This window comes from Mycolicibacterium arcueilense (assembly GCF_058536225.1).
The window spans coordinates 57250-169639 of sequence record NZ_JBZTYL010000007.1 but is presented as its reverse complement, the minus strand read 5'-3'; the positions used below and the strand labels follow the sequence as shown (position 1 = coordinate 169639).

Genomic DNA, 112390 nt, shown 5'->3' with positions numbered 1-112390 from the left:
ACAAGGCCCTTCGGCGGTGACGCTCCCGGACCCAACGGCTTCACCGCCGACGAACTGCGCGACACCGTCGCCACCTGTTGGACCGTCGACGAGGTGCGCCCGGCCAAGCTGTACGGCAACGACAACCCAGCCGGCGGACCGGCGTCAGCGCCCGGGGTGGAGCGTGACGGCGCCGGTCACATCGTGATGTCCGGCTTTCTGCTGAGCGCGCACAAAGAACCCGAGCTGCCCCGAGCGCCGTAGCCGAACGGACGCTCGGCGCTCAGAGCTGCTTTTCGAGCAGTACCTTGCCCTCGGGCGACGTAACCAGTTGCACCGCAGCGATATCCGACATCGGCATCTGAGTGTTGCCGCTGGGCAGCGCAGTGGCGCCGGACAACCCGATCCACGTCGCGACCTCGTTGCGGCTGCCGTCCCGGCCGATCACCATCATGCCGAGGTTCTGCGGGGGCGCGTCCTGCTTACCCCAGCTGCCATAACTGCAGGCCATGTCGATGCGAGTGCCCCAGGAGTAACTGGTCATCGCGATGCTGGCGTTGATGGGCGTATCGGAGACCTTGCTCATCGCCAGCATCTGGGCGCTCTGCTGCTCGGAGCCGCTGTGCAGGCCGAACACCTCGGGCCGGATGCCGACCACCACACCGAGCGCCAGCAGTGCAGCGGCCACGCCCACGGCTGCCGTGGTCACCCAGCGGGACCGACGCCGGCCCCAGCTGACCTTGGCCAGGACGGACTGCAGCACCTCGGGCCGCAGCGGCGGATCGGGCTCTTCGGATTCGAGGGCGAGCACGTCGTCGAGATCGAGCATGGCCAGTAGCGCGGGCATGCCGGTCAACTCGGCCACCGCGGAACGGCACTGCGCACAGCCGTCCAGATGAGCCTCGTACTCGCGTCGCTCGCTGCTTTCCAACGAACCCAGCACGTAGGCCGCATCCCAGGTCCGGTACTTGTCGAACTCGACCGGATCAGGGATGTGGGGCACACCGAACTGTGTCATCGTGTCACCCCCATCTCCTGCAAGTTCAGTCTCAGCGCGCGTACCGCATAGTGCAGCCGCGATTTCACGGTGCCCTCGGGTATCTGCAGATCGTCCGCGATCTGCCCGGTGGTCCAGCCCTGGTAGTACGCCCGGCGGACCACTGCCCGGTGTTCGTCGGAAAGTTGGCTCAATGCCGTGGTCAGGAGGATTCGGTCCAACGCGTTGTCCACTTTGTCAGGGGTGGCGGCAGCCTTCGAATGCTCTGCCACCTGTTCGGGGTCGGACACCCCGGTTTCGTTCCGAAAGCGGGCGCTCCGGCGTTCATCAATGATCATGTTTCGCGCCACCGTAAACAACCACGCCCGTGCCGAACGGTCGGTGTCGGCGGTGACATCTGGGTGACGCCACGCACGCAGCAACGTTTCCTGCACCACGTCCTCGGCCCGGGCCCGATCACCCGTGAGCCGCAGGGCGTAGCGCCATAGCGCAGCAGCATGCTCGTCGTAGAGCACCCGCATCATGGCGGCCTCCGGATCATCCACTTCCCTACCTCCGTCTGTGACACGACGTTGGTGGCGATCCGGTTCAATTAGAACCTTTGCGCGCCGGCTGACACCAGCGATGGCGCGCGTTTCGAGTATTGATTGCTGGCGTTAATTACCGGGTGAGGATTCGGGGCCCGTCTTCGGTGACGGCGACGGTGTGCTCCCAGTGCGCCGCGCGGGTCCCGTCTGCGGTGACGACGGTCCACTCGTCATCGAGAATCACGGTCTCGGTGGTGCCCAGGGTCAGCATGGGCTCGATGGCCAGTACCGAACCGGGCTCCAGGTAGGGACCGCGCCCGGGTGAACCCTCGTTGGGCAGGAATGGGTCCATGTGCATCTGGCGGCCGATGCCGTGACCACCGTAGCCGTCGACGATCCCGTACTTGCGGTCGTGACGGGCCTCGGCGGCGTGGGTCTCGACCTCGATCGCGTGCGAGACGTCGGTGAGCCGGTTTCCGGGCAGCATCGCGGCGATCCCGGCCTCCATGGCGGATTTCGTTGCTGCAGAAAGAGCTTCGTCGGCGGCGATGAGTGCGCCGACGCCGAAGGTGACGGCCGAGTCACCGTGCCATCCGTCGACGATCGCGCCGCAGTCGATGGACACCAGATCACCGGCAGCCAACTTCTCGCCCGCTGACGGAATGCCGTGCACCACACGGTCATTGACCGAGGCACAGATGCTGGCCGGAAATCCGTGGTAGCCGAGGAACGACGGGGTGCCGCCACCGTCACGGATGACGGACTCGGCGATCTGGTCCAGCTCGAGTGTGGATACGCCGGGGGCGGCGGCCGCCCGGACGGCCCGCAGTGCCGAGGCGACGAGCGCCCCGGCCACGGCCATCGCGTCCAACTCTCCGGCGCTGCGCTGCGCAACGACCTTGCGCTTGCGCAACCCCGGCAATCTGATCACTTACCCAGTGCGTGCAACGCGCGGGCGAAAACCTCGTCGAGGGCGCCCACCGCATCCACGGTCTTCAGGTCGTCGCGGTAGTACTCCAGCAGCGGCTCGGTCTCGTCGCGGTAGACCTTCATGCGGTTACGGATGACCTCGTCTGTGTCGTCGGCGCGGCCACGGCCCTTGAGCCGGGTCAGCAGCTCGTCCTCGGACACCTGGAACTCCACCACTGCATCGAGCTTGTGGTTGCGTGCGGCGAGCATGTCCTTGAGCGCGCCCGCCTGCTCGACCGAGCGGGGGTAGCCGTCCAGGATGAAACCGTCGGCGGCGTCGGCCTGATCGATGCGATCCTCCACGAGGCGGTTCGTCAGCTCGGCCGGCACCAGATCGCCGGCGTCCAGGTAGCGCTTGGCCTCGAGCCCGAGCGGAGTGCCGTCGCCGATGTTCTTGCGGAACAGGTCCCCGGTGGAGATTTGCGGGATGCCGAGCTTCTCGGACAGCTTCTCCGCCTGCGTGCCTTTGCCCGCACCGGGCGGTCCGAGTAGAACGACTCTCACTTCAGGAACCCTTCGTAGTTACGTTGCATGAGCTGGCTCTCGATCTGTTTCACGGTATCCAGACCCACACCGATCATGATGAGGACCGCGGTACCGCCGAACGGCAGATTCTGTACCGAGCCGGTGTTGCCGATCTGTAGGAACACGTTGGGCAGGACGGCGATCACACCGAGGTAGATCGAGCCGGGCAGCGTGATCCGGCTGAGCACGTACCGCAGGTAATCCGCGGTGGGCTTGCCGGGCCTGATGCCCGGGATGAATCCGCCGAACTTCTTCATCTCGTCGGCGCGCTCGTCCGGGTTGAACGTGATCGACACGTAGAAGTACGTGAAGAAGATGATCAGACCGAAGTAGATCGCGATGTAGACGGGATCGGCGGGATTCGTCAGATAGTCGGCGACGAACTTGTCCCACCATCCGGTGCCCGGATTGGAGCTGCCGCTCTGGATCAGCTGGGTGATCAGATGCGGGATGTAGATCAGCGATGACGCGAAGATCACCGGGATGACGCCGGCCTGGTTCACCTTGAGCGGCAGGTAGGTGGACGTGCCGCCGTACATCTTGCGGCCCACCATGCGCTTGGCGTACTGCACCGGGATACGGCGCTGGCCCTGCTCGACGAACACCACGCCGACGATGATCAGCAGCGTCGCGGCAACGACGGCGGTGAATACCAGGCCGCCGCGGCTCTCCAGGATGGTCTGGCCCTCGGACGGGATCCGGGCGGCGATACCGGCGAAGATCAGCAGCGACATGCCGTTGCCGATGCCCCGCTCGGTGACGAGCTCGCCCATCCACATCACCAGCGCTGCGCCTGCGGTCATCACCAGCACGATGACGATCAGTCCGAAGACCGAGGTGTCCTGGATGATGTCGAGGCTGCAGCCCTGCAGCAGTCCGCCGTTGGCGGCCAGCGCCACGATGCTGGTGGCCTGCAGGACGGCCAGCGCGATCGAGAGATAACGCGTGTACTGCGTCATCTTGGCCTGACCGGCCTGGCCTTCCTTCTGCAGCTGCTCGAAACGCGGGATCACCACGACCAACAGCTGCACGATGATGCTGGCGGTGATGTAGGGCATGACGCCCACCGCGAACACCGTCAGCTGCAGCAGCGCGCCGCCGGAGAACAGGTTGATCAACGAGTAGATCTGGGCGGAGTCGCCGCCGCTGACCTGCTCGATGCACTTCTGGACGTTCGGGTAGTTAACCCCCGGAGACGGGATCGACGCGCCGGCCCGGTAGAGAATCACCAGACCCAACGTGAACAGGATCTTGCGTCTGAGGTCGGCCGTCCGCAGCGATGAGATGAAAGCCGAAAGCACTCTTCCTCCTGCGCAGCCGACCTCTCAGCGCGGCGTGCCAAACGGGGCTGGTGGAGCCAGCGTCAATGGTCAAGTCGTTTACGACCGCCCGGCAGGCGCGCAGCCTGCGAACTCAGTCGTCAAATCAGTCTACGAGAGTAACAGTTGCCCCCGAGTACCCCCGTCATGCACCCGCGCCCGCCCGCCTCGATCCGGCCGGGATCTGGCCGAGCTGCGGAGCAGAGCTTCTCTTCAGAATCGGAGCGTACAGTCGGCGACAGCTCATTACACCACCTAACTAACACGTTGATTTCGACTGAACAAAGGGGAATTCATGGCCCGGACTGCCGACGACTCGTGGGATCTGGCCTCCAGCGTGGGTGCCACGGCGACGATGGTCGCGGCAGCGCGCGCAATGGCCACCAATGCCGATGATCCGGTGATCGACGACCCCTTCGCCGCTCCCCTGGTCCGCGCTGTCGGGATGGACTTCTTCACCAAGCTCGCCGACGAGAACTTCACCACCGAGGGCCTCGACGAGGAGGCCGCAACAGGGCTGATCCGATTCGCCAACGGCATGGCCGCCCGCACCCGCTTCTTCGACGACTTCTTCCTGAGCGCGTGCCGCGCCGGCATCCGGCAGGCGGTCATCCTCGCCACCGGACTGGACTCACGGGCATACCGGCTGCCGTGGCCTGCCGGCACCGTCGTCTACGAGGTCGACCAGCCCGAGGTGATCGAGTTCAAGAGCACCACCCTGGCGGACCTCGGCGCGGTACCGACCACCGACCGCCGCACCGTGGCCATCGACCTGCGCTTCGACTGGCCCTCGGCGTTGGCCGAGGCCGGATTCGACCCGTCGGTGCCGACGGCATGGATCGCCGAGGGGTTGCTGGGCTACCTGCCGGGGGACGCCCAGGACCGTTTGCTCGACCAGGTCACCGCGCTGAGTGCGCCCGGCAGCCGATTCGGTGTCGAGGGCGTGCCAGCCACCGAGTCCAACGACGAAGAGACGATCCGGGCCAAGATGCAGGAGTTCACCGACCGCTGGCGGGCGCACGGCCTGGACATGGACCTCAACGAGCTGATCTTCCTCGGCGACCGTGCCGACGTGACGACGTATCTGGAAGGACATGCCTGGAAGACCACGGGCATCTCGTCCAACGATCTGCTGGTCCGGACGGGTCTGCCTCCTGTCGAGGATGAGGCCCACGCGGCATCGGTCCTCTACATCAGCGCCGAGAAGTGAGGCGGGCGAGCGATGGCACGGTCTGACACCGACAGCTGGGATCTGGCCTCCAGCGTGGGCGCGACGGCGACGATGGTCGCCGCGGCACGCGCGATGGCGACTGCCGAGCCCGATCCGCTGATCAACGATCCCTACGCGGCGGACCTGGTCCGCGCCGTCGGGGTGGAGTTCTTCACCAAACTCGTCGACGGCGAGATCGGCCTCGACGGTGAGCTGGCCTCCGGCGCGGCGCTGATGACGGGGATCATGGCGGTGCGGACCAAGTTCTTCGACGACTTCTTCATCGCCGCCGTAGGCGGCAATTCCACCGGAGCCGCCGGCGACGCCGGCATCCGGCAGGCGGTCATCCTCGCCTCCGGTCTGGACTCGCGCGCCTACCGGTTGCCCTGGCCGGACGGCACCGTGGTCTACGAGATCGACCAGCCCGAGGTGATCGGGGCCAAGACGGCCGCCATGACGCAGATCGGGGCAGCCCCGACGGCCGAACGCCGCACCGTGGCCGTCGACCTGCGCGACGACTGGCCTGCGGCATTACAGGCGGCAGGCTTCGATCCGAGCGCGCCGAGCGCGTGGAGCGCCGAGGGACTGCTGGCCTACCTGCCGCCCGAGGCCCAGGACCGGTTGTTCGACAACATCACCGCGCTCAGCGCCCAGGGCAGCCGGCTGGCGACCGAGTACCACCTGCCGGGCATGGCGGTGGACCTGCGCGAGCGCGGACAGGTGCTGAGCGAGCAGTGGCGTCGACACGGGCTCGAACTCGACCTGGCCAACCTCTGGTACGACGGCGAGCGCAATTCGGTCGTCGACTACCTGACCGACGGCGGCTGGTCGGTGACCGCTCGGCGACGGCCCGAGCTGTTCGCCGAATACGGCCGCGAGTTCCCCGCCGGAGAAGCCGCTGCGCCACAACGCAATTCGCAGGCCGTCATCGCGATACGAGACTAGGAGCACCATGACCCGCACCGAAGGAGACACCTGGGATCTGGCCACCAGCGTCGGGGCCACCGCGACCGGTGTCGCAGCCTCCCGCGCCCTGGCCACCAAACAGCCCGACCCACTCATCAACGACCCGTTCGCCGACGCACTGGTGCGTGCGGTGGGACTGGAGCACAGCATCCGGCTCGCCGACGGCGAGGTGTGCGTCGAGGGCGATCTGATGCTGGACCGGCAGCGGATGTGTGAGCAGATCGCCGTCCGTACCCGATTTTTCGACGACTTCTTCACCGATGCTGCGGCGGCCGGTATCCGGCAGGCGGTGATCCTGGCGTCCGGTCTGGACACCCGCGCCTACCGGCTGGCCTGGCCGGCCGGCAGCGTCGTGTGCGAGGTGGATCAGCCGGCGGTGCTGGAGTTCAAGACCCGCACCCTGGCCGAGCTCGAGGCCGAGCCGGCCGCCGAACTGCACACCGTGCCCGTCGACCTTCGCGATGACTGGCCGAAAGCCCTGCGTGACAATGGCTTCGATCCGTCGGCCCCGACCGCTTGGATCGCCGAGGGCCTGCTGATCTATCTGCCGCCGGAAGCCCAGGACCGGTTGTTCGACAACATCACCGCGCTCAGCGCCCCGGGCAGCCGACTGGCCACCGAGCACATGGATGCCGCCTCGCTCAACGACAAGTGGACCGAGCGGGTCAGCCAGTGGTCCAAGAAGGTCGGCTCCGATGTGGATCTGAAGGACCTGTTCTACTCCGGCGAGCGAACAGCCGCCCGCGACTACCTCAACGCGCACGGGTGGGACGCGACAGTGCAGCCCACCCGGGCCGCCTACGCGTCGCACGGCTTCCCCTACCCCGAGGAGCTTGCCGACCTCGCCGGTGATTCTGGTTATCTGTCAGCAACGCTCAAGACATCTAAGTAGACGGCCGGGAGGCGCACGATGGCACGAACCGATGACGACAGTTGGGATCTGGCCTCCAGCGTCGGCACCACTGCCACGCTGGTGGCGACGGGGCGGGCGATCGCGAGCCAGGATTCCCACGGCCTGATCGACGACCCGTTCGCGGCGCCGTTGGTGCGCGCGGTGGGCATCGAGGTGTTCACCAAGATGGTCGACGGTGAGCTGAGTATGGATACCCTCGCCCAGCTCGCACCGGATGCGGCCGAGCGTGCCCGCTCCAATATCGACGAGATGGCTGTGCGGACCCGGTTCTTCGACGACTTCTTCATCACGTCGGGCAAGGCCGGTATCCGGCAGGCGGTGATCCTGGCCTCCGGTCTGGACTCGCGCGCATACCGCCTGCCCTGGCCGGCGGGCACCGTGGTCTACGAGATCGACCAGCCCGAGGTGATCGAGTTCAAGACGCGCACCCTCGCCGACCTTGGCGCGGAGCCGAAGGCGGAACGACGCACCGTACCGATCGACCTGCGGAACGACTGGCCGGCCGCCCTGCGGGCGGCGGGATTCGACCCGGCAAAACCGACCGCGTGGTGCGCCGAGGGTCTGCTGATCTACCTGCCGCCCGAGGCGCAGGACCGGTTGTTCGACAACATCGCCGCGCTCAGTGCGCCCGGCAGCGCGGTGGCCACCGAATTCGTGCCCGCGCTCAAGGATTTCGACCCGGAAAAGGCACGCGCCGCCACCGCGACGTTCAGCCAGCTCGGTCTGAACCTGGACATGCCGTCGCTGATCTACCACGGCGAGAGGCATTCGGCCGCCGACTATCTGAACGCCAAGGGTTGGGAGATGTCCGGCACGCCCCGCTCGGAACTGTTCGTCCGCCACGGCCTGCCGGTGCCCGACCGCGACGACAATGACCCGATGGGTGAAATCGTCTACATCAGCGGCACTCTGGACTGAGTTCTGCCGGCGCCACCCGATCACGGCACCCGGGCAAAGCGCAACGTCTCGCCCCTGGCTCCGCCCATCCACAGGTCCTGACACGCCGCGGCCATGTCGTCGAGCCCTTCGATGATCTCGCCGAACACGTTGCCGGGCACCCAGCCCTGGTCTCCGTTGATCAGCAGGTTGTTGCGGCCGTAGAACAGCGCCAGGTCGACGATCGCTCCGGTGGTTCCGGTGCCGGCGCTGTTCTCGTATCCGTACGCGGGGTTGCCCAGATCGTCTGAGTCGAACGAGAACCAGCACAGATCGCCCGGGATCGGGGTGACCGTGGTGTTCTCCTTGCCGGGGTCGGTGCCGAACGCCGGCAGCAGCGTGTAGATCTCGTTGCGGGCGTACTTGCCGTGAAATACCTGTGCCGCCAGCGGCAGGGCGTCCCACACCGCGGCGCAGGTGCGCGGCGCCGCTTCGTCGAGAAGCCGGGCCACGCAACTGACTCCGCGTTTGTCCAACGACACCGTGATCAACCGGCTCATGCAACCTCCTCGGTGAGCAACGCGGGCACCCGGCGATGCCAGTCCGTGGCGCCCTGGTACGCCTCCCCCACCCGGAGCACCAGGGCATCCGAGTGTCGGGGTCCGACGATCTGCAGTCCGACGGGCAGGCCACCCGCGCTGAACCCGCACGGCACCGAAAGTGCGGGCTGCTGAGTCAGATTGAACGGGTAGGTGTAGGGCGTCCAACTCGTCCAGTCCGGTGAGGGCGAACCGTCGGGCACGTCCTGGCCGACGGCGAAGGCGGTCAACGGCAGCGTCGGGGTGACCAGGACGTCATAGGTCTGGTGGAACCTGCCCATCAGTTCCCCGAGCTTCATCCGGACGGCGGTCGCGTCCAGATAGTCCGACGCGGTGAAGGCCGCCCCGGTCTCGGCCGTGCGCCGTAGACCGGCATCGACATGTCCGGCGTCCGGACCAGTCAACTTGCCTTCCAACACCTTTGCCTCACCGGCGAACCACAGCACATGGAAGGCGTGCACCGGGTCGGCGAAGCCCGGATCGACCTCCTCGACGTGCGCGCCTGCCGCCACAAGCACCTCGACCGCCGCCCGCACCGCGATGTCCACCTCAGGGTCATTGACCCCGAAGCCGAGGTTCGGCGAGTAGGCGACCCGCAGCCCGGCGATGCCGCCGTTCAGCGCGGCGCGGAAAGATGCACGCGGAGAAGGCATTGCCGACCAGTCCCGCACGTCGAATCCGGTGACCACATCCAGCAACGCGGCGACGTCGGCGACCGTGCGCGCCATCGGCCCGGCGTGCGACAGCGTGCCGAACGGGCTCGGTGGATACAACGGGATGAGTCCGTAGGTCGGTTTGAGCGCGACGGTGCCGGTGAACGCGCCAGGGATGCGCACCGAACCACCGCCGTCGGTGCCCACCGACCACGCGCCCATACCGAGCGCCACGGCCGCGGCACTGCCCCCGCTCGACCCGCCTGCGGTCATCCCGGGATCCCACGGGTTGCCGGTCACCCCATAGCGCGGCGAGTCGGTCACGCCCTTCCACGAGTACTCCGGGGTGGTGGTCTTGCCGAGCAGCACCGCACCGGATTCGCGCAGCCGCGCCACGCTGGGTGCGTCCTCGTTCCACGGGCCCGCCTCGTCGATGAGCCAGCTGCCACGCAGGGTCGGCCAGCCCCTGGTCCACAGCGCGTCCTTGATCGACGTCGGGATCCCGTCGCCGGGGCCCAGCGGACACCCGTCATGCCAACGCTTTTCGGACTCCCGCGCGGCGGCCATCGCGCCCTCGGGGTCGACGAGCACGAACGCGTTGACCGCGTCGTTGTGGCGGTCGATGGCCGACAGCGCCGCGCGGGTCGCCTCCACTGGCGAGAGCGCCTTGGTGCGGTAGGCCTCGATCAGCTCGACGGCCTGCGGGATGGTCACGTCCGCTCCCCCGGTACGTAACCGAGCGCCTTGTCGACGACGTTGACCAACGGCTGCCCGGCCAGCCAGCGCCGCGCATTGTCGGCGAACTGATCGGCGAGAGTCTCGCGGAACCCCACGACGTCACCGGACATGTGCGCGGTGATGACGGTGCCGGGCGCGTCCCACAGCGGGTGTTCGGCGGGCAACGGCTCGGTGCTGAACACGTCCAGGGTGGCCCCGCCGATGCGGTGTTCGGTCAGCGCGGCAAGCAGCGCATCTTCGTCGACGATCGGTCCCCGCGCGATATTCACCAGGTGCGCATCGGGTTTCATCTCCTTCAACACGGCCGCGTTCACCAGGCCCCGCGTCGCTGCGGTGAGCGGAGCCGCCAGCACGAGGTGATCGCACCAGCCGACAGCCGAGGTCAGATCGTCGGTGGCGACCACCGCACCGAAATCCGGGTCCGCGGCGACGGCCACGCGCCCGGCACCACGCACGGACAGACCCGCCGCGCGCAGCAGACGCGCGATCTCCCGGCCGATGCCACCCGTCCCGACCACGAGAGCCTTGGCGCCCGCGATGCTGCGGGTCTCGCGGTAGCGCCACTCATGCCGGCGTTGGAAATCCAGGCTTGCCTGGCTGCCCTTCGCATACGCCAGCACCGCGCCGAGCACGTATTCAGCTATGGGACGGTCGAATACGCCGCGGGCATTGGTGATCACCACGTCCGATTCCCGTAACCGGTCGAACAGCAACGTGTCGACCCCGGCCGCGGGGACGTGAATCCACTCGAGCGCATCCGCACGTGCCCAGACGTCACGCAACGCGGTGGAGAAGTAGTCCCACAGCAGCAAGGCCCGCGCCCCCTCGACCGCCTGCCCCAACCCGGCGGCGTCGCTGTAGCGGAACTCCGCGTCCACGTCGTCCAGACCGGGCACGCGGTCGGTCTCACGCTCGCACAACACCGCGATCAGGGGGCGGGTTGCGTTGGGTGGCACCATTCCGAGGCTAGGAACACGTTCGTATTATTGTCAACAATCTGTTGCCGGTTTGCCCTCTCGGCCTCACACTGTGGACATGACGCTCGAGGAAGTCGTTCCTCCCCCACCGTTGCAGCAGGTGGGGATAGGCGTCGTGACGCCCTACGACTTCGCCCTCGATCGCGAACTGTGGCGTTGGGTACCCGACGACGTCAGCCTCTACGTCACCCGACTGCGGTACGCCCCGATGCAGGTGACGGTCGACATGGCGGTGCACGTCTCCGAACCCGAGCAGGTCGAGGCCGGCGCCGCGAACGTGCTTTCCGTGTCGCCGTTGGTCACGGCATACGCGTGTACCGCGGGAAGCTTCGTCAAGGGAATGGCAGGCGAGGCCGCACTGGTCGCGGCGATGCGGGCGGCAGGAGCCCCGGCCGCGGTGACCACCAGCGGCTCCATGCTCGCCGCGCTCCGGCACCTCGGGGTGAAGACGGTCGCCACGGTGACTCCCTACACCGCCGACCTGACGAGCGGGCTGACCAGTTACCTCATGGAAGCCGGCATCGAGGTCGCCGCCACCGCAGGCCTGGGGATGACATCGCAGATCTGGGCGGTGCCGTATGCCACCACGGCCGAGTTGGTATGCGCCACAGATTGTTCCGATGCCGAGGCCGTCGTCATCAGTTGCACGAATCTGCCGACCTACGATCTGATCGCCCCGCTGGAGCGTCAACTCGGCAAGCCGGTGGTCACCGCCAACCAGGTGACCATGTGGGCGGCACTGGCAGTCGCCGGCCGCAAGGCCGTCGGAGGCGGTCAGCGACTGCTGGAGACCTGAACGCACGGTAGCGACAGGGCCACCATTGAAAGGACGATGCATGACCACGGTGGGGATCCTCTATCCCGGCCACAGCGCCGAAGACGACTTCGGCGCGCTGGAGGCACGCCTGCAGGCGACGGTCAGACTGCCCGTCGCGATCACCTCGGTGGGTGAGGACGCTCATCGTGTCGATGCCCTCCTCGACCTCGGCCGGACCGAACGCCTCGCCGACGGTGTCGTGCGCCTGGGGGCGGCGCATCCGGATTCGATGATGTGGGCGTGTACGTCGGGCAGTTTCGTCTTCGGGCGCGACGGTGCCCGACGCCAGGCCGACGACGTGGCCGCCGCGTCCGGCGTCCCGGCGTCGTCGACATCGATCGCCTTCGTAGATGCATTGCAGCACTTGGGCATCCACCGGGTTGCCGTGGCCGCCTCTTACCCGGGCGACGTGGCGGCACACTTCGTCGCGTTCCTGTCGGCCGGCGGCATCGACGTGGTGTCGATCGGCAGCCACGGCATCGTCACCGCAGCCGAGGTAGGCCGGCTGGCACAGGCGCAGGTCCTCGCGATGGTCACCGCAGCCGACCACCCCGACGCCGAAGCCGTGCTGGTACCCGACACCGCCATGCACACAATGGGTTTCATCGATCAACTGGAATACGCCGTCGGAAAACCGGTGCTCACCGCCAACCAGGTGACGGTCTGGAAGGGCCTGCACCTGCTCGGCCCCGTGCCGCCTCTGCCCGGGCTCGGCCACCTGTTCGGAGGCCGGCCGTGACCGACTTCATCACTCCCGTCGAGCAGGAGTCGACGCCGAGCATCGTCGCCGAGAAGCTCCGGCAGGCCATCGCGTACGGCGTGCTCGTCCCCGGCACGCAACTCGGCGAGGCCGAGTTGGCGCGCAGGTTCGGCGTCAGCCGCGGACCACTGCGGGAGGGAATGCAGCGCCTCACCCAGGAAGGTCTGCTGATCGCGATCCGCAACCGGGGAGTGTTCGTCAACACCATGGACTCCGGCGAGATTCGCGACATGTACCTGGCCCGCGAGGCGATCGAGCGGACCGCGAGCCGCCAGATCCTGCAGGGTGACTATGCAGGTGCCGGGGACGCGTTACTCGCCGTGGTCGACGAGATGGCAGCAGCCAGGGATCTCGATGAGGTCAGCGAAGCCGATATGCGTTTCCACGAGGTGCTCGTGGAACTCGCAGGCAGCCCGCGGCTCTCGCGCCTCCACCAGACCTTCCTCGTCGAGACCAGGATGTGTGTGCACGCGCTGGCCGACACCTATGACACCGCCACCGACCGGGTGAACGAGCATCGGGCGTTGGCGGGCGCCATCCGATCCGGCGACGTCGCACTCACCGACAAGTTGATGCTGGCCCACATGGAGGATGCAGTCGACCGGCTGATCGCGCGACTACCGGCCGGCTGACGCTGACGACGTGCCTGTGTCGGCGTCGGCGTCGGTCTCGTAATCCAGCTGGGGCGGCGCTTCCGGCGTCCCGGGTATTTCGGTGCCACTGATCGGACATCGCGCGGTCTCCGGCACCTTGATCAGCGCGATCATCCCGATCACGCAGGCGATCATCATGTAATAGGCCGGCACCAGTTGGTCGCCGGTCTTTGACACCACCCAATCGTTGACCGCCGGAGCCGTACCGCCGAACAGCGATGTCGACACGTTGTAGGCGATGGCAAAGCCGGCGTAACGCACCTGGGTGGGGAACATCGCCGGGAACGTCGCGGAGATGGTCGACAACTGGGGTACATACAGCAGGCCCAGCACCGCGAACGCGATGATCGCACCCACCATGTTGGTCGACATCAGCAGGAACATCGGGATGCCGGCGATGAATAGACCGATCAGCGAGAACCACCACATCGGTTTGCGGCCCACGCGGTCGGAGATATGGCCGGCGAACGGCAGGAACACCATCATCGACAGCATGCCGATGATGGGTACTACCAAGGAGTGGCCGCTCGACAAACCGATCGTCTGCTCCAGGTATGTCGGCATGTAGGTGAGCAGCGTGTAGTTGACCACGTTGAGTGCGACGACCAACCCGCCCAATCGCAGGATCGGGCCCCAGTACTCGACCACCAGATCCTTGAGCTCAGACGCAGGTCCGCCTTCCCGCTCCCCTGTCGCCTCGAGTTCGCGGAAGATCGGGGTGTCCTCCAGCTTCGAACGTAGGTAGACACCGACCAGGCCGAGCGGGGCGGCCACGAGGAACGGCAGCCGCCAACCCCATTGCCCCATCTGCTCATCCGAGAGCACTGCCGAGAAGCCGAGCATCAACAGCGCACCCATCGAAAAGCCCGCGAGGGTGCCGAATTCCAGGAAACTGCCGAGGAAGCCACGCCGACGCGACGGCGCGTACTCGGCCATGAACGTCGCGGCACCGCCGTACTCTCCGCCGGTGGAGAAGCCCTGGATCATCCGGAGCCCGACCATGAGCACCGGTGCCCACATCCCGATCGCGGCATAGGACGGAATCAGGCCGGCGCAGAACGTCGCGCCTGCCATCAACACGATGGTGATCGCGAGGACGTGTTTACGCCCGAGTCGGTCGCCGAGTGGCCCCCAGACGAATCCGCCGAGCGGGCGGACCAAAAACGACACCGCGAACGTCGCGAGGGCCAGCAGGGTCGCCTGCTGGGCGTCTCCGGGGAAGATGGCGGCGGAAATGTAGCCCACGCCATAGGCGTAGATACCGTAGTCGAACCATTCGGTGGCGTTACCGATAGCCGAGGCGGCGATGGCCCTCTTCAATACCCCGGGGTCCGGCGAATCCTCGGAGGGTTCGCGATAGTCGATCTCCGGTTTGTCTCCGAAGCCCCTCATCGGGCTGTTATGCGCGGGCACGAGTCCTCCATGTGTCTGACGACACCGTTCCCCGCCGCGCACTCTCTGTTACGGCTGCTCTGACTGGGTTGAACACCGCAGGGCCAGGCCGTCATTTCGTCGACAATTCAATAGTTGCCAAGATCTGACGTTACAGCCCCGCGCCCGACAAAGCGCCGCCCGCTACCGCGTCGTAACTATCGCAAGCGTCAAAACCGGGGTTCTCCCAGCCAGAGCGCATGGGATCCGGTCACCGCGCGCCCGGCGTTCTCGAGGACTCCGACCACCGATTGCCCCAGCAGGTTGCCGACAGCCTGCGGCACCGACGCCGCTGTGGGTTGCGACGAGGGCTTGGGCCGCAACATGTCCAACCAGGACGAACCGGGATAGCTCAGCACCCGCACCTTGGTGTCCGGATCCAGCCCGGCCAGGACCTTGGCGCGGGTGACCGCGGTACGCAGGCCCCCGAGTTCGTCGACGAGGCCGTGGCCCTTGGCGTCGGCGCCCGTCCAGATCCGTCCGCGCGCCACCTTGTCCACCTGCTCGACCGAGAGCTTGCGCCCCTCGGCCACGCGGGTGATGAAATCGGTGTAGAGCAGGTCGGTCTCGGCTTCGATGTGGGCGTGCTGTTCATCGGTGAATGGTGTGTTGGACGACCAGGCATCGGCATTGGGGTTGGTACGCAAGGAGTCCGATCCGACTCCCAACTTGTCCTTGAGCTCGCGGGAGACCAGCTTGCCGGTGATCACACCGATCGACCCGGTGATGGTGCCCGCATTCGCCACGATCTCGTCTGCCGCCATCGACACGTAGTAGCCGCCCGATGCGGCCACCGCACCCATGGAGGCGACGATGGGCTTACCGCGCTCGCGAATCCGGACCACCTCGCGCCAAATGGTTTCCGACCCGGACACCGAGCCGCCGGGGCTGTCGACGCGCAGCACGATCGCCGACACCTCGTCGTCGGCAGCTGCCTCACGCAGAGCCGCGGCGATGGTGTCGCCGCCGGCACTGGAATTACCTATCGGCAGCACCTGTGGCCCGCCGCGGCCGCTCACGATCGGGCCGTGCAACGTCACCAACGCGACCGTGGGCTTGGACTTACGGCCAGGTATCTGTGGTGCCGGAACCTTCGGGGTGGTCCGCGCATAGCGCGAAAGATACAGCCGCGGTAGGGCATCGGGGTGACCGTCGGCATCGGCACCCGCCTCGGCCGGTCCGCCGGACAGTTCCCCGATGCGTGAGTAGGCCTCGTCGCGGAACCCGATCCGGTCGATCAGGCCGGCGGTGACGGCGTCATCCCGCAGCACCGGCGCCTTGTCGGCCAGTACATTGACCGCCTCCGACGTCAGGCCCCGTGATTCGGCGATGGCCTGCCACACCTGCGACTGCAGGCTCTCGATCATCCGGCCGTCGGCCTCACGTTGCGCGTCGGTGTAGCCGGCCTGCGTGAAAACGTTTGCCGCGGACTTGTATTCGCCACGCGCGACGAACTGCGCCTCAACCCCCACCTTGTCGAGTGCGTCGCGCAGGAACATCGCATTGGTGGCGAAACCGACCAGCCCGACCGAGCCCGACGGCTGCATCCACACTTCACGGAAGGCGGACGCCAGGTAGTAGGACAGCGTTCCTGGGTAGGTCTCGGCCCAGGCCACCGTGGGCTTGACGGCGCTGAACGCCGCGATGGCATCCCGCAGTTCCTGTACCGGGCCGGGCGCGGCGGCGGGCAACTGCACCCGCGCAATCAACCCGGCCACCCGGTCATCCTCGGCGGCACGGTGGATCGCGGCGACGGCCTGCCGCAACACCAGCGGGCGGCCCCCGCCCGCGATCACGGCCAACGGGTCGAAACCGGCGGTCTCCGGCGGCGTCGACATCAGATCCAGCTCCAGCACACACCCGCTGGGCACTCCGTTGTGCCGGGCGGTGTCCACGCGCCGGGCCAACGCCCTGAGGTCGTCCTGGCCGGGCAGTCCTGGGAGAAAAGCGAACATGGACCGAGCCTACCGATCGGCGGATTCCGCGCGCGGCGACGAGAACTGTCCCCCTACCCGAGCACCGTCGTAGCGTGAGACGGGTGACGTTCTCCATCTCGCTCCCGCAGCTCGATCACGACGGCTTCGACGACGCGGCCTTCAAGGCGTATCTGGCCCGCGCCGAGGAACTCGGTTTCGAGGGCGGTTGGACGATCGAGCAGACCGTGGGGCCGGCGCCGACGATCGCCCCGCTGGAGTTGCTCTCGTATGCCGCGGCGGTCACCACGAGACTGCGGCTGGGGGTCGCGGTCCTGGTCACCTCGCTGCACGACCCGTTGCAGTTGGCTTCGGCGATCACCGCGGTGGACCGGCTCAGCCACGGCCGCCTCGACGTCGGCGTGGCGCCGGGCGGCAGTTTCCGGCAGTTCCCGGCATTCGGGGTGGACTCGTCGACATTCATCGCGAGCTTCACCGAGGGGCTGGAGTTGATGAAAGCCGCCTGGTCGGATGAACCCCGGATCACCTTCCACGGCCGCTTCCGCGATGTCGACGATCTGGCCATCAGCCCCAAACCCGTTCAGCGGCCACACCCGCCGATCTGGTTCGGGGCCAACGCGCCGAGGGCACTGGCGCGGGCGGTCCGCTACGGCGACGCGTTTCTGGGAGCCGGCTCGTCGACCACGGCGGCCTTCGCCGAGGCCGTGCGGACGGTGCACCGCGAAATCGACGAGCAGGGCAAGGATCAGGCCGGCTTCCGGATCGGCAAGCGGGTGTATCTGATCGTCGACGACGACCCTGCCCGCGCTCGCGAGCGGGTGAACGCGGGCCTTCGACGGATCTACGGGGAGCGGACCAGCCTCGGAGCGGTGGCGGTGGCCGGCACCGTGGACGACGTGGTGCGGGGCCTGCGCGAGGTGCTCGACGCCGGGGCACAGACCCTCGTACTCAACCCCACGGGCGCCACGATCGCCGAGGACCGCGAACAGATGGAACGGCTTGCCGCCGACGTGATCCCGAAGCTGAGCTGACGACGGCCCGCCCTGACGGCCAACGCAAAAAGCCCCAGCCGAAGCGGGGGCTTTTGTGTCTGCTCGCGCAGAATTACAGTTCGGTGGCCGAACCGCCGGCAGCGGAGATCGCCTCACGGGCGCTACCGCTGAACTTGTTGGCGGTCACGTCGACCTTGACGGCCAGCTTGCCGTCGCCGAGCACCTTCACCAGGCTGTTCTTGCGAACGAGGCCCTTGGCAACCAGCTCGTCGACACCGATGGTGCCGCCCTGCGGGAAGGCCTTGGCGATGTCGCCGACGTTGACGACCTCGTACTCGGTCCGGAAGCGGTTCTTGAAGCCCTTGAGCTTCGGCAGCCGCATGTGGATCGGCATCTGGCCACCCTCGAACGTCGCGGGGACGTTCTTGCGGGCCTTGGTGCCCTTGGTACCACGACCGGCGGTCTTACCCTTGGAGCCCTCACCACGACCGACGCGGGTCTTGGCCTTCTTCTCTCCGGGGGCAGGCCTCAGGTCGTGAAGCTTGATAACGGACATCAGGACTTCACCTCCTCCACCTCGATGAGGTGATGAACGGCCTTGATCAGACCGCGGGTCTGCGCGTTGTCCTCACGCACCACGGACTGACGAATCTTCTTCAGCCCCAGGGTCCGCAGGCTCTCGCGCTGCTTCCAGCGTGCGCCGATGGTTCCGCGCACCTGGGTGATCTTGAGTTCTGCCATGGTTATGCCGATCCCTCACGCGCTGCTGCGGCAGCCAGCGCTTCGCTCTCGCGCCGGGCCTTCAGCATGCCGGCCGGCGCCACGTCCTCGAGGGGCAGACCGCGACGGGCCGCCACCTCTTCGGGACGCTGGATCATCTTCAGCGCGGCAACGGTGGCATGCACCACGTTGATCGCGTTGTCGCTGCCCAGCGACTTGGCCAGGATGTCGTGCACGCCGGCGCATTCCAGCACCGCGCGAGCCGCACCGCCGGCGATCACACCGGTACCCGGGCTGGCCGGACGCAACATCACCACACCGGCAGCGGCTTCGCCCTGAACCGGATGGACGATGGTGCCGCCGATCAGCGGAACCCGGAAGAAGCCCTTGCGAGCCTCCTCGACGCCCTTGGCGATGGCGGCCGGAACTTCCTTGGCCTTGCCGTAGCCGACGCCGACCATGCCCTTGCCGTCACCGACGATGACCAGCGCGGTGAAGCTGAAGCGCCGACCACCCTTGACCACCTTGGAGACGCGGTTGATCGACACCACGCGCTCGATGTAGTTGCTCTTCTCGCCGCTGTCGCGGCCACCACGGCCACCGCGGTCGTCGCGGCGGCCACGGCCACCGCGGTTGTCGGAAGCGCCTGGGCCGCCGGCACCAGTTGCCTGCTCGGCCATCATGCAGTCCTCTCGTTGACAGTCATCAGAATTTCAGCCCGCCCTCGCGCGCGGCATCCGCCAGCGCGGCGATCCGGCCGCCATAGGTGTAGCCACCGCGGTCGAACACAACCGTGTCGACGCCGGCAGCCTTGGCACGCTCGGCGATCAGCTGACCGACCCGAACGCTGTGCGCCTTCTTGTCACCCTCGACGGCACGCACGTCGGCCTCGATCGACGAGGCAGCCGCCAACGTGACGCCTTCCAGGTCGTCGATGAGCTGGACGTGGATGTGCCGTGCCGAACGGTTGACCACCAGACGCGGGGTCTGGGCGGTGCCGGAGACCTTCTTGCGCAACCGGGCGTGCCGACGCAGCCGGGAGTTGCGGCGAGTCTCAGAGATGTTCTGCCCCACCGGCTTGCGGACGGCGGCAGCTTGAGTCTTTGCAGCCATGGTTACTTACCTGTCTTTCCGACCTTGCGGCGGATCTGCTCACCCTCGTAACGCACACCCTTGCCCTTGTACGGGTCGGGGCGGCGCAGGCGGCGGATGACCGCGGAGATCTGACCGACCTTTTGCTTGTCGATACCCGTGACCGAGAACTTGGTGGGCGTCTCGACGGCGAAGGTGATGCCCTCGGGCGCCTCGATCACCACGGGGTGGCTGTAGCCGAGTGCGAACTCCAGGTTGGAACCCTTGAGTGCGACGCGGTAGCCGACGCCGAAGATCTCCATCTTGCGGGTGTAGCCCTCGGTGACGCCGGTGACCAGGTTGGCCACCAGGGTGCGGGAGAGCCCGTGCAGGGAGCGGCTGCGCCGCTCGTCATCGGGACGGCTGACCACGATGGCGCCATCTTCGTTGCGCTCGACGGTGATCGGCTCGGCGACATCGAGGGTCAGGGTGCCCTTGGGGCCCTTGACCGAGACGTTGCGGCCGTCAATCGTCACATCGACCCCGGCGGGAACCAGGACCGGCTGCTTACCAATACGCGACATGTCTTCTATCCCCTCACCACACGTAGGCGAGGACTTCGCCGCCCACGCCGCTTCGTGCCGCCTGACGGTCGGTGAGCAGGCCCGAGGACGTGGAGATGATCGCCACGCCCAGGCCGCCGAGCACCCGAGGCAGATTGGTGGACTTTGCGTAAACCCGCAGACCGGGCTTGCTCACGCGACGCAGGCCGGCGATGCTGCGCTCACGGCTGGGGCCGTACTTGAGCGACACCACCAGGGACTTGCCGACGCGGGCATCCTCGGTGCGGTAATCGGAGATGTAGCCCTCTTTCTTGAGGATCTCGGCGATGTTCGCCTTGATCTTCGAGTGGGGCAGGGTCACCTCATCGTGGTACGCCGAATTGGCGTTGCGCAGACGTGTCAAGAAGTCTGCGATCGGGTCAGTCATCGTCATGACAACCGGCTCACCTTCCTCGCGGCGGTTCCCTTTTCAGGGCCTTCCGCAACCTGTTTGGATTGGTCTGTGTGGTCTACTGCGCAGATGCCGGCTGGATTACCAGCTGGACTTCTGCACACCGGGCAGCTCACCTGCGTGCGCCATCTCGCGCAGGCAGATGCGGCAGAGCCCGAACTTGCGGTAGACCGAGTGCGGGCGACCGCACTTGTTGCACCGCGTGTACGCGCGAACCGCGAACTTGGGCTTCTTGTTGGCCTTGTGGACCAGCGCCTTCTTTGCCATGTGCTCAGTTCTCCTTGAAGGGGAAGCCCAGCGCCTTCAGCAGCGCACGGCCTTCGTCGTCGTTGGTCGCCGAGGTGACCACGGTGATGTCCATACCGCGGGGACGGTCGATGGAATCGACGTCGATCTCGTGGAACATCGACTGCTCGTTGAGGCCGAAGGTGTAGTTACCGGTGCCGTCGAACTGCTTGCCGTTGAGGCCGCGGAAGTCGCGGATACGGGGCAGGGCGATGGAGATCAGCCGGTCCAGGAACTCCCACATCCGGTCGCCGCGCAGCGTGACGCGCGCGCCGATGGGCATGCCCTCGCGCAGCTTGAACTGTGCGATGGACTTGCGGGCCTTGCGGATCTCCGGCTTCTGGCCGGTGATCAGGGCCAGGTCGGCGACCGCGCCGTTGATCAGCTTGGCGTCACGGGCGGCGTCGCCGACACCCATGTTGACGACAACCTTGACCACGCCGGGGATCTGCATGACGTTGTCGAACTCGAACTGCTTGTTCAGCGCCTCGCGGATCTCTTCGCGGTAGCGCTGCTTCAGGCGGGGCTGAACCTTTTCTGGTGCGGTCATCAGATGTCCTTGCCATTGGTCTTGGCGATGCGGACCTTCTTGCCGGTCTCTTCATCGACGCGGTAACCCACACGAGTCGGCTTGCCGTCGGAATCGACCACCATCACGTTGGACACGTGGATGGCGGCTTCCTGGGTGACGATGCCACCCGACGATGCGCCACGCTCGTTCTGCGACTGGGCAGTGTGCTTCTTGATCCGGTTGACGCCCTCGACCAGAACCTTGTCGCGGGTCGGGTAGGCCTCGATGACCTTGCCCTTCGCGCCCTTGTCCTTGCCCGAGACCACCAGAACGGTGTCGCCCTTGTGGACCTTCATTACAAAACCTCCGGCGCCAGCGAGACGATCTTCATGAAGCGCTTCTCGCGCAGTTCGCGGCCGACCGGCCCGAAGATGCGGGTACCGCGCGGGTCGTTGTCGGCCTTGATGATGACGGCCGCGTTCTCGTCGAACTTGATGTAGCTGCCGTCGGCGCGGCGACGCTCCTTGACGGTGCGGACCACGACGGCCTTGACGACATCGCCGCGCTTGACGTTGCCGCCGGGGATGGCGTCCTTGACGGTCGCAACGATGACATCACCGATGCCGGCGTAGCGTCGCGATGAGCCACCGAGCACGCGGATGCACAAGATCTCCTTGGCGCCCGTGTTGTCGGCGACCTTCAACCGCGATTCCTGCTGAATCACTCGATCTCCTGACCTGGATTTGTATGCACGCCAGATACCGACCTGGACGTGCGCGGTCTTTGTTACCGAAGGGCACGCAGGGCCGACTCTTAAACAGCAGTCAACCGAGGTCTGCCCAAGGCAACCCCTACATAGTAGGTGAGCACGGCGAATGCACCAAATCGCCGCAGATCTCCACACCGAGCGTGCGGTGAGATCGCATCTGCGGGCGGAAACGCGATCTGTGTGCACACTCGGCGCGAGTGCATCGCGCGGTCAGCCGGCCACGCAGCGGAACCCGATGTGGGTGGTCGAGCTGTCCTGTGACTGCGGGGATCGCGCGGCCGGGCGGTAGCGGTGACAGTACTCCGGCGCGCAGAGGTGCGAACCGCCCTTGAGCACCTGGTTCACCATCGGATCGGGATCCGCGGGTGGCGGGCAGCACGCCGGCGCGTCGGCATCTGGCCGGTGATGTCCGGCGAATCGCGTGGTGGTCCACTCCCACACATTGCCGATCATGTCCGCCAAGCCGAACGCGTTGGCCGGGAAGCTTCCGACCGGTGAGGTGCCACGCCAGCCCAGCGCGCCGTCGTTGCGATACGGGAACCGGCCCTGCCAGGTGTTGGCCATCAGCGCTCCGCCCGGGGTGACCTCGTCGCCCCAGGCGTAGGTGCCCTCGACTCCCCCTCGGGCGGCGTACTCCCACTCGGCCTCGGTGGGCAGCCGACGGCCGGCCCAGGCGGCGTAGGCCGCCGCATCGGGGTAGGCGACCTGCACGACGGGGTGGTCCGGTGCGGCGGGGTCGCGGTCGGGGCCGAACGGCCGACGCCAGTTGGCGCCGGGTGCCCAGTCCCACCACTGCCGCCAGTCCCGCAGGTCGACCGGCCCCTCGGCAGGCCTGAACACCAGGGCGCCGGGCACCAGGTCCGCCTCGTCCACACCGGGATACAACGCGGGGTCCATCGGCCGTTCGGCGATCGTCACGTATCCGGTGGCCTCGACGAATGCGCCGAACTGAGCAGTGGTGACCAGATGTTGTTCGATGGCGAACGCACCGACGGTCACGGCGTGCACAGGAGCTTCTTCGGGGTAGAACGCCGTCGAGCCCATCCGGAAGGTCCCGCCGGGAAGCTCGATGAGTTCGGTGGCCACGGCACCGAGGCTAGTCGTGCCCGCTCATCGGTCGGCTCAGCCCGGCATGGCGATGCCGAAGTCGGCGAGCATCGCAGAACTGGCCTGGTCGAATTCCGGGGTGCCGCTTGGGGCTTCGACGCGCACCGCGGCCAGGAAGTCGCCGCTGTTGGTCCACACGTGAACGATCCGGTCGGCGTATTGGGTGCCCTTGCCCGGCCGGTCGGCCAGGATGCCCATCAGCTTCTGGCCGCTGTAGCCGCACAGATCCCCGGGCAGCACGCTGACGCTGTTGATGGGGAACTCCGCGACACGGTCGTTGCTGTACTGATCGAACGCGTCCTGCGCGTCCCCGGTGGTCGGGGTGAGCGTGACCTCGGCGGTCAACCCGGCCCGTCCGGTCAGCCGCACGGTCTCCGCATGCGGTATCACCTCGGCGAACCCGTCGGGAATCCCGACAGTGAGCGTCGGCGAGCCGGGCGCTGGGCTGCGCACGGTGACGGTCGGTCCGTCCGGGGGTGGGCAGGTGATCTCACCGGCGGCCAGTGCCCGTGTGGTCGTGGGTTCGACGCCGTAGGCGGGCAGGGCGAATTCCGGTGCCGGCCGGCCCGACGAGGTGGTCGCCGCGGGAGCTGTCGTGAGCGGTGCTGCCACGGTGGTGGCGGGGGCGACCGGACTGTTGACGGGGCCACCATTGCCGCAGCCCACCATCGCGACAACGGCCAGCGCGCCGACACCCAGCGCCGTCGGGTTCATCGATCAGTCCTTGGCGAACGCGGCTGCGAGGCCGCGCTCGAGGTCCTGATACGGCTCGCCGGACAGGTCGACGGTGACCTGCCGGATGCTGCCGCCGGTGAAGGCGAATGGTGCCCGGTACTGCTGTGACACCGCCGATCCGGTGTTGCGGCCGATGCAGATGCCGCCCCCGGCGAGCGCGAACATGCCGGGATGGGTCTGCATCCCCGCCAACTCGGCGACCGCGGTGTCATCGACGTACAGCGCGGTGTCTCCGAGCGGGGTGTGGCTGCCCTCGACCGTGCCGGCCCGCTGGTACTGCACACCGAAGATGTGCCGTCCCAGCGGGATCGGATCGGGTGAAATCAACGACTGCTCGTGCTCGCCGAGGAAGTTGTATACGTAGTGCAGTCGGCCGTCGGCGAGGAACAGCACATGGCCGCCGTGTGCGCCGCCCTGTTTGAACAGCACGCCCTGCGCGTCGGCGCTGTCCACGGTGACCTCGGCGAGCACCGTGAACGACTGCCCACGCAGTTCGGCGGCCGCGCCCAACCCGACCTCGGCGGTGTGCGGGTAGTAGGTGTAGCGGGTCCGCTCCCCCACCAGGTACGGCCGCCAGCGGGTCATGGTCTCGAGGATGTTGAGGTCGGCCAGAGGCAGCCCGTTGTACTTGTCGGCCTCGCTGAACCACAACGCCGTGAGCTCGGCGAGTTTGTCCGGGTGTTGCTCGGCCAGGTCGTGGCACTGGCTGCGGTCGGCCTCGATGTGGAACAGCTCCCAGCGGTCGCTGTCGAAGTGGGACCAACCCGACGGGGTCGCGGCGTGCACGGTGTTGGCGAACCACCCCTTGTGCCAGATGCCCCGGGTGCCGAGCATCGTGTAGAACTGGGTTTCCTTGCCCGTCGGCGCTTCCGGGTTGTCCAGTGCCACTTTGAAACTCACGCCGTCGAGGGGCTTCTGCGGAACCCCGCGCACACTCGCCGGCGGCGTGATGTCGAGCAGGTCATAGACGGTCGGAGTGATGTCGCAGACGTTGACGTAGTTGTCGCGCACGGCGCCGTGGGCGCCAATACCGTTGGGCCAGGAGATGATTGCGGTGTCGGCGATTCCACCCTCGTGCGAGGCGTAGCGCTTGAACAACTTGTAGGGCGTGTTGAACGCCATCGCCCAGCCGATCGGGTAGTGGTTGTAGGTCTCGGGCGACCCCAGCCGATCGATGAACCTGAGCCCTTCCTCAGCGGTGTCGATGTAGCCGTTGAAGAACTTCGTCTCGTTGACCGAGCCGTTCGGCCCGCCCTCTCCACTGGCCCCGTTGTCGGAGATCACCACCACGATCGTGTTGTCGAGTTGCCCCGTCTCCTCCAGGAAGTCCAGCACCCGGCCGATCTGGGCGTCCGTGTAGGACAGGAACCCGGCGAACACCTCGGCCATCCGGGCGAACAACCGCTTCTCGTCGGCCGACAACGACTCCCACGGCCGGACGGTGTCCTGCACGGGCCACGGTTCTCCGTTGGGCCCCTTCACATCCGCGTAGGGGTTGATCGGCGACAGCTCGGTGTCAGGTGGCACGATGCCGAGCCGCTTCTGGTTCTCCAGCACGATGTCGCGATAGGCCTCATACCCCATGTCGAACCGCCCGGCATAGCGGTCGGCCCAGTCCTTGAACACATGGTGCGGGGCGTGGCCGGCGCCCGGACACAGGTAGGTGAACCAGGGTTTGTCCGGGGCGATCACCTTGGCGTCCCGGATGAACTCGATGGTCTTGTCGGCGAGGTCCTGCGACAGGTGGTAGCCCTCCTCAGGAGTCGCGGGCGGATCGACCGGATGGTTGTCGTACACCAGGTCGGGATACCACTGATCGGTCTCGCCGCCCATGAACCCGTAGAACCGTTCGAACCCTCGTGAACACGGCCAATGCCGTTTGGTGGCAGCGAGGTTGGACTCCTCCAGCGGAGTCAGATGCCATTTGCCGACGCAGTAGGTGTTGTACCCGTTCTCGGCGAGCACCTCCGGCAGTAGGGCGGTCTCGTACGGAATTCGCCCGTTGCAGTTGGGGAATCCGTCGGTGAACTCCTCGATGGTGGCCATCCCGACCGTGGTGGCGTTACGCCCCGTGAGAAGCGAGGCGCGGGTCGGCGAGCACAGCGCGGTCGTGTGGAACTGCGACAACCGCACTCCGCGCTGGGCGATACGGCTCATCGCGGGCATGTCGACCAAACCACCGAAGCAGTCCCACGTCGCGATGCCGGTGTCGTCCCACACCAGATACAGCACGTTCGGGGCGTTCTCGACCGCAGCGGGCGCCGCGAAGGGTCCCCAGTCCGGTTCGGAATCCCGGATGTCCAGTTCGATCTTGCCGTTGAACGCTGAGTTGAACCCGGTGGCCATGGCGAGCCTCACTCCCGGTTGGCTATTCGGCGCGGATCAGACCGATCGCCCGGACGTTACACCCGCTCGCCGGCATTTGCCGGAGAAACTGACGTTGCCTTCGATGTGAACTCCGGGTGCGGTTGATCGGTGAGACCCGTTAGCGGGCCAGCCATCCGGGCGACGAGGGGGCTGGCCGCCGCGAGGGCGGCGAGCACCGTCGAGACCACCGCCGGACCTGTTGCACCGTGCGCGTCAGCCGTGAAGCCGGCGATGGCGGTCCCCATTGCCCCGCCCACGAGCGAGGCGCTGTTGAGCCAGCCGAAGGCCTCCGTCGCGGAGTGCTCGGCGATTTCCCGGGACACCATGAGGTACAGCGCCGACATGGCCGGCGCAAAGCCCAGTCCTGAGACGAACAACGCGACGAACTGCAGCACGCGGTTGTCGATGAGCCCGAACACGCCGGTCCCCACGGCCACGGTCGCCAACGCGGTGACCAATCCGGTCAGCCCGAATCTGCGATGCCCGAGCACCAGACCGCCGATGAGAGATCCCACGCTCGCTACCGCGATGGCCAAGCCGGCCGTCAGTCCGGCGCGGCCGAACGCGGCGACGATGCCGACTTCGAGCGCCATGAACGAGGCGACCAGGGCCAAGCTGGCTGCCATGGCCAGGATCACCGCCCGGTTCGCGATCACCCGGCCGAAGGCTGCGGCACTTCCCGTCGGCGGGTCCGCCCGAAAGCTCTTGGCGCTCAGCAGGAACCATCCGGTGCCGACCACGGTGACGGCGGCGGAAGCGACCAATGGCATCGCGGTCGACAGCGCCGAGGCGAGCAACGTCGCCGCCACGGGCCCGACCACCCAGATCAGTTCCTGCGCCGTGGTGTCGAAGGCGAACAGGGCGCGGACTCCGTCACGGGGCACCAGCTGTGGGTACAGCGCCCGGACCACCGGCATCAGCGGCGGAACGGAGGCGCCGATCACTACTCCCAACATCAGCAGCAGCGCCGGGGCGGGACCGCAGAAGGCCAGCGCGACCATGGCGACGCCGTTCGCGAGGGCCGCGACGACCAGCGTGGTGGTCATGGCGCGGGCGGCGAGCCGGGCGGTGACCGGCATGGCCACCGCTTCTCCGACACTGACACACGCCACCGCGGTGCCGGCCAAGGCGTAGGACCCGGTCTCGGACTGGACATGCAGCAGGATCGCAAGGTTGAGCATGCCCAGTGGCAGCCGGGCGAACAGCTGCGAGGCAGTCAGGTTCAGCACGCCCGGAACACGGAGCACGTCGCGATAGGCGCGCATTACCAGCTTCTCCATAGGGAATCGACGGACGTGATGACGATTTACTATACCGTCTGGACGGTATAGTTCGATATCCCTTGTCGTAAGCTCTGGGAATGGCTTCGTCGCGGGACCGCATCCTCGACGCTTACGAGGACGTACTCGCCGTCGAAGGCGAGCGCTACGCCACCCTCGACGCCGTGGCGGCCAAGGCAGGTGTGTCGAAAGGTGGTCTCCTCTACCACTTCCCGTCAAAGGATCGCCTCGCCGACGCGCTCTGCGATCGCCTACTGACGCTGGCAGCCGACGATGTGAACGAGATGCGGGCGGCCCCCGAAGGACCAGCCCGCTACTACATCCGGTCCTCGCAGTACGCGAGCACACCGCTGGATCGCGCACTGGTGGCGGTCTCCCGGTTGCAGCAGGCGGGCGACAACCACGCGCGCGCAGTCATCGAAGCGGTTTCCGCTGACTGGCTCAATGCTCTGCACGATGCACTCGGCGACCTCGACGTGGCCCGCGCGGTGAAACTGATCGGCGACGGCCTCTATTACAGCGCGCTGCACCGCGCCCTCGGCGGCCATGTGGCGCAAGCCGGCGACGACGACGGCCTGCTGTCCGTGATCGACCGCATCACCGCCACCTCAGACCCGGCTCAATGACTCCGACCGGGAACCGGTGCGCGCTGCCTGTCTGCCTATCCACAACTGCAGCAACAGCAGCGGAATCGTCCAGCCCAGCCATCCGACCACGCCCGCGACCAACCACATATACCTGTCTTCGTCGCCACCGAAGGCACTGTCGCGCAACGGCTGGAAGCTCAGGTACAGAACGGGCGCCCAGATCCGGTTCGTGATGATCGACAGCGCCAGCGTCGCGCTGCGCAGCATCTGACGGCGGTGCCGACCGAACCGATGTTGCCGGCCCGCGATGAAGCCGTCCACGGTGAACCAGAGCCACAGCGCACCGAGTGTCACGTTGCTGACCGCCAGGATGGGGCCGAACGGCGTCGCCGCGCCGATCACGATCGCGCAGACGGCGGCCGGTATGGCCGTCGCGACGTAGACCCGTCCGGTTCGGCGGTGCAGCGTCGGATGTCGGCGCCGCAGGCCCGGCCAGATCTGCGCGACTGCGCACACCATCGCCACGCTCGCGAACAGAACGTGTGCGACCAGCAGTGGGTAGTGCAACCCGAACGTGGCCGGCACTCGGGTGCCGCCGGTCAGATAAGGCGGCAGCGAATACGCGAGAAACACCACGACGACCACCGCGAGCGCCATCGCCGGTCGGACGGAACGGCCGGATGCGTATGTCATACGCATAAGGGTATGACATACGCATTCCGATGTCACTGATTACGCTGAGCGTTGATGACCGGCCCCGACACCCCGCTCCCCCGCGCGTTGCGCCTGCTCTGGCAACCCGACGCGGCGCCGCGTCGGGCGCGCGGGCTCACCCGGGAGGCCATCGTCGCCGCCGCCGTCGAACTCGCCGACAGCGACGGCCTCGCGGCGCTGTCGATGGCCCGGCTGGCCGAGCGACTCGGGTGCGGCACCATGTCGCTGTACCGGCACGTGGCCAACAAGGACGAGCTGGTCACCTTCATGCTCGCCACCGGACCCGGCACACCGCCTGCGGCACCTGACGGCGCGAATTGGCGTGAGGCACTGACGAATTGGGCGCATGAATTGTGGAGCGTCTACCACCGCCATCCATGGATCCTGCAGGCCGCGTCCGCCGGCCTGCCGGCAGATCCCGGCCAGCTCGCCTGGCTGGACGCCGGGCTGGCGGCCCTGTCCGGCACAGCACTGGCCGAACGCGAGAAGCTCACCGCGGTCATCGCCGTGCTGATTTTCACGCGCGGTTCGGCGGCATTGGCCGTCGAGGCTCACGACGTCGATGACAGCGAGTACTCCGCGCTGCTGCGGCGCCTCGTGACCCCCGTGCGGTTCCCGGCTCTGGCGGCAGCGATCGACGCCGGCGTATTCGATCAATCCGACGACCAGATGACGGAATTCCGTTCCGGGCTGGATCAACTGCTCGACGGCATTGCCGCCAAAGCGGGGTGAGCAGCTAGGGCCGTAAACGGTCCAGCCGCAACGAGATACCGTCCAGCAGCAGCTCCAGGGCCGATTCACAGCCGCTCCGCCTCATCGACTCGTCGAGGAGGTGGCTCGTGGCGGCGATGTTCGGGTGAGTTTCGGCGGGCAACCGCGCGTAGGTATCGCGCCACCGGTCTTCGTCGCGCTGCTGATGCTCAGCGGGCAGGGCTTCGAACGCGGCATCGAGCGCTGCGAACCCCAGCATCTGGTCGATGAAGGCGTGGTACACCTCGACGGCTTCGCGGTCGGGAAATCCGGCCGACCGCAGCAGACCCAAAACCGTTTCGATGACCTGGATCTCGTGGGCGCTGCCGGTGACCCGGCTGGCAGCCAGCACCCCGGCCTGCGGGTGATCGACATAGACGCGGTGCACGCGCAGGCCGAGTTCCCGCATGTCCTCCCGCCAACGGCCGGTCGGTTCCCACCCCTCGACCACCCGTCGCAGCAACTCATCGGTGATGGCCAGCACCACATCCTCGATACCGCGGAAATAGCGGTACAGCGCGGTCGGATCGGCGCCCAGCGCGACGCCGAGGCGTCTGACCGTCAAGCCGGTGGCACCGTGGTACTGGAGCACGCGCAGTGCGGCCTCGACGATGAGCTCTTCGGACAGGACCACGCCCTGCTTGGTCTGCCGCCGACGGCGCCGCGGCGACTCAGACTTCAATGTTCGGCCCATCCGCCCCACCTTCGGCACTTACGTCAACGCGCTTGCCTCATGTGCGCACCATCGTATTCGCCGCGGGACCGCCCTATCTACGTGATGTACACCTTCCTCAGGGTTTCCCGGATCGTCCAGGTCGTGCGCTGTCCGGCGTGGAGGCGAACCAGCGCACCGGCACGGAGACCGATTGCCGGGGAGCCGTCGTCGAATGTGATGGTGGCATCGCCACTGAGCACGACGAACACCTCGTCGGACTCCACATCTCGCGACACACCCGGCGTGTGCTCCCAGACGCCGATACTCTTGTCCGACAACGAGACCAGGTCGCAATGCGCCGTCGTCGGCGCTCCCGCCACCACCGACTCGGGCGGAATTGCCGTGTGGTCGAGCACCAGGGCCGTGACATCGACGACATCGACCGACGCCTCGTGACTCACGAGTCGAACCCCAGCCCCACGGAATCGAGTGCCTTCAGCAGGACGTTGCGACGGCCCTGGCGATGATCGGCCCGGTCCAGTGACCAGCGCGTGGCCTGAATCCCGGCCGAGGCCAACGGTTCCGGCGGGAACGGCAGGGGCATGGACCTGACCATTTCGAGCTCGGTGCGGGGAGTCGGCTTACCGGTGAAGCGGTCGAGCATGACCTCCGCCGCGAAACGCGTTGCCGCCACACCGAGCCCGGTGAAACCGGCGGCGTACCCGACGCGGTCGCCATAGGCGGAGCCGAAGAACGCGCAGAACCGGGTCGAGGTGTCGATCACGCCGGCCCAGCGGTGGCTGAACCTGACGTCCTCGAGTTGCGGGAACGTCGTGAAGAAGTGACCGGCGAGGCGCCGATAAGTTGCGTCACGGTCCTCGTACTGAGGCCGGATCCGTCCACCGAAGTGATAGATCGCGTCATACCCGCCCCACAGGATGCGGTTGTCCTTGGACAACCGGTAGTAGTGGAACTGGTTCGACATGTCGCTGATGCCCTGCCGGTTGCTCCAACCGATTTCGGCCAGCTGGGAATCGGTGAGGGGTTCGGTCATCAACGCGTAGTCGTACACCGGCACCGTGTGATAGCGGTAGCGCTTGAGCAGTGACGGAAAACCGTTCGTCGCCAAGATGACTCGGTCGGCACGCACCGACGCGCGCTCGGTGCGCACCGACAGTGACCCGCCGCGACGATTCTGATCGAGCCCGAGCACCTTGCTGTACTCATAGATGTCCACGCCGAGTGCACCTGCGGCACGGGCGAGTTCGCTCGCGAGCTTGGCGGGATGGACCAGCGCGGCAGCGTCCTTCGACCACACGCCGGCCAGGTATGTGGGTGAGTTGACCTCGTTGCGCATGGCCTGCTGATCGAAGTAGACCTGATCGGACCGCAGCGCGGCGCCGGCCAGTTCGGCGGCCTGGTGGGGCTCGACCGCGACCGCAATCGAGCCGGTCCGCTCGAAGTCACAGTCCAGATCCAGCGCATCGACGGTCTTCTCGATGGCGTCGAGGTTCTCCACTCCGAACCGGTCGAGGACGTCGATCTCGTCGGGCCATCGGCTGCGGCCGTTCTCGACGCCGTGAGTGAGCGAGGCCTCGACGAAGCCGCCGTTGCGCCCCGATGCCGCCCAGCCGATCGTCTGCCCCTCGACGACGGCGACCCGGATGCCGGGGTTCCGTTGCTTGGCCAGCAGCGCCGACCACAGCCCGGTGTACCCACCGCCGACCACGACGAGGTCGTAGTGCGACGACGCACTGGTCAGCACCGGGTAGTTGGGCTGATCCGGCATGTCGTCAAGCCAGAACGGCTGCAACACGGTGTTGGCCAGTGAGTGATCAACGAGGCTCACAGCAGGAGCGTTTCGTTCAAATGCGGTTTGCACGGGTTCTTCCTCGATGGTGATGTAACACCAGTAAGAAGGATTTCCCGCACTACCTCAACGGTGTTGACGTAAGCGCAGCAGGTCGCCGATCAACACCCGGGTGTCGGGCACGAACGGCCAGGCCGGATCGGCCAGGTGCGCGGCCAGTTCCTCATCGGTCCACCACCAGCCGTCCACGATCTCTTCGGGTTGATGACGGATCGGACCATCCCAGCGCGCCTCGAATGCATACAGGTGACACCGCATGGGTTTTCCGGCCCATTGCCCGTCCCAGGCCGTCGACGCCAGCGCAGTCAGCGGTGGGCCACTGATGCCGAGTTCCTCGGCCAGTTCCCGGGCTGCGGCCTGCACCGGCGTCTCCCCCGGGTCGACGACGCCGCCGGCCAGGCAGTCGTGCATGCCGGCGAACACCGCCTTGGTCATGGTGCGCCGGTGGACGTAGATCCGGGCGCCGTCCATCGAACGCACCAGCACACCGGCGCTCGCGTGCCAGAGCCCCTCGGCGTACACCCGTGAACGGGGCGCCGCACCAACGGCATTGCCGTCGGCGTCATACACGGAGACGAGTTCGTCGGTCACGGCTTCACGTTAACGGGCCGCCCGGTTGATGGCTTCCCGTCGATTGGTCGCACCGAGTTTCTTGTAGATGGCGCGCTGATGGGTCTTGAGCGTGTTCACCGAAATCGCCATCTTGCCGGCGATCTCCTGCATCGTCATCGGCGTCCTCAGGAAGGTGAGGATCTCCCGCTCGCGCGGTGTCAGGCCGGCCGCGCCAGAATCCGACCGGCGGTGCGCGCTCGCCAAAAGGGCTTGCTCGACGAAATCGGGGTAGGCGGTGTACGAGCGGTGAGCGGCGAGCAGCTCTTGGCACACCGCATCGGGGTTGTCGACGAACTGGTACCGCACGTGCTCCGGGCACGCCGCAGCCACCACCTCTTCCATCCGTTTGTGAGCCTGCTCGGCCTGCCCGTGCTGCCAGGACAACAACGCCAGCGTGTAGAGGGCATAGGCGGCGATGTACCCCGGTAGCTGCGGCTCCAGCGCCTGGTGGGCCAGCCGATCAGCCAGGTCGAGCGCGCCCAGACGACGGCACATCCCGGCCAGGACCGCCGACACCATCGGAACATGTCGAGAACCGACCACACTCGCAGCCAGCTCCAGCGCAAGGTCATGATCTCCGCGAGCCTCGGCCAGGCGGGCGCGGCTGGCCGTCTTGTAGCTGACCCACGGCACGCCGTGAGTGTCGGCATCGGGCATGCGGGCCACGACGGCCTCGGCGGTGGCGAGCACGCCGTTGTCACGCAAGGTGGCCGCACTGAACGCCAGGAACATCCGTGACGTATCGGGGTAACCGACGCCGACGGTGCCGCTCGATGGAATCAAATCCTCAACGGCCGCAGCGATCTCACCATGCCAGAAGTGAATCCAGCCTGAAGTGAATCGTTCGATGCCGTCACCGTCGTGGGACAGCCACAACTCAGGAGTGGATTCGTCAGATGACACCGCCAGGTGCAGCGCCTGCTGTGCACGGCCCAATTCGCCCGAGTGGGCCAGCGCGAACGCAAGGCTCTGCCGGGCGCGGTGAGCCACCTCCGACAACCCGAGGGCCACACACTCGTGCACCGCGGCCTCCAGATACTCCGAACCACGCGTCGGACTGCGCCGCATCCGCGAATCCGCCCAGCCCAGGACGAACAACGCACACGCATAGATACGCGGCGCGACCAGATCACGGTCTGACAACGCGGCCTCGACGCGTCCGGCAGCGCGGTCCATCACTTCGCGGTCGTCAGAGATCAGGAGCTGTGTGAGATCGGCAATGAGATCGAGCCGCCCCGGACCCTTCTCCGACTGCGGAATTCCCCCGGCCCGGTTGAACAACAGCGCCGCCGTGACGTCGTCGCCGGCCATGGCTCGGCAGCTGGACCGGATCATCAGAACCTCCGGAGTCTCACCGAAAGCTTCGGTGAGTCGCACGCACGCCAGATCGAGTGCGCCCGTACGAGATTGCAGCAGCAGCTCGAGCCAGCTTTCGGCGACGATGTCGTACCCGCAGCGGTCGTCACCCCGGATGGCGTAGTCCACCGCTTCCAGCGGATACTGCTGTGCCAGCTCGGCCGCCGCCAACCGGTTGAGCCGTGTCCACTCCTCGGGGTGGCGCCGCCTCAGGATCTCCCGGCAGTGCTTGACGAAGATCGAATGCCATTGAAAGACAGCACTTTCTCCGGAACCGATACGTTCGAGGAACAGACCGGCGGCAACACAGTCATTGAGCAGTTCACCACTGTCCGGTCGGTCCGTGAGTACACGGGCCAGTCGTTCGTCCACCCGCGGGCACACAGTGGCCTTCAGCGCGAATTCGGCCAGATCCGGCCGCATCCGGGCCAGCACGGCGGTACCGATGTAATCGGTGAGGTCGACATCGTCGGAGAACGCGGCGGCTTCGTCGCCGCTGACCAGGATGAGTCGAACTGCACCGGGCCAACCGCCGCTCTCCGTCATGATGCGGTCGACGTCCTCGGGCCGGACCGACGTGTCGCCTCGTTCGACCAGCGCCTGGACATCGTCTCGGGTGAAGGCCAGATCGGCCGAACCGATCACCGCAACCTTGTCGTGGACCCGCAGTCGCGCCCACGCAGGGCCGACCGGATCGGTTGTGATCAGGACAAACCGCAACCACTGTGGGCCGTTCTCGACCAGTTCCACCACGTCGTCATCGCCCCACACCGCCCGCGCGAACTGGAAGTCGTCGATCACGATGGTCACGTTTCGACCCGGATCGATGGCCAGGAGCGCGGCAACGGCCGCGTCGTAGGTCGCCGACTCGAATGCGCCTGACAAGGACTGGTCCAGCGAGCTGTCCCCCGCATCGCGCGCGGTGTTCAGCAGTGCGGTCAACATGCCGCGCAGCACATCGCTGCGGTCGTTGATCCGCTCGGTCAGTGTCAGCCATGCCACCGAGCCCGGTTCGGCCCGTTGACGCTCGAGGGTCCACTGTGCGACGGCGACGGTCTTGCCAAACCCCGAGGGAGCGGCGACAAGCACGGCGCGCCTCCTGGCGGTGTGCTCATCCAGCGTGCGGCCGATCGCCTGACGCGGCAACATACCCGGACTCGACGACGGTGTCGTGGCGAGAAACCACGGCACCGGATGCATCGATGATGTTCCGGAGGGCTGCACGTTGGTTCCTGTCGATCACTGTCCCGGGCACGGCGTGTCGCCCTGCGGACCACAGGGCAACACACCATTGTCCCAGCTAGGGGGTGACGATATTGAACCAGAAGGGGAAGGTGTCGAGCAGACCCATGAACTCGTCGAACGAACCGCGGTTCCCGTCGATGGTCACCTTGTTCTGTGCGATCGCGTCCTCCAGCTTGAGATTACCCAGCTGGATGTCGTCGAGGGTCACCTTGTCGAGGGTGACGCTCGCGTTGGCGTTCGGCACCGGCTCCGGGGCGTAGTTGAGGACGGCGTTTTCGACAGTCAGGCCGTATTCCTTCTTGATGTCTTTGAAATTGACGTTCATCGTCAGGTTCTTCCCGGTGGCTTTCTCTCCGTTCAGGCGCACCGCCAGGTAGTCGAACAACATGTCGGGCGGCATCGCCTTGACCGTGTCGGGGCTCGCGCTGTCGAGGCCTCCGGTGTCGGGCACGCCATTACGTAGCTCATACGCACCCTGCAGATATATCGAGCGCCAGGGGCCCGATTCGGCCTGATACCCCAATTGCTCGTACGAGTCAGCGAGCAGGTTCTTGGCATCGGTGTTGTTGGGGTTGGCGAACACCACCTGCTTGAGCACCGTGGCGGTCCAGCGGTAGTTGCCGGCGTCGAAATCCTTCTTCGCCTTGTCCAGAACCGCACCTTCGCCGCCCATGTACTCGACATACTTTTTGGCGGCGGGCTCTGGCGGCAGATCGTCGAGATCCGACGGGTTGGCGTCATACCACCCCATGTACCGCTGATACACCGCTCGTGAATTGTGCTTCAGGGTTCCGTAATAGCCGCGGTCCGGCCAGAAGTTGTTGAGTTCCGGCGGCAACGTGATCTCTTCAGCGATCTCGGAGCCCACCAGACCGTTGTTCATCATCCGAACCGATTGGTCGTGAATGTATTTGTACAGATCGCGTTGACGCTTCCAGTAGTCGATGATGTTGGCGTTGCCCCACTTGGGCCAGTGGTGACTCTGGAACTTGACCTCTGTGTTCTCGCCATAGCGACGGATCGTCTCGTCGATGAACTTGGCCCAGACCAGTCCGTCACGCACCTGCGCGCCACGCAAAGTCAGCAGGTTGTGCATGGTGTTGGTGGTGTTCTCGGCCATCCACATGGCCTTGAACTGCGGGAAAAAAGTGTTCATCTCAGTGGGCGCCTCAGTGCCGGGCGTGTACTGAAATTCCATCTCGACGCCGTCGATCGTCACCTTCTGACCCGTGTGGTCGATGATGTCGGTCGGAATGATCATGCCGGCGGTTCCGGTCGAATTGGTCTGGCCCAGACCAGCTCCCACACCCCCCTGGGCGTTGCGCGGGAGCAGCGCCCCGAACATGTACACCGCACGACGGCTCATCGCATTGCCGGCGATCACGTTCTCGCTGATCACGTCCTCTACGAAGTTGACCGGAGCGATGATCTTCACCTTGCCGGAGTCGACGTCTGCCTGGTTGACGACACCGCGCACGCCGCCGTAATGGTCGATGTGCGAATGGCTGTGTACCACCGCGACAACCGGGCGGGGACCCAGCTTCTCGTTCGTCAGATCCAAAGCGGCCTTCGCAGTTTCCGCCGAGACCACGGGGTCGATCACGATCCAGCCCGTATCACCCTTGATGAAGGTGATGTTGGACAGGTCATAGCCCCGCACTTGGTATATCCGGTCCTTGACCACCTCGAACAGTCCGTACTGCATGTTGAGCTGAGTCATGCGCCACAAGCTGGGGTTGACGGTATCGGGCGCCGCCTTGTCATCGGAGATGTACTTCTTGTACTCCTCCATGTCCCAGACAACGTTGCCGTCGGCATCCTTGATCGTCAGGGTTTCGGGCTTGGCGATCAAGCCGCGCTTGGCATCCTCGAAGTCGCCCTTGTCGTTGAACGGCAGTGTGTCGAGCAGCTTCTGGTTGGCCGCCTTGGTTGCCTCGCTCGCACCCTTGACACTGTTGTCGGTGTTCAGATCACCACCGCCGGGTGATCCGCCGGCAGCCCCACCAGACTCGTCGTTGCAGGCTGCGATCAGCGTGGTTGCGACACCCGCCACCGCCAGACCGCCCAGCACCCTCCGCCGCGGCAACCTCGCACGCAATTCGTCAGGCTTATCAGCTTGATATGACTTCGAATTGGGATCCATGCGTGCAAATTATGCCTCTGCACCATCCAATTGGCGGGTAATTCACCCCAGCGATCTCAATGGTTACACAAAGAGCGCTGCGACCCGCCCGTTGCCGGTAAATCGAATCAGACAGCAAGCAAACAGATGTCGCCTCGCTGCGACGGCCGAGTTCCGAAAATCAATGCAGCTCAATCTGAAATGTCGATTACGCCCACCCGCCACTTCCGGCCTTCGAGGAAGCACGGGTCGACGGAGCCGGCCGTCGGGCAGTTGGTCTTCAGCGTCGGGCACTCGATGTCGTCGCGGTGGCATATCGACCGCATTCGCAAATGGTCGACATAATTGAGTTCCCTCACCCAAAAAGGGTGAGGGAATAATCAATTCGCACCCACCGGTGAACACGGCGCTACTGGTTCGGGTCTACTCTTAGCGACCAGACGCAAAAGTGCCCCAAACCCGAAGGGGTTTGGGGCACTTTTCTGTCTGCTCGCGCGGAGAAGAGAAGGAGCCTTCGCTACTTCGCCTTTTCCAACACCTCGACCAGCCGCCACCGCTTGGTGGCCGACGTCGGCCGGGTCTCCATCAACGAGACGCGGTCGCCGATGCCGGCGTCGCCGTTCTCGTCGTGCGCCTTGACCTTCTTGGTGGTCCGGATGATCTTGCCGTAGAGCGGGTGGCTCTTACGATCTTCCAGCTCGACCACGATGGTCTTCTGCATCTTGTCGCTCACCACGTAGCCGATGGCGGTCTTACGACGGCCGCGCGGCTTCTCGGTGGCCGGGGTGTGCTTGGGGCCCTTGGTCTCTGCCATTACGAATCCTCACCAACGGGCCCGGAAGCCAGACCCAACTCACGTTCACGCAGCACGGTGTAAACCCGTGCAATCTCCTGGCGCACGACGCGCAGCCGACGGTTGTTGGCCAGCTGACCGGTCGCCATCTGGAAGCGCAGGTTGAACAGCTCTTCCTTGGACTCGCGCAGCTTTGCCGTCAACTCGGTGTCGGACAGTTCACGCAGCTCACCAGGCGTAGTTCCCACTGCCATCAGAACTGCTCCTCTCGACTCACGATGCGTGCCTTGATCGGCAGCTTGTGGATTGCGCGAGTCAGTGCTTCCTTGGCGATCTTCTCGTCGGGGTAGCTGATCTCGAACAAAATGCGGCCCGGCTTCACGTTGGCGATCCACCACTCCGGCGAACCCTTACCGGAACCCATGCGGGTCTCGGCGGGCTTCTTGGTCAGCGGACGGTCCGGGAAGATGTTGATCCACACCTTGCCGCCACGCTTGATGTGCCGGTTGATGGCGATACGAGCGGACTCGATCTGCCGGTTGGTGATGTAGGCGTGGCCGAGGGCCTGGATGCCGTAGTCACCGAAGCTCACCTGCGTGCCACCGCTGGCGATGCCACGCTGGCGCGGGTGGTGCTGCTTGCGGTGCTTGACCTTACGGGGAATCAGCATGATTTAGCTCTCCGTGCTCTCAGCGGCAGGCGCAGCCTCAGCAGCGACAGCCTCAGTAGCGGCGGGCGCATCTCCGGTGGCGGCGCGGCCGGCTTCGGTGCTCGTCGCCGTGGTGCCCGAAGAACCGCTACGACGCGGCCGGGTGCCCGACGGACGCTCACGACGCGGCCGGTCGCTGGCCGGTGCGGCGGCGGTCAGCTCACGCTTACCACCGACGATGTCGCCCTTGTAGATCCACACCTTCACGCCGATCCGGCCGAAGGTGGTCTTGGCCTCGTACAGGCCGTAGTCGATGTCCGCGCGCAGCGTGTGCAGCGGAACCCGACCCTCGCGGTAGAACTCCGAGCGGCTCATCTCAGCACCGCCGAGGCGGCCCGAGCACTGCACCCGGATGCCCTTGACGTTGGGCTGACGCATCGCCGACTGGATCGCCTTGCGCATCGCGCGGCGGAACGCCACACGGTTGCTCAGCTGCTCGGCGACACCCTGGGCGACGAGCTGCGCCGTCGACTCCGGGTTCTTCACCTCGAGGATGTTGAGCTGAACCTGCTTGCCGGTCAGCTTCTCCAGGTCGGCACGGATACGGTCGGCCTCGGTGCCGCGGCGACCGATGACGATGCCGGGGCGCGCGGTGTGGATGTCAACTCGGACTCTGTCGCGAGTGCGCTCGATCTCCACGTCGGCGATGCCAGCACGCTCAAGACCAGTGGCCAGCAGACGCCGGATGGCGACGTCTTCCTTCACGTAGTCCTTGTACTGCTTGTCGGCGTACCAGCGGGACTTCCACTCGGTCGTGATGCCGAGCCGGAAGCCGTGGGGATTGATCTTCTGGCCCACTACTCCGAGCCTCCCTTCGTCTCGGCAGACTTCTTCGTGGCGGTCGCGGCCTTGCTGCCCTGAGCGCGACGGCTACGTGCCGAACCGGCGGCCGCACCCTTCTGCTTGGGCGGACGGCTTTCCACGATCACGGTGATGTGGCTGGTCCGCTTGCGGATCCGGAACGCACGCCCCTGGGCACGCGGACGGATGCGCTTGGCGGTCGGACCCTCATCGGCGTGGATGGTCGCAACCACCAGCGTCGTCGGGTCCAGGCCCTCGTTGTTCTGCGCATTGGCGGCAGCGCTGGCGATCACCTTGGCGACCGGTTCGCTGGCGGCCTGCGGCGCCCACCGCAAGATGTCGAGGGCTTGCTCGACACTCTTGCCGCGGACCAGGTCGATGACACGACGGGCCTTGCTGGCCGAGACACGCACGAAGCGTGCCTGCGCCGTCGCGGACGGGTATTCAGTGACTGTGGTACTCATCGCCGCTTGCTCTTCCGGTCGTCCTTGATGTGACCCTTGAAGGTGCGCGTCGGGGCGAATTCGCCGAGCTTGTGCCCGACCATCGCCTCCGTGACGAACACCGGGACATGCTTGCGGCCGTCATGCACCGCAAAGGTGTGCCCGATGAAGTCGGGGAGGATGGTCGACCGACGCGACCAGGTCTTGATGACCTGCTTGGTGTTCTTCTCGTTCTGAACGTCGACCTTCTTGAGCAGATGGTCGTCGACGAACGGACCCTTTTTGAGACTACGAGGCATCGCTGCTACTCCTTCCGCGGCCTAGCGCTTCTTGCCGGTGCGCCGGCGACGGACGATGAGCTTGTCGCTCGGCTTGTTGGGCTTGCGGGTGCGGCCCTCGGGCTTGCCCCACGGGCTGACCGGGTGGCGGCCACCGGAGGTCTTGCCTTCACCACCACCATGCGGGTGGTCAACCGGGTTCATGACGACACCACGGACGGTCGGGCGCTTGCCCTTCCACCGCATACGGCCGGCCTTGCCCCAGTTGATGTTGGCCTGCTCGGCGTTGCCCACCTCGCCGACGGTGGCGCGGCAGCGCACGTCGACGCGACGGATTTCACCGGAGGGCATACGCAGCGAGGCGTAGGTGCCTTCCTTACCCAGCAGCTGGATGCTCACACCGGCCGAGCGGGCCAGCTTGGCACCGCCACCGGGCCGCAGCTCCACAGCGTGGATCACGGTGCCGGCGGGGATGTTGCGCAGCGGCAGGTTGTTGCCGGGCTTGATGTCGGCGTTCGGCCCCTGCTCGATGACGTCGCCCTGCTTCAGACCCTGCGGCGCGATGATGTAGCGCTTCTCGCCGTCCAGGTAGTGCAGCAGCGCGATGTTGGCGGTGCGGTTGGGGTCGTACTCGATGTGAGCGACCTTGGCGTTGACGCCGTCCTTGTCGTGGCGACGGAAGTCGATGAGGCGGTATGCACGCTTGTGGCCGCCACCCTTGTGCCGGGTGGTGATGCGGCCGTGCGCGTTACGCCCACCGGTGCCGTGCAGCGGACGGATGAGCGACTTCTCCGGAGTCGAGCGAGTGATCTCGGCGAAATCGGAGACGCTCGAACCGCGACGACCCGGGGTCGTCGGCTTGTACTTGCGAATTCCCATATCAGTTAAATCCTCTTAGTTCCCGGCGTTACGCCGGGGCTCCGAAAAGCTCGATCGGCTTGCTGCCGGCGGCCAGGGTCACGATGGCGCGCTTGGTGTCCTTGCGCTTACCGAAGCCCGAGCGGGTGCGCTTGCGCTTGCCCTGCCGGTTGGCGGTGTTCACCGAGCTCACCTTGACGTCGAAGATCTTCTCGATAGCGATCTTGATCTGCGTCTTGTTGGAGTCCGGGTGCACGACGAACGTGTACACGTTGTCCTCGATCAGCCCGTACGACTTCTCCGAGATGACCGGGGCCAGGATGATGTCGCGGGGGTCGGTCACGGTAGCCATCAGGCCGACACCTCCTCTTTCTTCGTGTTGGCCTCGATGTAGGCGTTCAGAGCCTCGACCGAGAACACCACGTCGTCAGCGTTGAGCACGTCGTAGGTGTTCAGCTGATCCGGCGAGATCACGTGCACACCAGGCAGGTTGCGGACGCTGCGGGCGCCGACCTCATCGGTGCGGCCGATGACGACGAGAACCTTCTTGTTCTCGGTCAGGCTGCCCAGGAACGCCTTGGCGCTCTTGGTCGACGGGGTCTGGCCCTCGATCAGTTCGGTGATCGCGTGGATGCGCTCGTTGCGGGCCCGGTCCGAGAGCGCACCGCGCAGAGCGGCCGCGATCATCTTCTTCGGGGTCCGCTGGCTGTAGTCGCGCGGCTGCGGGCCGTGGACGACGCCACCACCGGTGAACTGCGGTGCACGGGTCGAACCCTGACGGGCGCGGCCGGTGCCCTTCTGGCGGTACGGCTTCTTGCCACCGCCGGACACCATGGCCCGCGTCTTGGTGGCATGCGTGCCCTGGCGCTTGGCGGCCAACTGGGCGTTGACGACCTGGTGCATCAGAGCGATGTTCGGCTCGACGTCGAACAGCGCGGCGGGCAGCTCCACGGAGCCGTCCTTCTTGCCTGCCGGCGTCTTCACATCAATTTTGAGAGTCATTACTTCTCGCCTCGCTTGATTGCGCTGCGGACAACCACCAGACCACCGTTGCGTCCGGGGATGGCGCCCTTGATCAACAGCACGCCGTTCTCGGCATCGACCTTGTGAACCTTGAGGTTCTGCGTGGTCACCCGGTCGTGGCCCATGCGGCCCGACATCCGGGTGCCCTTGAACACACGGCCCGGGGTGGCGCAGCCACCGATGGAGCCGGGGCGGCGGTGCACTGCCTGGGCGCCGTGCGAGGCGCCCTGGCCGGCGAAGCCGTGACGCTTCATGGTTCCGGCGAAGCCCTTGCCCTTGCTGGTGCCGGTCACGTCGACGTAAGCACCGTCGGCGAAGATCTCGGCGGTCAGCTCCTGGCCCACTTCGTACTCGGCGGCGGCAGCCTCGTCGACCCGGAGCTCAGCCAGGTGGCGGCGCGGGTTGACACCCGCGGCGGCGTACTGACCGGTGACGGGCTTGTTGACCTTGCGCGGGCTGATCTCGCCATAGGCGAGCTGCACGGCGCTGTAGCCGTCGCGCTCGGGGGTACGGATAAGGGTCACCACGTTGGGGCCGGCCTTGACGACCGTCACCGGGACGACTTTGTTGTTCTCGTCGAACACCTGCGTCATGCCCAGCTTGGTGCCCAAAATGCCTTTTCTAGCCATTTTTCTCGGGTCTCCTACTGGATGTTGACGTCGACACTGGCCGGCAGATCGATGCGCATGAGCGCGTCAACCGTCTTCGGCGTCGGGTCGAGGATGTCGATCAGTCGCTTGTGGGTACGCATTTCGAAATGCTCCCGCGAGTCCTTGTACTTGTGCGGCGACCGAATCACGCAGTACACGTTCTTCTCGGTCGGCAGCGGCACGGGGCCCACCACACTGGCACCGGTACGGGTGACCGTCTCGACGATCTTGCGCGCCGAGGCATCAATGGCCTCATGGTCGTAGGCCTTGAGCCTGATGCGGATCTTCTGTCCCGCCACGCTTCTCCTACCTCTACTTCGTACATCGGCCGGCCGTATCGAAGCCTCGATGGGAAAACCCACCGAAACCCGTCGGGCCTGGTCCCCGGCGCGGGTGCGCCGAGTATTTGCCGCCGCTGTTTACCTGTCTGTGGTCCACCGGCCCCCGCGGTCGGGCGTGTCGCCTTCGCGCACATTTTCTCGCCCTGAAAATCAGTCGCGATCTAATGTTGGGACCGGATGCGCCCGTGGGGGCGCGGGTCGGATGCCCGGCCAGGAATACCCGGCTCAAGGCAACCCGAACAGTATGCCCTAGATCTGGGCGTGCTCCAAATCCGCGATCGAGCAGGTCGGGGCCCGTCGGCGCGGCCGGCAGCAACGAGCCTCCAACTAGCGGATCTCCCAGTGTTTTCCGACCTCAGACACCCGTCGGCCAGACGCGGTCCGCGTATGTAGCGCCATGGCGGAAGAACGCGCTTCGGTCCGCCACTGCGCTTCACCCGCGACGGCGCTGGTGACACTCTGCCGAACTTACTTTTGAGTAAGGTATGGCGCATGACGCAGTCTCCGGTGGGCACACCCAGCGCTACCTATAAAGCATGGAAGAAGTTGTCATCGCTGCCCGGCGGCAGCTGGGCGTTCTCCGCCGCAGCCATGGCCCGGGTGCCCTACTTCGCGTCGGTCCTCCCCCACGTCGTCCGGATGGAACCGGGACTGGCCGAGGTGACGGTGCCGAAGTGGTTCTACGTCTACAACCACCTGCACACCGTGCACGCCATCGCGTCGTGCAATGCCGCGGAGATGGCGATGGGCATGCTCATGGAAGCCACCGTGCCGACAACGCACCGCTGGATCCCCAAGGCCATGAATGTGCAGTACCTCGCCAAGGCCACCACCTCGCTGCGGGCCCGCGCCGAGCTCACTCCGCCAGATTTCGGCACCATCACCGAAGGCACCGACATCGTGGTGCCGGTCAGCATCACCGACCGCCACGGCGTCGAGGTGGTGCACGCCGATATCACCACCTGGGTGACGCCGGCCTAGGTCGCCGAGCGTGCCCTCAGATCGCGATGTGCGCCGAGTCCGCGATTTGAGCGCACAGTCGGCGCTAGTCCAGATAGGTGCCGTGCCCTTCGCGCACCAGTGCGCCGTCGAACAGCAGCACCTCGTTGACCAGCCCGCCGTTCTGGTTGCGGTAGTGGATCACCAGGGCCGATTCGCCGCGATAGGTCGCCAGCACCTCGAAATGCAGGTCCGGCATGCCGACCAGCGCCGTCGTCCAGTAATGCCGCAGCGAGTCCTTGCCCCGCACCACACCCCCGGTCTCGGGGAAGAGGCGGGCGGCTACCGGTGAACTGAACACCACGTCGTCGTGGAAATGCGCGAGTACCGCGTCCACGTCGTGCGCGTTCCACGCACGCACCCATTCCTCGGCAAAGGCCTGCGGATCCGGTGTCGCCATCGAGTTCACTTCTCCCTCAACCCAGCCCAGAACGGGCATTGATGCTCATCTGGGTAGCCATTGTCGACGCGACTGCCGTCGGCCCGCAACGACATTCGGCCGTCACCGTAGTGGGGCCAGTCCGGTTGACCGTCGACCGCCGGGTCGCCGGTGCGCACGAAGGCGCTCCAGTAGTCGATCATCTGGTCCGAAAGTCGCTGCTGCGCCGGGTCCAGCGGCGGCGCCCCGCCGACGTCGAACAGATAGCGGAGCTCCAGCGAGTGACTGGCTCCGACCGGGAAGGGCAGCGTTCGCATGACCTCGGGTGCGGGGGCAGAGCGATCGTTGAACTCGTAGGCGTAGACCGGTCCGGTGCGAGAGAGCTCACCGGCCATCCGCTCCGACACACAGCTGAATTCACCGTCGGTGACCGCCGCCGAATATGCCTGCGCCACACCGCCGTACCGATCGACGGGATAGTGTGCGCCGACGGCCGCGGCATCGACACCGAACGTCTCGGACAGCAGCCGCGGGTAATCCCCCGCGACGTAGCGCTGTCCCAGGCGCAGGTAGCGCAACGCCACGAAGAGCGTGAACTCATCGCGGGTGGTGCCGATGAGCACCGGCACCGGTTCGGCCCGGTCCGATGCGAACGCGGCCAGCGGGGCCTGCGGAATCACAGTCGACCCGGTGACCGGACCGGTCAGCTCGTCGCTGCCGATATTGAAGTACCACACCGGTTTCCGCAGACTGTCCACCGGCAGGGCCCGCAGGCAGGTGGCCGCCACCGCGGGGTCGGGGCAGCCGGCAGCGGCCGCGTAGTCGAGCGAGCGGCGGGTCGCGGCGGCGAGATCGGCCTGGGCCTGGCACGGCGCGCTCATCAGGATCGCGGCCCGGAACAACCCCGCCGAGCCGGGTGACACCAGGTGGTCGCACACCGACATGCCGCCCGCGGATTCACCGGCGACAGTGACCTTTTCCGGATCGCCGCCGAAGTCGGCGATGTTGTCGCGCACCCACTGCAGCGCCGCCCGCTGGTCAGCCAGACCGTAGTTGCCGACGTCGCCACCGGCGCCCAGGGCCGGGTGAGCCAGGAACCCGAGCGCCCCGAGGCGGTAGTTGATCGTCACCACGACGATGTCGCCGTGCGCGGCCAGCCGTCCCGCGTCGTAGATGCCACTGCTGCCGCCGGCGAACGCGCCGCCGTGGATCCAGACCATGACGGGACGCTTCTCCTCCGAGACCGGCGGCGTCCAGACGTTCAGGTTCAGGCAGTCCTCGGCGGTGTTCGCTCCGCGTTCGGGATCGGAATCGGGGTCCTGGATGCACCGCGGACCCGGGCGGGTGGCGTCACGCTCCCCCGGCCAGCCCGGCGCGGGGACCGGTGCCGCGAATCGCATGGGGCCCACCGGCGCGGCGGCATACGGCACACCGGCGAACAACCGATGGTCGGATACCACTGTGCCGCGCAAGGTTCCGGCAGCGGTCCGGACCACTGCCGGGTCCTGCCCTTGCACCAGGCCGGGCGGAGCGGCAGCTGAACTGCCGGGCGTCGCCGCCCGGCCGCCACCCCGTGCACAGCCTCCCACCAGCATGGCCAACACTGCCAGCAACGCGACGACGCGACGCCCGGACCGCATGGCTGCGAGCGTACGGGGCCGATCGGCATATTCGACTCCCTTACGTGGCGCCGATCACATATGGTGGCAATTGACACCCGTCAAGTTCTGCCAGTGAGGAGTCTGTATGAGCGCGCCGACAATGGATGACGCCGCGAAGGTGCTCGCCGATCCGACGGCTTACGCCGACGATGCACGCCTGCACACCGCGCTGACCCATCTGCGCGCGAACAACCCGGTGGCCTGGGTCGACAATCGGCCCTACCGGCCGTTCTGGGCCATCACCAAGCACGCCGACATCATGGCGATCGAGCGGGACAACGAGCTGTTCATCAGCGAGCCCAGGCCCCTGCTGGCCACCGCGGCGGCCGACGATCTGGCCAAACAACAGCTCGAGGCCGGCATGGGCCTGCGCACACTGATCCACATGGACGACCCGCACCACCGCAAGGTTCGGGCGATCGGCGCAGATTGGTTCCGCCCCAAGGCAATGCGTGACCTCAAGGTCCGGGTGGACGAGCTCGCCAAGCGCTATGTCGACAAGATGCGCGACATCGGGCCCGAGTGCGACTTCGTCACCGCCATCGCCGTCGACTTCCCGCTCTACGTGATCATGTCGCTGCTCGGGCTGCCCGAAGAGGACTTCGGCCGCATGCACATGCTGACCCAGGAGATGTTCGGCGGCGACGACGACGAGTACAAGCGCGAGGGGGGCTCACTGGAAGATCAGCTCGCCGTACTGATGGACTTCTTCGCCTACTTCTCGACGCTGACCGCGTCGCGCCGCGCCAACCCGACCGCGGACCTGGCCTCGGCGATCGCCAACGGCACCATCGACGGGGAACCGCTGTCCGACGTAGACACCGCGTCGTACTACGTGATCGTCGCCAGCGCGGGACACGACACCACCAAGGACGCGATCTCGGGCGGACTCCATGCACTCATCGAGAACCCGGACCAACTCGCCAGACTGAAGGCGCAACCCGATCTGATGGGCACCGCGGTCGAAGAGATGATCCGGTGGTCCACCCCGGTCAAGGAGTTCATGCGCACCGCCACCGCCGACACCACCGTGCGCGGCGTACCGATCGCCAAGGGCGAATCCGTCTACCTGGCCTATGTTTCCGGCAACCGTGACGAAGAGATCTTCGACAACCCACATCGCTTCGACGTCGGCCGGGATCCGAACAAGCACCTGGCATTCGGATACGGCGTGCACTTCTGCCTGGGTGCAGCACTGGCCAGGATGGAGATGAACAGCTTGTTCACCGAGCTGCTCGGTCGGCTGGATTCCATCGAATTGGCCGGAACACCAGAGCTTTCCGCGACCACGTTCGTCGGTGGGCTCAAGCACCTGCCGATTCGTTACTCGCTGCGCTGAGCCTGCCCGGTCCGCCGGTGGGTGGCCAGGAAGCCATCCACCGCGGCCTGCACACACCTGGTGTAATCGAACTCGGCCAGCGTGCTGAGCTTGCCCAACACGATCGGCCCCAGCAGTAGCGCGGCGGCCTGCGTCCGATCCACCTCGCCGAGTTCGGCGAGCGCCTCGGGACTGTCGAAGATCGCCTCGAACGGCAACGCGTACTGTTCGGCCACCCGCTCACGCAATGTCCGCACCTCGGCGCTGTCATCGCTCCGCCACGGCAACTGCTCCATGTCACCACCGAGGGCCAGCCACGACATGGCGGTGACGCTGATCGGAGCCTCGGCAATCGAATCGGCCTGCGCCTGAACCAGGGCGATCAGCCGGTCCCGCAGCGAGCCGTCCGCCGGCGGCATCGGCGCCGCCGGGATGAGCGCCCGAAAAGCCGCGGCCAGCAAGTCATTTCCGCTCGGGAAGTGCCGATACAACGTCGCCCTGGCCACGTTCGCCGCCCGGGTGACCGCGTCGACTGTCACCGCACTGGGCCCGCCCGAGCGCAACAGCGTCGTGGCTGCCTCGAGCAACCGGGCCCGGGATCGGGCCGGCCGGGGGTCACGGCTTTCGGCGGTCATGCGCCCACACCTCCATAAAACAGACTTACCGTCTCGCTCCAAGACTGTTAGTCTCGAAACTTCACCGACGAAGGAGGACGGCATGTCCGACACCCTCGTCGAGTCTGGCCAGGATATCGACCCAGGCCTGGCGTATCTGTCGATCCGGAAGCGATATTGGCTGCTCGCGGTGGCCTGCATGGACGTCTCCATCGTGATCGCCTCGATGGTGGCGCTCAACGCCGCCCTACCCGACATCGCCCGTCAGACCGCAGCCACCCAGGCCCAACTCACCTGGGTGATCGACGGATACACCCTGGTGCTCGCCTGCCTGCTGCTACCGGCCGGCGCGATCGGCGACCGCTACGGCAGACGCGGTGCCCTGCTGACCGGGCTCGCGGTCTTCATCCTGGCCTCGGCGGCACCTCTGCTCTTCGACGACCCCGTTCACCTGATCATTTCCCGTGCGGTGGCCGGGGCCGGCGCAGCCTTCATCATGCCGGCCACCCTGTCCCTGCTCACCGCGGCATTTCCGAAATCCGAGCGCAACAAGGCAGTTGGGATCTGGGCCGGTGTCGTCGGATCGGGCGCTGTCTTCGGCTTTCTCGTCACCGGTGGGTTGCTGCACTTCTGGGCGTGGCAGTCGATCTTCGCAGCGTTCGCCATCGCCGGGGTCGGGCTGTTCATCCTGACCTGCACGGTGCCGTCCTCCCGGGATGAGGACGCCACACCGCTGGACTGGTTCGGGGCGCTCCTCATCGGCGCGGCGGTGGCGGTCTTCGTACTCGGGGTGGTGGAGGCGCCGATGCGCGGTTGGACGCACCCGGTGGTATGGGGTTGCATCGCCGGCGGAATCGCCCTCGGGGCGGCCTTCACCGTCGCCCAGCTCAAGAGCCGGCACCCGCTGCTCGATGTCCGGTTGTTCAGAAAGCCTGACTTTGCCACCGGCGCGGTGGGCGTCACGTTCCTGTTCTTCGCGAACTTCGGGTACTTCTTCGTCAGCATGCAGTACATCCAGCTCGTCATGGGATACAGCCCGATTCAGACCGCAATCGCCCTGTGCCCATTGATCCTTCCCGTGCTGGTGCTCGGCGCCACCACCCATTGGTATCTGCCCCGGCTGGGTTTGCGGCTGTGCGTATCGCTCGGCCTCCTCGTGATCGCCGCCGGACTGATGTGCATGCGGCTGCTCGAATTGGATTCCAGCTACGTCGACTACGCCTGGCCACTGTTCATCATGAGCACTGGCATGGGATTGTGCACCGCACCAACGACTTCGGCGATCATGGGCGCCGTACCCGACGAGAAACAGGGTGTGGCCTCCGCGGTCAACGACACCACCCGGGAAGTCGGCGCCGCGGTGGGCATCGCGGTGGCCGGTTCCATCCTGGCCGCCCAGTACCAGGATCACCTGGGGCCCAAGCTGGCCGGACTTCCCGCCGAGGTACGCGAGCCCATCCTGAGCTCACTGGCCGAAGCCCTTGCCGTAGCCGGACAACTCGGCCCACAGGGTGCGGCCGTCGGCGAGCTGGCCAAGCAGGCGTTCCTCGACGCCACCAACTCGGCTCTGCTGGTGATGGCGGCGGTGCTCGCGGTGGCCGGGACGTTCGTCGCGATCTGGGCACCGGGCCGCGACGGTGAGCAGCTCCGAGTGATCCGGCGGCTCAGGTCGCCAGGAACTCCGCAGCCCGATGACCGATCATGGCAATGGTCGCGTGCGGGCCGCGGCTGGTGATGGCCGGCATGATCGACCCGTCCACCACCCACAGTTTCTCGACGCCCAGCACCCGGCAGGTCGGATCCAGCACTGCCTGCTCCCCGGTTCCCATGGGCGCCGTACCGGCCAGATGCTGCGATGTCGACCACGACGCCTCACCGACTTCTGCTGTGTGACTGACCAATTCACGAGCGAGTTCCGCGCCCCGGCGCAAAGCGTCGACGTCCTCGGCCACCGTGTCGTAACGATGCTCGATCACCGGCGCCACCGTCGGGTCGGCCGATGCCAACCCGACCCGGCCCCGTGAGTGCGGGCGCATCAGCGCCACCCCGAGGTGCGGAAGCTCGGCGGGGTCGTGCCCCGGCCCGTGCACCATGGCCGAAAAACCTGCGGTGTACGGACGCACTTCGATGCCGCCGTCGGTGGTCAGCACGGCCTCCAGCGGCGGCAGGTCGTGAGTCGGCGTCCAGGAGACCGGCAGCACCCATTCCGGATGGTCCACGGTGTGCATGCCGACCGGAAGATCCGAGACCACCTCGATGCCGAGCGCTTCGAGCTCAGCCGCCGGCCCGATGCCCGACAGCAGCAGCAGCTGGGCTGATCCAATTGCCCCAGAACACAGCACAATTCGATCGGCACTGAGAACAGATCCGTCTTCGCACTGCACTCCGACAGCCCGGTTCGCACGGAACAGCACGCGGTGGACCCGGGTGTCGGTCACCAACCGGAGATTGGGCCGCCCTAGCGCCGGTTGCAGGTAGGCACCACCCGGGCCAACCCTGTTGCCGCCGTTGATGTTCAGCGGAACGGCGCCGACCCCGGCCGGCAGTGCCGTCGCAGCGGTGGACCCGTTGAGGTCATCGATCCAGCCGAACCCGGTACCCATCGCCGCGTCGACGAAAGATGCTGTGCACCCGTCGAATTCGCGTACCCGGCGGACCGTGATCGGCCCGGCGTCGCCATGCAGGGAGGTATCGAAATCCAGATCCGTCTCGATGGCACGGAAATGCGGCAGTACATCGTCCCAGCCCCACCCCGGCACGGCCCACCGGTCGAAGTCTCCTGGCAGTCCCCGGCAGAAATAACCGCCGTTGACCGCACCGGAGCCACCCACCACCGATCCCCGGATGATCTCGGTGTGCCGGGGCGGGTGCTCGGTCAGTACCGAGACATAGTGGCGAACCACCGAACTGGCAGCCCCGATCGGCAGGCGCAGCGCATCGGTGATCTGCGCCGCCACCCGAGGGTCACTGGGCGCCGGACCGGCTTCCACGACCGTGACATGGCAGCTCGGATCGACGGAAAGCCGTTCGGCCAGAATTGATCCGGCGCTACCGGCACCGACGATCAGGACGTCTCGCTCCAACTCGGGCTAGCTCCGCAGCTGCGGCTTGAGCGCGCCCAGCTGACGTTCCCGCACCACACCGGTCCACAGGCCGATCCCGTAGGCGAGATCGTCCAGACGCTTGAGCAGGATGTGGGTCAGCAGACCGACGGGCTTGGTGTCGTCGTCGGCATTGCCGCGTCGGGTCGCCCAGTCGACCACGCCGTCCAGCACCGCGGCCACCAGGACCGCGTGTCTGGCCCGTCGGAACATCAGGGCGGCGACGAGGGCGACCGGCCAGTAGTGCCGACAGATCGCCGAACACAGCTGCAGAGCCGCCGACCACAGCCCGCGCGCGGTCACCGCGGCGACCTCGGTGGGTTCGGTGTCGACCGCGCTGAGGGACCGCGCGATGCGCCGGCCGGTGAAGATCGCGATCACCACCGAGCCCAGGTAGCCGAAACACGACCCCATCGCCAGCAGCAGCCAGACCATCAACGTCCACCCGGAGATCACCACGGGGGCTGTCTTGCCCGGGTGCCGGACTGTCAACGGCGCTGCCGACGTGCCGTAGAAAGCCTTGCGGTTGAACCACTCTCGCAGATCTGTCCGGTGATCATGGGCAACCAGCGCGATGGGCTCATACCGCAGGCGGGCCCCGGTTTCGACCAGACGCCAGCACAGGTCCACATCCTCACCCGACTGCATGGTCTCGTCGAAGCCGCCCACCGCGGCCAGCGCCGCGCGCCGGCAGATGATCGCCGCGCTGGGTACGTAGGACACCGAGCCGTAGGGCACCACCGGCGCCTCCCGCACCCCGAGGTCCAGGGACGAACGCACCGCCTCGTACCGGGCCACCACGTTGTCAGCGGTGTGCAGCCCGACGATGCGGGGTGCGACCAGCGCCACGGCCGGGTCGCAGAAGTGGCCGAGCAACGCCTCGAGCCACCCGCGCCGCGGCACCACATCCGAGTCGAGGAACGCCACGAAATCGGTCTCCGTCGCGGCGAGGCCGGTGTTGCGGGCGGCCGCCGGGCCGTTGCTGCGGAAGTGCCGGAGCACCTGCACGTCGCAGTGCATCCCGGCGAATTCTGATTGCGAGACCGGAACCGCCGAGCCGTCGTCGACCACGATCACCCGAAGGCCCCGCAACGCCGAGATGAGCCGGTGCAGACCGGATACGTTGTCGCGCACCGGAATAATGACCGTCACATCACGGTGGGACGGACCACTGGGCGGACGGGGATGGGCGACCGTGGCGTCGAGCAAAGTCCGGGCCAGTTGCGCGCTCTGCGCGTCGTGGACCTCGAGACGGCCGCCGTTGAGCATGGTCTGCGCCGTCGGAGCCAGCCGCAGCAACCGGGTCGGCGACCCGCCGAGTAGGGCGGCGCCGGCCCCGAGCACCTTGACACGGCGATCCACCTGTACGGCAAAACCGTCGGGCAGCCTCGGTCCGGTCATGTCAGCAATCCGTTCCGGTCCGGTTGCCACCGCCGTATCCGACCGGCGCAGCCGTTGACCATCTCAGCAAAGATACGCTCCCCCTCGGCAGCCGTGGCGGTTGTCGGGTCACCCAGTACCCCGACTTCGCTGACGGCCGCAATCCCGCCACTGCGCATGGCCGGCATGAGCTCGGCCAGCGGGGCGGTGTTCCCGGGAGCCAGGCTGTCAGCCCAGACATCGCCGGGCGAAATATGTAGCAATACAGATGTTTCGGTATGCCCCGCGTGTGCGTCGGCGCCCGCGGCGATACACGGGACCCAGCCGACGTCGCGGCTCTCCTGGCGCAACAGGGCCACCGCAGCGGCCAGCGCCTCCACATTCCCCCCGTGACCATTGACAAACACCAGACGCGACGCCCAGCTCAATGCGGAACGCCCGTACTCCAGCAGCAACGACCGCAGAGCTGCGGTGCCGATCGACACCGTTCCGGGGAACCCCTCGTGCTCGCCACTGGCGCCGTAGTGGACGGGCGGCGCGACCACCCAGTCACCGGACGACGCGTCATCGAGGTGCTCGAGCAGCGCATGCGAGACCGCGGCGGCGATGCGCGTGTCGGTGTCCAGCGGCAGGTGCGGACCATGTTGCTCGGTAGAGCCCACTGGGACGATCAACATTGGCGACATGCTGCGTAGCTGTCTCGACGTTGAGTTCCCGAGCCCGCTGGGGAAAGCCACGTGCCGATGGTAGGCCCAATTCACCTACTGTGCGCCAATTGTTGGAGCACAGGCAGCAATTGATTTGCCGTAGCTTTCCCGGCACCGGTCGTGAACATCACGTACGTCTCTCCCGCCACCCCTGTCACGCTGCACCTCAAGGTGAACGTCAGCGTGTCAGGCGCGCGGCACACCGAGGGTCCGGGTGAAGCCCTCCGGAACCAGGATGTCCTCCGGCGTCAGGTCGTGGATCGACGACTTGCCCAACCCGCGCAGCGCGGAGTCGATGCCGCCGCTCAGGATGTCCAGCACATTCTCGACACCCGCCTGGCCGTTGGCGGCCAGACCCCACAGATAGGCCCGGCCGATCATGACGGCCCGGGCGCCCAGCGCCACGGCCTTGACGACATCGCTGCCCCGACGGATCCCGCCGTCCAGCAAAACCTCGACCTGATCCCCCACCGCGTCGGCGATGGCGGGCAGGCAGCGGATCGCCGCGGGCGTGCCGTCCAGGTTGTTGCCGCCATGGTTGGACACCGTGATCGCCGAAACACCCGCATCCACGGCACGTTTGGCGTCATCGACCCGCACCATGCCCTTGAGTAGGAAAGGACCGCCCCACTGCTCCCGCAACCAGGCGATGTCCTCCCAGGTCGGGGGCGGGGTACCCATCCACTGGCCGTAGGCCTCGAAGAACGTCGGCCCCGGCTCGCCGGCGCGACCCTGGTTCGGCACCCGCAGGTCCGGCGGACGCAGGTGCTTACCGAAGCTCCACAGCCAGCGCGGCTTGGTGAGCACCTCCGGAGACATCCGCAGCATCGTGCGCAGGTCCATTCGCTCCGGGATCTTCGGGCTACCCCAGTCGCGGCCGTGGCTGAAGCTCCAGTCGGTCGTGGCGATGAGCCCGACGGCGCCGGCGTCCTTGGCCCGCTGGACGCGCTCGGCGATCTCGTCGCGCGACCCGAGCCAGTAGATCTGGAAGAAGATCTTGTCGTTGACGGCGGTGACTTCCTCCATGGGCTTGCTGGCGAAGGACGACAGCCCCATGGCCGTGCCGCGGGCTGCGGCGGCTCGGGCGACAGCCACCTCACCGTCGGGGTCGACGGCCTGAACGCCGGTCGGCGAGATGATGACGGGCATCGAAATGTCCTGCCCCATCACCGTTGTCGCCATCTCACGCTTCTCCGTGGCACCCACCACGTGCGGCGCGAAACCGAGCTCGGCGAACGACTCCACGTTGTCGGAGACCGTCACGCCCTTCTCGCTGGCAGAGATCAGCGACGAGTAGGCGGACTTGGGCAGCCGCTTCTTCGCCCGCTGCTGGGCGATGGCGACGGTCTCGAACCAGGTATCACGAGCCATGGAGTTACACCGGACTTTCGTTACAGATGCGGGCCGGCGGCTTGGTCAGCAACTTCAGTGCCACCGGGCCCTGCTTGGTGCCGCGGGAGTGATCGCCGCTGGGCTTGGGTTTGATGCGCTCGGCCGCCAGGGCCGGTTCGCCCCAGCCTTCGACGCACTCGGGATCCGGCCCGTCCATCGGCAGACCGGTGAAGAACTTGGCTGCCATGCAGCCGCCGCGGCAGGCGTCGTAGTGCCCGCAGCCGCTGCAGGCGCCGGCCGACTGGGGCTCGCGGAGCTCGCGGAAGAGCGGGGAGTACTGCCAGACGTTCTGGAAGCCGGCACCGAAACCGGTGTCTTCCAGAATGTTTCCGGCGAGGAACTTGTCGTGGATGGCGAACGGGCAGGCGTAGACGTCGCCCACCGGATCGATCAGGCAGACCACCCGGCCGGCACCGCACAGGTTCAGCCCGGCCAGTGCACCAGGCTCACCCAGCCCGGACAGGTGGAAGAACGAGTCACCGGTCAGCACCCGCTCACCGTGGGCGACCAACCAGTTGTACAGCTGGCGCTGCTGGTCCGGGGTCGGGTGCAGCTCATCCCAGACATCGGCGCCGCGGCCCGACGGGCGCAGCCGCGTGATCCGCAGCGTGGCACCGTAGCGGTCTGCCAACGCCTTGAACTCGTCGAGCTGATCGACGTTGTGGCGGGTGACCACCACCGAGATCTTGGCATCCGAAAAGCCGGCGGCGGCAAGGTTTTCCAGAGCGCGCACGGCCATGTCGAACGAGCCCTTGCCGCGCACGGCATCGTTGACCTCGGCATTGGCGCCGTCCAGGGAGATCTGCACGTCGACGTAGTCGCTGGCGGCGAGTTTCGCAGCCACCTCGGGCGTGATGCGCACCCCGTTGGTGGAGAACTTGACGCCGACGTGATGGGCGGTCGCGTAATCGACGAGTTCCCAGAAGTCCGGGCGCACAGTCGGTTCCCCGCCGCCGATGTTCACGTAGAACACCTGCATGCGTTCCAGCTCGTCGATGATGTCCTTGCACTGCTGTGTGGACAGTTCACGTGGATCGCGCTTCCCCGACGAGGACAGGCAGTGCACACACGCCAGGTTGCAGGCGTAGGTGAGCTCCCAGGTCAGGCAGATAGGGGCGTCGAGTCCGTGTTCGAACTGCTCGACGAGCCTTGGAACAGGCGTGCGCGCGGGCGCAACAGAAGTCATTGTGGATTCCCGGGGATGAGCATCTTCGAGGACACCAGCACGCTCAGCGCGTGCAGGTAAGGGCCTTGGTCGGAGTCGGCGATACCGACCGCGCGACACGCGGACCGGGCGTCGGGGTGGTCAGCCAGTGAGTTGACCACCTCGACGACCGTCCGGTTCTTCAGAAACGACAGCTTGCGGGTTCCGAAGTGATACAGCAGGGCACCGAACGGCTCCGGCCGCACCGCCACCTGGTGGTGCAACCGCCAGCTGACATTCGGGTCGAAGACGACGCCGACGTGCCCGGCCGTATCGGCAACCTGTGTAGACACGGTCAGTAAACCCCGCACATACCGTCGATCGAGACCTCTTCGACGAGCGTCTCGGTGACGAGCTGGGTTTCGGTTTCGGCCTGCGGGTTCTGATCCATGAATCGCACCTTTCCTGTAACTGTGGGTCTCGACAATTGTGACCTGAGTCGCAAGAATATGGCATCGAGTGCACAAATGGAAGGGCGGGTTCTATGCGGCAGGGATCCGGGCCCCGCGTCGGCAGGCGCCCGTCCACCACGCAGGACCACATCACCGACGTCGCGCTGGCATTGTTCGCCGCCCACGGCTTTGACGAGGTGAGCGTCGACGACGTGGCCAAAGCCGCCGGCATCGCGCGACGCACGCTGTTCCGCTACTACGCCTCCAAGAACGCCATCCCCTGGGGAGACTTCGACGCCCACCTGCAGCACCTGCGCGATCTCCTCGCCGCGCTGAGCTCCGAAATCCCGCTGGCCGAGGCCCTGCGCGAAGCACTGCTGTCGTTCAACACCTACGACACCCAGGAGATGGCCCAACACCGCCTGCGTATGCGCGTCATCCTGGAAACCGCAGGGCTGCAGGCATATTCGATGACGATGTACGCGGGATGGCGTGAAGTCATCGCCACCTACGTGGCACAACGCATCGGCGCGACCCCCGGGGACCTGATGCCCCAGACCGTCGGATGGTTGATGCTCGGAGTCGCGCTCTCGGCCTACGAACACTGGCTTGCCGACGAGTCCGTCGCACTGCCGGACGCCATCGGCCGGGCCTTCGAAGTGGCGCGCCCGGGTCTGGAAGCGCTAGCCCCGCAGTAACCCGTCCCACGCCGCAGCCAGTGCCGCGGGCCCCTGCGGACCGAGCCTCTCGGTGAGCATGATCGGCGCCTGCGACATGAAACGCGGTGCGCTACCGCGATGTACATCGGCGGCGTGCACGGTGAACGGATGCAGCACGTACATAGCGCCGGGCCGGCCCGTCGCATGGGCCACCGGACAGGCTCGGGCGGCAGCGTCCACCAAGGCACCGGCCTCGATGAACTCGACGGGATCGGGCCCGAGCACCCGGGCGACCTCGCGATGCGAACCCACCCGGATCCGCGTCGGCGCGTCGTCGGGTCCCACCTCGGACAGCAGGGTCAGCACCAGGACGGTGTGCGGACGCCCGCTGACCGCCCACTCCCCGCCCGGCAGCGGGGTGTTGGCGTCGACGTGCCAGCCCCGGTCCTCTGCGGGCGGATCCACCGGGAACCGCACCGGGATGTTGCCCAGGGCCCCACGCGGCAGCCAACCTCCTCGTCCGCAGATCGCGTCGAGGGCATCGGTGAGCGCTGCGTTGTCCACCAGTTGCCGGAACGGACCGGCGCCGGTCAGATCGGCCGTCCACACCACCGCGCTCGTCCACGACGCGGGCTCATCCGGAGACAGTCCGATCTGCGTCCAAAGCAGATCCCGGGCGGCATCGGCGTTTTCGGCCGGCGCGGCCTGTTCGACCTTGACGAACCCGTCCCGCTTGAATGCCTCGACGTCCACCACGCCGACCACCATGACGCACCTCCCCTGACCGGCGCCAATGGTTTTCCGGCGAAAAAACTTCGCCCAAGGCCGTCGGAGTTCGGTGCCCGGCGGCGACGATAGGGGTGTGAGCGCCGAAACAGACGCTCCGCGGGCGCTGCTGAGGTGCTACGACGAGGCCCTGCCGGCGGTGTACGGCTACTTCGTACGCCGCTGCGGTGACCGCGGAACCGCCGAGGACCTGACGTCGGAGACGTTCCTGGCCGCCATGGACGCGGCCCGCAGACCGTCGCCGCCGCCGATCTCGGTGCCCTGGTTGATCGGGGTGGCCAGGCACAAACTCGCCGACCACTACCGCCGCCGCCACGACCGGTTCACGGTGCCGGTGGCCGAACTGCCCGAACCGGTCGATCCGGCCGACGACTGGGACGCCGAACTGGATCGCATTGTCGCCGAAGCGGTTCTGGCCCGGCTGCCCGAACAGCACCGGACCGTGCTCGCCCTGCGTTACCTCGACGACTGCTCGGTGGGTGAATGCGCCGAGCTGATCGGGCGCACGGTGCATGCCACCGAGGCCCTGCTGGTCCGGGCCCGCCGAGCCTTCAGAGCCCAGTACCCGACACCGGAGGGAGGGACGTCGTGATCAACAGCCACGATCCGTTGACCGTGCTCCGCGGCGACGACCCACCGGTCTCCCCCGACCCGGCGTTCGCCGCCCGGCTGCGCGCGCGGCTGGAAGCGGCGCTCACCCTTCCCGAACGCACCGAAGGAGTTGACATGAGTGGAACCGAAACTGCCATCGCCGAACTCAACAAGCCCGCGGCGGTTGCCGCTCCCACCCGGTCCGCCGTGGTGGCCTACCTGGCGGTGCCCGACGCCCGCGCCGCGATCGCCTGGTACATCGACGCGCTGGGAGCCGTTCAGGTCGGTGAGCCGATCGTGATGGACGACGGCCGTATCGGCCACGCCGAACTCGCACTGGCCGGCGGGGTGTTCTACCTGGCCGACGAATATCCAGAGATCGGCCTGAAAGCGCCTGCACCCCATGCCAACTCGGTGAGCCTGATGCTGGAGGTCCCGGACACCGACGCGGCACTGGAACGGGCCCGCACGCTGGGCGCGCAGGTACAGCGGGAACCGTACGAGAACTACGGCACCCGCAACGCGGCGATCATCGACCCGTCCGGACACCGCTGGATGCTGTCCGGGCCTGCGACCGGAGCCGCGGTCCCCATCCAGCACGGCGACGTCGGATACGTCTCCGTGTGGGCCCCCGACGCCGCACGGGCCGCGGCCTTCTACGGCCACGTGCTGGGCTGGACCTACGACCCCGCCACCGGCCAGGTCACCAACACGCGACAGCCCGTCGGCATCTTCAGCGTCGCGGGCGCCGCCAACCTGTTCTGCTGCTACGCGGTGACCGATCTGGACGGAGCACGCCAGGCGATCCTCACCGGCGGCGGTCAACCCGGCCAGACCCAGGAATTCGACTTCGGCACCGTGCTCGACGCCACCGATCCGGCCGGCACCCCGTTCGCGGTATTCCTGCCCGCACCGGGCACGCCGAGGCCGGAACTGAACGGCGCAGGGCCAGGCGAGCTTTCGTACCTCACCTACGAGGTGCCCGACTCGACGGCATTCAAGGAGTTCTACAGCCGACTGTTCTTCTGGACCTTCGAGCCCGGCCGGATCACCGACGGTTGGGGCGTCCAGGGCAGTCAGCCGATGGCGGGGGTGGCCGGCAGTGCCGAGAGTGCCACCGCGGTGCCGATGTGGACGGTCGCCGATATCGACGCCGCGGTCGCCCGGGTCCGCGAGGCCGGCGGCACCGTGCTGCAGCAGCCGTCACGACAGGACTACGGCTTCATGGCCGAGTGCACCGACGACCAGGGTGTCCGGTTCTACCTCGGCCAGGTCTAGAGCGATTTGGGTGCGGCCAGTAACGCTGACCGTTACCGGACGTACCCAAATCGCGGAGAAGATCAGCCCAAGACGTCGGAGATGGGCGCGCCCGCGGCGATCTTGCCGCGGGCCTTCATCACCTTGCCGGGCATGCCGCCGCCGACCACACCGACCACGACACCGTCGCGCTCGTAGAAGGCCAGGAACTTGCGGCCGTCGTCCTCGACCACGTGCACGACATCGTCGGCCTCGGGCTCACCGAGGCACTGGATCTTGACGTCGTACTGATCGCTCCAGAAGTACGGCACCGACACGACGGGCGAGGCCTCCTGGCCCAGGATCGCCGGCACCATGGCCCGCGCCTGATCGGCGACATTGCTCCAATGCTCAACGCGCGCTTGGTCACCCACGTGGTCGCGCCACGATGCGACATCGCCGATGGCCCACACGCCCGCGGCGCTGGAGCGGCCGACCTCGTCGCACACCACACCGTTGTCGAGCGCGATCCCGCTGCCGTCGAGCCACTCGACCGCCGGGTGCGAGCCGATGCCGACGACCACCAGGTCGGCGTCGAGTTCGGTGCCGTCGCCCAGCACGACCTGCTCGACCTTGTCGGCGCCACGCACTTCGCTGACCCCCACACCGCAGCGCACGTCGACGCCCTCGGCCTGGTGCAACCGGGTCACCAGGGCCCCGATCTGCTCACCCAGCACCGAGGCCAGCGGGGTGGGCTGCGGCTCCACCAGCGTCACCTCGACATCGAGCTTGCGCAGGCTCGCGGCCACCTCGCAGCCGATGAAGCCGGCACCGACCACGACGGCCCGCCGGGCCTTACCGGCGTGCTCCCGCAGCGCCATGCTCTCGTCGTAGTTGCGCAGCACGTGGATTCCGGCCAGGTCGCCGAAGGAGCGGATGCGCTTGGGCACCAGTCCGGTCGCGATGATCAGCTCGTCGTAGGCGACATCGCTGCCGTCGGCCAGCTTCAGCGTCTTGGCGGCGGTGTCCACCGACTGCGCGGCGGAGCCGAGCCGCAGCGTGATGTTGTTCTCGGCGTAAAACTCGGCCGGCTTGAGGGTGACGTCGTCCGTCTCGGCGCGCAGCACTTCCTTGGACAGCGGCGGCCGATCGTAGGGCAGATGGTCCTCGTCGCTGACGATCGTGATGGGCCCGGCGTACTCCGACCGGCGCAGCTGTTCGGCCGTCCGGGCCGCAGCCAGGCCGCCGCCGACGATGACGATGCCCGCTGCAGATCCCGTTGAAGTAGTCACGTGGGGTTTTTACACGATCGGGGTTAAACGTTGTAGGGCACCCTACGTTTGCGCAGGCCGATGACCTCCGTCACGACCGGCCCCGGTCGATGACGTTGGTGAGCACCACGATGCTCTCGCTGCGCTCGATCCGGGCCGTCGAGCGGATGCGTTCCAGGGCCTCTTCGAGGTGGCGCATGTCCCGTGCCAGTACATGCAGGATCGCGTCGGCGGTACCGGTGACCGTTGCCGCACTGACCACTTCGGGGATGTCGATCCAGGCCGCGCGCAACTGATCCGGGGCGATCGTGCCCTGGCAGAACACCTGCACGTAAGCCTCGGTGCGCCACCCCAGCACGTTGCGGTCGATCACGGTGGTGAAGCCGCGGATCACCCCGTCGGCCACCATCCTGTCCACCCGGCGCTTCACCGCAGGAGCCGACAGATTCACGCGCTGTCCGATCTCGGCGAATGTCGCCCTGGCGTTCTCGGTGAGTTCGGCCAGGATCCGTTCGTCGGTGTCGTCCAGGCGCTCCATGTCGACCTCCACGCAACAAACCGCCGCAATATGGCGGTTCATGCAATATATCCCTGCCCTAGACGCAACAGGGAACGATTGATTGCGTCACAGCCGCTTCATATCGTCGAATCATGACGATTTTCGATGAAGTCATGCCTGAGACTGCGCCCGCAGCCGGGGTCGCAGCACCGACCCGGACCGCAGTGCCACCCGCGCGGACCGCGACCAACCGCCACTACGCCATGACCGCCCCGCAGTACTTCACCGTCGAATACGCCATCAACCCGTGGATGGACACCGCCACCCCCGTGGACACCGCGCTCGCACTGTCACAGTGGGAAACGCTGCGCCGGGTGTACGCCGATCTGGGCCACACCGTTGACCTGGTGACCCCGCGCGCCGGTCTGCCCGACATGGTCTACGCCGCCAACGGCGGCTTCCTGATCGGCGACACCGCCGTAGTCGCCCGCTTCGCCTACCCCCAGCGCGCCGGTGAGGCCGACGCCTACGCCGAGTGGATGACCGCCGCCGGCTACCGGACCGTGTTCACCGATCACATCAACGAGGGCCAGGGCGACCTGCTGCTCGTGGGGTCAACCCTGTTGGCCGGATACGGTTTTCGCACCGATCGACACGCCCACGACGAGATCGCGGCCGTTACCGGCCTTGACGTGGTCAGCCTCGAACTCGTCGACCCGCGGTTCTATCACCTCGACACCGCGCTGGCGGTACTCGATGATTCGACCATCGCCTACCATCCCCCGGCCTTCAGCGCCGAGGCCCGAAAGCGTCTGACCGGACTGTTCGGCGACGCGATCGAAGTGGGCTCCGCCGACGCCTTCGTCCTCGGCCTCAATGTCGTGTCCGACGGCCGGCACGTCGTGATGCCTGCCGCCGCCACGGGATTCGCCGACCAGCTGCGCCGGACCGGCTTCGAGCCGATCGGCGTCGACCTGTCCGAACTCCTCAAAGGCGGCGGATCCGTCAAATGCTGCACCCTGGAGCGATATCGATGACCATGCTGGACAGGGTGGACAACCAGGCCACCCCGGACCCTGCGACCGCCGCCGCGATCACGCTCGACGATCGCCACGTCGCCCACAACTACGCACCACTGCCCGTAGTTGCCGAAAGCGCCGAAGGCGCCTGGATCACCGATGTGACGGGCCGCCGCTATCTCGATTGCCTGGCCGCCTATTCGGCGGTCAACTTCGGTCACCGCAATCCGGAGATCATCGCCGCCGCCCACGCTCAGCTGGACCGGCTGACGCTGGTGAGCCGCGCCTTTCACTCCGACCGGCTCGGGCCGTTCGCCGAGGCCCTGGCCGGGCTGTGCACGAAAGACATGGTGTTGCCGATGAACAGCGGCGCCGAGGCTGTGGAGAGCGGTATCAAGTTGGCCCGCAAGTGGGGCACCGACGTCAAGGGTGTGAAAGCCGACAGCTCGAATATTGTCGTAGCGCACAACAACTTCCACGGTCGCACCACCACCATCATCAGCTTCTCCGACGACGACACCGCCCGCCGCGGGTTCGGGCCCTACACGCCCGGCTTCCGCTCGGTGCCGTTCGGCGACCATCTGGCGCTGGCCGACGCGATCGACGAGAACACGGCCGCCGTCCTGATCGAGCCGATCCAGGGAGAGGCGGGCATCATCGTCCCGCCCGCCGACTACCTGCCACGTGTCCGCGACATCTGTACCCGCAACAACGTGCTGATGATCGCCGACGAGATCCAGTCCGGCCTGGCCCGCACTGGGCGCACCTTCGCCTGCGATCACTGGGGTGTGGTTCCCGACGTGTACCTGCTCGGCAAGGCCCTGGGCGGCGGCGTGGTGCCGTTGTCCGCAGTCGTTGCCGACCGCGACGTCCTCGGTGTGCTGCACCCCGGCGAACACGGCTCGACCTTCGGCGGCAATCCCCTGGCGACCGCCATCGGCACGACCGTGGTGGGGATGCTGCGCCGCGGCGAATTCCAGCTCCGTTCAACCAAACTCGGGGAGCAGCTGCACAATCGGCTCACCGGGTTGATCGGGGACGGGGTGACGGCCGTGCGTGGCCTGGGCCTGTGGGCAGGGGTGGACATCGACCCGGATCTGGGCACCGGAAAGCAGTTCGGCCTGGCGATGGCCGAGCGCGGCGTGCTGGTGAAGGACACCCACGGATCGACGCTGCGGTTCGCCCCACCCCTGGTGGTGACCGCCGACGAGCTCGACTGGGCCGTTGACCAATTCGCTGACACCCTGGCCGAGGCGCGCCGATAATCGGTTGACCGGCCGCAAGGAGGCACCATGTCCGCCCCAGCCAACAACCTGACCAGCCAGATGTTGCGGCGCAGGCCGGTCATCGGAGCACCTGTCGCCCACGGCGCGTCCGACCACCTCAAACGAAGTATCGGCACATTCCAGCTGACCCTGTTCGGCGTCGGCGCCACCGTCGGCACCGGCATCTTCATCGTGCTGCAGCAGGCCGTCCCCAAAGCCGGTCCCGCAGTGCTGGTCTCATTCGTGGTGGCCGGCATCGCGGCGGGGCTGTCGGCCATCTGCTACGCGGAAATGGCGGCGGCCGTGCCGGTTTCGGGCTCCACCTACTCCTATGCCTACACCACCATGGGCGAGTTCATCGCGATGGGCGTCGCCGCCTGCCTACTGCTCGAATACGGCGTCTCGATGTCGGCCACCGCGGTCGGCTGGAGCGGCTATCTCAATCAACTGCTGGACAACCTCTTCGGCTGGCGGCTGCCACACGCCCTTTCTGCGGCCCCCTGGGGCGACAACCCCGGACTGATCAACCTGCCGGCAACGGTCCTGATCCTCATGTGTGCGCTCCTGCTGATTCGCGGTGCCAGCGAGTCCGCCGCGGTCAACACCGTCATGGTGCTCCTCAAACTGTGTGTGCTCGGCATGTTCGTGGCCATCGCGTTCACCGCGTTCACCACCGATCACTTCGCCGGGTTCTGGGAGAAAGGATTCACCGGCATCACCGCCGCCGCCAGCACCATCTTCTTCACGTTCATCGGCCTGGACGCGGTATCCACCGCAGGCGACGAGGTGAAGAACCCGCAAAAGACCATGCCGCGGGCGATCCTCGGGGCGCTGATCGTCGTCACCAGCATCTACATCCTGGTGGCGTTCGCCGGCCTGGGCACGCAGTCCGCCGACGAATTCGGTTCCGACGAGCAGTCCGAGGCCGGATTGTCGGTGATGCTCACCAACATCCTGCACGGACAGACCTGGGCCAGCACGGTGCTGGCCATGGGCGCGGTGATCTCGATCTTCTCGGTGACCCTGGTGGTGATGTACGGCCAGACCCGCATCCTGTTCGCGATGGGACGCGACGGCCTGCTGCCGCCGATGTTCGCAAAGGTGAACCCGCGCACCATGACTCCGGTGAACAACACCATCGTGGTCGCCGCGGTGACCGGCACCCTGGCCGGATTGGTGCCGCTGGACTACCTGTGGGACCTGGTGTCGATCGGCACCCTGGTGGCATTCATCGTGGTGTCGGTCGGGGTGATCATCCTGCGGGTGCGTGAACCGGATCTACCGCGGGCCTTCAAGGTTCCCGGTTACCCGGTGACACCGGTCCTTTCGGTGTTGGCCTGCCTGTTCGTGCTCTACGGCCTGCCACACATCACCTGGCTCTGGTTCAGCATCTGGGTCGCCTTCGTCCTGGCGTTCTACCTGCTGTGGAGCCGCCATCACAGCGCATTGAACGACGGCGGCGACGGCTATATCCCGGGCGCGGCGGCCGGTGAGGACGACGTCATGACCACGCCCGGAACCGAGGACAGCCGATGACCGTCGTCGTCGGGTATCTGGCAGGCAAGGGCGGAGCGTCAGCACTGCACCTCGCAGTCGGCGCGGCCCGCACCCTGAACACCTCACTGGCCGTGGCCACCGTCGTACCGCGGCCGTGGCTGAACCCGTCACCGGCGCGCGTCGACGCCGAATATGCCGAGTACGCAGCGCAGTTGGCAGCGTCATCGGCCGAGCAGGCGCGGCAAACCGTGTCCGCACTCGACGATCGTCTCGACGTCAGCTTCCACAAGTTCGCGCACCGGTCGGTTTCCGGCGGGCTGCTGGACGCCGTCGCCGAACTGGACGCCGAGCTGCTCATACTCGGCTCGGCGGCCGAAGGCCGATTGGGCCAAGTGGTGGTGGGCTCGACCGCCGACCGGCTGCTGCACTGCTGCCCGGTTCCGTTGGCGATCAGCCCGCGCGGGTACCGTCGGCCGAAATCTGGTGCGCTGGCACGCATCACGTGTGCCTATCCCGGCTCGCTCGAAGCGGTGGCGGTGGTTCGGCAGGTCGCCGACCTGAGCCGGCGACTGGCTACGCCCATGCGCCTGGCGACATTCGCAGTGCGGGGACGCAACATGTACCCACCGACCGTCGGGCTGCATGCCGAGGACGCGATCCTGCAGGAGTGGGTGAAACAGGCCCAGCAGGCGATGATCCGGCTCAGAGACGAAAAGGTGATCGGCGACGACGTCGATCTGAAGGTTGTCACCGGCAACGACTGGAGCGAGGCGATCGACGCCATCGACTGGATCGAGGGCGAGATCCTGGCGATCGGAACCTCGCCCGGCGGCGCGGTTGCCCGGGTTTTCCTGGGCTCGCACGGGTCAAAGATCCTGCGGCACAGCCCGGTTCCGGTCCTGGTGCTGCCGGGCTGAGCCAGCGCGGTCAGTACTTGAGCACGCCGCGGTCCACGGCGATCTGGCTGCCCGACAGAGTGGCCGAACCGTCGCCGGCCAGCCAGGCCACCACGTCGGCGACCTCTTCGGGTGCCATGAACGCGGCGAGTCCCTCGTTCTTGCCGTCGGTCACCTTGTGATACGGCATCGGGGCGAAGCTGTGCAGGAAGCTCGGGAACTTGGAGAAGATCTCGGCCATGGCTTCCGGCTCGATCATCGGAGTGTCGATCGAGTAGGGATGGATCGAGTTGACCCGGATGCCGAACTCGCCCACCTCGAGAGCCAGTGTGTTGGTCAGCGCCACCAGTCCGTGCTTGGAGGCGGCGTAGTGACCGTTGCCCGGGGTGGCTTTCACCCCGGCCGAGGAGCTGACGATGATGATCGATCCGCCGTTGCCGGCCTCGATCATGGCGGGCACGGCGGCCCGGATGGTCCGCCAGGTGCCATTGAGGTTGACGTCGATGACGGTGTCGAACTGCTCGGGGCTCAGCTCCCACAACCGGCCCCAGCTGAGTACACCGGCGTTGGCCACCACGACGTCGAGCCGGCCGAACTGCTCGACGCCGTCGGCCACCACCTGCTGCTGGGCCGCCAGGTCGCGGATGTCGACCTCGCGAGCGAGCACCTTGCGGCCCGCGGCCTCCACGGCGGCGACGGTCTCGGCCAGATCCTCCGATGTCGCGGCCGGATAGGTGATCGTGCCGTCGACGGGCCGGCAGACATCGATCGCGATGATGTCGGCACCCTCGTTGGCCAACCGCACCGCGTGCGCGCGCCCCTGTCCGCGGGCAGCGCCGGTGACGAATGCCACGCGACCTTCCAGTGTTCCGTTACCTGCCGCCATCCCAGGGTCCTTTCAGTGAGCCTCGCCACAGGCTAACAGCAGAAGTAGAACGTGTTCCTGGCCGATACCGATCAGTGGGAAGACCGCCGATCGGGGCTGGTCACCGGGGCCTGCGCGGGTTCATCCACCGCCTGATCAGAGATCGGCGATGATCTGCTGTCGTTTCGAGGTGTACTCATCCTCGCTGATGGCGCCCGTCGCACGTAGCGTCTCCAATTCCTGGAGCCGTTGGGCTGTCGACGGTGCCGGTGGAGCCATGAACGGAGCTGCCGCAGGTGCGGCAGCCGAAGGCGCAGGTGCCGGCGCCTGTTGCGCGGCCGCGCGCCGCACGACGGCCTGAACCTGCTCGCGGGCCGCCGGGTTGGCCCGCAGATCGACCATGTTGTTGATGGCGATGCCGTGAGACTTGAGGATCTGCAGGATCTCCATCAGCGGGCCGGACTGACCGGTCAGGTCGTAGGTCTTGTTCTCCTCTGCGATCGTGAACGTCGCGGGCATCAGACCGCTGACCAGACTGCTTCTCTCCCAATCGATCCGGTACTCGTTGGTGGTCGGGTCGACCAGGGCGACCAGTTTGCGGTTGGTGATCATCGGTAGCCGCGACACCGAGGCGAGCACCCGGTCCTGGGTGGCGAATGGCGCGATGCCGGGTCCCGAGATCTGCAGGTCGAGCTTCACCAGCGGCTGCTCGTTGATGCGGGTGCCGGTCTCGTGGATGCCGGTGACCTGGGCCAGGGCCAGCACACCGACCTGTTCGAGTTTCTCGTTCTGCGCCGCCGATTTCGAGCCGGCCGCCGTGATCCCCAGCGCTATCAGGATGTCGATCGCGGTGATCAACAGGCCCATCCAGAACATCCATTTCATCATCGGATCGCCGCCTGCGACGAAGTAGATGACCAGGAAGATGGGGCCGACGATGCCACACATCAGCACGAAGGCCTGAATGCGTAAGTACCGCAGGAATGTGGACATCGCAGGCTCCTGCCGTCGGTTGGGCGCCATCAGACTAGCGCCAACAGCCGCCGAGATCAGGAGTGAACGACTCCATCCGTCGGGCCGCCCAGCGGCACGGTCTGCTGTTGCATCGGTGAGGGGCCCAGCATCCGGTACAGCGGCCAGGTCCAGCGGTAGCCACCGCCGCTCGAACGGGCGTAGCTGGTGTGCACGGCTATCGCGGTGGCGGTCACCTCGTCGGCGTCCGAATCGTAATCACAGACCGCGTCACCGCGATCGCACACGCTGATGGTGCGACTGCCGACCGAGGGCGACATCGGGCCCGGAGCATGAGCCAGGATCGGCCAGTCCTGCGCTACACCCTTCCTGGTGCTCACTGCGGTGGCCGTGCCAAGGTTCACGGTGGGATCGGCCGGCAGGCGGTCACCGTCGGCGACCAACAGAGCGGCAGCCAGATTCGGGCTGCCCGCCAACCCGGCCAGATTGCGGTGCACGACCATCGCGCCCTGCGAATACCCGGCCAGCACGACCTCGCTGGAGGGGCACTGCTGGGTGAATGCCGCGTATTGGTTGCCCAGCGCCGCCACCCCGGCGTCGACACTGCTCATGAAACCGCCCCAGCCCAGCACATCGCCGTCCGCCGGCACCGGCGCCGCCGGGTAGGCCACCGCCTCGGCCGTGATCGTCCGACCGTCCTGCTGCACCCACTGGGACAGATCACGAAGGGAGTTGTAGACCACCCGGCCCATGCCGGCATCAACCGTCGGATCGTCACGCTCACCCGAACCGGCGACGCCGATCCAGTGCACGTCCGGGCATCCCGGCGCGGCCTGCGCCGCGCCCGCCGCAAACCCGACCGCCGTCCCGGCCAGCACGATAGCCGAAGCCACCGAGGCCATTGCCCATATCCGTCGCGCCATGTGTGTCCCCAACCCGTGTAGCTCACCTATGCAATAAAGATCGTCTCACTTATCACAGGCGTTACACCGGACCCAGCAAGAACACACCGGAAATACAAAAGCGGCGCTCACCCGAAGGTGAGCGCCGCTTTCGCAGTGCTAGGTCAGATCGTTACTTAACGATCTTGGTAACGCGGCCGGCGCCGACGGTACGGCCACCCTCGCGGATCGCGAAGCGCAGGCCCTCGTCCATGGCGACGGGCTGGATCAGCTTGACGGAGATGTCGGTGTTGTCACCGGGCATCACCATCTCGGTGCCCTCAGGAAGGGTCACCACGCCGGTCACGTCCGTGGTACGGAAGTAGAACTGCGGGCGGTAGTTGTTGAAAAACGGCGTGTGGCGGCCGCCCTCGTCCTTGGACAGGATGTAGACGCTGCCCTCGAACTCGGTGTGCGGGGTGGTGGTGCCGGGCTTGACCACAACCTGGCCACGCTCGACGTCCTCGCGCTTGATGCCACGAACCAGCAGACCGACGTTGTCGCCCGCCTGGCCCTGGTCGAGCAGCTTGCGGAACATCTCCACACCGGTGACGGTGGTCTTGGTCGTGGTCGGGCGGATGCCGACGATCTCGACCTCTTCGTTGACGTTGATCACGCCACGCTCGACGCGACCGGTCACCACGGTGCCACGACCGGTGATGGTGAAGACGTCCTCGACGGGCATCAGGAACGGCTTGTCGGTCTCACGAACCGGGTCCGGGATCGACTCGTCGACGGCCTCCATGAGGTCCTCGACCGACTTGACCCACTTCGGGTCGCCCTCGAGCGCCTTCAGCGCGGAGACGCGGATAACCGGGGCATCCTCGTCGAACTCCTGGGCGGCCAGCAGTTCGCGGACCTCCATCTCGACGAGCTCGAGGAGCTCCTCGTCGTCGACCATGTCCGACTTGTTCAGCGCCACGAGGATGTAGGGCACACCCACCTGACGGCCCAGCAGCACGTGCTCGCGGGTCTGCGGCATCGGGCCGTCGGTCGCGGCGACCACCAGGATCGCGCCGTCCATCTGGGCGGCACCGGTGATCATGTTCTTGATGTAGTCGGCGTGACCGGGGGCGTCCACGTGGGCGTAGTGCCGCTTCTCGGTCTGGTACTCCACGTGGGAGATGTTGATCGTGATGCCGCGCTGACGCTCTTCAGGCGCATTGTCGATCTGGTCGAATGCGCGCGACTCGTTCAAATCGGGGTACTTGTCGTGCAGAACCTTGGTGATTGCTGCAGTCAGCGTCGTCTTGCCGTGGTCAACGTGACCGATGGTCCCGATGTTGACGTGCGGCTTCGTCCGCTCGAACTTCGCCTTCGCCACTGTGGTGTCCTCCTGGACTTGTTGGTGCTTTGGTTAAAGCAATGATGATGTGTTCAGTTGTGAGCCGCGACAGTTGCCGCGACGAGCTTACTGACCCGTCGCCTTCGCGATGATCTCCTTCGACACGTTCGCCGGAACCTCGGCGTACGAGTCGAACACCATGGAGTAGTTAGCCCGGCCCTGGGTCTTCGACCGAAGGTCGCCGACGTAGCCGAACATCTCCGACAGCGGCACCTGCGCCTTGACGACACGCGCACCGCTGCGCTCCTCCATGGCCTGGATCTGACCACGGCGGGAGTTCAGGTCGCCGATCACGTCACCCATGTAGTCCTCGGGTGTAGTGACCTCGACAGCCATGATGGGTTCCAGGATGACCGGCTGGGCCGCCTGAGCAGCCTTCTTCAGCACCTGCGAACCCGCCACCTTGAACGCCATTTCCGAGGAGTCGACCTCGTGGTAGGCGCCGTCAAGCAGCGTCACCTTGATGTTCACCAGCGGGTAGCCGGCCAACACGCCGTACTGCATGGCGTCCTGCGCACCGGCATCCACCGAAGGGATGTACTCGCGCGGGATGCGGCCACCGGTGACCTTGTTCTCGAACTCGTAGGTGGCACCGTCCTCGCCGATGAACGGCTCCAGGTCGATGAGCACCTTCGCGAACTGGCCGGAGCCACCCGTCTGCTTCTTGTGGGTGAATTCGACCTTCTCCACCTTGCGGCGGATGGTCTCGCGGTAGGCCACCTGCGGCTTACCGACGTTGGCCTCAACCTTGAACTCGCGACGCATGCGGTCCACCAGGATGTCCAGGTGCAGCTCGCCCATACCGCCGATGACGGTCTGGCCGGTCTCCTGATCCAGGTGCACCTTGAAGGTCGGATCCTCTTCGGCGAGCTTCTGGATCGCAGTGCCCAGCTTCTCCTGGTCACTCTTGGTCTTGGGCTCGATGGCCACCTCGATCACCGGATCGGGGAAGGTCATCGACTCCAGCACGACCTGCTGGTTCGGATCGCACAGGGTGTCACCAGTGGTGGTGTCCTTCAGGCCGATCACGGCGTAGATGTGACCAGCGGAGGCCGACTCGACCGGGTTCTCCTTGTTGGCGTGCATCTGGAACAGCTTGCCCAGGCGCTCCTTCTTGCCCTTGGTCGCGTTGATGACCTGCGCACCGGACTCGACCTTGCCCGAGTACACGCGGACGTAGGTGAGCTTGCCGAAGAAGGGGTGCACGGCGATCTTGAACGCCAGCGCGGCGAACGGCTCGTCGGTGGACGGCTTGCGCAGAACCTCTTCGTCCTCCTTGCCGGGGACGTGGCCCTTGACGGACTCGACATCCAGCGGCGACGGGAGGTAGTCGATGACGGCGTCCAGCATCGGCTGCACACCCTTGTTCTTGAACGCGCTGCCACACAGCACCGGGTACAGCTCGCTGGCCACGGTCAGCTTGCGGATGGCGCCCTTGATCTCGTCGATCGTGAGCTCTTCGCCGCCCAGGTACTTCTCCAGAAGCGCCTCGTCGGTCTCGGCGACCGTGTCCATCAGCTCGCTGCGGTACTCGGCGGCCTTGTCGGCCAGATCCGCGGGGATCTCGACGGTCTCGTAGCTCTCACCGAGCTTGGTCTCGCCGCGCCACACCTTGGCGTTCATCTCGACCAGGTCGATGATGCCCTCGAAGTCGTTCTCGGCACCGATCGGCAGCTGGATCACCAGCGGCTTGGCGCCGAGGCGGTCCTTGATGGTCTGCACGGTGAAGTAGAAGTCCGCGCCGAGCTTGTCCATCTTGTTGACGAAGCAGATCCGGGGCACGTCGTACTTGTCGGCCTGACGCCACACCTGCTCGGACTGGGGCTCAACACCCTCCTTGCCGTCGAAGACGGCAACGGCACCGTCGAGCACACGCAGGCTGCGCTCCACCTCAACGGTGAAGTCGACGTGCCCGGGGGTGTCGATGATGTTGATCTGGTTGTTGTTCCAGAAGCAGGTGACGGCTGCGGAGGTGATGGTGATACCACGCTCCTGCTCCTGCTCCATCCAGTCGGTGGTGGAGGCACCGTCGTGCGTCTCACCGATCTTGTAGTTGACGCCGGTGTAATAGAGGATGCGCTCTGTCGTCGTCGTCTTGCCGGCGTCGATGTGCGCCATGATGCCGATGTTGCGGACCTTGTTCAGGTCAGTCAGCACGTCCTGTGCCACGGAAGTCTTCCCAACTCTTTCGCTTGCTTGATTAGGTGTTCGATTGCGCGCGTACCGGCACCCGACGCTGGATGCCGGGCGCGGGTATCACCAGCGGTAGTGCGCGAAAGCCCGGTTCGCTTCGGCCATCTTGTGAGTGTCCTCACGGCGCTTCACAGCTGCACCCAGACCGTTGCTCGCATCCAGGATCTCGTTGGCGAGGCGCTCGATCATGGTCTTCTCACGACGGGCCTTGGAGAAGCTGACCAGCCAACGCAGAGCCAGGGTGGTGGAGCGATCGGGGCGAACCTCGACCGGAACCTGGTAGGTGGCACCACCGACGCGGCGGCTACGCACCTCGAGGGCGGGCTTGACGTTGTCGAGCGCACGCTTGAGGGTGACGACCGGATCGGTGCCGGTCTTGTCGCGAGCCTGCTCCAGCGCACCGTAGACAATGCGCTCCGCCAGTGACTTCTTGCCGTCCAGCAGAACCTTGTTGACCAGCTGGGTGACCAGCTGCGACCCGTAGACCGGATCGTTGACCAACGGACGCTTCGGCGCGGGACCCTTGCGCGGCATCAGCTCTTCTCCTTCTTGGCGCCGTAGCGGCTACGGGCCTGCTTGCGGTTCTTGACGCCCTGGGTGTCCAGCGACCCGCGGATGATCTTGTAACGGACACCCGGAAGGTCCTTCACACGACCGCCGCGCACCAGCACCATCGAGTGCTCCTGCAGGTTGTGGCCTTCACCGGGGATGTAGGCGGTGACCTCAACCCCACTGGTCAGCTTGACGCGCGCGACCTTGCGAAGCGCCGAGTTCGGCTTCTTCGGGGTGGTGGTGTACACGCGGGTGCACACGCCACGGCGCTGCGGGCTGCCCTTGAGGGCCGCGGTCTTGACCTTCGCGACCTTGTCGCGGCGACCCTTGCGGACCAGCTGGTTGATGGTTGGCATGTACCGGCTTTCTCTGTGTTGCTCTCTACTGTTCTAAGTCTCTGTACTGCAGTTATCCCCCGGCCGCGTACCCCGCGTCCGGGCGTGTCGCACGTGCTTACACCGGTGGAATTCCGATGCGTGTTAGACATGCAGATTGGCCCGGCGTGCGGGCACGCTTGCGAAACACTCAGCCGCAGGCGTCTTCCGGCCAGGCACGATCTACCACGATACCAGGGCTGGCCTCGCCGAACCAAACCCGCTCACGACGACCTATTCCCAGGTCAGACGCTACGACTCTCGCTGCCCCATACCGGCGGCCAGTCGTCGCAGCATATCGGTGAATACGGCATCGGTGTCGATATCGTCCATGACACCCGTCATTTCCAGCAGTACGAAGCCGTGCAGAGCCGACCAGAACTGCAGTGCGGCGTAGAAGGCATCCTCGCCTTCCAGCCCGTAAGACGTCAGCACCTGGATGACCGGTCCGGCCGCGTTCCTGGTGGCAGCCGAGTACTCCGGATCGTCACCGCCGAACGGCATCCGGGTGAAGGCCGAGTAGCGACCCGGATGGTGGTGGGCGTAGCTGCGATAGGCACTGGCCATCACCGACACGGCATCGTCACGGGTGCGGCCGGAACCGACGGTGTTGAGCATCTCGATGATGTCGTCGATCACGCGCATCCGGACCGTGCGTCGCAGGTCGTCCAGGCTGTCCACGTGGTTGTAGAGCGACGGGCCCTTCGTGCCGAGCTGGTTGGCCAGGGCATTGATGGTCAGCGCGTCCCAACCCTCGCGGTCCAGGAACGTCAACGCCGCATTGACAATCGCGTCACGGCTGAGCTTCGTCGTCCGTGCCGGCCGTGACGGAGAACGTCGAGTGCCAGCCGCCTGTGGCTCCGGCCGAGCTGACATGTAGGTACTGCCTTCGAGTCGATGTGATCGACCCCACCGTTGGGGTCGCCGTGAAACTGTAGCCCCTCAGACAGCGCAGATCAGTTGACCCGGCCCTGACTGAGCCGGGCGAGTTTCTCGATGACCTGACACAGATCGGGCAGCGTGGCCGGATTCATCGTCTGGATCGACCACGTGATGACGTCTTCGCCTTTGGCCACGTAGATGCTGCACACATTTGCGTCGGCCGCCCGGAAGCCCTTGTTCCCGTCGATCGACAACTCGGTGAGCGTGCGTCCGGCCCGGGTCTCCAGCGTCCGTTCGGTATCCATGTCGCTGCCTCGGTACCACCACGTGGAGATCCCCATGCCGGCGCCGAACGTGCCCAGTACCGAGTTCTCCTGCCAGAAGCACCCGTTGTCACTGACCACGGCCTTGGTGAACATCGACGATCCGACGGCATCGGCGATGTCGGCGTCGGTGACCCCGTTGCAGTCCGCGCCATGGAAACCGCCGCCGGGAGCCGCAGGCCCGGGAGCCGGCGACGTGTCCGTCGGCCCGCACGCGGTCAGCAACGCCACTGCGGCTGCGAAGCCGGCCAGACACCTCACGGCGAGGCAGCGATGCGCCACGGGTCAGAGTTCCGATTGCAGGGTGGCCGAGAGCAGCTTCTTGGCGTCCTGGCAGGGGTCGCCCTTGGCAACCGGTCCGGCACTGCCCGCCCGACGGAACTGCACCCACCAACTGATGACGCCCGACCCGGCCGAGGCGGTCGCCGAGCAGGCCGCCCCGGTGACATCGCGGCGGGCGAGGAATGCCTGATGCCGCTCCACCACGGTGTCGGTGATCTCGGCATCGCGGCTGCGGGCCACCGCCCGCTCCCGATCCAGGGACCCTTGCTCGAACCAGGAGAAGATCACGTCGAGCATTGCCGGCCCGCCGGCGTTCGGCGTCCCGCCGGTTTTACGCGACAACACGTACTGGCACACCGCGCCGCTGTACGGGCGCACCACATTGTCGGCGGCAAGGATCTCCTGAACCGTGCTGTCGACCAACAGGCCGCACCGGTCGTCGACGTAGCCGAAACTGCGATCAGGATCGGCGGTATCGGCCGACGCGCGCTGGGCAGCCCCGTCGATGGTGTGCGAACACCCCGCGACGGTCACCACGGCTGTGACTGCCACGGCAGCAGCATGAACAACACACCGACGCATTGCTGAACACGGTACCCAGCACCGACACCGCACGCGACCTGTCGGCAACCGCCCGTCAAACTGACGAACACCTGCCGTCACCGCGACAGCGCAACGTACTCTTCTCGCAGCGCATCGGAAGGGGAACTCATCGTGAATTGGACAGCTGTGGGCCGGACAGTGATGGCTGGACTGGTCGCATTGCCGCTGGCGCTCACCGTCGGCGCGCCCGGCGCCGCAGCCAAGAACGGTGACACCACCGTCACCGGCCAGAGCCTCGAACAGACGATTGACTGCAACAACGCCACGCTGCTCGTCAACGGATCCAACAACCGGGTCAACGCCTTGGGCACCTGCTGGGCGATCACCGTTCAGGGCACGTCCAACGTGATCGTCGCCGACAACGTCATCAACGACATCACCGTGTACGGCTGGGACCAGACGGTGTTCTTCAAGAACGGCGACCCGATTATCGTCGACCGCGGCCGAGAACTGGCAATGGTCAACCAGATCAGCCGCGTCCCCGCCTGACGAAGCCCGAGGAAGAAAGCAGAGGCAGACCCGTGCTCACCCGTTTCCCCCACACCCGGCTGGTCCTCGCGGTCGGCGCCGCCGCGGCCGCGCTCACCCTGGCGGCCTGTGGATCCGAAAGCTCGGACACCGCCACCCCCAGCGCCACTGCGGGAGAGTCCGGGGTCAACGTCGAGGTCGGCAACACCATCAACTACATGTCGGTCGGCACCACGACCGACATCGACTGCGCCGACGGCAAATCCCTCACGGTGGGTGGCACCAACAACACGCTGACCGTCAAGGGCACCTGCGCGAACGTGAACATCGGCGGTTCCGACAACAAGATCACCTTCGAGCGGATCGACAAGGGGCTCACCATCATCGGGCTCAACAACACGGTCAGCTACGCAGCGGGCGACCCGAAGGTCACCAACACCGGCAGCAACAACAAGGTCAACAAGGGCTAGCTCGCGCTGGCGCCGTGCCGGCCGGCTCCCCCGGCGAACCGGCCGGCACCCTCGGCTGCCTCACTCGCGACCCGCTCGATGCTGGCGAATTCGAATTCCATTGCCGTCTGCTCGGATTCGCCCCACTGATGCAGTGCCGAGAGACGGTCGGCCCGCAGACATTGCTGTGGGAGCCGGGACAGCTCGGCAGCGAGCTCCTCGGCCGCCGCTCGGGCCTGCCCGGTCGGCACCACCCGGTTGGCCAGGCCGATCGCGTGGGCCTCGGCGGCATCGACAGCGCGTCCGGTCAGGATCAGGTCCATGGCGCGGCTCTGACCGATCAACCGGGGCAGCCGCACCGTCCCGCCGTCGATCAGCGGCACGCCCCAGCGACGGCAGAACACGCCCATCACCGCATCCTCGTCGACCACGCGCAGGTCACACCACAGGGCCAGCTCCAATCCGCCGGCCACGGCGTGGCCGCTGATCGCCGCGATCACCGGCTTGGACAACACCATCCGGCTCGGCCCCATCGGCCCAGGGCCGGTGCGGTGCAGCTGATTCATCTGCGGGGTACCGAAGGCCTTGAGATCTGCGCCGGCACAGAACGTTCCACCGGCACCCGTCAACACCGCGACCGCCGCGTCGCCGTCGGCATCGAACTGCTCGAATGCCTCGAACAGTGCCGCGGCGGTGGGGCCGTCGACCGCGTTTCGTGCGTGCGGCCGGTCGATGATGACCGTGGTCACCGCCCCGTTGCGTTCGACCCGGACAGCTTCGGTCACGTCGCCTCCATGAGTTCGTTCTGATCGCGCCGATCAACGAGTTCGGCAGCGAAGTCGTTGTAGGCCTTACGTAATTCAGTACCCGGCCAACTGCCCGGCAGCAGTTCGTCGGGCAGCACGGGGTCCGAGAGCAGGTGACGCACGATGCCCGCCGCCGCGACGAACCGTCCTGGAACGTCGGCCGCGGCGGCCATCTCGCCCAACAACTGCTCGCCGGTGTGCCGCCAGCCGGGAAGATCCCACAGCGCAGCGGCCAGACCGGCCGGATCGTCGTCCCGAGTGTGCAGGACCCGCACCCGGTCGGTGATCTCCGGTGGCAACGCCTGGTCGAGATTGTCCGGGCGCATCCACACGCCCTCGCGCAGTTCGCCGAACCGATACTGCTGCAAGGTGTTCCTCAGCGCGGCGCGGGTGCGGGCATCGGTACCGACGCTGGTGATGACCAGCGTCAGCCATTGACCGCCATACTCACGCAACCGCGGATCGATCGCGTCGTCCTGGCGGCGCTGACGGGTCAGCAGCCGGTCCGACAGCCGGTAGCCGTCCTCGGAGCGAACCAGGTCACCGGCACTGACCATGCGCGTCAGCGCCACCCGCAGCGTCGGCTCTTTGATGTCGAAATCGGCTGTCAGCCTGATCAGCTCGGCGGCACTCGCCCAGGCCGGATGCGCGCCGAGCAGCACGCTCAGCACCACCGAGCGAGCCGTCATCCGTTTGAGCGCGGGCATCTCAGACCCCGGAAGACCTGCGCCCGTAGTCACCCATCGGCTCGTCGCGGTGGCGCACGGCTTCACGGAAGCCGTGTTCAACGGCGTCGGCCACGAAGGCGTGTCCTTCGGGAGTGTGCCGGGCGATGCCGTCGAACACCGTACTCACCATTCGACTGGTGGTAACGCCCTGCTGCAGCAAGGCGGAGTTGCAGGCCAGCTTGGCCATGATGAGCTGGTTGACGGGCATCGCGGCGATGCGTGCGACGAGACGTTCGGTGCGCTCATCGAGGTCCTCCGGCTCGGGGGCCTCGACGGCCAGACCCCAGTCGGCGGCCTGCGCGCCGGTGATGCAATCCCCGGTGAACAGAAGGCGTTTGGCGCGTTGATCCCCCAGCCGGTGCGCCCACAGGCCGGCGGCCGGAACACCCCACACCCGCATGGGCGGGTAGCCGATCTTGGCGTCGGCGGCGGTGATCACCTGGTCGGCGTGCAGCGCGATGTCGGTGCCGCCGGCCACGCAGTAGCCGTGGATCTTGACCACGGTCGGCTTGTCGGCATGCATCAGGCTGGAGAAGCCGCGCACGAACCGGCTCATCATCTGGTAGTCCACCATCGGGTCCCAGGGTTGGTCCGGGAGGTGATTGATGGCCTGCGTTCTCCCGGACAGCACGGTCCCGTCGTAACGGCCGCCTCCGGCCTCGCCGGTTCCATCGGCGTAGGCCGACAGGTCGAACCCGGCGCAGAAACCCTCGCCGCGGCCCGAGACCAGGATGACGTGGACGCTCGGGTCGAGGTCAGCCCGCTCGACCAGCGTCTGCAGTTCCAGCGGGGTGTCGGCGACGATCGAGTTGCCCTTTTCGGGGCGGTTGAACGTGATTCGGGCGATTCGGTCGGTGACCTCGTAGGTCATCGTCTTGAGCGTCTCGACGCTCATCCCTTGACCAGCGCCCGCTCAAGGATCGGTGCAAGGTCGAGTCCGGTCGGCAGCGTGCCGAAGGCCTGACCCCACTGCCCGCCGAGGCGGCTGGCCAGGAAAGCCTCGGCCACCGCGGGGTGTCCGTGCCGCACCAGCAGCGCGCCCTGCAATGCCAGTGAGATGTCCTCGGCGACCTTGCGGCCCCGGTACTGGATGGTCTCGAGGTCGGCCAAATCGTTCTGCAGTGCGGTGACGTGGCGGTCCAGGCGCGGGTCCTGCCCGGCGGTCTTGGACAGTTCGTCGAAGAGCACGGCGACACTCTCCGGCCGGGTTGCCATGGCGCGCAACGTGTCCAGCGCGCTGACGTTGCCCGAGCCTTCCCAGATGCCCATCAGCGGGGCCTCGCGGTAAAGCCGCGGCATACCGGATTCCTCGACATAACCGTTTCCGCCGAGGCACTCCATCGCCTCGCCGGCGTGCGGGGTGGCCCGCTTGCACACCCAGTACTTGCCTGCCGCCAGGCCGATGCGGCGCAGCAGCGCTTCACGCTCATCACCTCGGACCGCCTTGTCGGTGGCGCCGGCCATCCGCATCGCCAGCATGGTCGCCGCCTCGGCCTCGACCGCCAGGTCCGCAAGGACGTTGCGCATCAACGGCTGATCGATCAGGTAGGCGCCGAACGCCTTTCGGTGCTGGGCGTGGTGGACGGCCCGGCTCAGGCCGGTGCGCATGCTCGTGGCACTGCCGAGGGTGCAGTCCAAACGGGTGAGGTTGACCATCTCGATGATGGTCGGCACGCCGCGGCCTTCCTCGCCCACCAGCCAGGCGGTGGCGCCGTCGTACTCGACCTCACTCGAGGCGTTGGCGTGATTGCCGAGCTTGTCCTTGAGCCGCTGCAGGAACATCCGGTTGCGGCTGCCGTCGGGCAGGATTCGCGGCAGGAAGAAGCAGCTCAGGCCGCCCGGCGCCTGCGCGAGCACGAGGAAGATGTCCCCCATCGGGGCCGAGGTGAACCATTTGTGCCCGCGCAGCGAGTAGGTACCGTCACCGTTCGGGGTGGCCTCGGTGGTGCCCGCGCGAACGTCGGAACCGCCCTGCTTCTCGGTCATCGACATGCCCGCGGTGATACCGGCTTTCGTCGTCGCGAGCTTCAGCTCGGGGTCGTACACCCGGCTGGTCAGCAGCGGCTCGTAGATGGCGGCCAGCTCGGGGTTGAACCGCAGGGCGGGCACGACGGCGTAGGTCATCGAGATCGGGCACATGTGCCCCGGTTCGACCGTCCACACCGAAGTCTTGGCGGCGCGCACCACGTGCGAGCCCTCACGCTCATCGGCCCACGGGGCGCCGTGCAGACCGTGAGTGACGGCCACGTTCATCAGCTCGTGATAGGCCGGGTCGTATTCGACCTCGTCGATCCGGTTGCCGTAGCGGTCGTGGGTGTGCAGCACCGGCTGGTTGCGGTCGGCGAGCTCACCCCAGCGCTGCGCCTGGACGCTTCCGTTGATCGCACCCAGTTCGTGGACCTCGTCGATGCCCCACTCCCCGCCTTCGCGGATGAGGGCCTCGGCGAGCACCGGTGAGGTGGCGGGGTTGTAGTCCTCCAGCGTGGGGACCTGATTGGTGACGACATGCGTATCAGCCATGCACCCAGTGTTACAAATTCTCGACAACTGCACAATAGTTGTAATAGGACGGCGGCACGCCCCGTCCGCCCCGGCCGACCGCCCCGGCACGCCCCGGCCGATCGCCCGTTGTCACGCTGGAGTGGCTCCTGACTCCGGGTGTCACCCCAGCGTGACGCTCGACGATTGGGCCGACGTGCCGGGCCGGAACGCGTCACTCCAGCGTGGCGCTCGAGGTCGACGGCCACGCCTGGCGTGACAGAACTGGCGCGACAGAACTGGCGTGACAAAACGGCCACCCCGGCCGAGCGCCCCTGGTCCGCGGATCAGGCCGGGTCGAGTTCTCCGACGACGGTCGGTACGTCCTCGTTGTCGCGGGGTTGTTGATCGCACTCCGCCGACCGTGCAGCCCGCCGCGCCTCGTACCGATTGAGCGCCAACAACACCACGGCCGCCAGGGTCCAGCCGAGCAGGATGTCGACCACGTAGTGCTCGGCGGTGTAGACGAGCGTGAAGGCCATGACCAGCGGATACGCCACCAACAACGGCCGCCATCCGCGGTTGACCCGGTTCCACAGGAACACCGCTACCGCCGCGGTCAGGCCGGCGTGCAGCGACGGGATGGCAGCGACGAGGTTCACGCTGGCCTGGCCCTGGTCGATCAATGCCGTCGCGGTGTGCAGGTGGAGCTTGCCCCAACCGCGGGTGACGATCCGTTCGATCCAGTCGTGCGCGCCGTCCTGACTGCCCTGCATGGCGCCGAGCAATCCTCCGTCGACGGCTTCGCGCGCCGATCGGAACATGCACCCGGGACCCGACGGGCCGCCGTCGACGTCGTCGGCGCTGCATCTCGCCGCGGCCCACGGCGGCGCGGCAGGCAACAGCGCATAGATGACCAACGCCGCAAACGACAGTCCGACGAACAACCGCACGAACCGCTTCCACTCCTCGCGGTCACGCAGCCACAGCACACCCGCCACCACGTAGGGAAGGATGAAGAACGACATGTAGACCGTGCTGATCACGACTTCCCACCACGGCGGGTGGAGCATTTTCAGCCGCTCCTGTAGCCACACGGTGGGCACCGTGCCGAAGAACATCCACCGATCCGCGTCGACCTGCCAGTGCCACAACGTCGGCCGGCCGACCAGCGTGGCCGCCCCGCGGCTCAGGTCATAAGCGGCCAGTACCAGCGCGAATGGCAGCCAGTCGCGGATGACGTAGAGCATCCGTCGCCCCTGCCCGATACTCGCGGCCAGCAGGCCGGTCGCGATGTAGAGCAGCAACAGTTCACGGTTGAAGGCGAAGCCGTCGGTGACGGTGCGGTAGATGACGACAGCCGCCCACGCCGTGATCGCGCAGTACCGCAGAATGCGCAGCCGACTGGCACGGGTGGCAGCACCCCATTGCGCGGGAGCTTCTTCGGTCACCGAATCATCTACCGCGGTCACAGAGGTGACGTTAGTTCACCATTGCGTCACGGTGCCGTTGAAAACGGTTCAGGTCGCCGAACGTGTCAGCCGGCGTGCTCGCGGAGAAATGCGATGTCGTCCTTGCGTCCCTCTGCTGCGGTCTCACAGATCACGGGCGCATCGGCGGCCTTGACCACTGCCGCCAGCAACTGCGGATCGATCTGCCCGGCACCGAAATTGGCGTGACGGTCAGCACCCGAACCGGCTGCATCGCGCGAATCATTGCAGTGCACGAGGTCGATGCGTCCGGTGATGGCCTTGATCCGGTCTACCGCGTCGATCAACGCCTCCCCCGCCGCCCACGCATGGCAGGTGTCGAGACAGAAGCCAATTCCTTTGTCCCCGACGCGATCCCACAACCGGCTGATCGTGTCGAAATGCCGCGCCATGGCGTGATCCCCGCCGGCGGTGTTCTCCAGGTACACCGGCACATCGGTGTTCAGCGCGTCGAGGGCCTTGACCCAGCGCTCGAACCCGGCGTCCATGTCGTTGTCATCAGCGTGGCCGCCGTGCACGATCACCGCGGTCGCGCCGATCTCGGCGGCGGCGTCGCACGTGTCCTGCAGGATCTTGCGGGACGGGATCCGCACCCGGTTGTTGGCCGAGGCCACGTTGATCAGGTACGGGGCGTGCACGTACAGCGGCACCGTCGAGGCCTTGAGTACCTCGGCGTCCTCACGGGGCTTGGGCTTCTTCCAGCTCTGCGGGTTGCCGAGGAAGAACTGCACCACGTCGGCGCCGTCTGCGGCGGCCGCGGCCAATGGGTCGGTGTTGTCTACATGCGAGCCGATGAGCACGTCGCCAAGTCTAGGCGGCCACCCAGACACACACTTCCTCCGCCGAGTGGCCACCTATTGCACCAGAGATGCCCGTGCACGTGCGACAAGTGGCCACTCGCAGCGGTCGGCGCACGAAAAAGGCCCCCGCTCGAAAGCGGGGGCCCTTCTCGTACTGACAACTAGCGGTCGGCCTTACCGATAGTCGCTGTATCCGTAATCGTCCAGCGGCACCGCAGCACCGGTGGCCGCACCGAAGTCCGGGCTGTAGTACTGATCCTCGTAGGACGGGATCGTGTACGCCGCAGCGCGGGCCTCTTCGGTCGGCTGCACCTGGATGTCGCGGTAACGGGCGATACCGGTACCGGCCGGGATCAACTTACCGATGATCACGTTCTCCTTCAGACCCTGCAGCTTGTCGCTACGGCAGTTGATCGCCGCATCGGTAAGCACGCGAGTGGTCTCCTGGAACGACGCCGCCGACAGCCACGAATCCGTGGCCAGCGATGCCTTGGTGATACCCATCAGCACCGGACGTCCGGCTGCGGGCTCGCCGCCCTCGGCCACGACGCGACGGTTCGCGGTCTCGAACTCGGCACGCTCGGTCAGCGAACCGGGCAGGAACTCCGTCGCACCCGAATCGATGATCGTGACGCGACGCAGCATCTGCCGGACGATGACCTCGATGTGCTTGTCGTGGATCGACACGCCCTGGGCCCGGTAGACCTCCTGGACCTCCTTGACGAGGTGGATCTGCACCTCGCGGGGGCCCTGGACGCGCAGCACCTCGTGCGGATCCGCGGAGCCTTCCATCAGCTGGTCGCCGACCTCGACGTGGTCACCGTCGGACAGCACGCCTTCGGAGCCGTCCTCGTGGGTGAGCACACGCAGGCGCTGACGCTTGGAGAGCTTCTCGTAGACAACTTCCTCGCCGCCATCGTCGGGAACGATGGTGATCTTGAAGAACTTGTCGCTCTCCTCCAGCCGGACCCGGCCCGCGACGTCGGCGATGGGCGCCTTGTTCCGCGGAATACGGGCCTCGAACAGCTCCTGCACGCGAGGCAGACCACCGACGATGTCGGCGCCACCGGTAACACCACCTTGGTGGAAGGTACGCATGGTCAGCTGGGTACCGGGCTCACCGATGGACTGGGCGGCGACGATACCGACGGCCTCGCCGATGTCGACCAGCTTGCCGGTGGCCATCGAGCGGCCGTAGCACTTGGCACACACACCGGAGGCCGAGGCACAGGTCAGCACGGAGCGGACCTTCACCTGGGCGACACCGGCAGCCAGCAGCGCGTCGATGGCCGGGTCACCCAGGTCATGGCCGCGCTCGATGACGACGTTGCCCTTGTCATCGACTGCATCGGTGGCCAGGGTGCGGGCGAACGCCGAGGTCTCGACGTGCGCATCGCGGATCAGCGAACCATCGGGACCGCGCTCGGCCAGCGTGACGACGATGCCGCGCTCGGTCTCGCAATCGGTCTCGCGGACGATGACGTCCTGCGACACGTCCACCAGACGACGGGTCAGGTAACCCGAGTCGGCGGTACGTAGAGCGGTGTCGGCCAGACCCTTACGAGCACCGTGGGTGTTGATGAAGTACTCCAACACCGTCAGGCCCTCACGGAACGAGGACTTGATCGGGCGAGGGATGAACTCACCCTTCGGGTTGGTCACCAGACCCTTCATGCCGGCCAGGGTGCGGGTCTGGGTGAGGTTACCCGTGGCGCCGGACTTCACGATCGTGATGATCGGGTTGTCGGCCGGGTAGTACTCCTCCATCGCCTTACCGACCTCTTCGGTGGCGTCCTGCCAGATCTTGACCAACGACTCGTTGCGCTCGTTGTGGTTCAGCGCGCCGCGCTGGTACTTGCGCTCGATCGCCTCGGCCTCGGCCTCGTGCCGCTCCAGGATCTCCTGCTTCTGCGGCGGCACCAGAACGTCGGCCATCGAGACCGTGACACCCGAACGGGTGGCCCAGTGGAAGCCGGCGTCCTTGAGCTTGTCGACGGTCTGCGCCACCACGATCATCGGGAAGCGCTCGGCCAGATCGTTGATGATCCGGGCCTGGACCTTCTTGTGCATCTGCTCGTTGACGAACGGGTAGCCCTTGGGCAGCAGCTCGTTGAAGAGCACCCGGCCCAGCGTGGTCTCCGCGGTCCAGGCGTCGCCCGGCTTCCAGCCATTCTCGAACAGCTCGGCCTCGACGGCGGCCGGCGGACGCTGCTGCGTCAACCGCACCTTGATCTTGGCGCGCACCGACAGAGCACCGCGGTCCAACGCCATGATCGCCTCGGCGGGCGAGCTGTACACGCCCTGCTCCGCACGATCCTTGGCAGCGGCCACGTACTCGCCGGCGTCGCCGGCGACCTCGGTGGTCAGGAAGTACAGACCGGTCACCATGTCCAGACGCGGCATGGCCAGCGGCTTACCCGACGCCGGGGACAGGATGTTGTTCGAGGACAGCATCAGGATGCGTGCCTCGGCCTGCGCCTCTGCCGACAGCGGCAGGTGCACGGCCATCTGGTCACCGTCGAAGTCGGCGTTGAACGCCTCACACACCAGCGGGTGCAGCTGGATGGCCTTGCCTTCCACCAGCTGCGGCTCGAAGGCCTGGATACCCAGGCGGTGCAGCGTAGGTGCACGGTTCAGCAGCACCGGGTGCTCGGCGATGACCTCTTCGAGGACATCCCACACCTGGGGACGCTGACGTTCCACCATGCGCTTGGCGCTCTTGATGTTCTGCGCGTGGTTCAGGTCGACCAGACGCTTCATCACGAACGGCTTGAACAGCTCCAGGGCCATCAGCTTGGGCAGACCGCACTGGTGCAGCTTGAGCTGCGGACCGACCACGATGACCGAACGGCCCGAGTAGTCGACACGCTTACCGAGCAGGTTCTGACGGAAGCGGCCCTGCTTGCCCTTGAGCAGATCGGACAGCGACTTGAGCGGACGGTTGCCCGGGCCGGTGACCGGCCGGCCACGACGGCCGTTGTCGAACAGCGCGTCGACCGACTCCTGAAGCATGCGCTTCTCGTTGTTGACGATGATCTCGGGCGCGCCGAGGTCGATCAGTCGCTTGAGCCGGTTGTTGCGGTTGATCACGCGGCGGTACAGGTCGTTCAGGTCGGAGGTGGCGAAACGGCCACCGTCGAGCTGAACCATCGGACGCAGCTCCGGCGGGATCACCGGCACCGCGTCGAGCACCATGCCCAGCGGGGAGTTACCCGACTGCTGGAAGGCCGCGACAACCTTCAGACGCTTGAGGGCGCGCAGCTTCTTCTGGCCCTTGCCGTTCTTGATCGTGTCGCGCAGCGACTCGGCCTCGGCCTCGATGTCGAAGGTCTCGATGAGCTTCTTGATCGACTCCGCGCCCATGGCGCCGGTGAAGTACTCGCCGTAGCGGTCCTGCAGCTCGCGGTACAGAACCTCGTCCACGATGAGCTGTTTGGGGGCCAGCTTGGTGAAGGTGGTCCAGATCTCGTCGAGCCGGTCCAGCTCACGCTGGGCCCGGTCGCGGAGCTGACGCATCTCACGCTCGCCGCCGTCGCGCACCTTGCGGCGCACGTCGGACTTGGCACCCTCGGCCTCGAGCTCGGCCAGGTCGGCCTCGAGCTTCTGGGCCCGAGCCTCCAGGTCGGCGTCGCGCTGATCCTCGACGGCCTTGCGCTCGACGGCCATCTCGGCCTCGAGCGTGGACAGCTCGTTGTGGCGCATCTCGTCGTCGACGGCGGTGATCACGTAGGCCGCGAAGTAGATGATCTTTTCCAGATCCTTCGGGGCCAGGTCGAGCAGGTAGCCCAACCGGGACGGAACACCCTTGAAGTACCAGATGTGCGTGACGGGTGCGGCCAGCTCGATGTGGCCCATCCGCTCACGACGCACCTTGGCACGGGTCACCTCGACGCCGCAGCGCTCACAGATGATGCCCTTGAACCGGACGCGCTTGTACTTACCGCAGTAGCACTCCCAGTCGCGAGTCGGTCCGAAGATCTTCTCGCAGAACAGGCCGTCCTTCTCAGGCTTCAGCGTGCGGTAGTTGATGGTCTCCGGCTTCTTGACCTCGCCGAAGGACCAGTTACGGATGTCGTCCGCGGTGGCGAGGCCGATGCGGAGTTCATCGAAGAAGTTGACGTCTAGCACGTAACTCCCTTTCCCCTTTCGGGACTAGAAAACTCAGGCGAGATCTTCGACAGAGGCGGACTCATTGCGCGACAGGTTGATACCGAGGTTGGCAGCGGCACGCTCCAGGTCCTCGTCGTCACCGTCACGCATTTCGATCGCCGCGCCGTCGCTGGAGAGCACCTCGACGTTGAGGCACAGCGACTGCAGCTCCTTGAGAAGCACCTTGAACGACTCGGGGATACCGGGTTCAGGGATGTTCTCGCCCTTGACGATGGCCTCGTAGACCTTCACGCGGCCGACCGTGTCGTCGGACTTGATGGTCAGCAGTTCCTGCAGGGTGTAGGCAGCGCCGTACGCCTGCATGGCCCAACATTCCATCTCACCGAATCGCTGACCACCGAACTGCGCCTTACCACCGAGCGGCTGCTGGGTGATCATCGAGTACGGGCCGGTGGAACGGGCGTGAATCTTGTCGTCCACCAGGTGGTGCAGCTTGAGGATGTACATGTAGCCGACCGTCACCGGGTACGGGAACGGCTCGCCACTGCGGCCATCGAACAACTGCGACTTGCCGTCGGCGTTGACCATGACGTCACCGTCGCGGTTGGGCAGCGTCGAGCCGAGCAGACCCGAGAGCTCCCCTTCCTGCGCACCGTCGAACACCGGGGTGGACACGATGCTGTCCGCCGGGGCCGACAGCAGGCCCTCGGGCAGCTTGCCCGCCCAGTCCGGGGTTCCCCCGGCCACATCGATGTTCCAGCCGGCCTTGGCCACCCACCCGAGGTGGGTTTCCAGGATCTGGCCGATGTTCATACGACGCGGCACACCGTGGGTGTTCAGGATGATGTCCACCGGGGTGCCGTCGGGCATGAACGGCATGTCCTCGACGGGCAGGATCTTGCCGATGACGCCCTTGTTGCCGTGGCGTCCGGCGAGCTTGTCGCCGTCGGAGATCTTGCGCTTCTGGGCCACGTAGACGCGGACCAGCTCGTTGACGCCGGCGGGAAGCTCGTCGTCGTCCTCGCGGGAGAACACGCGGATGCCGATGACCTTGCCGGACTCACCGTGGGGCACCTTCAGCGACGTGTCGCGAACCTCGCGGGCCTTCTCACCGAAGATGGCACGCAGCAGGCGCTCTTCCGGAGTCAGCTCGGTCTCACCCTTCGGGGTGACCTTGCCGACCAGGATGTCGCCGTCGCGGACCTCGGCGCCGATGCGGACGATGCCGCGCTCGTCGAGATCGGCCAGCACCTCATCGGAGACGTTCGGGATGTCCCGAGTGATCTCCTCGGCGCCCAGCTTGGTGTCGCGGGCATCGATCTCGTGCTCTTCGATGTGAATCGAGGTGAGCACGTCCTCTTCGACCAAGCGGTTCGAGAGGATGATCGCGTCCTCGTAGTTGTGGCCCTCCCACGGCATGATCGCCACGAGCAGGTTCTTGCCCAGGGCCATCTCACCGTTCTCGGTGCACGGACCGTCGGCAACGACCTGGCCGGCCTCGACACGCTGCCCGGCGTCCACGATCGGACGCTGGTTGGCACAGGTGCCGTGGTTCGACCGGGCGAACTTGCGCATCCGGTAGGTGTGCCGGGAACCGTCGTCGGCCATCACGGTGATGTAGTCGGCCGAGACCTCCTCGACGACGCCCGCCTTCTCCGAGACGATGACATCGCCGGCGTCGATCGCGGCGCGCAGCTCCATACCGGTACCGACCAGCGGGGCCTCGCTGCGCACCAGCGGAACCGCCTGGCGCTGCATGTTGGCACCCATCAGGGCACGGTTGGCGTCGTCGTGCTCGAGGAACGGGATCATCGCGGTCGCGACAGACACCATCTGGCGCGGCGAGACGTCCATGTAGTCGACGTCGGACGGGGCCACGTTCTCGACCTCGCCACCCTTACGACGGACCATCACACGGTCCTCGGTGAAGCGGCCGTCGGTGTCGATCGGCGAGTTGGCCTGCGCCACGACGTGGCGGTCCTCCTCGTCGGCGGTCAGGTAGTCGATCTGGTCAGAGACCACACCGTCGTTGACCTTGCGGTAAGGCGTCTCGATGAAGCCGAACGGGTTGACCCGGGCGTACACCGACAGCGAGCCGATCAGACCGATGTTCGGACCCTCAGGGGTCTCGATCGGGCACATGCGGCCGTAGTGGCTGGAGTGCACGTCGCGGACCTCAAGGCCGGCACGCTCACGGGACAGACCGCCGGGGCCCAGCGCCGACAGGCGACGCTTGTGGGTCAGACCCGACAGCGGGTTGTTCTGGTCCATGAACTGCGACAGCTGCGACGTTCCGAAGAACTCCTTGATCGCCGCCACGACGGGACGGATGTTGATCAGGGTCTGCGGCGTGATCGCCTCGACGTCCTGGGTGGTCATGCGCTCACGCACGACGCGCTCCATACGCGACAGGCCGACCCGGATCTGGTTCTGGATCAGCTCACCAACGGTGCGCAGACGACGGTTACCGAAGTGGTCGATGTCGTCCACCTCGACCGGAACCTCGACACCACCGGGGACGGTCATCGAGGTCTGGCCCTCGTGCAGGCGCACCAGGTACTCGATGGTGGCGACGACGTCTTCCTCGGTCAGGGTCGACGACGTGATCGGCTGGCCGGCGTTCAGCCCCAGCTTCTTGTTGACCTTGTAGCGGCCGACGCGGGCCAGGTCGTAGCGCTTCTCCTTGAAGAACAGGTTCTCCAGCAGGGTCTGCGCGGACTCCTTGGTCGGCGGCTCGCCCGGACGCAGCTTCCGGTAGATGTCCAGCAGCGCCTCGTCGGGACCGGCGGTGCTGTCCTTCTCGAGGGTGCCCATCATGATCTCGGAGAAGCCGAAGCGCTCGGTGATCTGCTCGCTGGTCCAGCCCAGCGCCTTCAGCAGCACGGTGACCGGCTGACGACGCTTGCGGTCGATGCGGACACCCACGGTGTCGCGCTTGTCGACGTCGAACTCCAGCCACGCCCCGCGGCCCGGGATCACCTTGACGCTGTGCAGCGTCTTCTCGGTGGACTTGTCGATGCTCTCGTCGAAGTACACACCGGGAGAGCGCACGAGCTGGCTCACCACGACACGCTCGGTGCCGTTGATGATGAAGGTGCCCTTCTCGGTCATCATCGGGAAATCACCCATGAAGACCGTCTGGCTCTTGATCTCACCGGTGTTGTTGTTGATGAACTCGGCCGTGACGAACAGCGGGGCCGCGTACGTCATGTCCTTGTCTTTGCACTCGTCGACCGGCGCCTTGACCTCATCGAAGCGCGGGTCGGAGAAGCTCAGCGACATCGAGCCCGAGAAATCCTCGATCGGCGAGAGCTCTTCGAGCACCTCTTCGAGACCACCCTTGGGGTCGGTCTCGCCGCGATCGACGGCCTTCTGGCGCCAGCCGTCCGCTCCGACGAGCCAGTCGAAGGAATCCGTCTGAACGTCGAGCAGCCCCGGAACCTCAAGCGGTTCGCGGAGCTTGGCAAATGAAACTCGGTTCGGTGCTCCTGGGACGGAGTTATTGGTGTTAGCGTTCGCTGTGCTCTGGCTAGAGACTGCCAAGATGCATCCTTCCAGCACCTCATGCGACTTTTGAAAGGGCCAGCAAAAGCCGTCCTTCTGGGCCGCGATTCTGCGTCGGTTCGGCTGGCTTTGGCCTGTCCAGAACCCCATACGCACGGCACAGGACTAGATGCTGAGCAACGCTCAGGCTAGAACAGTATGTGCAGATCAGGTGAGGGTGGGCAGGGTGCAGCCAGCGCAACGTCCAACGATAGCGCAAGACGGCGCATTCCTCAACCACCACACATCCACTGCATGAATTGGGTCACCCGGCGCTGGCTGGCGTCCACTAAACCCTTCACACATGCTGCCCAACAGATTGGCCTGTCCATGGCCTTCCGTCAAGAGGTGACGCGCGGTTTGATGCGCCCAACTCTGCCTCGGATCCGCAGCTCGCGCAACGGTTGAACGGGCATTATGTTGCCGGCCCGTCACACCGCGCCGAATTGAGCGAACAGCCCTGATGCGACATCCGCCGGAACCAACCGTTCCGGGATGACCAGCCCCGTTCCCAAACCCCGCGCCGAGACGTGAAACACGTGGTCAGCGTGCCAGATGCGCTCGATACCGCCCAGCTTCAGGATCTGCAGATGGCCGCCGAGACGTACCCCGATCTGCTGCGAGCCGAACTCGGCCGCGATCGGCGCTCCGGGTGGAACCAACTGACGGAATTTCGCAGGCGTGGCGAAGTACACCACGTACGTGAGCGCACCGACAGCGGCGACCACCAGCACAGCGGCGCGGAGCACCGAAACCGCGGTCAGCTCCCCGTCCTCGACATACGACCAGCCGAGCACCACCAGCGGTACGAGGATCGCGAGTGCGAGCGCCAATCGCGTCACGACACTGTGCTTGACCGCGGCACCCAGTTGGTCGGCCAGACCGGCGTCGGCAATGTCCCTCGTGCGGGTGACCCCGTCGGGATCCGTGCGCCGCCTCGCACGGGACGTCGCCTCGGGATACGGCGGAACTACCCGGCGCCGCTCTTTGAAGGTGGACAGCAATGTGGCGGCGATGTCCGGCGGTACCAGTTCGTCGGGGATCAGCAGTTCGATGTCACCGACGCCCTGCACCACGAGGACCGAGTCAACACGCCGGACCTGAAGTACCTGGTCGAGGTAGAGCGCATTGAAGTGCTCCAACCAGCCGATACCGATGGCCTCCGGCCTGAACTCGGCCCACACGGCAGTGCCGGCAGGCAGCTTGAGGGCCCAGCTCCGGGGTGCTGCGAGCACAAGTAGGCCGAACCCGAACACGATGAAGACCCCGACGCCCATGGCGGCGGCGAACGCCAGCCCGTACAGGAGGTAAGGGAGATTCTCGCCCGAGAACGGTATGCGGGCGGAAAGAACGACGACGGGGACGACAACGGTCACCAGGGCGAAAACGACCCACAGCCAACGTTTGGGGAGGTATTCGGCGCGGGCCAGCTGGTGGGCCATGTGCCGGTGCGCGACGCCGTGCGCCCGGGTAACGCCACCGCCCAATTCCTCGAATCGGGTGGGCCGGCCCCGCTGCGCATGCATTCGGCTCCCCCTCTCTCACGACACAAATCAGGCCGGACCCGTGAGGGTCCGGCCTGATTGTCGAAACTCAGCTCTGGTGAGGAACCTCGATGGCTCCGGTCGGCGCGTCATCCTCGACCGGGCGCTGGTGGCGGGCGGTGGGCTCGTCTCCGAACTCGTGCGCCGCGTACTTGTGCGTGCCCTCAAGGTCATCGAGGATCGCGGCCTGCGCGGCCGGCGGCAGGGTGTGCAGGATGTCGCGCACCCGGGCCTGGCGCCGGGCCACACCCTTGCGCTCGGGCATGCCGGGAGTGGCCGACAGCTGCGGCGGCACACCCTCGATCTCCTCGACGCCACCGTCGTGCTGGCCGGCGTCGAGCATGGCCTGCTCGGCGGCCGCGGTGGCCTCGTCCTTCTCCTCGGACATACCGATCGGGCCGATACGGCGACCGTTGAGGAACTGCTTGACCACCGGCTCCTCGCTGGTCAGCAGCACCTCGCGGGGGCCGAACATGACCAACTGCTTGCGGAACAGCATGCCGATGTTGTCCGGCACGGTGCGGGCGATGTTGATGTTGTGCGTCACGATCAGCACCGTGGCGTCGATCTGCGCGTTGATGTCGATGAGCAGCTGGCTCAGGTAGGCGGTACGCACCGGGTCCAGACCGGAGTCCGGCTCGTCACACAGGATGATCTGCGGGTCGAGCACCAGGGCGCGGGCCAGGCCGGCACGCTTGCGCATACCGCCGGAGATCTCACCGGGGAACTTGTGGCCGTCATTCGGCATACCGACGAGCTCGAGCTTCTCCATCACGATGTTGCGGATTTCGCTCTCGCTCTTCTTCGTGTGCTCGCGCAACGGGAAGGCGGTGTTGTCATAGATGTTCATCGAGCCGAACAGCGCGCCGTCCTGGAACAGCACACCGAACAGGGTGCGGATCTCGTAGAGCTCCTTGGCCGAGCACTCCAGGATGTTGGTGCCGTCGATGACGATCGAGCCGCGCTCCGGGCGCAGCAGACCGATCAGGGACTTCAGGAACACAGACTTACCGGTACCCGACGGGCCCAGCAACACGCTGACCTCGCCCTCGGGAATCGACATCGTGACGTCTTCCCAAATCTTCGACGATCCGAAAGATTTGCTCAGTCCCGTCACATCGATTTGGACGCCCATAAAGATCCTTCCGCCTACGGCTCACCCCGCCACCTGCTGCGGCCTGTGGCTTGAGTCACCATAGCGCACGGCGCATCGCACACACATGGTTGTCTCCCAATATTCGGGAGTACCCGCGCTCTCGCCTGACCAATCGAGCTCATCCAAGCAAAAAACCCCCGAATCCGTAGGGATTCGGGGGTTCTTGCGGTCCAGGTATGGACTACTTGACGGTGACGCTGGCGCCGGCGGCCTCGAGCTTGGCCTTGGCGTCCTCGGCGGCCTCCTTGCTGACCTTCTCCAGCAGCGGCTTGGGGGCGCCGTCGACCAGATCCTTGGCTTCCTTCAGGCCCAGGCCGGAGACGATCTCGCGGACGACCTTGATGACGCCGATCTTCTTGTCGCCGGCACCGTCGAGGATGACGTCGAACTCGGACTGCTCCTCGGCGGCCTCGGCGGCGGCCGGGGCGGCACCCGCGGCGGCAACGGCGACCGGGGCGGCAGCGGTGACCTCGAAGACCTCTTCGAACTGCTTCACGAACTCAGAGAGCTCCAGCAGGGTCATTTCCTTGAACGCGTCGAGCAGTTCGTCGGTGGACAGCTTGGCCATGTTTATGGTCCTTCCTGATTTTTCTTACAGATGTTGGGATGTTTGTGCGGTTGCGGTTAAGCGGCTTCCTCAGCGGCCTTTTTCTCCTGCAGCGCCGCCGCGAGGCGGGCCACCTGAGAAGCGGGCGCGTTGAACAGGCCGGCAGCCTTGGACAGGTTGCCCTTCATGGCACCTGCCAGCTTGGCGAGCAGAACCTCGCGCGACTCGAGGTCGGCGATCTTCTCGACCTCGGCGACGGACAGCGCCTTGCCGTCCATGAAGCCGCCCTTGATGACGAGCGCCTTGTTGTCCTTGGCGAACTTCTTGATCGCCTTGGCGGCGTCAACGGGCTCACCCTGGACGAACGCGATCGCCGTGGGACCGGCGAACAGCTCGTCGAGACCTTCAATGCCGGCTTCGGAAGCGGCGCGCTTCACCAGAGTGTTCTTGGCGACGGTGTACGTGGCGGAGTCGCCGAGGGAACGACGCAGCTCAGCCAGGTTCGCCACAGTCAGCCCGCGGTACTCGGTGACGACGGTGGCCGTCGACGCCTTGAACTGCTCAGCAATGTCGGCAACCGCCGTGGCTTTGTCAGCCTTGGCCATGCATGCCTCCTTGTGGTGGGTATCGGGCGCTCCACCAACTTGGGGCCGTGAAATGACGAACGCCCCGACGCAGACAGGTCGGGGCGCAGAAATAACCAATACAAAACTGGTCTAGCCTCGTCCTCCTGCGTGGGCCGCCGGGACATTTCCCGGACCTTCAACCTATTGCTAGGTGACCGACGGTCTTCGGTGGAACCCGACCAGAGTAGCCGAACATCTACCGATCAGCCAAAACGGTCAGCCGGCCAGCACCAGCAACACGAACGCCGCCGCGAGCAGTCCGACCCTCACCCAGTGCAGTCGATCCCAGCGCCGGGCCAGTTCGTGAAACTGCTCCGGGTCCTCACCTGCGTCGTCACCACCGAATCCGGCGGCGACCCGGTTGTTGATCGGCACCAGCACGGTGACGCTCACCAACATGACCAGCACCATCATCACCACCGCCGTGACCAGCAGTGGCCCGGGCCTGTACACCGTCGCAGCGATCAGCAACGCCGTCGACGCCAGGTACCAGAACGGCATCGCGGTCCCGAGGGTCTTGGCGCCGGTGCCGCGGGCCTGCCGGTAGGCGGCGTCGGGCAGCCGCTGCAGGATCGGGTTGGTGAAGGCGGCGACACCGAACTCGACGCCGAGAAGCGGGCCGGTGACGATCACCGCGAGGATCTGCACGATTTCTTCCATGCCATCCAGGCTGGTCACTATGCTGACAGAAAACAAGGTACTGACAAATTAGTCAGCTTACGAAGGGCCGGAACCGTGGCGGTTTCCAAGAAAGAGATCGGCGAGTGCCCGATCGACGCGACGTTGTCGGTCATCGACGGGCGCTGGAAGGGCACCATCCTGTGGCGGCTGGCCGACGGGCCGATGCGCACCGCCGAACTGCGCCGCAGCATTCCGGACATCACCGAGCGGATGCTCATCCGGCATCTGCACGATCTGGTCAGCGCCGGGATCATCGAGCGCCACGACGCGGGCACGGTGCCGCCGTGCGTGCACTATTCGATCTCCGAGTACGGCCAGACGCTGGCGCCGGTGCTGGGCGCCTTGTGCGAATGGGGCCGCACCCACATGGAGATCCAGAAGCAGAAGCGTCAGCCGCGGGCCAGTGCCGCCGCGCCCACCAGGCCGGCATCACCACCGAGTTCGGCCGGGACGACCCGCAGCCCCCGCAGGAATTCCAGCCCGACATAGTCGGCCAGGGCCGCGTTCACGGGGTCGAACAACAACGCCCCGGATTTGGCCACTCCCCCGCCGATCACCACCAGGTTCAGGTCGCACACCGCACCCACCGAGGCGATCATCGCCGCCACCGCCCGCGCACCTCGATGAAAAGCCTTGACAGCCAGTTCATCTCCCTCATTCGCCGCCTCGCCCAGCGCCTTGGCGTCGGTACCGTCCCACCCGTGCCGCCGCGCCCACCGCACCATGCTGGGTCCGGACGCGATGGTCTCGACACAGCCGTGCCCGCCGCACGTACACAGGTCGCCGCCGTCGGGGGCGACGATGACATGGCCGACGTGCCCGGCGTTGCCGGTGCGGCCGTCATACGGGGCGCCGTCGAGCACCAGACCACCACCGACCCCGGTCGACACCACCATGCCGAGCAGGAACTGCGCGCCCCGGCCCGCACCGCACCACTGCTCGCCCAGCGCCATGCACAACCCGTCGCCGCCGAGCCGAACCGGTAACCCGGTGGCTGCGGTAACGCGTTCGGCGATCGGAAAATGTTGCCACTCGGTGATATTGATCGGGCTGACCGTGCCGGTGGGCAGGTCGATCGGGCCGGCAGAGGCGATACCGACGGCGGTTGCGGCACCGTCCGCCGTCTGCATGGACTCGGCGAGCAGCTTCTCGACGACGGCCCATACCGTCTCGGCGTCACCGTCCGGGGTCGGCAGTTGCGCCCGACGCACCAGCTGTCCCTCGGCGTCGACCAGGGCGACGGCGATCTTGGTGCCGCCGATATCGAGCGCGAGGGTGAGTGCGGTTGTCGGCGCCATGCGGGTCCCCCTCAGTGCTTGTGCGTGTTGTCCGGTTGACGAGGGTCGCCGGGATGCTCGTAGCCGGGCGCCAGTTCCACGAGGGTCGCGCAGCGTGTGTCGAGCCACTGCCGGAACGCCTGCCTGCGCGCGGCCGCCCGCAGGTGAGCGGCGATCCGGTAGCGCGCCTGATCCAGCGACGGCACGACCGGCCGCCCGCGCCAGCCGCGCGAACCCGCCTGCGCCGACGCGAATCGCAGCGGATTACGCGCGTGGTAGGCAGCCACCTCGGCATCCGAAACATCGACCGCTGCAGTCACATCCGCGAACACCGCTCGGGCTCGTGGGGATCCGAGAGTGGCGGCGGCGACGCTGCCGATCTCCAACCGGGCCGCGGTGTCGGGCAGCAGCTCGTCCTGGCCGGGCGCGCCGAGACCGGACAGTCCGCGCGCGCAGGCCTCGGCATCGACCACCCGCTCGGCAACCACCAGCTGGGTGAGCCAGCGGCGTAACTGCCGGCCCTCGCTTGTCCCTGGGCGTGGCAGCGCCGACGCGCGGTTTCCCGCCCGCAACGCCGCCTCCCGATCGTCGATCTCCTTGACCGACACCGGGTTTCCGGCGACCCGCGCCGCACATTCCGCCGGGTTCACCGGACCGTCACCTTCACCGCCGGCGAGTAGACCAACCGCCCGGCGCAGCCCACCCGGATCAACGCCCACCACTCCCCCGGTTCGACCCACGACGGCGGCATGACATCGAAGACCACCTCGGCCGTGCCCGCCGCGGGCACCTCGACACCGGCCGCGGCCGGTCCCATCCACTCCCAGGTCCCCCACGGGCTGATCAGGTGGGCCTCGGCGTTCAGCCCCGTGACCGCGTCGGTGCCGATCGTCATCGACAGTCGCGCGGTCTCACCGGCCTGGACGTCGACGGCTTGCGGCTCGGAGACCAGTTTGAGCACGTGCGCACCGGGTTCGCCGATCGTGACGACGCAGACGTCCTCGACCACCTGCCGCCATGACGGCGGCAGCGCATCCGATCCGCTGCCGGTCACCGCGAGTTCGGCGCGCACGGGGTACAGCCCGGGTTCGGCCCCGGACGGGATGCTCAGCACCACATCGGTTTCCAGATGCTCTCCGGGCGGCAGGACGTAGGGCAGCTCGGCGGGCTGCACGTCCCATCCCGGCGGGCCATACAGTCTGACCCGGCCGTGCAGAGCGGCGTCGGTGCAGTCGCTGGCCGCGGTCAGCCGCACGACCACCTCGGTATCGGGTTGCGCGGCAACGCTCTCCGGATGCAGGTACGCGACGGCAGGCAGGCCGCCGAGCGGCGCCGGGCCGCGATTGTGCAGCCAGTACCTGGCGTACAGCGGTTGGGCTGCCTCGGCTTCCGGCGCCAGCCGCTCGTGCTCGCCGCGCAACACCTTCGGCAGGTTGAACCGGGTGGACACCGTGGCGATCTGGTAGCCGTGCAGGCTCAGATGCGAGGGCTGTTGCGGCTCCGGTTCCTCCAGCAGGTTCAGGTTCGCGGCGGCCGAGACAGCACGCAGCCCGGACCGGATGGTGACCTCGGCAGCGCTGCCGGTGATCTCCACCAGGCGCGCGGTGACCCCGTCGGCCGGGTCGGTGTTGCGGACGCTGCCCGACGCGAGCGGATTGCCGGTGGCCTTGAGCGCACCCAGTTGCACGGTGCCCGCCGGCTCGATCTCCAGCAGCGATCCCCACGCCGGCAGTCCGCCGCCGGCGTCCGAATCCACCACCACCGGCTGCAGCGGCCGGTTGAACTCCGCGGCGCTGGGGGCGACCCCCGCGGCGCGCCAGTCTCCGGCGCCGGTGACCAGCGCGTAGTCGAATGTGTGGGTCCAGTGCTGCAATTGGAAATTGGATCCGTCCGGTGCGGTACGGCGCGGCGGGTCGATCCAGGTGCCCGACGGCCAGCCGGTGCAGGACCGCATCAGCGACGTGTGCAGCGTGCCGTCCGGTTCGATGGCGAAGCTCGGCACGCCACGGTTCAGCAGTGCGACGGTGCGGGCCTCGAACGGCTCGGCCGCCGCGGCTGCCTGCTGGGTGACGACGATCTCGGCGTCACCCAGGTCCTCGACCACCGCGTCGAGGTCACCGGCCAGGATCAGCACCGGCAGGCTTCGCACTCCGCGCAGATCGGCACCGGGCACCCACTGTTCGGGCAGGGGCGCGACAGCAGGCACCCAGACACGGGCCGATCCGGTGGCGTCTATCTGGCGCTTGAACTCGTCGGAGTAGGCGATCTCGGCTTCGGCGAGAACGGCTGCGGTGAACGGGTTTTCATCGGGCCCACCGAGTGTGAACCGGGTGTCGGGCAGATTAGAGTCCACCGTCAGATCGCCGTAGCGGGGTTTGTCCGCGGCGCTACAGGTGGCCGTCACCCCGGCCCGCACCAGCGCCACCATCAGATCCCGCGCGTCGGTGCCGTCATCGGGGGCGACCACCTCTGCCACTGAAACCGCCCGGACGTCCGAGCCGATCCGCACCCGCGCGGCAGACGACAGCCCGAACCAGCCGTAGGCCGGGTTGTCCAGCGTCCACGGATGTTGCGCCGCGTCCACCGCGTGGTGGGCCGAATGTTCGTGCAGCAACCCGAATCCGCGGCCGATCACGGCGTCGCCGACCTCGCTCACCGGTAGCGCTCCGGGCACCGGGCAGGGCCAGCGCAGCCGCACCAGGCGGTCCGTCCCGACGAACTCGTCGATGACAGTGCGGCAATCGACCCGGTCCACACCGGACCACAGCGTGATGATCTGGGTGTAGCGCAACAACTCTCCGATGCGGCCCCGCACGATCACCCGCTGACCGAGCGCGCTCCGGTAGCACTGCACGTCCTCGGCCGGCGCCGCCGAGGAGCACACCACGGGCCCGGTGGGCAGCAGGTGCCAGGGCCCTTCCCCCGCCTCGGGGTGGGCCGAATACTCCTCGTAGACCGCCAGTTCATTGCCGACCCCACCGTCGGCGATGACCTCACGCCCACCGTCGAGGAGCGAATACACCCCACCGCCGCGAGCCGCATCGACGCGTAGCCGGTAGCGGTCGTTGGCGATGGAATCCCCGGCCACCGGTTCCCAGCCGTGTGCCGTCCCGGCGGTGAACCGGTAGGACCGCCAGCCCAACGACGGCACGTCGCGGGCCAACCAGCTCACTGTTGCTCCGTCGTGCTCGACCAGAACGGGAACCTCGTTGCCGTCGCAATCGAGCACCCGGCCCGGGAACGGTTCGTCCAAGTGCACGGTGACGATGTCGGTCCGGTTGTGCGCCACGGCGTTCCACACCACCACTGTGTTAATCCCCGGGTCGCTGCGCTCCTGCCCGCCGAAGCTCATCCCCGGGTCGCTGCGCTCCTGCCCACCGAACCCGCCGACGGCGCGCGACAACAGGCGCAGAGCATTGTCGCGGGCGGTGACCCCCAGCTCCCAGGCGTCGCGCCAGCTGGTCAGCAGGTCGAGATAGACCTGGTCGGACTCCGAGCCGGTGATGGCGTCGTGATGTGCGCCGTAGGCCAGCTGCACCCAGGCCTTGGCCATGGCGGCCTGCGGGTAGTCCGCACCACCGAGCAGTCCGGCGAACACGGCGAACCGCTCGGCGTCGAGCACCGCGTCCTCGGCGGCCCGGTTGGCCTGCTTGGTGTCGATGTAGGAGACGTCCTTGCCCGTGTAGATCGGGTTCATGTCGCGGGTCTGCGGGGACGGGGTGATGCCGCGCTCGTCGACCTCGGCACGCACCGCGGTGAAGAATTCGGACGGCAGGGCGCACACGAACTTCGGCCAGGCGTACCGCGCGTTCCAGTCGCGGTGGATCTGCGTGACCCATTTGTTGGGCGGGGTGTAATCGGTGCCCACGGGCAGGAGCACGTTGCGGGTCAACGCAACTCGTTTGAGTTTGGTGAACAGCGCGTAAGTGGATTCTTCCGCCTCGGCCAGTGAGGCCGAGGAGTCCATCCACCATCCGGCCGAATAGTGCGCGGGCATGTAGTGGGTGAGCAGCCCGCGGCCCGACGGTGCGATCCACTCGAACTCGCTCGCGAACTGCATGCGCTCGGGGTCACCGTCGTTCTGCATCGGCCCCCACTGGTGGTGCGGTCCGCGGGCCCACGAGCTGGAGGTCAGGCCGACGTCGGCCGCCATCCCGGGAAACTGTGGATCGTGGCCGAACACGTCGAGCTGCCATGCCGTGGCCGGCTTCGCGCCCAGCACGTCACGTTGGAAACCCATGCCCGACACGAAGTTCCGGATCGCGGTCTCCGGGCTGGTGAGATTGGTGTTGGGCTCGTTGTACGTGCCGCCCATGATCTCGACGCGCCCCTCGGCGATGAAGCGGCGCAGATCGTCGCGGTCTTCGGGCCGGGCATCCCAGTAGGGCTTGAGATAGTCCACCTCGGCCAGGACGAACTTGTACTCCGGAACCCGGCGCGCCATTTCCAGGTGTGCGTGCACCAGATCAAATCCGTTGGTCTGCCGGCACTGGCCGGGCGGATCCTCGGTCCACACGCTGGTGTAGGCGGCCTGGGTGTTCCACCAGACGGGGTCGTAGTGGAAGTGGCTGATCATGTACATCGTCCAGCCGGGTTCGGCGACGGTGAAGTCGAAGTCGGTCGAGCCCACCCGGGCGCGCCGGACCTCGCCGGGTACGCCCCGCTCGACGTCCACCGGGACCTCGACGGTGCCGTCCCCGGCCGCCGCGATCGCCTCACCGGTCAGCCCGTCCCCGCTGACCCGCACCGGAGTCGGCGACGTGCAGGCCTCGTATCGCACCCGAACCAGCTGCCGAGCGGCATCCTCCGGCCCGGCAAACAGCTCCGTCGTCTCCACTGACAGGACGCGCATCTGAAAAACCCTACGACTTCAACGCTCCGAAATGTCGACGACCAACGCCCGATGATCTGAAATCGGTAGGTGCGGGGCCACGCAGGCGGTGGCGAACAGTGTCGGATCGTCGGTGAGGATGTGGTCGAGCTGCGTCGTCGGCGTGTCGGCGGGAAACGTCGGAGCCTCCCCGAGTCGGCGCCAGCGCGCCGGTGCGCCCGAGTTCAGGTCGCCCATCAGGAGCCTCGGTGCCGGGAAGCCGCTCAGATCCCGCATCAGATGCCGCAGTTGCACACGGTTCCAGCCCGGCACGAACGACAGATGGGTGTTGGCCACGGTGAGCGCACCGAGTGGGGTGTCGATGCGCGCGACCATCGCGGCTCGGGGTTCTTCGTGGACGATCCGGAACCGGCGAATGCCCGAGACGTACATCGGGAACCGGACCGGTATCCGCGGAAGCCGCAGCACCTGCCAGTTCTCGACCGGGTACCGGGTGAGCAGGGCGATGCCGTAGGCGGCGGTGCCGGGTTGTTCGCGGCCGGTCGCAGCCATCCAGGTGGCACCCGGGGTCCCGGAGATCGCGGCGACGAAGCGATGGTGCACGGCGTTCATCGCCCGGGCGGCCACGGCGGTCAGGTCGGCCTTGCCCGAGCGCGGCTGATCCAGGTCGACTTCCTGCAGCGCAAGGATGTCGGCGTCGAGCTCGGCCACCGCGGCGGCAAGTCTGCCGAGGTCGACGTCGCCATCGTGGACACTGCGTCCGTGCAGGATGTTGAAAGTGGCCAGCCGCATGGGTACTCAGTACCCACTCTGCATCCGCTCCACCATGGCGATGCCCGACCGACCGGGATGGCACATGCTCGACCGCAACGACGACCTGCGTGACGCGCTGAAGCGCGCCGCTGCGGCGTTCAAGGCGCACGGGCCGCACTTCGCGCTCGGCGGCAGCTATGCCCTGTGGGTGTACGGCGCGCCCGAGCCGGTTCACGACGTCGATTTCGTGGTGGCCGAGACCGACGCCGAGGCGGCCGAGGTGGCGTTGCGCAAAGCCGGGTTCCAGATCGTGCATGTGCCCGAGGACTGGTTGTTCAAGGCCTATCCCGACGACGACGTGCTGGTCGACGTGCTCTACCAGCTCAACGGGGTGTCGGTCGATGCGGCGACGCTGGCATCCGCCGAGGTGTTGGACGTGCTCGCGGTCCGGATGCCGGTGTTGCCGCCGACGCTGGTGGTGTCGGAGAAGCTGCGGTCGCTCAACGAACACCATTGCGACTTCGCCCCGTTGCTGCCGGCCGCCCGTGCGGTGCGCGAGCAGGTCGACTGGGATGCGGTGCGCGCCTCGACCGCAGACAACGACTTCGCTGCCGCGTTCCTGATGCTGCTCGACCGCCTCGGGATCACCTGACCTTGCCGCGCGCAGCCAGACGTAGGCGGTCGGCCACGGTGTGCACGGCGGCGGCCACCTCGGGCGGCTCGAGCACCTCGAAGTCGTGGCCCACGGTGGCGAAATACAGCACCATGCGCTCGGGGTCGTCGGCGCCGGTCGTGACGATGCAGGCTTCGGGTCCGTCCGCCTCGACGGTGGCCGATGCCGGTGGAAACTTCTGCGCCACAACCTCTTGCGGGGCGTGATAGCGCACCCGCGCCCGGTAGCGGTAGGGCGAGGAGCTGATCGACCGGCGCACATAGTCAGCCGCGTTCGGGGCCTCGCGCGGGGTGAAGGTGGTCCCCGTCGCGGCCACCGTGGACATCCGGTCCAACCGCAGGCTGCGCCAGTCCTCACGGTCACGGTCGTAGGCCATCACGTACCAGCGTCGGCCGGTGGTCACCAGCTGGTAGGGCTCGAGCCGCCGCTGGGTGTGGTTGCCGCGGATGTCCGTGTAGTCGGTACTGACGTGTTCGCGGTCGCGGCAGGCGCGGGCCAGGGTCATCAACACCTCGGGTTCGACCGGGGAGTCCGACGAGTTGGGGGAAAGGGTGACGGTGGCGTCGTGCACCGCCGAGACCTGTGACCGCAACCGTGCGGGCATTACCTGGTCGAGTTTGGACAGTGCGCGCAGGGCGGATTCGCCGACGCCGGCGACGCTTCCGCCGGCAGCCAGTCGCAGGCAGACGGCCATCGCGACGGCTTCGTCGGGGTCGAGCAACAGCGGGGGCAATGCCGCACCTGCACCCAGTTGGTAGCCGCCGCCCTGCCCCTTGCTGGCGTGGACTGGGTAGCCAAGGTCGCGCAGCCGCTCGATGTCACGACGGACGCTGCGGGTGGTGACACCGAGCCGTTCGGCCAACTCTTCACCCGTCCACGCCCGGCGCGCCTGCAACAGGCCGAGGAGTTGCAACACGCGGCCGGTGGTTTCGCTGCTCACCGCCATGTCAGAAGTCTGCCGCATTTTTAGGACCGAAACTGTCCTATATGGGTGAAACAGTGTTCCCATGTGGACAAACCTTCTGGCCGATCAACTGGACTTCCACTGGAGAAATCAACTGAGGCCGCGATTGGACGGTCTGACGGACGACGAGTACTTCTGGCAGCCGGTGAAAGACTGCTGGACCCTCCATCCCGACGGGGCCATCGACTTCAGCTATCCACCGCCACAACCGGAACCGTTCACCACGATCGCATGGCGACTGGCACACGTGATCGTCGGTGTGTTCGCGATGCGCAACCACTCGCACTTCGGCGGGCCGCCGGCCGACTACGAGTCGTGGCCGTACGCCACCGATGCGGCCACGGCCCTGCGCCAACTCGACGACACGTACCGAAATTGGATCGACGGGGTCAGGTCGCTGAGCGAAGATGACCTCGCTCGGCCGGTCGGCCCGGCCGAAGGACCGTGGGCCGACGAGTCGATGGCCGTGCTGATACTGCACATCAATCGGGAAGCGATCCACCACGGCGCCGAAATCGCCTGCATCCGAGATCTTTACGCCCACTCAACCGACAACAAGGAGAACTGAACCATGCCAGGAATGCCGCCTCCCGCCGCCGACGAACGCCGGAACCTCGTCGAGTTTCTCGCCTTTCAGCAGAACGCCTTCTTCGCCGTGGCGCACGGCCTGACCGACGAGCAGGCGCGGTCCACGCCGTCGGTGAGCGCGCTGTCGGTCGGCGGTCTGATCAAGCACGTCACCGCCGTACAGAAGAGTTGGGCCGACCGCGTCGAGCACGGACCGCAGTTCCCGCCGGCCGACCCCCGTCCGTTCGAGGAACAGGCTGCCGACTACGCCGATATGCACGTGATGCGCGAGGACGAAACCCTGGCCGGCCTACTCGACGCCTTCAAGGCCCAGAACGCCGAGACGCTGCGGGTGTTCACCGAACGGGACCTCGACACCGCGGTTCCGGTGCCCCACGATGTGCCGTGGTTCCCGCAGGACGTCGACAACTGGTCGGCGCGGTGGGTGGCCATGCATCTGATCGAGGAACTCAGCCGCCACGCCGGACATGCCGACATCATCCGCGAATCGATCGATCGCGCAACGATGTACGAGTTGCTCGCGGCCGAAGAAGAGTGGCCCGAGACCGAGTGGATCAAGCGCTGGCGGCCGGTCGCTCAAGCCTGACGGCGCTGGGTTACCGGCCTCGCCTACTCGGCAGCCCCGCTGCCGAGTACCAGCCGGAGCGCGTAATCCACCACGACGTCGAGGTCGTCGCCCAGGTTTCCGCTCAGCCACTGCTGGGCGAGCTCGGCCATCGCACCGGTGTACATGGCCGCGCCGATCTGGGCGGCCACCGGATCGGAACCCGGGTGCAGCCGGCCGCCCTCGGACAGCACGGCCTCGCGTAACAGGTCCTGGGTCGCCGTGCGCCGGGCGGCCAGTACCGGGTTGGCCCTGGCGTCGGTGAACAGGATCCGTCCCCGCCGCGGATCGGCCGAGCTGAAGCCCAGCACCGCGGCGATCCCGGCGCGGGTCCTGGCCCGCAACGAGTCGCCGGCCCCGGTCGTCGCCGCTTCGACGTCGACGGCCAGGGCCGCGCTGACCTCGTCGTAGACGGCACCGAGCAGATCGTCGGTGTCGGCGAAGCTCTCGTAGAAGTAGCGGGTATTGAGGCCGCATTCCCGGCAGACCGAGCGCACGGAGACCGCGGCCTCCCCACCATCTCCGAACAGCCGGAACGCCGCGTCCACCAGCAAGGCGCGGCGTTCGGCCCGGCGGTCCGTCAGCGGCACGCCGGCCCACCGGGTCGGGTTGGGCGCTCCGGTCATTCCTTCAGATTAGATCTGGTCACACCCGTACCCAAAATGTATTCTGGCTACAGACGTAACCAGAAAGGGGTCCCGCGGTGGACATGCCACACCAAATCCTCGAGCAGATGCTGCAGCGGAAGTTCGACACGGACATTCGTCAGCACTACTTCCGTGGCATGGAGTTCGCCGGGCCGGCCGGCGATCCGGGATGGTTCGGCCCGGGCAGCGCCGTCTGGCACGTCCACTCCCACACCGAGGCACTGATCTTCGGTCTGCAGTGCGCGGCGTACATGGAACGCCTCGATCCCTCGATCTACTGGATGGGTATGCACCATTCACGTCTGGTCAAGCGCGACGAGAACGGCACCGCTGTCCCGGTCATCGACCCCGAGGGCGCGGCCGTGCGCCTGGGGCATTCGATCGCGTTCTTCATCGGCACTGCCTACGGCAACACCGAGACCGCCGAACGAGTGGCCAAGACCGTGCGCGCCATGCACCACACCATCAAGGGGACCCGCCCCGACGGTGCGGTCTACGACGCCGACGATCCCGACTGGCTGCGCTGGAACTACGCGACCGTCGTGTGGGGGCTGGCCACCGCGCACGAGATCTACCATCCGAACCCGTTGCGCGGTAAGAAGCTTGACCGCTACTACGGCGAGTTCATCCGCGTCGGGCATGCCCTGGGCGGCACCGATCTACCCGAGACCAAGGCCGAGACACTGGAGTGCCTGCACTCCTATCTGCCCAGGCTGGCGCTCACCCACGGGGCGGCCATGGCCACCGGCCCCAATCTGCCGACGCCGCAGAGCGCGGTGGACTGGGCGATCCGCGACACCATGCCGAAGTGGGCCAAGCAGCTGATCGGCCACACCGATCCGAACCCGATCGAGCGGGCCGCCCGCCGCGCCATGGTGTGGTCCATCATCAACGGACTGCACACCGCGGCCGGCAACACCTTGGAGTTCCGGGCAGCGCAGAAGCGCGTCGCGCACGGCACCATCACCCCGCACACCGAGCCCACCTACGTGCCCGGAACCGACCCGATCCTGAGCCGGGACGAGGTCGAGGAAAGTTTCGCGTCAGTGTGACTCACGGCACAGATGTTTTTGGCCGCACCGTGGCCTTTGAGACACTGCAGCTATGAGCACTACGCCGCCGAAAACCAAGCACCGCGAGGTCGCCAGGTTGAGCCGGGTGCCGCTGCCCGTGGAAGCCGCCCGTATCGGCGCCACCGGTTGGCAGATCACCCGCACCGGGGTCCGCGTCGCCGCCAACATGTTCGGCAGCGGTTCCCTGCAGCAGAAGGTCATCAAGCAGGTGCCGCAGACGTTCTCCGATCTGGGTCCCACCTACGTGAAGTTCGGCCAGATCATCGCGTCGAGCCCGGGCGCCTTCGGTGAGCCGCTGAGCCGCGAATTCCGGAGCCTGCTCGACCGGGTGCCGCCGGCCGATACCGATGAGGTGCACAAACTGTTCGTCGAGGAACTCGGCGACGAGCCCACGAAACTGTTCAAGAGTTTCGACGAGACGCCGTTCGCCTCGGCCTCGATCGCCCAGGTGCACTACGCCACGCTGCACAGCGGCGAGGAGGTGGTGGTCAAGATCCAGCGCCCGGGGATCCGTCGTCGCGTCGCCGCCGATCTGCAGATCCTCAAGCGCGGTGCGCAGCTGGTGGAGCTCGCCAAGCTGGGCCGGCGGCTGTCGGCCCAGGATGTAGTCGCCGACTTCGCCGACAATCTGGCCGAGGAGCTCGACTTCCGGCTGGAAGCCCAGTCGATGGACGCCTGGGTCTCGCACATGCATGCCTCCCCGCTGGGCGAGAACATCCGGGTACCGCAGGTGTACTGGGACCTGACCAGTCAGCGGGTGTTGACCATGGAGCGGGTGACCGGGGTACGTATCGACGATGTCGCCGCGATCCGCAAGAAGGGGTTCGACGGCACCGAGCTGGTCAAGGCCCTGCTGTTCAGTGTGTTCGAGGGCGGCCTCAAGCACGGCCTGTTCCACGGGGATCTGCACGCGGGCAACCTCTATGTCGACGACGACGGCAAGATCGCGTTCTTCGACTTCGGCATCATGGGCCGCATCGACCCGCGCACCCGCTGGTTGTTGCGCGAGCTCGTGTACGCCCTCCTGGTCAAGAAGGACCATGCCGCAGCGGGCAAGATCGTCGTGCTGATGGGGGCCGTGGGCACGGTGAAGCCCGAGGCGCAGGCCGCCAAGGACCTGGAGAAGTTCGCCACCCCGCTGACCATGAAATCGCTCGGCGACATGTCCTACGCCGAGATCGGCAAGCAACTCTCGGCGCTGGCCGATGCCTACGACGTCAAGCTGCCCCGCGAACTGGTGTTGATCGGCAAGCAGTTCCTCTACGTCGAGCGGTACATGAAGCTGCTGGCGCCGAAGTGGCAGATGATGAACGATCCCCAGCTCACCGGGTACTTCGCCAACTTCATGGTGGATATCAGCCGCGAACATAAGCAGGGCGAAGACGGCGACGGGATCGAGGCCTGAATGGCCGGCATGAAGGTGCGATCCGGGTTCGCGAAGTCGTCGGCGGAATCCGGCGATGTCGACCTGTACTACGAGGACATGGGCGATCCGAACGATCCGGCCGTGTTGCTGATCATGGGCCTCGGTGCGCAGATGTTGTTGTGGCGCACCGGTTTCTGCGAAAAGCTGGTGAGTCAGGGGTTGCGGGTCATCCGCTATGACAACCGCGACGTGGGTCTGTCCACCAAGTTGTCGGGCAAGCGGGTCGATTCCCCGCTGCCGCTGCGGATGGCCCGGTCGTTTCTGGGTCTTCGGAGCCCGTCGGTCTACACGCTCGAAGATGTGGCCGATGACGCTGCCGCCCTGCTCGATCACCTCAACATCGACAACGCCCACATCGTGGGCGGTTCGATGGGCGGGATGATCGCCCAGGTGTTCGCCTCCCGCTACGCGCAGCGCACCAAGTCGCTGGCGGTGATCTTCTCCAGCAACAACCAGCCGCTGTTGCCGCCGCCGGGCATCAAGCAGTTGCTGTCGGTGATCACCGGCCCGCCTGCCGATTCATCGCGAGATGCCATCATCGACAACGCCGTTCGGATCAGCCGGATCAACGGCAGCCCCGGCTACCCGACTCCCGAGGCGGAGATTCGGGCCCAGGCCGCCGAACTGTACGACCGCGCCTACTACCCGGCCGGGATCGCCCGGCATTTCGACGCCATTCTCGGCAGCGGCAGCCTGCGCCACCACGACAAGCGGATCAGTGTGCCCACTGTGGTGATCCATGGTCGCTCCGATCGGCTGATGCGCCCGTTCGGGGGCCGCGCGGTGGCTCGCGCCATCAGTGGCGCCCGCCTGGTGCTGATCGACGGAATGGGCCACGAACTGCCCGAACCGGTGTGGGACGAGATCGTCGGCGAGCTCAAGACGAACTTCGCGAGTTCCGTCTGATACCTGCGTCTGCAACGTTAATTCGTTTGCCGATGCGGGAAAGCTCGGTAGCTGGCCGTGCCCGCTCTACTGTTTTTACAGCAGTCTGGGGGGGCGGCTAGGTCAAGACGTGGCTTAGTGCGGCTCTCGCCAGTCCGTCTTCTTTCGTTAGGCGCCGCATGGCACACCAGCCGGCACATCTCAAACCCCACTTCGACGACGTACAAGCTCACTACGACCTGTCCGACGATTTCTTCGCCCTGTTCCTGGATCCGACCCGGACGTACAGCTGCGCGTACTTCGAACGCGACGACATGACGCTCGAAGAAGCCCAGCGCGCCAAGATCGACCTGGCGCTGGGCAAGCTCGGACTACAACCGGGTATGACTCTGCTCGACGTCGGATGTGGCTGGGGCGCAACGATGATGCGCGCAATCGAACGCTACGACGTCAACGTCGTGGGCCTGACCTTGAGCCGCAACCAGGCCGCTCACGTTCAGAAGCTGTTCGACGGCTCCGACTCCCCGCGTTCCAAACGGGTACTACTGGCCGGATGGGAGGAGTTCGACGAGCCGGTGGACCGGATCGTGTCGATCGGAGCGTTCGAGCATTTCGGCCCGGACCGCTACGCGGACTTCTTTCGCTTCACCCATCACGTCCTGCCGGACGACGGGGTGATGCTGCTGCACACCATCACCGGGATGCACCCCCGAGACGCCCACGATCGTGGCATCCCGCTCACCTTCGAGCTGGCCAAGTTCATCAAGTTCATTCTCACCGAGATCTTCCCGGGCGGGCGACTGCCCACGGTCGAGATGGTCGAGGAGCATGCGCAGCGGGGATCGTTCACCCTGACGCGTCGGCAATCGTTGCAGGAGCACTACGCGCGAACCCTCGACCTGTGGGCAGCCAATCTTGAGACCCACCACGAAGAGGCCGTCCGGACCCAGTCGCAGGAGGTCTACGACCGCTACATGCGCTACCTCACGGGCTGCGCGAACCTCTTCCGCGTCGGCTACACCGACGTCAACCAGTTCACCCTGCATGTCGCCGGCTGATTTTCTTCGCCAACGAAGCACCACCGATGCATTACCGCAGGCACCACCGGAAAAATGACGGTGCAGTCCGAAAATTTTATTTGCCAAGGCAATTCACTGACGGCGGCGACAACAGGGCGTTGGGGCGCGCCTGCGGTACTCTGAGATTCGCGGGGAGAACTCTACAGCTTGGAGCATATCGAATATGTCCAAATTGACACCGAAATATGAAGAACTGCAGTCGATCTACGACATTTCCAACGAATTCTACGAACTCTTTCTAGGCCCGACCATGGGCTATACGTGCGGTTATTTCGAGCGTGAGGACATGACCGGCGACGAAGCCCAGATCGCCAAGTTCGATCTGGCACTGGGCAAACTGGGTCTGGAACCAGGGATGACGCTGCTCGACGTCGGCTGCGGCTGGGGCGGAGGCATGGCGCGCGCAATCGAGAAGTACGACGTCAACGTCATCGGCCTGACGTTGAGTGGTGAGCAACGCGAATACGCCATCGAGAAGCTCGCCAAGATTCCCACCGAGCGCAACGTCGAGGTTCGGCTTCAAGGCTGGGAAGAGTTCAACGACAAAGTCGACCGCATCGTATCGATCGGCGCCTTCGAACATTTCGGATTCGAGCGGTATCCGGCATTTTTCGAGACGGCCTATAACGCGCTGCCCGACGACGGCATCATGTTGCTGCACAACATCACCGGATTCGACCTTCGGCAGGGCCAGAAACTCGGGTTGCACATGACGTTCGAAGACGCCCGGTTCGCGCGGTTCATCATGACCGAGATCTTCCCCGGCGGCCGGTTGCCCTCGGTGTCGATGGAGGAGGAGAAGGCGAAGGAAGCCGGCTTCACCGTGGCCAGGATTCACGAGATCGGCCCGCACTACGTCCGGACTCTCAAGATCTGGGCCGACGCGCTCGAGGCCCACAAGGACGAGGCCATCGCGATCCAGGGCCAAGAGGTTTACGACCGCTACGACAAGTACCTCAACGGCTGCCAGAAATACTTCGCCTCCGGCCACATCAGCGTGCATCAGTTCACCCTGCAGAAGTAGTCGCCGAAATATCTTCGGTGGGCTGTCGGATCCAAGCAGCCTCGTTCGTCGGATAGGTAGAGAGTGGAACAGAGGGTTCTCACTCGCTGACGCCGGGAGATGACGATGCATTACTTCGCTTTACTGATCAGCCAGGACGTCGAACTCGCCCCCGAGGAGCGGGCCGAGGGCATGGCAGCCTTCCAGGCTTTCCACGCCAAGGCCGGGTCGGCGATCCGGGCGGGCGACGCGCTGGAGCGGGCGGCGACCGCCACCCGCATCACCGGTGGGCCGGACCACCCGACGGTCACCGACGGCCCGTACGCCGAGGGCGCCGAGGTGGCGTGCGGCTACTACGTGTTGGAGGCCGACAATCTCGACGAGGCCCTGGCGCTGGCCCGAGACATCCCGGTCGCGCAGTTCGGTGCGGTCGAGGTGTGGCCGATGGTCCACTGGCAGGCACCCGAGCAGCCATTGGGCAACGATTGGCTGGCACTGCTGCTGGAGCGTCCGGAGGACGTCAACACGCCGGGCACCGACGAGTGGAACCGGCAGGCCGGCCGGCATGTCGAACTCGCCACCACCATCGGCGACAAGACGCTTGCCGGTGCGCCGCTGCATCCGCCGTCCACCGCGACGACCGTGCGCGTGCGTGACGGCGAGGTGACGCTCACCGACGGTCCTTACGCGGAGGGCGCCGAGGTGGCCAACGGCTTCTATGTGCTGCGAGCGTCCGATCGTGATGAGGCGGTCAAGCTGGCGTCGATGATCCCGGCGTCGGCCATCGAGGTCCGCCAGTTGTCGGCCGTCTCGGGCCTGTAGTTCTCGGTGACCCAGCTGGACGGCGTCTTTCGGCGCGAGTGGGGCCCGGTGGTGGCCACCATCGCGCGTTGGTCGGGTGACCTCACCGTTGCCGAGGACGCCGTCCAGGAGGCCTGCGCACAGGCCTTGCAGACATGGGCCGCCGACGGTGTGCCCGCCAATCCCGGTGCATGGTTGACGACGGTGGCGCGCAATCGGGCCCTGGACCGTCTGCGACGTGAATCCGCCCGTGCCGGAAAGGAACTCGCAGCGGTGTATGAGCACGTGAGCGCGGCCGACGGCGGCGGTGCCGAGCTGCAGCCGGTGCGCGACGACGAGCTGCGGATGATGTTCACCTGCGCCCACCCGGCGCTGGACCGGAGCTCGCAGCTGTCCCTGACCCTGCGGCTGATCTCCGGTCTCACCGTCACCGAGATCGCCCGGGCCCTGTTGCAGTCCGAGGCCGCCGTGGGGCAACGAATCACCCGGGCCAAGAACAAGATTCGTCAGGCCAACATCCCGTTGCGGGTGCCGCCGCCGGAGCTTCTGGGCGAGCGGACGCCCCACGTCCTCGGCTGCATCTATTCGGTGTTCACCGAGGGCTACTGGTCGACCGGCGGCCCCTCGGCCATCCGTGACGAGCTCTGCGATGAGGGAGTCC

118 protein-coding genes (2 of these 118 running past the window's edge) are annotated in these 112390 nt (G+C 66.5%); 34 read left to right on the top strand and 84 right to left on the bottom strand.

All coding sequences use genetic code 11. The annotated features are described in order from the left end of the window. Window positions 1-243 carry the final stretch of a class I SAM-dependent methyltransferase gene (locus tag AC4LGL_RS04965; RefSeq protein ID WP_491837877.1) on the top strand. It extends 435 nt beyond the left edge of the window, so the window shows 243 of its 678 coding nt (coding positions 436-678); its start codon lies beyond the left edge, outside the window; it ends in the stop codon at window positions 241-243. Window positions 244-262: 19 nt separating this feature from the next. Here AC4LGL_RS04965 and AC4LGL_RS04960 read toward each other — a convergent pair whose 3' ends face one another. The 5 genes from AC4LGL_RS04960 to secY all read right to left on the bottom strand — a co-directional run bounded on the left by AC4LGL_RS04960 (window position 263) and on the right by secY (window position 4298). After that, window positions 263-997: an anti-sigma factor family protein gene (locus AC4LGL_RS04960; RefSeq protein WP_491837876.1), complete on the bottom strand. Its 735-nt coding sequence runs from the start codon at window positions 995-997 to the stop codon at window positions 263-265. Next, entirely contained in the window at window positions 994-1521 is a 528-nt protein-coding gene (locus tag AC4LGL_RS04955; RefSeq protein ID WP_064932768.1) for a sigma-70 family RNA polymerase sigma factor, read from the bottom strand. The genes AC4LGL_RS04960 and AC4LGL_RS04955 overlap by 4 nt, the downstream gene beginning before the upstream one ends. A gap of 115 nt (window positions 1522-1636) precedes the next feature. Continuing rightward, complete coding sequence (gene map, locus AC4LGL_RS04950) at window positions 1637-2434, bottom strand: type I methionyl aminopeptidase (protein ID WP_491837875.1); 798 nt, start codon at window positions 2432-2434, stop codon at window positions 1637-1639. After that, window positions 2431-2976, bottom strand: coding sequence for an adenylate kinase (locus AC4LGL_RS04945; protein ID WP_358020960.1), 546 nt, complete (start codon window positions 2974-2976; stop codon window positions 2431-2433). Before AC4LGL_RS04945 ends, map begins: the two co-directional genes overlap by 4 nt. Beyond that, window positions 2973-4298: a preprotein translocase subunit SecY gene (secY, locus tag AC4LGL_RS04940; protein ID WP_491837874.1), complete on the bottom strand. Its 1326-nt coding sequence runs from the start codon at window positions 4296-4298 to the stop codon at window positions 2973-2975. Before secY ends, AC4LGL_RS04945 begins: the two co-directional genes overlap by 4 nt. Window positions 4299-4611: 313 nt before the next feature. On the opposite strand from secY, the gene AC4LGL_RS04935 reads away from it, so the two are divergent. The 4 genes from AC4LGL_RS04935 to AC4LGL_RS04920 are packed head-to-tail and all read left to right on the top strand — an operon-like array spanning window position 4612 to window position 8323. Continuing rightward, window positions 4612-5526 carry a class I SAM-dependent methyltransferase gene (locus AC4LGL_RS04935; protein WP_491837873.1) on the top strand — a complete coding sequence of 305 codons (915 nt, stop codon included), beginning with the start codon at window positions 4612-4614 and terminating at the stop codon, window positions 5524-5526. Between the two features lie 12 nt (window positions 5527-5538). Then, window positions 5539-6471 carry an SAM-dependent methyltransferase gene (locus AC4LGL_RS04930; RefSeq protein WP_491837872.1) on the top strand — a complete coding sequence of 311 codons (933 nt, stop codon included), beginning with the start codon at window positions 5539-5541 and terminating at the stop codon, window positions 6469-6471. Window positions 6472-6478: 7 nt separating this feature from the next. Continuing rightward, window positions 6479-7384 (top strand): class I SAM-dependent methyltransferase, encoded by a 906-nt coding sequence (locus AC4LGL_RS04925; RefSeq protein ID WP_491837871.1) that lies wholly within the window; start codon window positions 6479-6481, stop codon window positions 7382-7384. 18 nt (window positions 7385-7402) lie between these two features. Continuing rightward, window positions 7403-8323, top strand: a complete 921-nt coding sequence (locus AC4LGL_RS04920) for a class I SAM-dependent methyltransferase (RefSeq protein ID WP_491837870.1) — start codon at window positions 7403-7405, stop codon at window positions 8321-8323. 20 nt (window positions 8324-8343) lie between these two features. Here AC4LGL_RS04920 and AC4LGL_RS04915 read toward each other — a convergent pair whose 3' ends face one another. The 3 genes from AC4LGL_RS04915 to AC4LGL_RS04905 are packed head-to-tail and all read right to left on the bottom strand — an operon-like array spanning window position 8344 to window position 11230. Beyond that, window positions 8344-8841, bottom strand: coding sequence for a DUF3830 family protein (locus AC4LGL_RS04915; RefSeq protein ID WP_491837869.1), 498 nt, complete (start codon window positions 8839-8841; stop codon window positions 8344-8346). Continuing rightward, window positions 8838-10247: an amidase gene (locus AC4LGL_RS04910; RefSeq protein WP_491837868.1), complete on the bottom strand. Its 1410-nt coding sequence runs from the start codon at window positions 10245-10247 to the stop codon at window positions 8838-8840. The genes AC4LGL_RS04915 and AC4LGL_RS04910 overlap by 4 nt, the downstream gene beginning before the upstream one ends. Then, the gene (locus tag AC4LGL_RS04905; RefSeq protein WP_491837867.1) at window positions 10244-11230 is read right to left on the bottom strand and encodes a D-2-hydroxyacid dehydrogenase; all 987 of its coding nucleotides are present in this window, start codon (window positions 11228-11230) and stop codon (window positions 10244-10246) included. Before AC4LGL_RS04905 ends, AC4LGL_RS04910 begins: the two co-directional genes overlap by 4 nt. Window positions 11231-11306: 76 nt before the next feature. Here AC4LGL_RS04905 and AC4LGL_RS04900 point away from each other — a divergent pair, with 76 nt between their 5' ends. From AC4LGL_RS04900 to AC4LGL_RS04890, 3 genes are read left to right on the top strand one after another with little or no spacing between them, the layout of a single operon-like run. After that, entirely contained in the window at window positions 11307-12044 is a 738-nt protein-coding gene (locus AC4LGL_RS04900; RefSeq protein WP_491837866.1) for a maleate cis-trans isomerase family protein, read from the top strand. A gap of 40 nt (window positions 12045-12084) precedes the next feature. Continuing rightward, window positions 12085-12804, top strand: coding sequence for a maleate cis-trans isomerase family protein (locus AC4LGL_RS04895; protein ID WP_491837865.1), 720 nt, complete (start codon window positions 12085-12087; stop codon window positions 12802-12804). Next, on the top strand, window positions 12801-13457 hold the full coding sequence (locus tag AC4LGL_RS04890) for a GntR family transcriptional regulator (protein ID WP_491837864.1): 657 nt from the start codon (window positions 12801-12803) through the stop codon (window positions 13455-13457). Before AC4LGL_RS04895 ends, AC4LGL_RS04890 begins: the two co-directional genes overlap by 4 nt. Here the strand turns inward: AC4LGL_RS04890 and AC4LGL_RS04885 are convergent. Then, window positions 13443-14870, bottom strand: coding sequence for an MFS transporter (locus tag AC4LGL_RS04885; protein ID WP_491839268.1), 1428 nt, complete (start codon window positions 14868-14870; stop codon window positions 13443-13445). The genes AC4LGL_RS04890 and AC4LGL_RS04885 overlap by 15 nt on opposite strands. 209 nt (window positions 14871-15079) lie before the next feature. After that, window positions 15080-16864: a signal peptide peptidase SppA gene (gene sppA / locus AC4LGL_RS04880; protein ID WP_491837863.1), complete on the bottom strand. Its 1785-nt coding sequence runs from the start codon at window positions 16862-16864 to the stop codon at window positions 15080-15082. Window positions 16865-16947: 83 nt separating this feature from the next. Here sppA and AC4LGL_RS04875 point away from each other — a divergent pair, with 83 nt between their 5' ends. Beyond that, the gene (locus tag AC4LGL_RS04875; RefSeq protein WP_491837862.1) at window positions 16948-17874 is read left to right on the top strand and encodes an LLM class flavin-dependent oxidoreductase; all 927 of its coding nucleotides are present in this window, start codon (window positions 16948-16950) and stop codon (window positions 17872-17874) included. 73 nt (window positions 17875-17947) lie between these two features. Here the strand turns inward: AC4LGL_RS04875 and rplO are convergent, their stop codons facing one another. The 14 genes from rplO to AC4LGL_RS04805 all read right to left on the bottom strand — a co-directional run bounded on the left by rplO (window position 17948) and on the right by AC4LGL_RS04805 (window position 27694). After that, a complete protein-coding gene (gene rplO / locus AC4LGL_RS04870) occupies window positions 17948-18391 on the bottom strand; it encodes a 50S ribosomal protein L15 (RefSeq protein ID WP_064883273.1) in 444 nt (147 codons plus the stop codon). Beyond that, window positions 18391-18576, bottom strand: a complete 186-nt coding sequence (gene rpmD, locus AC4LGL_RS04865; RefSeq protein ID WP_029106891.1) for a 50S ribosomal protein L30 — start codon at window positions 18574-18576, stop codon at window positions 18391-18393. The genes rplO and rpmD overlap by 1 nt, the downstream gene beginning before the upstream one ends. Window positions 18577-18578: 2 nt before the next feature. Next, window positions 18579-19235: a 30S ribosomal protein S5 gene (rpsE, locus tag AC4LGL_RS04860; protein WP_072279034.1), complete on the bottom strand. Its 657-nt coding sequence runs from the start codon at window positions 19233-19235 to the stop codon at window positions 18579-18581. Window positions 19236-19260: 25 nt separating this feature from the next. After that, window positions 19261-19668: a 50S ribosomal protein L18 gene (rplR, locus tag AC4LGL_RS04855; protein WP_491837861.1), complete on the bottom strand. Its 408-nt coding sequence runs from the start codon at window positions 19666-19668 to the stop codon at window positions 19261-19263. Between the two features lie 2 nt (window positions 19669-19670). Then, window positions 19671-20210 carry a 50S ribosomal protein L6 gene (rplF, locus tag AC4LGL_RS04850; RefSeq protein WP_055109950.1) on the bottom strand — a complete coding sequence of 180 codons (540 nt, stop codon included), beginning with the start codon at window positions 20208-20210 and terminating at the stop codon, window positions 19671-19673. Window positions 20211-20223: 13 nt separating this feature from the next. Continuing rightward, window positions 20224-20622: a 30S ribosomal protein S8 gene (rpsH, locus tag AC4LGL_RS04845; protein WP_029106887.1), complete on the bottom strand. Its 399-nt coding sequence runs from the start codon at window positions 20620-20622 to the stop codon at window positions 20224-20226. Between the two features lie 99 nt (window positions 20623-20721). Then, on the bottom strand, window positions 20722-20907 hold the full coding sequence (locus AC4LGL_RS04840) for a type Z 30S ribosomal protein S14 (protein ID WP_003892855.1): 186 nt from the start codon (window positions 20905-20907) through the stop codon (window positions 20722-20724). Window positions 20908-20911: 4 nt separating this feature from the next. After that, the gene (rplE, locus tag AC4LGL_RS04835; protein WP_055109951.1) at window positions 20912-21475 is read right to left on the bottom strand and encodes a 50S ribosomal protein L5; all 564 of its coding nucleotides are present in this window, start codon (window positions 21473-21475) and stop codon (window positions 20912-20914) included. Continuing rightward, window positions 21475-21792 (bottom strand): 50S ribosomal protein L24, encoded by a 318-nt coding sequence (gene rplX, locus AC4LGL_RS04830; RefSeq protein WP_003883431.1) that lies wholly within the window; start codon window positions 21790-21792, stop codon window positions 21475-21477. Before rplX ends, rplE begins: the two co-directional genes overlap by 1 nt. Further along, window positions 21792-22160, bottom strand: coding sequence for a 50S ribosomal protein L14 (gene rplN, locus AC4LGL_RS04825; protein WP_003883432.1), 369 nt, complete (start codon window positions 22158-22160; stop codon window positions 21792-21794). Before rplN ends, rplX begins: the two co-directional genes overlap by 1 nt. A 255-nt stretch (window positions 22161-22415) precedes the next feature. Next, window positions 22416-23291 (bottom strand): formylglycine-generating enzyme family protein, encoded by an 876-nt coding sequence (locus AC4LGL_RS04820; RefSeq protein WP_491837860.1) that lies wholly within the window; start codon window positions 23289-23291, stop codon window positions 22416-22418. A gap of 36 nt (window positions 23292-23327) precedes the next feature. Then, window positions 23328-24026: a hypothetical protein gene (locus AC4LGL_RS04815; protein WP_491837859.1), complete on the bottom strand. Its 699-nt coding sequence runs from the start codon at window positions 24024-24026 to the stop codon at window positions 23328-23330. A 3-nt stretch (window positions 24027-24029) separates the two neighbouring features. After that, window positions 24030-26393 carry an arylsulfatase gene (locus AC4LGL_RS04810; RefSeq protein WP_491839267.1) on the bottom strand — a complete coding sequence of 788 codons (2364 nt, stop codon included), beginning with the start codon at window positions 26391-26393 and terminating at the stop codon, window positions 24030-24032. Window positions 26394-26449: 56 nt separating this feature from the next. Then, on the bottom strand, window positions 26450-27694 hold the full coding sequence (locus tag AC4LGL_RS04805) for an MFS transporter (protein WP_491837858.1): 1245 nt from the start codon (window positions 27692-27694) through the stop codon (window positions 26450-26452). An 80-nt stretch (window positions 27695-27774) separates the two neighbouring features. Between AC4LGL_RS04805 and AC4LGL_RS04800 the strand changes: the two genes are divergently transcribed. After that, window positions 27775-28320 (top strand): TetR/AcrR family transcriptional regulator, encoded by a 546-nt coding sequence (locus AC4LGL_RS04800; protein ID WP_491837857.1) that lies wholly within the window; start codon window positions 27775-27777, stop codon window positions 28318-28320. Here AC4LGL_RS04800 and AC4LGL_RS04795 read toward each other — a convergent pair. Continuing rightward, window positions 28303-28974 (bottom strand): DUF2306 domain-containing protein, encoded by a 672-nt coding sequence (locus AC4LGL_RS04795; protein WP_491837856.1) that lies wholly within the window; start codon window positions 28972-28974, stop codon window positions 28303-28305. The genes AC4LGL_RS04800 and AC4LGL_RS04795 overlap by 18 nt on opposite strands. Window positions 28975-29028: 54 nt before the next feature. Between AC4LGL_RS04795 and AC4LGL_RS04790 the strand changes: the two genes are divergently transcribed. Then, the gene (locus AC4LGL_RS04790; RefSeq protein ID WP_491837855.1) at window positions 29029-29727 is read left to right on the top strand and encodes a TetR/AcrR family transcriptional regulator; all 699 of its coding nucleotides are present in this window, start codon (window positions 29029-29031) and stop codon (window positions 29725-29727) included. Window positions 29728-29731: 4 nt separating this feature from the next. Here the strand turns inward: AC4LGL_RS04790 and AC4LGL_RS04785 are convergent, their stop codons facing one another. The 17 genes from AC4LGL_RS04785 to rpsJ all read right to left on the bottom strand — a co-directional run bounded on the left by AC4LGL_RS04785 (window position 29732) and on the right by rpsJ (window position 43459). Continuing rightward, complete coding sequence (locus tag AC4LGL_RS04785) at window positions 29732-30439, bottom strand: TetR/AcrR family transcriptional regulator (RefSeq protein WP_491837854.1); 708 nt, start codon at window positions 30437-30439, stop codon at window positions 29732-29734. Between the two features lie 77 nt (window positions 30440-30516). Further along, on the bottom strand, window positions 30517-30861 hold the full coding sequence (locus AC4LGL_RS04780; RefSeq protein WP_491837853.1) for a cupin domain-containing protein: 345 nt from the start codon (window positions 30859-30861) through the stop codon (window positions 30517-30519). Further along, on the bottom strand, window positions 30858-32282 hold the full coding sequence (locus tag AC4LGL_RS04775; RefSeq protein WP_491837852.1) for an NAD(P)/FAD-dependent oxidoreductase: 1425 nt from the start codon (window positions 32280-32282) through the stop codon (window positions 30858-30860). The genes AC4LGL_RS04780 and AC4LGL_RS04775 overlap by 4 nt, the downstream gene beginning before the upstream one ends. A gap of 54 nt (window positions 32283-32336) precedes the next feature. Continuing rightward, window positions 32337-32861: an NUDIX hydrolase gene (locus AC4LGL_RS04770; protein WP_491837851.1), complete on the bottom strand. Its 525-nt coding sequence runs from the start codon at window positions 32859-32861 to the stop codon at window positions 32337-32339. A 9-nt stretch (window positions 32862-32870) separates the two neighbouring features. Next, complete coding sequence (locus AC4LGL_RS04765) at window positions 32871-35387, bottom strand: winged helix-turn-helix domain-containing protein (protein WP_491837850.1); 2517 nt, start codon at window positions 35385-35387, stop codon at window positions 32871-32873. Between the two features lie 151 nt (window positions 35388-35538). Beyond that, window positions 35539-37626 carry an alkyl/aryl-sulfatase gene (locus AC4LGL_RS04760; RefSeq protein WP_491837849.1) on the bottom strand — a complete coding sequence of 696 codons (2088 nt, stop codon included), beginning with the start codon at window positions 37624-37626 and terminating at the stop codon, window positions 35539-35541. A 496-nt stretch (window positions 37627-38122) separates the two neighbouring features. Further along, window positions 38123-38419, bottom strand: a complete 297-nt coding sequence (rpsQ, locus tag AC4LGL_RS04755; RefSeq protein ID WP_055109976.1) for a 30S ribosomal protein S17 — start codon at window positions 38417-38419, stop codon at window positions 38123-38125. Further along, window positions 38419-38652 (bottom strand): 50S ribosomal protein L29, encoded by a 234-nt coding sequence (rpmC, locus tag AC4LGL_RS04750; RefSeq protein ID WP_055109978.1) that lies wholly within the window; start codon window positions 38650-38652, stop codon window positions 38419-38421. Before rpmC ends, rpsQ begins: the two co-directional genes overlap by 1 nt. Further along, entirely contained in the window at window positions 38652-39068 is a 417-nt protein-coding gene (gene rplP, locus AC4LGL_RS04745) for a 50S ribosomal protein L16 (RefSeq protein WP_205262643.1), read from the bottom strand. The genes rpmC and rplP overlap by 1 nt, the downstream gene beginning before the upstream one ends. Before the next feature lie 3 nt (window positions 39069-39071). Continuing rightward, entirely contained in the window at window positions 39072-39905 is an 834-nt protein-coding gene (gene rpsC / locus AC4LGL_RS04740) for a 30S ribosomal protein S3 (protein ID WP_491837848.1), read from the bottom strand. Then, a complete protein-coding gene (rplV, locus tag AC4LGL_RS04735) occupies window positions 39905-40372 on the bottom strand; it encodes a 50S ribosomal protein L22 (protein WP_491837847.1) in 468 nt (155 codons plus the stop codon). The genes rpsC and rplV overlap by 1 nt, the downstream gene beginning before the upstream one ends. Beyond that, on the bottom strand, window positions 40369-40650 hold the full coding sequence (gene rpsS / locus AC4LGL_RS04730; protein ID WP_003883480.1) for a 30S ribosomal protein S19: 282 nt from the start codon (window positions 40648-40650) through the stop codon (window positions 40369-40371). Before rpsS ends, rplV begins: the two co-directional genes overlap by 4 nt. A 21-nt stretch (window positions 40651-40671) precedes the next feature. Continuing rightward, window positions 40672-41508: a 50S ribosomal protein L2 gene (gene rplB, locus AC4LGL_RS04725; protein ID WP_044516133.1), complete on the bottom strand. Its 837-nt coding sequence runs from the start codon at window positions 41506-41508 to the stop codon at window positions 40672-40674. Window positions 41509-41536: 28 nt separating this feature from the next. Next, window positions 41537-41839 (bottom strand): 50S ribosomal protein L23, encoded by a 303-nt coding sequence (rplW, locus tag AC4LGL_RS04720; protein WP_064885135.1) that lies wholly within the window; start codon window positions 41837-41839, stop codon window positions 41537-41539. Next, entirely contained in the window at window positions 41839-42489 is a 651-nt protein-coding gene (gene rplD / locus AC4LGL_RS04715; protein WP_491837846.1) for a 50S ribosomal protein L4, read from the bottom strand. Before rplD ends, rplW begins: the two co-directional genes overlap by 1 nt. After that, window positions 42489-43139 (bottom strand): 50S ribosomal protein L3, encoded by a 651-nt coding sequence (gene rplC / locus AC4LGL_RS04710; protein WP_044516127.1) that lies wholly within the window; start codon window positions 43137-43139, stop codon window positions 42489-42491. The genes rplD and rplC overlap by 1 nt, the downstream gene beginning before the upstream one ends. A 14-nt stretch (window positions 43140-43153) precedes the next feature. Further along, on the bottom strand, window positions 43154-43459 hold the full coding sequence (rpsJ, locus tag AC4LGL_RS04705; protein ID WP_003883485.1) for a 30S ribosomal protein S10: 306 nt from the start codon (window positions 43457-43459) through the stop codon (window positions 43154-43156). 534 nt (window positions 43460-43993) lie between these two features. Between rpsJ and AC4LGL_RS04700 the strand changes: the two genes are divergently transcribed. After that, window positions 43994-44482 (top strand): hotdog fold domain-containing protein, encoded by a 489-nt coding sequence (locus AC4LGL_RS04700; protein WP_491837845.1) that lies wholly within the window; start codon window positions 43994-43996, stop codon window positions 44480-44482. Window positions 44483-44546: 64 nt separating this feature from the next. On the opposite strand, the gene AC4LGL_RS04695 is transcribed toward AC4LGL_RS04700, so the two are convergent. Beyond that, window positions 44547-44900, bottom strand: coding sequence for a nuclear transport factor 2 family protein (locus tag AC4LGL_RS04695; RefSeq protein ID WP_491837844.1), 354 nt, complete (start codon window positions 44898-44900; stop codon window positions 44547-44549). 5 nt (window positions 44901-44905) lie between these two features. Beyond that, complete coding sequence (locus tag AC4LGL_RS04690; RefSeq protein ID WP_491837843.1) at window positions 44906-46519, bottom strand: carboxylesterase/lipase family protein; 1614 nt, start codon at window positions 46517-46519, stop codon at window positions 44906-44908. A gap of 106 nt (window positions 46520-46625) precedes the next feature. Between AC4LGL_RS04690 and AC4LGL_RS04685 the strand changes: the two genes are divergently transcribed. Further along, window positions 46626-47879 carry a cytochrome P450 gene (locus AC4LGL_RS04685; RefSeq protein WP_064932854.1) on the top strand — a complete coding sequence of 418 codons (1254 nt, stop codon included), beginning with the start codon at window positions 46626-46628 and terminating at the stop codon, window positions 47877-47879. Here the strand turns inward: AC4LGL_RS04685 and AC4LGL_RS04680 are convergent. Next, window positions 47864-48493 carry a TetR/AcrR family transcriptional regulator gene (locus AC4LGL_RS04680; RefSeq protein WP_491837842.1) on the bottom strand — a complete coding sequence of 210 codons (630 nt, stop codon included), beginning with the start codon at window positions 48491-48493 and terminating at the stop codon, window positions 47864-47866. The two genes, AC4LGL_RS04685 and AC4LGL_RS04680, sit on opposite strands and share 16 nt — an antisense overlap. Before the next feature lie 82 nt (window positions 48494-48575). Here AC4LGL_RS04680 and AC4LGL_RS04675 point away from each other — a divergent pair, with 82 nt between their 5' ends. Beyond that, window positions 48576-50207 carry an MFS transporter gene (locus AC4LGL_RS04675; RefSeq protein ID WP_491837841.1) on the top strand — a complete coding sequence of 544 codons (1632 nt, stop codon included), beginning with the start codon at window positions 48576-48578 and terminating at the stop codon, window positions 50205-50207. Here the strand turns inward: AC4LGL_RS04675 and mftG are convergent. The 7 genes from mftG to mftA form a co-directional block, all read right to left on the bottom strand. Then, window positions 50137-51555 carry a mycofactocin dehydrogenase MftG gene (gene mftG / locus AC4LGL_RS04670; protein WP_491837840.1) on the bottom strand — a complete coding sequence of 473 codons (1419 nt, stop codon included), beginning with the start codon at window positions 51553-51555 and terminating at the stop codon, window positions 50137-50139. The genes AC4LGL_RS04675 and mftG overlap by 71 nt on opposite strands. 6 nt (window positions 51556-51561) lie before the next feature. Then, on the bottom strand, window positions 51562-52974 hold the full coding sequence (gene mftF, locus AC4LGL_RS04665; RefSeq protein WP_491837839.1) for a mycofactocin biosynthesis glycosyltransferase MftF: 1413 nt from the start codon (window positions 52972-52974) through the stop codon (window positions 51562-51564). After that, entirely contained in the window at window positions 52971-53714 is a 744-nt protein-coding gene (mftE, locus tag AC4LGL_RS04660; protein ID WP_491837838.1) for a mycofactocin biosynthesis peptidyl-dipeptidase MftE, read from the bottom strand. Before mftE ends, mftF begins: the two co-directional genes overlap by 4 nt. 132 nt (window positions 53715-53846) lie before the next feature. After that, window positions 53847-55031 (bottom strand): pre-mycofactocin synthase MftD, encoded by a 1185-nt coding sequence (mftD, locus tag AC4LGL_RS04655; RefSeq protein ID WP_055109998.1) that lies wholly within the window; start codon window positions 55029-55031, stop codon window positions 53847-53849. Window positions 55032-55035: 4 nt separating this feature from the next. Continuing rightward, window positions 55036-56238: a mycofactocin radical SAM maturase gene (gene mftC, locus AC4LGL_RS04650; protein ID WP_491837837.1), complete on the bottom strand. Its 1203-nt coding sequence runs from the start codon at window positions 56236-56238 to the stop codon at window positions 55036-55038. Beyond that, a complete protein-coding gene (gene mftB, locus AC4LGL_RS04645) occupies window positions 56235-56549 on the bottom strand; it encodes a mycofactocin biosynthesis chaperone MftB (RefSeq protein WP_055110001.1) in 315 nt (104 codons plus the stop codon). The genes mftC and mftB overlap by 4 nt, the downstream gene beginning before the upstream one ends. Before the next feature lie 2 nt (window positions 56550-56551). Further along, complete coding sequence (gene mftA, locus AC4LGL_RS04640; protein ID WP_003881928.1) at window positions 56552-56647, bottom strand: mycofactocin precursor MftA; 96 nt, start codon at window positions 56645-56647, stop codon at window positions 56552-56554. Window positions 56648-56740: 93 nt separating this feature from the next. Here mftA and mftR point away from each other — a divergent pair, with 93 nt between their 5' ends. Further along, window positions 56741-57346 (top strand): mycofactocin system transcriptional regulator MftR, encoded by a 606-nt coding sequence (gene mftR / locus AC4LGL_RS04635; protein ID WP_491837836.1) that lies wholly within the window; start codon window positions 56741-56743, stop codon window positions 57344-57346. Here mftR and AC4LGL_RS04630 read toward each other — a convergent pair. Then, a complete protein-coding gene (locus AC4LGL_RS04630; protein WP_491837835.1) occupies window positions 57332-58075 on the bottom strand; it encodes a phytanoyl-CoA dioxygenase family protein in 744 nt (247 codons plus the stop codon). The genes mftR and AC4LGL_RS04630 overlap by 15 nt on opposite strands. Window positions 58076-58169: 94 nt before the next feature. Here AC4LGL_RS04630 and AC4LGL_RS04625 point away from each other — a divergent pair, with 94 nt between their 5' ends. Next, window positions 58170-58685 (top strand): RNA polymerase sigma factor, encoded by a 516-nt coding sequence (locus AC4LGL_RS04625; RefSeq protein ID WP_064932872.1) that lies wholly within the window; start codon window positions 58170-58172, stop codon window positions 58683-58685. Further along, on the top strand, window positions 58682-59962 hold the full coding sequence (locus AC4LGL_RS04620; RefSeq protein ID WP_491837834.1) for a VOC family protein: 1281 nt from the start codon (window positions 58682-58684) through the stop codon (window positions 59960-59962). The genes AC4LGL_RS04625 and AC4LGL_RS04620 overlap by 4 nt, the downstream gene beginning before the upstream one ends. Before the next feature lie 62 nt (window positions 59963-60024). Here AC4LGL_RS04620 and AC4LGL_RS04615 read toward each other — a convergent pair whose 3' ends face one another. Then, window positions 60025-61212, bottom strand: a complete 1188-nt coding sequence (locus AC4LGL_RS04615) for an NAD(P)/FAD-dependent oxidoreductase (RefSeq protein WP_491837833.1) — start codon at window positions 61210-61212, stop codon at window positions 60025-60027. A gap of 70 nt (window positions 61213-61282) precedes the next feature. Then, complete coding sequence (locus tag AC4LGL_RS04610) at window positions 61283-61729, bottom strand: Rv2324 family transcriptional regulator (RefSeq protein ID WP_064895307.1); 447 nt, start codon at window positions 61727-61729, stop codon at window positions 61283-61285. A gap of 113 nt (window positions 61730-61842) precedes the next feature. Here AC4LGL_RS04610 and ddaH point away from each other — a divergent pair, with 113 nt between their 5' ends. From ddaH to AC4LGL_RS04590, 4 genes are read left to right on the top strand one after another with little or no spacing between them, the layout of a single operon-like run. Then, a complete protein-coding gene (ddaH, locus tag AC4LGL_RS04605; protein ID WP_491837832.1) occupies window positions 61843-62727 on the top strand; it encodes a dimethylargininase in 885 nt (294 codons plus the stop codon). Continuing rightward, a complete protein-coding gene (rocD, locus tag AC4LGL_RS04600; RefSeq protein WP_491837831.1) occupies window positions 62724-63974 on the top strand; it encodes an ornithine--oxo-acid transaminase in 1251 nt (416 codons plus the stop codon). The genes ddaH and rocD overlap by 4 nt, the downstream gene beginning before the upstream one ends. A 27-nt stretch (window positions 63975-64001) precedes the next feature. Continuing rightward, the gene (locus AC4LGL_RS04595) at window positions 64002-65510 is read left to right on the top strand and encodes an amino acid permease (RefSeq protein WP_491837830.1); all 1509 of its coding nucleotides are present in this window, start codon (window positions 64002-64004) and stop codon (window positions 65508-65510) included. Continuing rightward, complete coding sequence (locus tag AC4LGL_RS04590; protein WP_491837829.1) at window positions 65507-66388, top strand: universal stress protein; 882 nt, start codon at window positions 65507-65509, stop codon at window positions 66386-66388. Before AC4LGL_RS04595 ends, AC4LGL_RS04590 begins: the two co-directional genes overlap by 4 nt. A gap of 10 nt (window positions 66389-66398) precedes the next feature. Here AC4LGL_RS04590 and AC4LGL_RS04585 read toward each other — a convergent pair whose 3' ends face one another. The 10 genes from AC4LGL_RS04585 to AC4LGL_RS04540 form a co-directional block, all read right to left on the bottom strand. Then, window positions 66399-67253, bottom strand: a complete 855-nt coding sequence (locus AC4LGL_RS04585) for a mycofactocin-coupled SDR family oxidoreductase (protein WP_491837828.1) — start codon at window positions 67251-67253, stop codon at window positions 66399-66401. A 135-nt stretch (window positions 67254-67388) separates the two neighbouring features. Further along, window positions 67389-68225 carry an SHOCT domain-containing protein gene (locus AC4LGL_RS04580; protein WP_491837827.1) on the bottom strand — a complete coding sequence of 279 codons (837 nt, stop codon included), beginning with the start codon at window positions 68223-68225 and terminating at the stop codon, window positions 67389-67391. 56 nt (window positions 68226-68281) lie between these two features. Further along, on the bottom strand, window positions 68282-69106 hold the full coding sequence (locus tag AC4LGL_RS04575) for a cutinase family protein (protein ID WP_491837826.1): 825 nt from the start codon (window positions 69104-69106) through the stop codon (window positions 68282-68284). A 172-nt stretch (window positions 69107-69278) separates the two neighbouring features. Beyond that, on the bottom strand, window positions 69279-70469 hold the full coding sequence (gene tuf / locus AC4LGL_RS04570) for an elongation factor Tu (protein WP_491837825.1): 1191 nt from the start codon (window positions 70467-70469) through the stop codon (window positions 69279-69281). Window positions 70470-70556: 87 nt separating this feature from the next. Beyond that, entirely contained in the window at window positions 70557-72659 is a 2103-nt protein-coding gene (gene fusA, locus AC4LGL_RS04565) for an elongation factor G (protein ID WP_055110021.1), read from the bottom strand. Window positions 72660-72746: 87 nt separating this feature from the next. After that, a complete protein-coding gene (gene rpsG, locus AC4LGL_RS04560) occupies window positions 72747-73217 on the bottom strand; it encodes a 30S ribosomal protein S7 (RefSeq protein ID WP_003881868.1) in 471 nt (156 codons plus the stop codon). Beyond that, the gene (gene rpsL, locus AC4LGL_RS04555; RefSeq protein WP_003881867.1) at window positions 73217-73591 is read right to left on the bottom strand and encodes a 30S ribosomal protein S12; all 375 of its coding nucleotides are present in this window, start codon (window positions 73589-73591) and stop codon (window positions 73217-73219) included. The genes rpsG and rpsL overlap by 1 nt, the downstream gene beginning before the upstream one ends. A 270-nt stretch (window positions 73592-73861) precedes the next feature. After that, entirely contained in the window at window positions 73862-74485 is a 624-nt protein-coding gene (locus AC4LGL_RS04550) for a TetR/AcrR family transcriptional regulator (protein ID WP_055110023.1), read from the bottom strand. Window positions 74486-74565: 80 nt separating this feature from the next. Beyond that, window positions 74566-75045, bottom strand: a complete 480-nt coding sequence (locus AC4LGL_RS04545; RefSeq protein ID WP_491837824.1) for a DUF3558 domain-containing protein — start codon at window positions 75043-75045, stop codon at window positions 74566-74568. A gap of 54 nt (window positions 75046-75099) precedes the next feature. After that, window positions 75100-75678 carry a DUF3558 domain-containing protein gene (locus AC4LGL_RS04540; protein ID WP_491837823.1) on the bottom strand — a complete coding sequence of 193 codons (579 nt, stop codon included), beginning with the start codon at window positions 75676-75678 and terminating at the stop codon, window positions 75100-75102. 162 nt (window positions 75679-75840) lie between these two features. Between AC4LGL_RS04540 and AC4LGL_RS04535 the strand changes: the two genes are divergently transcribed. After that, window positions 75841-76188 (top strand): DUF3060 domain-containing protein, encoded by a 348-nt coding sequence (locus AC4LGL_RS04535; protein WP_413784937.1) that lies wholly within the window; start codon window positions 75841-75843, stop codon window positions 76186-76188. 32 nt (window positions 76189-76220) lie between these two features. Beyond that, window positions 76221-76637: a DUF3060 domain-containing protein gene (locus tag AC4LGL_RS04530; protein ID WP_491837822.1), complete on the top strand. Its 417-nt coding sequence runs from the start codon at window positions 76221-76223 to the stop codon at window positions 76635-76637. Here the strand turns inward: AC4LGL_RS04530 and AC4LGL_RS04525 are convergent. The 13 genes from AC4LGL_RS04525 to AC4LGL_RS04465 all read right to left on the bottom strand — a co-directional run bounded on the left by AC4LGL_RS04525 (window position 76634) and on the right by AC4LGL_RS04465 (window position 95104). After that, window positions 76634-77401: a crotonase/enoyl-CoA hydratase family protein gene (locus AC4LGL_RS04525; RefSeq protein WP_491837821.1), complete on the bottom strand. Its 768-nt coding sequence runs from the start codon at window positions 77399-77401 to the stop codon at window positions 76634-76636. The genes AC4LGL_RS04530 and AC4LGL_RS04525 overlap by 4 nt on opposite strands. Next, on the bottom strand, window positions 77398-78129 hold the full coding sequence (locus tag AC4LGL_RS04520) for a PaaX family transcriptional regulator C-terminal domain-containing protein (RefSeq protein WP_491837820.1): 732 nt from the start codon (window positions 78127-78129) through the stop codon (window positions 77398-77400). Before AC4LGL_RS04520 ends, AC4LGL_RS04525 begins: the two co-directional genes overlap by 4 nt. A gap of 1 nt (window position 78130) precedes the next feature. After that, on the bottom strand, window positions 78131-79045 hold the full coding sequence (locus AC4LGL_RS04515) for a crotonase/enoyl-CoA hydratase family protein (protein WP_491837819.1): 915 nt from the start codon (window positions 79043-79045) through the stop codon (window positions 78131-78133). Next, entirely contained in the window at window positions 79042-80670 is a 1629-nt protein-coding gene (locus AC4LGL_RS04510; RefSeq protein ID WP_491837818.1) for an acyl-CoA dehydrogenase family protein, read from the bottom strand. The genes AC4LGL_RS04515 and AC4LGL_RS04510 overlap by 4 nt, the downstream gene beginning before the upstream one ends. A 305-nt stretch (window positions 80671-80975) precedes the next feature. Beyond that, complete coding sequence (locus AC4LGL_RS04505; RefSeq protein ID WP_491837817.1) at window positions 80976-82100, bottom strand: phosphatase PAP2 family protein; 1125 nt, start codon at window positions 82098-82100, stop codon at window positions 80976-80978. A gap of 65 nt (window positions 82101-82165) precedes the next feature. Continuing rightward, a complete protein-coding gene (locus AC4LGL_RS04500) occupies window positions 82166-82918 on the bottom strand; it encodes a deoxyribonuclease IV (protein WP_491837816.1) in 753 nt (250 codons plus the stop codon). Between the two features lie 174 nt (window positions 82919-83092). After that, window positions 83093-87046, bottom strand: coding sequence for a DNA-directed RNA polymerase subunit beta' (locus tag AC4LGL_RS04495; protein ID WP_064959285.1), 3954 nt, complete (start codon window positions 87044-87046; stop codon window positions 83093-83095). Window positions 87047-87079: 33 nt separating this feature from the next. Next, window positions 87080-90589 (bottom strand): DNA-directed RNA polymerase subunit beta, encoded by a 3510-nt coding sequence (rpoB, locus tag AC4LGL_RS04490; RefSeq protein WP_491837815.1) that lies wholly within the window; start codon window positions 90587-90589, stop codon window positions 87080-87082. Between the two features lie 413 nt (window positions 90590-91002). Then, a complete protein-coding gene (locus AC4LGL_RS04485; protein ID WP_491837814.1) occupies window positions 91003-92097 on the bottom strand; it encodes a hypothetical protein in 1095 nt (364 codons plus the stop codon). Between the two features lie 67 nt (window positions 92098-92164). Beyond that, window positions 92165-93250 (bottom strand): ABC transporter ATP-binding protein, encoded by a 1086-nt coding sequence (locus AC4LGL_RS04480; protein WP_491837813.1) that lies wholly within the window; start codon window positions 93248-93250, stop codon window positions 92165-92167. Window positions 93251-93452: 202 nt separating this feature from the next. Further along, window positions 93453-93839: a 50S ribosomal protein L7/L12 gene (gene rplL, locus AC4LGL_RS04475; protein WP_491837812.1), complete on the bottom strand. Its 387-nt coding sequence runs from the start codon at window positions 93837-93839 to the stop codon at window positions 93453-93455. Window positions 93840-93895: 56 nt separating this feature from the next. After that, on the bottom strand, window positions 93896-94423 hold the full coding sequence (gene rplJ, locus AC4LGL_RS04470; RefSeq protein ID WP_064959282.1) for a 50S ribosomal protein L10: 528 nt from the start codon (window positions 94421-94423) through the stop codon (window positions 93896-93898). Between the two features lie 237 nt (window positions 94424-94660). Further along, window positions 94661-95104 (bottom strand): anthrone oxygenase family protein, encoded by a 444-nt coding sequence (locus tag AC4LGL_RS04465; RefSeq protein ID WP_491837811.1) that lies wholly within the window; start codon window positions 95102-95104, stop codon window positions 94661-94663. Window positions 95105-95179: 75 nt separating this feature from the next. Here AC4LGL_RS04465 and AC4LGL_RS04460 point away from each other — a divergent pair, with 75 nt between their 5' ends. Further along, the gene (locus AC4LGL_RS04460; protein WP_491837810.1) at window positions 95180-95614 is read left to right on the top strand and encodes a winged helix-turn-helix transcriptional regulator; all 435 of its coding nucleotides are present in this window, start codon (window positions 95180-95182) and stop codon (window positions 95612-95614) included. Here the strand turns inward: AC4LGL_RS04460 and AC4LGL_RS04455 are convergent. Genes AC4LGL_RS04455 through AC4LGL_RS04440 form a run of 4 tightly spaced genes read right to left on the bottom strand, consistent with a single transcriptional unit; the run spans window position 95515 to window position 102025 of the window. Then, window positions 95515-96423, bottom strand: a complete 909-nt coding sequence (locus AC4LGL_RS04455) for an ROK family protein (protein WP_491837809.1) — start codon at window positions 96421-96423, stop codon at window positions 95515-95517. The two genes, AC4LGL_RS04460 and AC4LGL_RS04455, sit on opposite strands and share 100 nt — an antisense overlap. Window positions 96424-96434: 11 nt before the next feature. Further along, window positions 96435-97052 (bottom strand): DUF7158 domain-containing protein, encoded by a 618-nt coding sequence (locus AC4LGL_RS04450; RefSeq protein ID WP_491837808.1) that lies wholly within the window; start codon window positions 97050-97052, stop codon window positions 96435-96437. After that, a complete protein-coding gene (locus AC4LGL_RS04445; protein ID WP_491837807.1) occupies window positions 97049-101254 on the bottom strand; it encodes a glycoside hydrolase family 38 N-terminal domain-containing protein in 4206 nt (1401 codons plus the stop codon). Before AC4LGL_RS04445 ends, AC4LGL_RS04450 begins: the two co-directional genes overlap by 4 nt. 18 nt (window positions 101255-101272) lie before the next feature. Next, window positions 101273-102025, bottom strand: a complete 753-nt coding sequence (locus tag AC4LGL_RS04440) for an endonuclease/exonuclease/phosphatase family protein (RefSeq protein ID WP_491837806.1) — start codon at window positions 102023-102025, stop codon at window positions 101273-101275. Window positions 102026-102089: 64 nt separating this feature from the next. Between AC4LGL_RS04440 and AC4LGL_RS04435 the strand changes: the two genes are divergently transcribed. Next, window positions 102090-102638, top strand: coding sequence for a nucleotidyltransferase family protein (locus AC4LGL_RS04435; RefSeq protein WP_491839266.1), 549 nt, complete (start codon window positions 102090-102092; stop codon window positions 102636-102638). On the opposite strand, the gene AC4LGL_RS04430 is transcribed toward AC4LGL_RS04435, so the two are convergent. After that, entirely contained in the window at window positions 102631-103605 is a 975-nt protein-coding gene (locus tag AC4LGL_RS04430; RefSeq protein ID WP_491837805.1) for a helix-turn-helix transcriptional regulator, read from the bottom strand. The genes AC4LGL_RS04435 and AC4LGL_RS04430 overlap by 8 nt on opposite strands. Before the next feature lie 61 nt (window positions 103606-103666). Between AC4LGL_RS04430 and AC4LGL_RS04425 the strand changes: the two genes are divergently transcribed. Further along, a complete protein-coding gene (locus tag AC4LGL_RS04425) occupies window positions 103667-104191 on the top strand; it encodes a DinB family protein (protein WP_491837804.1) in 525 nt (174 codons plus the stop codon). A gap of 3 nt (window positions 104192-104194) precedes the next feature. Then, window positions 104195-104797 (top strand): DinB family protein, encoded by a 603-nt coding sequence (locus AC4LGL_RS04420; RefSeq protein WP_491837803.1) that lies wholly within the window; start codon window positions 104195-104197, stop codon window positions 104795-104797. 23 nt (window positions 104798-104820) lie between these two features. On the opposite strand, the gene AC4LGL_RS04415 is transcribed toward AC4LGL_RS04420, so the two are convergent. Beyond that, on the bottom strand, window positions 104821-105441 hold the full coding sequence (locus AC4LGL_RS04415) for a TetR/AcrR family transcriptional regulator (protein WP_491837802.1): 621 nt from the start codon (window positions 105439-105441) through the stop codon (window positions 104821-104823). Window positions 105442-105518: 77 nt separating this feature from the next. On the opposite strand from AC4LGL_RS04415, the gene AC4LGL_RS04410 reads away from it, so the two are divergent. From AC4LGL_RS04410 to AC4LGL_RS04380, 7 genes are all read left to right on the top strand, one after another. Continuing rightward, window positions 105519-106514 carry an oxygenase MpaB family protein gene (locus AC4LGL_RS04410; RefSeq protein ID WP_491837801.1) on the top strand — a complete coding sequence of 332 codons (996 nt, stop codon included), beginning with the start codon at window positions 105519-105521 and terminating at the stop codon, window positions 106512-106514. A 52-nt stretch (window positions 106515-106566) separates the two neighbouring features. Continuing rightward, window positions 106567-107940: an ABC1 kinase family protein gene (locus AC4LGL_RS04405; protein ID WP_491837800.1), complete on the top strand. Its 1374-nt coding sequence runs from the start codon at window positions 106567-106569 to the stop codon at window positions 107938-107940. Window positions 107941-107949: 9 nt separating this feature from the next. After that, window positions 107950-108867 carry an alpha/beta fold hydrolase gene (locus AC4LGL_RS04400; RefSeq protein ID WP_491839265.1) on the top strand — a complete coding sequence of 306 codons (918 nt, stop codon included), beginning with the start codon at window positions 107950-107952 and terminating at the stop codon, window positions 108865-108867. A gap of 158 nt (window positions 108868-109025) precedes the next feature. Then, window positions 109026-109904 carry a cyclopropane mycolic acid synthase family methyltransferase gene (locus AC4LGL_RS04395; protein WP_491837799.1) on the top strand — a complete coding sequence of 293 codons (879 nt, stop codon included), beginning with the start codon at window positions 109026-109028 and terminating at the stop codon, window positions 109902-109904. Window positions 109905-110088: 184 nt separating this feature from the next. Continuing rightward, on the top strand, window positions 110089-110949 hold the full coding sequence (locus AC4LGL_RS04390) for a cyclopropane mycolic acid synthase family methyltransferase (protein ID WP_491837798.1): 861 nt from the start codon (window positions 110089-110091) through the stop codon (window positions 110947-110949). Window positions 110950-111054: 105 nt separating this feature from the next. Continuing rightward, window positions 111055-111750, top strand: coding sequence for a YciI family protein (locus AC4LGL_RS04385; protein ID WP_491837797.1), 696 nt, complete (start codon window positions 111055-111057; stop codon window positions 111748-111750). Between the two features lie 6 nt (window positions 111751-111756). Beyond that, a protein-coding gene (locus tag AC4LGL_RS04380) for an RNA polymerase sigma factor (RefSeq protein WP_491837796.1) crosses the window boundary here: on the top strand, window positions 111757-112390 show its 5' portion. It continues 614 nt past the right edge of the window; only the first 634 of its 1248 coding nucleotides appear in the window; the start codon lies at window positions 111757-111759; its stop codon lies beyond the right edge, outside the window.

What these genes read in the sequence shown, in the direction of transcription:
- AC4LGL_RS04960 (WP_491837876.1), bottom strand. Translation starts at nt 997, where the DNA reads ATGACACAGTTCGGTGTGCCCCACATCCCTGATCCGGTCGAGTTCGAC.
- AC4LGL_RS04935 (WP_491837873.1), top strand. Translation starts at nt 4,612, where the DNA reads ATGGCCCGGACTGCCGACGACTCGTGGGATCTGGCCTCCAGCGTGGGT.
- AC4LGL_RS04930 (WP_491837872.1), top strand. Translation starts at nt 5,539, where the DNA reads ATGGCACGGTCTGACACCGACAGCTGGGATCTGGCCTCCAGCGTGGGC.
- AC4LGL_RS04925 (WP_491837871.1), top strand. Translation starts at nt 6,479, where the DNA reads ATGACCCGCACCGAAGGAGACACCTGGGATCTGGCCACCAGCGTCGGG.
- AC4LGL_RS04920 (WP_491837870.1), top strand. Translation starts at nt 7,403, where the DNA reads ATGGCACGAACCGATGACGACAGTTGGGATCTGGCCTCCAGCGTCGGC.
- AC4LGL_RS04915 (WP_491837869.1), bottom strand. Translation starts at nt 8,841, where the DNA reads ATGAGCCGGTTGATCACGGTGTCGTTGGACAAACGCGGAGTCAGTTGC.
- AC4LGL_RS04905 (WP_491837867.1), bottom strand. Translation starts at nt 11,230, where the DNA reads ATGGTGCCACCCAACGCAACCCGCCCCCTGATCGCGGTGTTGTGCGAG.
- AC4LGL_RS04900 (WP_491837866.1), top strand. Translation starts at nt 11,307, where the DNA reads ATGACGCTCGAGGAAGTCGTTCCTCCCCCACCGTTGCAGCAGGTGGGG.
- AC4LGL_RS04895 (WP_491837865.1), top strand. Translation starts at nt 12,085, where the DNA reads ATGACCACGGTGGGGATCCTCTATCCCGGCCACAGCGCCGAAGACGAC.
- AC4LGL_RS04885 (WP_491839268.1), bottom strand. Translation starts at nt 14,870, where the DNA reads ATGAGGGGCTTCGGAGACAAACCGGAGATCGACTATCGCGAACCCTCC.
- sppA (WP_491837863.1), bottom strand. Translation starts at nt 16,864, where the DNA reads ATGTTCGCTTTTCTCCCAGGACTGCCCGGCCAGGACGACCTCAGGGCG.
- rplO (WP_064883273.1), bottom strand. Translation starts at nt 18,391, where the DNA reads ATGTCCGTTATCAAGCTTCACGACCTGAGGCCTGCCCCCGGAGAGAAG.
- rpmD (WP_029106891.1), bottom strand. Translation starts at nt 18,576, where the DNA reads ATGGCAGAACTCAAGATCACCCAGGTGCGCGGAACCATCGGCGCACGC.
- rpsE (WP_072279034.1), bottom strand. Translation starts at nt 19,235, where the DNA reads ATGGCCGAGCAGGCAACTGGTGCCGGCGGCCCAGGCGCTTCCGACAAC.
- rplR (WP_491837861.1), bottom strand. Translation starts at nt 19,668, where the DNA reads ATGGCTGCAAAGACTCAAGCTGCCGCCGTCCGCAAGCCGGTGGGGCAG.
- rplF (WP_055109950.1), bottom strand. Translation starts at nt 20,210, where the DNA reads ATGTCGCGTATTGGTAAGCAGCCGGTCCTGGTTCCCGCCGGGGTCGAT.
- rpsH (WP_029106887.1), bottom strand. Translation starts at nt 20,622, where the DNA reads ATGACGATGACTGACCCGATCGCAGACTTCTTGACACGTCTGCGCAAC.
- AC4LGL_RS04840 (WP_003892855.1), bottom strand. Translation starts at nt 20,907, where the DNA reads ATGGCAAAGAAGGCGCTGGTCCACAAGGCCAACAAGAAGCCCAAGTTC.
- rplE (WP_055109951.1), bottom strand. Translation starts at nt 21,475, where the DNA reads ATGACCGCACCAGAAAAGGTTCAGCCCCGCCTGAAGCAGCGCTACCGC.
- rplX (WP_003883431.1), bottom strand. Translation starts at nt 21,792, where the DNA reads ATGAAGGTCCACAAGGGCGACACCGTTCTGGTGGTCTCGGGCAAGGAC.
- AC4LGL_RS04815 (WP_491837859.1), bottom strand. Translation starts at nt 24,026, where the DNA reads ATGAACCCGACGGCGCTGGGTGTCGGCGCGCTGGCCGTTGTCGCGATG.
- AC4LGL_RS04810 (WP_491839267.1), bottom strand. Translation starts at nt 26,393, where the DNA reads ATGGCCACCGGGTTCAACTCAGCGTTCAACGGCAAGATCGAACTGGAC.
- AC4LGL_RS04805 (WP_491837858.1), bottom strand. Translation starts at nt 27,694, where the DNA reads ATGGAGAAGCTGGTAATGCGCGCCTATCGCGACGTGCTCCGTGTTCCG.
- AC4LGL_RS04800 (WP_491837857.1), top strand. Translation starts at nt 27,775, where the DNA reads ATGGCTTCGTCGCGGGACCGCATCCTCGACGCTTACGAGGACGTACTC.
- AC4LGL_RS04795 (WP_491837856.1), bottom strand. Translation starts at nt 28,974, where the DNA reads ATGACATACGCATCCGGCCGTTCCGTCCGACCGGCGATGGCGCTCGCG.
- AC4LGL_RS04790 (WP_491837855.1), top strand. Translation starts at nt 29,029, where the DNA reads ATGACCGGCCCCGACACCCCGCTCCCCCGCGCGTTGCGCCTGCTCTGG.
- AC4LGL_RS04785 (WP_491837854.1), bottom strand. Translation starts at nt 30,439, where the DNA reads ATGGGCCGAACATTGAAGTCTGAGTCGCCGCGGCGCCGTCGGCGGCAG.
- AC4LGL_RS04765 (WP_491837850.1), bottom strand. Translation starts at nt 35,387, where the DNA reads ATGTTGCCGCGTCAGGCGATCGGCCGCACGCTGGATGAGCACACCGCC.
- AC4LGL_RS04760 (WP_491837849.1), bottom strand. Translation starts at nt 37,626, where the DNA reads ATGGATCCCAATTCGAAGTCATATCAAGCTGATAAGCCTGACGAATTG.
- rpsQ (WP_055109976.1), bottom strand. Translation starts at nt 38,419, where the DNA reads ATGGCAGAGACCAAGGGCCCCAAGCACACCCCGGCCACCGAGAAGCCG.
- rpmC (WP_055109978.1), bottom strand. Translation starts at nt 38,652, where the DNA reads ATGGCAGTGGGAACTACGCCTGGTGAGCTGCGTGAACTGTCCGACACC.
- rplP (WP_205262643.1), bottom strand. Translation starts at nt 39,068, where the DNA reads ATGCTGATTCCCCGTAAGGTCAAGCACCGCAAGCAGCACCACCCGCGC.
- rplV (WP_491837847.1), bottom strand. Translation starts at nt 40,372, where the DNA reads ATGAGTACCACAGTCACTGAATACCCGTCCGCGACGGCGCAGGCACGC.
- rpsS (WP_003883480.1), bottom strand. Translation starts at nt 40,650, where the DNA reads ATGCCTCGTAGTCTCAAAAAGGGTCCGTTCGTCGACGACCATCTGCTC.
- rplB (WP_044516133.1), bottom strand. Translation starts at nt 41,508, where the DNA reads ATGGGAATTCGCAAGTACAAGCCGACGACCCCGGGTCGTCGCGGTTCG.
- rplW (WP_064885135.1), bottom strand. Translation starts at nt 41,839, where the DNA reads ATGGCTACCGTGACCGACCCCCGCGACATCATCCTGGCCCCGGTCATC.
- rplD (WP_491837846.1), bottom strand. Translation starts at nt 42,489, where the DNA reads ATGACTCTCAAAATTGATGTGAAGACGCCGGCAGGCAAGAAGGACGGC.
- rplC (WP_044516127.1), bottom strand. Translation starts at nt 43,139, where the DNA reads ATGGCTAGAAAAGGCATTTTGGGCACCAAGCTGGGCATGACGCAGGTG.
- AC4LGL_RS04700 (WP_491837845.1), top strand. Translation starts at nt 43,994, where the DNA reads ATGACGCAGTCTCCGGTGGGCACACCCAGCGCTACCTATAAAGCATGG.
- AC4LGL_RS04695 (WP_491837844.1), bottom strand. Translation starts at nt 44,900, where the DNA reads ATGGCGACACCGGATCCGCAGGCCTTTGCCGAGGAATGGGTGCGTGCG.
- AC4LGL_RS04690 (WP_491837843.1), bottom strand. Translation starts at nt 46,519, where the DNA reads ATGCGGTCCGGGCGTCGCGTCGTCGCGTTGCTGGCAGTGTTGGCCATG.
- AC4LGL_RS04685 (WP_064932854.1), top strand. Translation starts at nt 46,626, where the DNA reads ATGAGCGCGCCGACAATGGATGACGCCGCGAAGGTGCTCGCCGATCCG.
- AC4LGL_RS04680 (WP_491837842.1), bottom strand. Translation starts at nt 48,493, where the DNA reads ATGACCGCCGAAAGCCGTGACCCCCGGCCGGCCCGATCCCGGGCCCGG.
- AC4LGL_RS04675 (WP_491837841.1), top strand. Translation starts at nt 48,576, where the DNA reads ATGTCCGACACCCTCGTCGAGTCTGGCCAGGATATCGACCCAGGCCTG.
- mftF (WP_491837839.1), bottom strand. Translation starts at nt 52,974, where the DNA reads ATGACCGGACCGAGGCTGCCCGACGGTTTTGCCGTACAGGTGGATCGC.
- mftD (WP_055109998.1), bottom strand. Translation starts at nt 55,031, where the DNA reads ATGGCTCGTGATACCTGGTTCGAGACCGTCGCCATCGCCCAGCAGCGG.
- mftC (WP_491837837.1), bottom strand. Translation starts at nt 56,238, where the DNA reads ATGACTTCTGTTGCGCCCGCGCGCACGCCTGTTCCAAGGCTCGTCGAG.
- mftA (WP_003881928.1), bottom strand. Translation starts at nt 56,647, where the DNA reads ATGGATCAGAACCCGCAGGCCGAAACCGAAACCCAGCTCGTCACCGAG.
- mftR (WP_491837836.1), top strand. Translation starts at nt 56,741, where the DNA reads ATGCGGCAGGGATCCGGGCCCCGCGTCGGCAGGCGCCCGTCCACCACG.
- AC4LGL_RS04630 (WP_491837835.1), bottom strand. Translation starts at nt 58,075, where the DNA reads ATGGTGGTCGGCGTGGTGGACGTCGAGGCATTCAAGCGGGACGGGTTC.
- AC4LGL_RS04610 (WP_064895307.1), bottom strand. Translation starts at nt 61,729, where the DNA reads ATGGAGCGCCTGGACGACACCGACGAACGGATCCTGGCCGAACTCACC.
- ddaH (WP_491837832.1), top strand. Translation starts at nt 61,843, where the DNA reads ATGACGATTTTCGATGAAGTCATGCCTGAGACTGCGCCCGCAGCCGGG.
- rocD (WP_491837831.1), top strand. Translation starts at nt 62,724, where the DNA reads ATGACCATGCTGGACAGGGTGGACAACCAGGCCACCCCGGACCCTGCG.
- AC4LGL_RS04595 (WP_491837830.1), top strand. Translation starts at nt 64,002, where the DNA reads ATGTCCGCCCCAGCCAACAACCTGACCAGCCAGATGTTGCGGCGCAGG.
- AC4LGL_RS04590 (WP_491837829.1), top strand. Translation starts at nt 65,507, where the DNA reads ATGACCGTCGTCGTCGGGTATCTGGCAGGCAAGGGCGGAGCGTCAGCA.
- AC4LGL_RS04585 (WP_491837828.1), bottom strand. Translation starts at nt 67,253, where the DNA reads ATGGCGGCAGGTAACGGAACACTGGAAGGTCGCGTGGCATTCGTCACC.
- AC4LGL_RS04580 (WP_491837827.1), bottom strand. Translation starts at nt 68,225, where the DNA reads ATGTCCACATTCCTGCGGTACTTACGCATTCAGGCCTTCGTGCTGATG.
- AC4LGL_RS04575 (WP_491837826.1), bottom strand. Translation starts at nt 69,106, where the DNA reads ATGGCCTCGGTGGCTTCGGCTATCGTGCTGGCCGGGACGGCGGTCGGG.
- rpsG (WP_003881868.1), bottom strand. Translation starts at nt 73,217, where the DNA reads ATGCCGCGCAAGGGTCCCGCGCCGAAGCGTCCGTTGGTCAACGATCCG.
- rpsL (WP_003881867.1), bottom strand. Translation starts at nt 73,591, where the DNA reads ATGCCAACCATCAACCAGCTGGTCCGCAAGGGTCGCCGCGACAAGGTC.
- AC4LGL_RS04550 (WP_055110023.1), bottom strand. Translation starts at nt 74,485, where the DNA reads ATGTCAGCTCGGCCGGAGCCACAGGCGGCTGGCACTCGACGTTCTCCG.
- AC4LGL_RS04540 (WP_491837823.1), bottom strand. Translation starts at nt 75,678, where the DNA reads ATGCGTCGGTGTGTTGTTCATGCTGCTGCCGTGGCAGTCACAGCCGTG.
- AC4LGL_RS04535 (WP_413784937.1), top strand. Translation starts at nt 75,841, where the DNA reads ATGGCTGGACTGGTCGCATTGCCGCTGGCGCTCACCGTCGGCGCGCCC.
- AC4LGL_RS04520 (WP_491837820.1), bottom strand. Translation starts at nt 78,129, where the DNA reads ATGCCCGCGCTCAAACGGATGACGGCTCGCTCGGTGGTGCTGAGCGTG.
- AC4LGL_RS04515 (WP_491837819.1), bottom strand. Translation starts at nt 79,045, where the DNA reads ATGAGCGTCGAGACGCTCAAGACGATGACCTACGAGGTCACCGACCGA.
- AC4LGL_RS04510 (WP_491837818.1), bottom strand. Translation starts at nt 80,670, where the DNA reads ATGGCTGATACGCATGTCGTCACCAATCAGGTCCCCACGCTGGAGGAC.
- AC4LGL_RS04485 (WP_491837814.1), bottom strand. Translation starts at nt 92,097, where the DNA reads ATGCATGCGCAGCGGGGCCGGCCCACCCGATTCGAGGAATTGGGCGGT.
- AC4LGL_RS04480 (WP_491837813.1), bottom strand. Translation starts at nt 93,250, where the DNA reads ATGGGCGTCCAAATCGATGTGACGGGACTGAGCAAATCTTTCGGATCG.
- rplL (WP_491837812.1), bottom strand. Translation starts at nt 93,839, where the DNA reads ATGGCCAAGCTGTCCACCGACGAACTGCTCGACGCGTTCAAGGAAATG.
- rplJ (WP_064959282.1), bottom strand. Translation starts at nt 94,423, where the DNA reads ATGGCCAAGGCTGACAAAGCCACGGCGGTTGCCGACATTGCTGAGCAG.
- AC4LGL_RS04465 (WP_491837811.1), bottom strand. Translation starts at nt 95,104, where the DNA reads ATGGAAGAAATCGTGCAGATCCTCGCGGTGATCGTCACCGGCCCGCTT.
- AC4LGL_RS04455 (WP_491837809.1), bottom strand. Translation starts at nt 96,423, where the DNA reads ATGGCGCCGACAACCGCACTCACCCTCGCGCTCGATATCGGCGGCACC.
- AC4LGL_RS04445 (WP_491837807.1), bottom strand. Translation starts at nt 101,254, where the DNA reads ATGCGCGTCCTGTCAGTGGAGACGACGGAGCTGTTTGCCGGGCCGGAG.
- AC4LGL_RS04440 (WP_491837806.1), bottom strand. Translation starts at nt 102,025, where the DNA reads ATGCGGCTGGCCACTTTCAACATCCTGCACGGACGCAGTGTCCACGAT.
- AC4LGL_RS04435 (WP_491839266.1), top strand. Translation starts at nt 102,090, where the DNA reads ATGCTCGACCGCAACGACGACCTGCGTGACGCGCTGAAGCGCGCCGCT.
- AC4LGL_RS04430 (WP_491837805.1), bottom strand. Translation starts at nt 103,605, where the DNA reads ATGGCGGTGAGCAGCGAAACCACCGGCCGCGTGTTGCAACTCCTCGGC.
- AC4LGL_RS04425 (WP_491837804.1), top strand. Translation starts at nt 103,667, where the DNA reads ATGTGGACAAACCTTCTGGCCGATCAACTGGACTTCCACTGGAGAAAT.
- AC4LGL_RS04420 (WP_491837803.1), top strand. Translation starts at nt 104,195, where the DNA reads ATGCCAGGAATGCCGCCTCCCGCCGCCGACGAACGCCGGAACCTCGTC.
- AC4LGL_RS04415 (WP_491837802.1), bottom strand. Translation starts at nt 105,441, where the DNA reads ATGACCGGAGCGCCCAACCCGACCCGGTGGGCCGGCGTGCCGCTGACG.
- AC4LGL_RS04405 (WP_491837800.1), top strand. Translation starts at nt 106,567, where the DNA reads ATGAGCACTACGCCGCCGAAAACCAAGCACCGCGAGGTCGCCAGGTTG.
- AC4LGL_RS04400 (WP_491839265.1), top strand. Translation starts at nt 107,950, where the DNA reads ATGAAGGTGCGATCCGGGTTCGCGAAGTCGTCGGCGGAATCCGGCGAT.
- AC4LGL_RS04395 (WP_491837799.1), top strand. Translation starts at nt 109,026, where the DNA reads ATGGCACACCAGCCGGCACATCTCAAACCCCACTTCGACGACGTACAA.
- AC4LGL_RS04390 (WP_491837798.1), top strand. Translation starts at nt 110,089, where the DNA reads ATGTCCAAATTGACACCGAAATATGAAGAACTGCAGTCGATCTACGAC.
- AC4LGL_RS04385 (WP_491837797.1), top strand. Translation starts at nt 111,055, where the DNA reads ATGCATTACTTCGCTTTACTGATCAGCCAGGACGTCGAACTCGCCCCC.